Raw genomic sequence first — 115,343 nt, forward strand, 5'->3', positions numbered from 1 at the left:
GTAGATGCCCACGCCGCCCAGGCTCGGCGCCGCGAACACGCCGGTCAGGATCGCCCCGGCGATGCCGCCGACGCCATGCACGCCGAACACGTCGAGCGAGTCATCCGCGCCCAGCAGCCGCTTCAGGCCGGTCACGCCCCACAGGCACAGCAGGCCGGCCACCAGGCCCATCACGATCGAGCCCATCGGGCCGACAAAGCCGGCGGCCGGGGTGATCGCCACCAGGCCGGCCACCGCGCCGGACGCGCCGCCCAGCATCGAGGGCTTGCCCTTGGTGATCCACTCGCCGAAGGTCCACGCCAGCACCGCGGCGCAGGTCGCCAGCAGCGTGTTGACGAAGGCCAGCGCCGCGCCGCCGCTCGCTTCCAGGCCCGAGCCGGCGTTGAAGCCGAACCAGCCGAACCACAGCAGCGAGGCGCCGACCATGGTGAAGGTCAGGCTGTGCGGGCGCAGCGCCTCGCGGCCGAAGCCGATCCGCTTGCCGAACATGTAGGCACCGACCAGGCCCGCCACGGCGGCGTTGATATGCACGACGGTACCGCCGGCGTAGTCGAGCGCGCCCTTCTGGAACAACCAGCCGGCCTTGGCGGTCGCCGCTTCGGCGGCCGCGGCGTCGGTGTAGGCGTCCGGGCCAGGCCAGAACCAGACCATATGCGCCATCGGGATATAGGCGAAGGTGAACCACAGCACGATGAACACCAGCACCGCGGAGAAGCGGGCCCGCTCGGCGAAGGCGCCGATGATCAGGCTGCAGGTGATCGCCGCGAACGCGCACTGGAAGGCGAAGAAGCCCAGCTCCGGAATCACCACGCCCTTGCTGAAGGTGGCCGTCACCGCTTCCGGCGTCAGGCCCTTCATGAACAGCCGGTCGGTGCCGCCGAAGAAGGCGTTGCCCTCGGTGAAGGCGAAGCTGTAGCCGTAGATGGCCCACAGCAGCGCGACCAGCGAGAAGATCACCAGGCACTGCATCAGCACCGACAGCATGTTCTTCGAGCGGACCAGGCCGCCGTAGAACAGCGCCAGGCCCGGCAGCGTCATCAGGATCACGAAGGCCGTGCACATCAGCAGCCAGGCCACGTCGCCCTTGTTGGGGGTCGGCGCGGCGGCGGGCGCCGCGGCTTCCGCGGCCGGGGCCGGGGCCGCTGCGGCGGCAGGCGCAGCGGCCGGGGCGGCAGGCGCCGTGGCGGCGGCCGAAGCCTCGGCGGCGGGCTTGTCCTGGGCCGCGGCCGGGCCCGACAGCGCCATGCCTGCGGTGCCCAAGGCCAGCGCCATCGCGCCGGCCGTCAGGAATCGTTTGAACCAGCTAGTCATCTGAATACCCTCTTGTCGCTTTTGTCGCGCTTGTGGCTTGTATCGCGTGTGTGTTTGCGTCCGGCGTGCCGTTACAGGGCGTCGCCGCCGGTCTCCCCGGTACGGATCCGGATGACCTGCTCGATCGGTGCGACGAAGATCTTGCCGTCGCCGATCTTGCCGGTGCGGGCCGACTTCTCGATCGCCTCGATGGCGCGGTCGACCACGTCGTCGGGCACCGCCACCTCGATCTTGACCTTGGGCAGGAAGTCGACGATGTATTCGGCGCCGCGGTACAGCTCGGTATGGCCCTTCTGCCGGCCGAAGCCCTTGACCTCGGTGACGGTGATGCCGGACACGCCCACGTCCGACAGCGCTTCACGCACTTCGTCGAGCTTGAACGGCTTGATGACGGCGATGATCAGTTTCATCCGTGTTCTCCTGAGAGCGCGGCCCCGTTGCGCGTGGGGCCCGCTCGTGCTGACCGTGATTTAGAAAGTCTTGGTGAGCGTGGCAACCACCGTGGCCTTGCCCATGTAGCGGCCCGAGGTGTTGGTGTAGACGCCGCGCTTGGCATTGGTGTCGATATACGAGACCGCGGCCGAGAAGCCGTTGCCCAGGTCCTTGGTCAGGCCGAGCTTCCAGTCGGTGTACGAGGCGTCCGACACGTTCTGCACCTTCTGGTAGCCGACGTGCGCGTTCAGCGTCAGGCCCCAGAACTCGAGCGGCACGTTGGCCGACAGGTCGACGTACCAGCTGTTCTTGCTGTCGTAGAAGCCGAACAGGTTGGTCGGCGCGTACGAATACTTGAGGAACACCGGGCCGTAGCCGATGCCCGCGTACAGCTCCGTGGTGTACGGGCGGGTGAAGTTGGCCGGATAGTCGCCGGGGTAGTAGTACTGCAGCACGCCGACGTCGTAATTCCACTTGCCGTCGCCGAAGGTGTTCTTGAAGCCGGCGTAGAAGTCCATCTCGATCGGGGCCGACACCTCGTCGTTGCTGTCGTTCAGCCAGCTGATGCTCGAGTTCCAGTTGCCCGCATAGAAGCCGCTCGCATGGCTGTAGTCGAAGCCGCCCTGGATCGCCGGCCGGCGATTGGTCTGCATGATCCCGCGGTAGCGGTATTCGGAGGCCAGCGTCACGTTCGCCGTGAACGTATGCGGCGAGGCCGCTTCGGCGGTCGCGGGCGCGCTCTGCGCCAGCGCGGTGGTGGCGGAACCGCACAGCGTCAGCGCGCCGATGGCGAGGGCCAGCGTCTTCATGGATTTCTTCTCCTTTTCCTTGGGCTCGGGACTTCTCTGTCATGACGGATACTGCAACTGCCATGCCAGGGTCCGCCGTCGCGCGCTCGCGCGTCGGCTGCCTTCGCAGCGCGCGGGCAGCGCGGATGAAAAGCCGGTTTTCATCTGTCTTCGAAACGCCCGCAACACGGGGCCGGGCGGGCCGCGCCGGGTTAAATGCTGTGTCCGGCCGGTGGAAGCCGCTTTTCCCCGCGCGCTTCACGGGCCATAATCCGCCCATGCCACCGGCTGGTGCCGGCCGTCGCCACGAGCGCGCGCTGCACCGATAACGTGCAGATGCGCCCATCCGGCCGCCCCCGCCGCCCCCGATCGATGCACCCCCACGGTGCAGAAGGAGAAACGATGAAACCCACCGATCTCTTCAACGACCTGCAGAGCAAGGTCAGCGAGGTCCTGCGCAATTCGCCCGCCAAGGACATCGAGAAGAACGTCCGCAGCATGATGACCCAGGGCTTTGCCAAGCTCGATCTGGTCACGCGCGAGGAATTCGACGTGCAGTCGCAGGTGCTGGCGCGCACGCGCGCGCGGCTCGAGGAACTGGAAATGCGAGTCGCGGACCTGGAGCGGCGCGCCGGCATGGCGGGCGCAGCCGGGGTGGGACCGGCCACGGTCGGCACCGCCGGCGCCGGCACCACGGCGTCGGCCACCTCGGTACCGGGCTCGACCACGCCCGAGCCGGGCACCGGGCCGACAAACCCCGGGCTGGCTGGCTGAACGCGCCAGACCCCATTTCCTGCGAAGGCCGCCGGGCAACTGGCGGCCTTCTGCGTTTACGGCGGCGTTAATAAATCGGTGACATGCCGGATCGCCCTTCCACCGCCTTCCTCCACGGCCCTCCACCGCCTTCGTCTACCGCATTCGTCTACCGCATTCGTCCACCGCATTCGTCCGTCACCCTGGCCCACCACCCTCGTCCACCCTTCCTCCACCTCTTCCTCTTTCCCCTGGCCACCCCCATGCACCTCGCCGTCCTGCGCAGCCGCGCCCTGACCGGCATCGACGCACCGCCGGTCTCGGTCGAAATCCATCTGGCCAACGGCCTGCCGGCCTTCGCCATCGTCGGGCTGGCCGAAACCGAGGTGCGCGAGAGCCGCGAGCGCGTGCGCGCCGCGATCCTGAACTGCGGCTTCGAATTCCCGAACCGCCGCATCACGGTCAACCTCGCGCCGGCCGATCTGCCCAAGGAATCGGGCCGCTTCGACCTGGCGATCGCGCTGGGCATCCTGGCGGCCAGCGGGCAGATCCCGGCCGCGGCGCTGGACGGCTACGAGTTCGCCGCGGAGCTGTCGCTGTCGGGCGCGCTGCGGCCGGTGCGCGGCGCACTGGCGATGGCGATGGGGCTGGCGCGCGAGCAGGCCGGCGCGGTGGGCGGCACGGTGGGCGGCACGGTGGGCGGCACGGTGCGCGGCACGGTGCGCGGCTCGGCGAGCGGCTTGGCGAATGGCACGGTGCGCGGGTCCGCGAGCGGCCTGGCGAGTGGCACAGCGGGCGGCTTGGCGGGTGGCTCAGCGGGCGGCACAGAGTGCGGCTTGGCGGGCAACACAACCGGCGGACCGGCACGCGCCTTCGTGGTCGCGGCCGGCAACGGCGCCGAGGCCGCGCTGGTCGAGTCGGTCACCGTGCTGGCGGCCGCTTCGCTGCCCGAGGTCTGCGCGCACGTGGCCCGCACCGGCCCGCCGCTGGCGCGGGCCAGGCCCGTGACGGCGGCGCCCGTCGATGGCTCGTCCGCGGGCATGCCGGACATGCGCGACGTGCGCGGCCAGGGGCAGGCGCGCCGCGCGATGGAGGTCGCGGCGGCCGGGCAGCACTCGGCCCTGCTGATCGGCCCGCCCGGCACCGGCAAGTCGATGCTGGCGCAGCGCTTTCCGGGGCTGCTGCCGCCGATGACGCTGCAGGAGGCGCTCGAATCCGCCGCGGTGCTGAGCCTGACCGGCGCCGGCTTCCAGACCGATCGCTGGGGCCGCCGGCCGTTCCGGGCGCCGCACCATACCGCCTCGGCGGCCGCGATGGTCGGCGGTGGGGGGCGATCCGCGCCCGGGCGAGATCTCGCTGGCGCATCACGGCGTGCTGTTCCTCGACGAGTTGCCCGAGTTCGACCGGCGCGTGCTGGAGGTCCTGCGCGAGCCGCTCGAATCCGGCCGCATCACCATCTCGCGTGCGGGCCGGCAGGCCGACTTCCCGGCGCGCTTCCAGTTCGTCTCGGCTTTTGTGACAAGCGTCAATGGTTAAGGAGTTAGGTCGTATGGCTCCCTGCTTCATACGTCCGTGTACGATAGATGGGCGTCGGCGGAGACGGCTCCCTTGAGTCGAAAGTGTCGTTTCGTAGGATTTGTCCCGCGATCTAGGAGCTTTGCAATCGTGGCGTAAGGGGATAGGCGAATTCGCGCTCGATATGGATCTCCAAGTCGTCAGTCCTCCGCCTGTGGCAACATTGAGTCCTAATAAGAAACAGGGACGGGCCGATGCAAATAATTCAGAAGATTGCGGCTTGGGCTGCAGAGCAGCCGGCGTGGGTCGATGACGCAGTGCGGCGGCTTATTGCCGGCAATCTGACTTCTAAGGACCTGCAGGACTTGGCTGCCCTAGCAAAGTCCGCGCACGGGTTGCCCGACCCTGAGGGCCGCGTCGCGGTACGGCTTGACCCGAGGACATTACCTGTGGATGCTCACGCCGGCGCGGACGTCAGCTTGATCGCGCTGCGCTCGCCCGAGTACCTGAATGCGATTGATCCCGGGCAAGCGTTGACGTTTCAGGCGGCGGGACTGACCATCGTGTATGGCCACAACGGCGCAGGGAAGTCAGGCTACGCAAGGATATTAAAAAAGGCCTGTCGCGCACGCAACGTCGAGGACCTCCTTCCTGATGTATATGTTGAGTTGAAGGGTCCGGCGCCCACCAGCGCAATCTTTGACTGGAGCGAGGGACAGGCAGCTCAGTCGCAGAAGTGGACGGTCGGAACTGTTCCGCCGGCCCCGCTTTCGCAGATGTCCGTCTTCGATGCCCACTGTGCACGCGTGTTTGTGGACAACCAGGCAAAGGTCCTGTTCGTGCCCAACGGCATGGAGATTCTTCACGGACTCTCCGATGCTTTCGGCGCCGTCCAGCGTCTGATTGAAGCCGACAGAACCGCAAATACCTTCGATCAGACCCAACTTTCACCGCTCGCAGGTTCGACCGTCGTTGGTCGGCTGCACGCACAACTCGGAAGAAAAAGCGATCCGGAGGCATTTAAGAAACTCGCCGTGTTGTCGGAAGAAGAGGAGGCAGAGCGAAACGTGCTCAGCAAGCTTTTCGGAGACGAAGACCCGATCAAGCTCGCCGCAGTCGTCCGCCGCAAAGCAACGCGCGTTGACACCCTGTGCAATGAGCTCGCAGCCTTGGAGGCCCCTCTTTTGGATGAGGCCATCGGCCAGCTAGCGGCTGCCTTCGTTGCCATGGCTGCGGCAGAGGCTGCATCGAAGCTGGCAGCAGATACGCTTCAGGCTCAGGGCGCAAAAGTCGTCGGGACTGGTACTGTGCTATGGGAGACCTTGCTACGCAGCGCGATGAAGTATGCAACAGAGGTTGCGTACCCGGGACACGAATTTCCGGGACCAGACCGCGACGCGTACTGCGTGCTCTGCCAGCAGCCGCTTGCCGACGAAGCTACGGAAAGGCTGAAGTCCTTCGTTGCGTTTCTGGAGGCCGATGCGCAGAAAAAGCCACAGAGGCCCGCGAGCTCACCAAGAAGCTGTATCGAGCGATTTCATCACTCAACTTCGACACATTTCCATCTGATCGCGCGTTCTTGGACGAACTCCACGAAAGCGAACCGACATTGGCAGCCGCCATCGATGAATACACAACCGCTCTGAAGGCTCGTCAGGCGAGGGTGGTCGCAATGGCGCCGAACCGAAAATTGGATCGTCTGGAACCGCTGCCTGCGTCCCCGGTACCAACCATAAAGGAATTGCACGGCAGGTATGTTAACGAGGCTGGGCAGCTTATGAAGGCGATGACGCCCGAGGAGCGCGAGCAAAAGAGCAAGGTGCTTGCCGATCTGGATGCTAGGACGAAGCTTGCGGGGCTTCTCCCCAAGGTGCTAGAAGCAATAGAGTGGCACAGGCGCGATCATGCATTTGGCGAGGCCATAAAAGGATGTAGTACTCGCTCTATCACTGGCAAGACGACCGAGTTATACGAAGCGCATGTCACGGAGGAACTTCGCTCAGCCTTTACGCAAGAGCTTGCGAATCTCGGCCTCGGCGGGCTAGATGTCATCCTAGAGATGACGGGGCAAAAAAGGTGCCCGCATGCAACAGCTCAGGCTCCGTACCGCACCACAGCACGCACGCGCGAAGGTCTCAGATATCCTCAGTGAGGGCGAGCAGCGAGTCATCGCCATGGCTCTGTTCCTGGCGGAGATCGGCATTGAGCCCGGCAAGTCGGGCCTTATCTTTGACGACCCCGTGTCGTCCCTGGACCATGTGCGTCGCGAGAGAATCGCGAAGCGCCTTGTTCTCGAAGGCAAGAAGCGCCAGATCATTGTGTTTACGCACGACCTAGCCTTTGCCTGGACATTAAAGGACTTCGCCGATAAGCACGGCGTTGCCCACGTGGATCGTCACGTCTTCTCGGCGGGCGCGAAAAAAGGGTTCTGCGGCGACGGCCTGCCCTTCGAAGGAAAGAAGCTTAGCGCGAGAATCAATGAGCTTCGAGACCACGCTCAACGAGCAAGGAAAGCACTGGAAGAGCAGCACAACCATGAACTCTACAACGACATGGTGCGCAACGGCTACCGAAGGATGCGAGACACCTGGGAGCTGCTCATCGAGGAGCATCTGTTCGCAGGCACCGTGAAGCGCTTCAGACGTTCCATTGAGACCTCGAAGCTACGGTGCGTTTCCGTCGGCGATCCGGAAGCCGCTGCTGTATACAACGGCATGACGCGGTGCTCGAACTTCACGCACGAAGGCGGCGCCGAGGCGCCACCGGCACTGCCAGGACCAGAGGAGTTTCTTGCCGACGTGGAACAGCTTGCGGCGGCGCTGACGTTGATCGATGAGAACAAGAACGCCACGGAAAAGCGACGCAAGCAAGCTGGCCTGGCGACGTAAATCTGAATACGAGCGGGGTCGGGGTAGGCTTGCAAGTCGACGTCGACGCATTTGCCAGGTGCGGGGCGCGAGAGCACGTGCAAACGGTAGAAAGTGCCTTACAGTGCCCGCGGCATGGGGACGTGATGTGGACCCGATCAGCGAACGATGAACTGTCCCATCCTCCCGTTATCTTCGTGCTCGAGAATATGGCAGTTGTACATGTACGGGGCCGTTACCGCGGTATGGCAAAACCGAACAAGCAGTTCGACGGAGTTCTCGACCATGTTTATCGCGAACACCCGGCGGTGAACCGTTTCGGCTGAGAACTTCGAAGTGAACACAGTGGATATGGAACGGGTGTGCCATCATCTCTGGGTACACCTGCCAGACTTCTGTGTCGCCGCGCCTGATTTCTGCATCGATTCGCTCCATGTCGAACGGGCGGCCATTGACGCCGAACACTCCCATTCCGTGCCCCCTCTCATCCCACGCATGCCCATGGTGATGGCAATGCGCCGCCGACCAAAGGCGTTCGACACGGACTGGCGCTGGTGCGTCACGAGCTTGTCGGGCTGCTGAGCGCTGCGCGTGCCTGTTCCCCGAAGCTCGAACCTGATGATCGCCTGGCGTTCACCACGCAGGCGATTGCCGCCGCCCATCATTCGCATCATCATCGGCGCATTGCCATCCTGTCCCGTTTCCAGGACGGCGGGCTGGCCATCGCAAAAATCCACGAGTACCTCGGCTCGCTCCAGAGTCAACTGGGGTCCACATGGCATCGCAACACCGATCTTCATTGCTAGCCCAGACCACCTCAGATTGCGAATCCCGACACGGCGTCCGGGACGAGCGGACGTAATGCATTTCTTGCAATATGGCAATTCTGGCTGGCGGCCACACTCTCAGGAAGCCGATGCGCAACGCAGCGGCAAGTCGACATCGCGATACGCAAGAGTGCTTTCCCCACGTTCAGATTACTGGCCCATTACGAATCTGACAGCCCCCTGAAACGTTCTACCTCTGGCACGTCTGTTGCGCCGTCCGAGTCGCTGATTATTCCCATCGGCGAAGTCGTGTGTTCCGCCGGTCTATCGCAACCCCGCCCAACCTTGGGAGCTCAACATGCAGTTGACTGCTACATGCGACCCTGCTCGCGTCTTTCCATCGCCGCTGTCGACAAGGGCCTGTCGGTGGATGCCCCGGACAGTCCGACATCTCATGACGACCGGCCTGATGGCCATGCTTGTCTTGCCAGCTACTTATGCCGCCCAGCCAGGCAGAGGCCACACTGCCGGCTTCGAGGTTCGTCTGATGCGGTTGGTCATTGACCATCATTTTTCAGCGCTCAGGATGACCGAGCTGGCCGCCGGCACAGATCCGCAACGCAGCGGACATCTTTCATCAAACGAAGGGACGTCGCCCACGCCGGGATTTTCGGCTACGCCTGCCAAGGCCGCTCTCGATGAAATCAAATCCATGGCCCGGATGGAGAATCGCGCGCAAAGAGAGCAGATCATGCACCTGCAGATGTTGCTGCGTGATTGGTATGGCGTTGCCCACGAGCCCCGCATCAGAGAGGATGCGCAACAGATGCTTACTGCTCTGGAGCAGGCCCAACCCGGCGCGAGCTTTGATCGCGCTTTCCTTGAAACCTTCAGCCGCCATCACTTTTCGCTGCTGCAGCCGATGAACGCTTGCATCACCGGCGCAGATCGCCTCCATCAGAATCTGATACGCCTCTGCAAGTTGATGTGGCATGAGCAGACATCTGGTATCGACGAAATGCGCGAGCTGCTGGAAACTCGCTTCGGCATCGTCGACTATCAGCCGTTCCGCGGCGAGCGTCCGCTGCAGCAGTAAAGAGTCGACCGGCGCGGAAGCACCGCATTTACTTGGCGAGACGTGGGAACGTCAAGATAAACCGGGTCCTTCCCGCCGACGACTCCACGGAAATTCGACCTCCGTGCGCCGACATGATGGCCTGCGTAATCGACAAGCCAAGCCCAACACTGTCGGAATCGGCCCGGTTGCGGGACTTGTCGGCGCGAAAGAACCGGTCGAAGATCGAGGGCAACAGGTCCGCACTGATTTCCCTTGCCCTCGTTCTCCACGACGATCGTTGCGGCACCGGCCTGTTCCTTCGTCTTGACCAGGATGGCCTTTCCCTCCGGCGTATAGCGCAGCGCGTTGGAAAGCAGGTTACTCAGCGCCCTGCGCAGCATCAGACGATCACCGAAGATCCGCGCCTGACCTTCAAGCCGCAGATGCACCCTCTTGTCCTCCGCCAGCGCATCGTAGAAATCGAACAGCGCACGTACTTCGTCGCTGACGTTGATCTCCTCTTCGCTGGGCAGCGTGATGCCGTGCTCCATCTTTGCCAGATAGAGCATGTCGGAAACCATGCGGCCAAGGCGTTGCAGTTCCTCGGCGTTGGACGCCAGAACCTCCCGGTATTTCTCTGCATCCCGTGGTTGCGATAGCACGACATGCGTCTGCGTCATCAGGTTGGTGATCGGCGTGCGCAGCTCGTGTGCCAGATCCGACGAAAACTCGGATAACCGCCGGAAATCGTCCTGCAACCGCTCCAGCATGGCATTCAAAGTGGCGGCCAAATCCGCCATTTCGACTGGGACTGCCTCCACCGGCATGCGTGCATCCAGCTTGTTCGAGGTCACGCCGCTCGCGCGTGAGGCCATCATCCGTAAGGGCGCCAGGCCACGCCTTGCCGCCCACCACCCGAACAAGCCGCTGGCGAGCGCCGCCAGCGCGGTATAGAACGCCAGCGATTGCCGGAATGCCTGCATGAAATGCGCATGAATGTCCGTGTCCATGCCCACGACGACGCGCAATGGCGCCGCTGCCGGGTCCGACATTTTCGCCAGCGCTCGCATGCCGCGGTACTGTTTCCCGTTCTGCTGCCACACCAGGGTGTCTTCGTTCGGCTTCAGCCGGGCGATGGCGGCCAAGGTCGGCGCGAAGTCGTATCCCTTGGTCGCATAGACGAGCTGGCCTTGCGCGGTTTGGACGTGCGCAACGAACCCGGGGTGGTGCTCCACCATCTCGGCCAAGCGCGCGGGCAGCTGTGCTGTCGGTCGTTCCTGCGTGATCTTCTGAATCAAGCGGATGTTGTCACCGAGGATGACGTAGTCCTCGTTGGCAAAGTGGCGGTCCATGGCCAGCCAGATCAATACACCGAGACCCAGCAGCACCGCCGCTGACGACAGCGAGAACAGCAGCGTCAACCGCATCGTCAGCGAAAGCCGTCGCCTCATTCCGTTCCCTCTGGCGCTTCCAGTACGTATCCCATCCCGCGCACTGTCTGGATCAGTTTTGGTTCGAAGTCGTCGTCGATCTTGGCCCTCAGGCGACGAATGGCCACGTCGATCACATTGCTGTCACTGTCGAAATTCATGTCCCACACCTGCGAGGCGATCAGAGAGCGCGGCAAGACCTCGCCACGCCTGCGCGCGAGCAGTTCGAGCAGTGCAAACTCCTTGCTGGTCAGCGGGATGCGGCGACCGGCACGGGATGCGCGCCTGCGTCCCAAATCCAGGACCAGATCAGCGACCTGGATGCGGTCAATGGCCAGCACAGATCCCCGGCGCAACAGCGTGCGGACCCGAGCGAGCAACTCCGAGAAGGCGAACGGCTTGACAAGATAGTCGTCTGCACCCAGTTCCAGCCCCTTGACGCGGTCTGTCACGCTGTCACGCGCGGTCAGGAACAAGACAGGGACGGCATTCTCCGCGGCACGGATGGACTGCAATATGTGCCAGCCATCCAGGTCCGGCAACATCACGTCGAGAATGATCAGGTCATACGATTCGTTGAGCGCCAGGTGCTGCCCATCGAGCCCGTTGCCGACCAGGTCGACGACGAAGCCGGCTTCGGTCAGTCCCTGGCGAAGGTAGTCGCCTGTCTTGGATTCGTCCTCCACCACCAGCAGTTTCATTTAGAGCGTCCGATTGGATTGGCTAGCGGCCCCCGGAAGGGAGCCTCGGTGCGGCTAGTCTAGCGAGACGACTTGCGGGTGACCTCAACATTACCGGAATGTAATGTGCAGGTAAGTTGACGGTAGCCTCCTGCTCGTTACTCTCTGCATGCCGACTTCTATGCGGCCATTCAAGCAAAAAAGGGACTATTCATGCGACGTGATCGACCGGCCGGTATTGTGCTGCACAACCCAACGCGCCGCCGCTTCGTTCAAGGCCTGGCCGCAGGGGGGTGTCATGGCGGGATTGTCGGGTCTTGGGGGAACCGTTTGGGCCCAGGCGACTGAACGCCCCGCCCAGACGCTGTCCGGCACCGCCCCCGTGCTGCGCGGCACCGAATTCGACCTAGTCATCGGCGAATCGGTGGTCAACTTCACCGGCACGCCGCGCGTGGCGACCACGATCAACGGGATGCTGCCCGGCCCGACGCTGCGGTGGCGTCAGGGCGACACCGTCACCATCCGCGTCACGAATCGGCTGCGCGAGCCAACGTCGATCCATTGGCACGGGATCATCCTGCCGTTCGAAATGGACGGCGTGCCGGGGATCAGCTTTCCCGGCATTGCGCCGGGCGAAACGTTCACCTATCGCTTCAAGGTCGACCAGACCGGCAGCTACTGGTACCACTCGCATTCGGGATTCCAGGAGATGACGGGCGTGTATGGCGGCATCGTGATCGACCCGGCTTCCGGCTACGACGCCGTTCAAGCAGACCGCGACTATACGATCCTGCTGTCCGACTGGACCGATGAAGATCCGATGCGGGTCCTGTCGAAGCTCAAGGTCCAGAGCGACTACTACAACTTCAATCAGCCGACCGTCATCGACTTCTTCCGCGACGTCGCCAACGACGGCATGAAAAGCGCGCTGGCCAAGCGGAAGATGTGGAACGAGATGCGGATGAATCCGACGGATCTGGCCGATCTGTCGGGCGCCACGCTGACGTATCTAACCAATGGTGTCACGCCAGCCGGCAACTGGACGGGCATGTTCCGGCCAGGTGAGAAGGTCAGGCTGCGCTTCATCAATGGCACGGGCAACACGTTCTATGACGTGCGCATCCCTGGGCTGAAGCTGAAGGTGATACAGGCCGACGGGCAGAACCTGGAACCGGTGACCGTCGATGAGTTCCGGTTCGGTCCCGGGGAAACCTATGACGTCGTCGTCGAACCCCGAGATGAGGCCTACACGATTTTCTCCCAATCCATGGACAGGACCGGCTATGCCCGAGGCACGCTGGCTGTTCGTGAAGGTCTGACCGCGCCGGTGCCCGCGCTCGACAAGGCCGAATGGCTGACGATGGCGGACATGATGGGTGCCATGGACCACGGCAGCATGCAAGGCATGAACCATGGTGGCATGAGCATGCAGGGCATGGCGGGCACCGCAATGGCGATGGACCATAGCCAGCACAACATGGCCACCATGGCCGCCGGCAATTCGCTGAAGGTTCCCAGCACCAAGGCGCGGCACGCCAGAACCGAGTACGGGGCCAGCACCGATATGCGCGTGGACATGGCGCGCACCAACCTGGACGATCCCGGCATTGGCCTGCGCAACAACGGTCGTCGTGTGCTGACGCTGGCTGACCAGCACACCATCGGTGGTCCGTTGGACAAGCGGGGCCCTGGACGCGAGGTCGAGCTGCACCTGACCGGCAATATGGAGCGCTATACCTGGTCGTTTGACGGTGTGGAGTTCGGCAAGTCGACACCGGTCTATTTCAAGTATGGCGAGCGCCTGCGCGTGATCCTCCACAACGACACGATGATGACGCATCCGATGCACCTGCACGGCATGTGGAGCGAACTGGAGTCGCCAGATGGATCCTTCCAGGCCCGGCGCCACACGATTCCCGTTCAGCCGGCCCAGCGCATCAGCTTCCTGGTTACCGCGGACGCATTGGGACGATGGGCATGGCATTGCCATCTGATGCTGCATATGGACGCGGGCATGTTCCGTGAAGTGATAGTGGCCTGACCGTCAACCGGATAGAGATTCCATGCATAAGCGAACAACAACGATTCTTGCTGCCGCGGTCCTGACGTCCGCCGGCATCGGCACGACGTGGGCGCAAGCCGCCCATTCCCCCGGAGGCCCACGCGGGCACTTCGGCCGCGGATCCGACCAGGAAGGCCAACGCTGCCGCGCAATCGAAGTCCGTCGGCAAGGCAAATGGTAAGGGTGGCAAGGACCATGGCTCGATGCAGGGTATGGACCACGGCTCGATGCAGGGTATGGATCACGGCTCGATGCAGGGCATGGATCACGGCTCGATGCAGGGCATGGACCACGGCTCGACGCAGGGCATGGACCACGGCTCGATGCAGGGTATGGATCACGGCTCGATGCAGGGCATGGATCACGGCTCGATGCAGGGCATGGATCACGGCGACATGAAAATGCAAGGCGGCAGCGCTCCGCCCGACGCGCGCGATCCGCATGGCTATTCCGGTGGCTATCAACTCGGGGTCGGCAAGTATGCGCTCGGGCCGACCCGAACGCTCCATATGGCGGACGAACATCTGTTTGCTTCCGTGCTGGTGGATCGCCTGGAATGGACCAAGGGCCGAGACAGTAATGCAGCGTCCTACGAGGCGCAGGCCTGGTTCGGCAACTCCTACGACAAGCTGGTGATCAAGGCCGAAGGGGAGGCCGAAGAAGGAAAGGTGCACGAGGCTCGCACCGAACTGCTGTGGGGCCATTCCATTGCGACGTTCTGGGATACCCAGGTCGGTATTCGAAACGATGCTGGCTACGGCAGACCGGCCCGGAACTGGCTCGCGTTCGGTGTGCAAGGCCTGGCGCCCTACTGGTTCGAAGTCGATGCGACCGGCTACGTCGGCACCGAAGGCAGGACCGCGCTTCGACTCTCCGCCGAATACGAGCTTCTGATTACGCAGCGTCTGATCCTGCAGCCGCGAATCGAAGCCAACTTCTACGGCAAGAACGACCCTGAAATCGGTATCGGCAGCGGCCTGGCCAATGGCGCCGTGGGCGTGCGCCTGCGCTATGAGATTAACCGGCAGTTCGCACCGTATATCGGCGTCGAGCGATATCAGACATTCGGCAATACCGCCGACATGATTCGCACGGCAGGCGGTCGTCGTGGCGAGACCCGCTTTGTGGCCGGTGTTCGTATTTGGTTCTGACCACGTTCTCTAACCCCCTTTCAATCTGGGAGTTCATCATGCAGACGCACCGTTTCGCCATCCGAGCCATGCTCGCCGCCACAGCGGCATTGATCAGTTCGGCGGCTTTCGCACATCCCAAGCTGGTCTCTTCGACCCCGGCTGACAAGGCCGAGGTTTCCGCCCCTCAGAAGATCGAACTGAAGTTCTCCGAAAACTTGGTCGCCCAGTTTTCCGGTGCCAACCTGGTAATGACCGGCATGCCTGGCATGGCCAATCATGCCCCGATGAAGATTGCCGCCAAGGTATCAGGCAGCGATGACCCGAAGACGATGGTGATCACGCCGGCCCAACCGCTCGTTCCGGGCAGCTACCGTGTGGATTGGCGCGCAGTTTCGTCGGACACGCATCCGATCAACGGAAATATCGCCTTCACGGTCAAGTGATCCGCCGATGGACTGGGCGACTGTATCGGTGCGCTTTGCACTCTATCTCGACCTGACGGCGCTTTTCGGTTTGCCGCTATTCGGTCTTTATGCGCTTCGCCGTGAGGAGATATCGTCGGGCATCGGCTCACGGTATGTCGCCATTGCGTCCGCGCTGGCTGCGGTCGGCATCGGACTGTCGTTGGCAAATATCGCCGTCATGGCCAAGGCCATGACCGGCGCATCCGAATACGCCGAACTGCAGAGCCACGTTTTCGAGATGATCGTGACGGGTACGGATTTCGGGACGGCTTGGGCTGTCCGTCTGGTTGCGCTGGTCCTTTGCTTGCTGGTCGCTCTTTTCGCACGCCGGTGGCCGGCGCTGCAAATTGGTGTATTGGCTGCCGCAGGCGGCGTTGCGCTATCGACCCTTGCCTGGGGCGGGCATGGCGCGATGGACGATGGCGTCCGCCGCTATATTCACCTGGCCTCCGATATTGGACATCTGGCCGCAGCCGGGGCCTGGGTTGGCGCGCTGATCGCTTTCGTGCTGCTGGCAAGAGCCGCGTCCACACCGGAGACGGTCGCACTGCTGACCCGCACGTCCAATGGCTTCGCTCAGGTTGGCACTATTGTGGTCGCCACTTTGACGGTGACCGGGGTGATCAACTACCTCTTGATCGTCGGCCTGACGCTGCCAGAGCTGTCGCTAACGTCGTATGGCGGCCTGCTTGCCATCAAGCTCGGCCTGTTCGGTACGATGCTGGCCCTTGCGGCAACCAATCGCTACTTTCTGAGTCCGCAACTGGAGCATGCGGTGAAGAGCGGCAATCACGCGGCAGCCGTCCGAACGTTTCGACGCAGCCTGATCTTCGAAACCAGCGCGGCAACGCTGATCCTGGCTCTTGTGGCGTCACTGGGCATTCTGTCACCGGCGGGTATGTAGAGCGCGCTAACGCGGATTGGCGTATTGCTCGGTCGCTTCACGCTGCGCCGCCGACGCCCTTGGCGGCCAAGTGCTCTTGATATACGCGAGGACAGCAATGATGTCCTCGTTGGACAGCAATTGGCCGAATGCCGGCATGTCGCTGACATACCCGGCCGGAGCCGTGATGCCCGGCACCAGACCATTCTTGGTAATGGCAAACAGCACGGCGTCGGGATGATGCCATGTATGGCCTGTGGCATCGTGCGGCGGCGCCGGCATCCGGCCGCTCGGAAGCCGTTCCCGCCAGTTTGGTTGACCCTCGAGATTGGCGCCATGGCAGGACGCGCATTGCTGCGCGTAAAGCTGCTTGCCTCTGGCAATACGCTGCGCATCACTGGTGTCGATGCGTAGCTGCCTAGCCGCCGACGCTCCGTTCCCACCGTCGACGGGCGTCTCAAGAAAGCGCTTCATCTTCAGCGCGACCGCAGTTGCGGCCACGGCTGCGAGCACCAACAGGCCAGCAATCAGCCAACGAGACTTGTTCGAGCTTTCCATTCGTAGCCGGCCAAGCTCGGTGCAGCTTCGCTGTCCGAACCGAGGCGCCATTAATTCCTGGAGAACGGCTTTCCGTTGAAATCCACGGTCACCAAGTTGCCATCCATGGGACCCATGCCGGGAGAATTTGCCGGCATGCCCGGCACGGCGATCCCTTTCACGCCCGGACTGGCAGCCAGTTTCCTCACCGCCGCCGCGGGAACGTGCCCTTCGATAATTTGGCCACTGCCTTGCATGACCGCGGTATGGCAGGAGCCCATCTTCTCGGGAACGCCAAGCTTCGTTTTGATTGCGGCGACATCCGGCGTATTGATGAGCTTGGTCTGGATGCCAGCCTCGTTCAAATGCTCCACCCAACCTTCACAGCATCCGCAATTGGCATCCTTGTAGACGACCAGCGCGGGGGGAGCCGCATACGCAAGCGTACCGACAGTGAGAAGGGCAACACCAAGAAGAAGCTTCATCGAAAATTCCCGCGAGATTGGACTTCAGTTTTCGTGGCTATGTTGGCCCCGACCCGCCTGATCGGTGTATCACCGGGTGCCGTTCAAGCTTGCTTTGACAAGCATCAGAGCTTACCGTTCACTGCGCCGACGCCTCAGACCAGGCAAACAGCTTGTCGTAGTCGCCCGATGTGAAAGAGCCCAACGTCCGAGAGGTCTCGGCCGCTGGACCTGCGCCGGTATTGCGAAGCCCGACACTTCGAAAATGCCAACGTCCTGCGATCAGATGCCGTCGGTGAAAGCGTCGCGCGTTCCCCCCCGTGTGGCTCCCGTCCGTGAAGGTGTCCCGCGTGCCCGTAGTATGGGCGCCATCGGAGAACAGGTCGCGCGTAGCGGTAGTATGACCGCCATCGGTGAAGGGATCGCGCGTGCCCATCGTGTGGCCGCCGGTCGTGAAGATATCGCGCGACGATGTTACGCCGGCATTCACCATTCCCGCTGCGCTGCCCAGCGACGCAATCGTCAATACCAAGAGCGCAGCCTTCTTCAACGTACGCATTTTGTTTCTCCTTTTAAGGGTGATTGGCTCGCTGTGAGCCTGCATGATCAGTGTAGGGAGGGGCTCCCCACCGAGGCATGACTGTGCGATTACAAAGCCGTCATCTCGAATCGCCGTGTCGTGGATGGACGTGCCCAGCACACAATTCCGCCTGTCAGCCACCGGTGAAAATCTGGCTGCGATCGATGTTCACGCGCACGCCTCGAGCGCTCGGCATGCTGGGGAAAAGGTCGCCCAAGTCGACTGTGCTGCCGTGCACGAACTCCCCGAACTGCCAAGCCACGGATTGATCGCCGTCTGCGAATGCCACCGCTTCACCGGAGGCTACGTTGACGCTTTTCATACCCGGCCGAAGCGTGATAGTGCGGGACGCCGTGCCAGCCGGGACAACGCTGCCAAAAAAGGGCTGCGTGAGGACCGAGACGCGTGCCCGACGTCGTGTTTGCCATCGTTGAAGATGCGGGCTCGGCGGCCTGCTGCACGTGCTTGGCCCAATCATCGCCCGCGTTAGTTCTTGCCTTGTCCGCGCCCCATGCGGGCGCCACGGACAGCGCCGCCAGGCTCAATACAACTGCCGCGTTCTTGTTGATTTTCATGATTCTCTCCATTGAGTTACGAGGTATTGGCCTCTCGACTTCAATGGTATGAATCCGCCCCTCACCGAGCCATTACCCGACTATTACATCCAGGTAAGGTGCCGAGGATAAGAGGCAATTTTTCGGTCAAGGAGCATTTCGCAGCGCAACACCTGCCCAACCCTTGCCAACGTCAAACGCTGGTACCATTCGGCCAATATGGGCCCACACGTGCGCACGTCCCTCCGGCGGCTTTGGCTGGCCGCATTCCTGCTGACCGCTTTCCTGACAGTCCAGCTGGCAGCAGCGGCGTACGCTTGCGCGGGCAGCCGGTACGCCGTCAGCACCGACCGGGACATGACGGGCATGACCGAGTCGTGTCCCGACATGGCGCAGAAGGCCGTCGAGCCGGATTCGCACGATGGGCTGTGCCTCGAACACTGCCAGCTGGGATCCAAGTCCCTCGACCATGCCAGCCCGCAGCTTCCGGTGTTTCATGCAAGCCTGGTCCATCCCGTGATGCTGGTGCCGGAGCCGCTGCTCGCGCGCCCGAACGCGACGGCTGCGGGAGCCACGCCACGCGGCCCTCCTCGCCCGCTCTCCATCCTGCACTGCTGTTTCCGAACGTAGCCTCCGCCGCAACGCCACCTATCGCGCCCCGACACGTCGTCTGAGGGCGGTCGTTGCTTTGCGGAGGCTTTATGCATTTGCGTTTCCCCCATTGTGCGGACGCCGGCTGGCGTTCGCCATCACGCTGCTCGGCGCCAGTCATACGCCATGGGCGCAGCCGGCGAGCCGGCTCTCGTTGCAGGAAGCGGTCGCGCTCGCATCATCCCGGTCGAGCGACGCAGAAACATCCTCGTCCGCGGTGCAGTCCGCCATCGAAATGGCGGTTGCAGGCGGCCAACTGCCGGACCCGGTGCTCAAAGTCGGTGTCAACAACGTCCCGGTCGACGGTCGCGACCGGTTTTCGCTCGGCACCGAAGCCATGACGATGCGGTCGATCAGCGTGATGCAGGAGTTCACCCGAACGGCGAAGCGCCAGGCTCGCGCCCAACGTTTCGAGGCTGAAGCCACCTCCGCGGAGGCGCAGCGCACGGTGGCGCTGGCCGCCGTGCAGCGCGGCACGGCCAGCGCCTGGCTCGAGCGGCAGTACGCCGAGCGAATGCTCGATGTATTTGCTGAACAGACGCAGTCCATCCGATTGATGGTGGACGCCGCCGAAGCCGCCTACCGCGCCAACCGCGGCACGCGGGCCGAGATTCTGACCGCTCAGCTCGAACTTCAGCAGGTCCGGAACCGGGAAGACGAGGCGCGCGCGGCTGTGGCTGCGTCCCGGGCGATGTTGCGGCGATGGGTTGGCGATGCCGCGGACCTGCTGCTTGCCGAGCCCCCCGCCCTTGAGTTGCCCACCTGGCTGGGCAATTTGGACGCCGATACCGTGATGCGACTGCCGGACGTGGCCGCCGCCCAGGCGCAGGTCGGCGTCGCCGAAGCCGACAGCCGGATCGCAAGCGAGAACAAGGTGCCGGACGTCAGCGTGGAGTTGATGTACAGCCAACGGGGTCCCGCGTATTCCAATATGGTGTCCGTCAATGTCTCCCTCCCCTTGCCGTGGGACCGGAAGCATCGTCAAGACCGCGAACTGGCGGCGAAGCTGGCGCAAGCCGAGGCGGTGAGGGCACAGGCCGAGTCGATACGCAGAGGCGTGCTCGGCCAGGTCCGCGGCAAGCAGGCGCAATGGCAGCTCAATCAATCCCGCCTGGCGCGCTATGTCGACACGACCCTGCCGCTGGCCAAGGCTCGCATCGATGCAGCACTGACCGCCTATCGTACCGGCGCCGGAACGTTGACCGCGGTGGCGGACGCGAACCGCAAGGCGCTGGACATCTCGTTGGAGCACCTTCAACTGGAGGCCGCCACCGCGCGCCTGTGGACGGAGCTCGCCTTTCTGCTGCCGCTGCCGACCGCCGCGCAGGGGCCGGCGCGTGCAACGCGCGTTCATGGGGGGATGGGAATGAACAGGACCGCGATCGGTCGCGCAGCGGCTGGCCTGCTCGTCGCCGCCAGCGTAGGCACGGCTTATTACCTGGGCCAACAGCATGGGCGCAACATCACGCCGGCCGCCCCACCGTCCATTGGCGCGTCGGCCGGATCCGAACTGAAGGCCGGGGATATCGACCCGAAGACAGGCAAGCGCATCCTCTATTGGCACGATCCGATGGTGCCGGGCCAGCGCTTCGACAAGCCGGGCAAGTCTCCCTTCATGGACATGCCGTTGTCGCCCGTCCATGAGGATGCGGGCGGCGACGCCGCCGTCACCATCAACAGCCGCGTCTTGCAGAACCTTGGCATTCGCACCACGCAGGTCAAGACGGGACGACTCGAACCCACGCTCGAGGTGCCGGGCAATGTCGCGATCAACGAGCGCGACATCGAGGTACTGCAAGCGCGTACCACCGGCTTCGTTGAGCGAACCTATGCCAGGACCACGCTCGACCCGGTCAGCAAGGGTCAGGCGCTGGCGTTGATCTACGCGCCTGAATGGGTGGCCGCACAGGAGGAATACCTCGCTGTCAGCCGCATGAGCGCCGGCCTGCAGCACGATCTGCGGGAGGCCGCCATCGCGCGCATGCGGCAGGTCGGCATGAGCGAGAGCCACATACGGCTGGTGCAGAAGAGCGGCAAGCTGCAGCCGCGACTGGCCATCACAAGCTCGATCGATGGCGTTCTGACCGAAATCGGCGCGCGCGATGGCATGACCCTGTCGCCCGGCATGACCCTGTTTCGGATCGCCAGTCTCGCGACCGTTTGGGTGATCGCCGAAGTACCGGAAAGCCAGGCTGCCCCGTTGCAGCCCGGACAATCGGTCACGGCCGTCGCGGCAGCGCTGCCCGGGCAGACACTGGACGGCAAGGTCGATGCCATCCTGCCCGATGTCAGCACGGCAACGCGTACGGCCAGGGTTCGCATCGAGTTGAACAACAAGGGCCGGCAATTGCTGCCCGGCATGTTCGTGTCCGTTCGCTTTGCGCCAGCCCCGGGCCCGGATCGGCTACTGGTACCGAGCGAGGCGTTGATTCGTACGGGCACGCGCACCGTCGTCATGGTACAGACCGAGCAAGGCGGATTCAGCCCCGTCGAGGTGAGGATTGGCGCGACGGCGGGCGGACAGACCGAGGTCATCGAAGGGCTGAAGGCTGGCCAGAACGTCGTCGTGTCCGGGCAGTTCCTGATCGACTCCGAAGCCAGCCTGCGCGGCACCGCACAGCGCATGGCCGCTGCGCCCGGAGCCTCGGCGCCTGCAGCGCCAGCCGCGCCGCGCCCCGAGCATGAAGGCGTCGGACGCATCGAGGCGGTGACCGCCGAAGGTTTGACGATCTCCCACGGTCCGATTCCGTCGGCGCAGTGGGGCGCCATGACCATGGACTTTGCGGCTCCGCCGGCCGGGCTGCCGCGAGCGCTCAAGCCCGGCGACCGCATCCGCTTCCGCTTCCACCTCAACAGCGACGGGGTGGCAGTCCTGTCTTCGGTCGAACCGGCGGCAACGGCGCCCGGGGGGCAAGCCATGATCGCCCGGCTCATCCTTGCCTCCATCCGGAATCGCTTCCTGGTGTTGCTGGCGACCGTGATGCTGACCGCGTGGGGACTGTGGGCGGTCAAAGGTACGCCGCTCGATGCCTTGCCGGACCTTTCCGATGTGCAAGTGATCATCCGCACGCCGTTCCCCGGCCAGGCGCCGCAGATCGTCGAGAATCAGGTCACCTATCCACTGACCACCACCATGCTGTCGGTGCCGGGCGCAAGGACGGTGCGGGGCTATTCCTTCTTCGGCGATTCCTATGTCTACGTGCTGTTCGAGGATGGCACCGACCTCTACTGGGCGCGCTCGCGGGTGCTCGAATACCTGAACCAGGCGCAATCGCGTCTGCCCGCCGCGGCCAAGCCTGTGCTCGGCCCCGATGCGACCGGCGTGGGCTGGATCTACGAGTATGCGCTGGTCGACAGGACGGGGCAGCACGACCTGAGCCAGCTGCGCGCCTTGCAGGACTGGTTCCTGCGCTTCGAACTCAAGTCGTTGCCCAACGTCGCGGAGGTCGCCTCGCTAGGCGGCATGGTCAAGCAATACCAGGTGGTCCTGATGCCGGATCGGCTGCGCGCTTACGGGCTATCGCAATCGAAGGTGCTGGCGGCGCTCAAGGGGGCCAACCAGGAAACCGGCGGCTCGGTGCTGGAACTGGGCGAGGCCGAATACATGGTGCGCGCGTCGGGCTATCTGGAAGACGCTGGAGGACTTCCGGCAGATTCCGCTGGTCACCAGCGACACCGGCATTCCGGTGCGGTTGGGCGACGTCGCCACCATCCAGCTGGGCCCGGAGATGCGGCGCGGCATCGCCGAACTCGACGGCCAGGGCGAAGTCGCGGGCGGCATCATCGTGCTTCGCTCGGGCAAGAACGCGCTCGAGACCATCGACTCGGTCAAGACCAAACTCGCAACGCTGCAACAGAGTCTGCCCGCCGGCGTCGAAGTCGTGACGACTTATGACCGCTCCAGCCTGATCAAGCGCGCGGTCGACAACCTGACCACGAAACTGATCGAGGAGTTTGTCGTGGTCGCGCTGGTGTGCCTGGCATTCCTGTTCCATCTGCGCTCGGCGCTGGTGGCGATCGTATCGCTGCCGCTTGGCGTGCTGGCCGCCTTCCTGGTGATGCGCTACCAGGGCGTGAACGCCAACATCATGTCGCTCGGCGGCATCGCCATCGCGATCGGCGCCATGGTCGATGCGGCGGTCGTCATGATCGAGAACGCGCACAAGCACCTGGAACGCTGGCATGCGGACAATGGCGGGCGGGAACCGTCAGCTGGTGAGCGCTGGCAGATCATTGGGCAATCGGCCGCCGAGGTGGGGCCGGCGCTGTTCTTCTCGCTGCTGATCATCACGCTGTCGTTCGTTCCGGTATTCGCACTGGAGGCGCAGGAAGGACGCCTGTTCTCGCCATTGGCGTTCACCAAGACCTACTCCATGGCGGCGGCGGCGGGACTGTCGGTGACGCTGGTGCCGGTCCTGATGGGCTACATGATCCGCGGCCGGATTCCATCGGAACAGGCCAACCCGCTCAATCGGTGGCTGATCCGCGCCTACCGGCCAGCCTTGACCAGGGTGTTGACCTACCCCAAGACCACGCTGGCCATCGCCGCGACCCTGCTGGTGGCCACCGCCTGGCCGATCATGCGGATCGGCGGCGAATTCATGCCGCCGCTCGACGAAGGGGACCTGCTGTACATGCCGTCCGCCCTGCCGGGGCTGTCCGCCGGCAAGGCCGCCCAACTGTTGCAGCAGACGGACAGGCTGATCAAGACCGTGCCGGAGGTGGCGACCGTGTTCGGCAAAGCAGGCCGGGCCGATACGGCGACGGACCCCGCGCCGATCGAGATGTTCGAGACAACGATCCAGTTCAAGCCGCGCGACCAATGGCGCCCCGGCATGACCACCGAGAAGCTGGTCGAGGAGCTGGATCGGGTCGTCAAGGTGCCCGGCTTGTCGAATATCTGGGTCCCGCCGATTCGCAACCGGATCGACATGCTGGCCACAGGGATCAAGAGCCCGGTCGGCATCAAGGTCGCCGGCACCGACCTGCAGGAGATCGACCGGCTTGCCATGCGCATCGAGGCGGCGGTCAAGACGGTGCCGGGTGTTACGTCCGCGCTGGCCGAGCGGCTGACCGGCGGCCGCTATATCGACGTCGATATCAACCGCGTGGCCGCTGGCCGTTATGGCCTCAATATCGCCGACGTGCAGAGCATCGTGTCCTCGGCCATCGGCGGCGAGAACGTCGGCGAGGTGGTCGATGGCTTGGCGCGCTTCCCCATCAACGTGCGGTATCCCCGCGACTATCGCGACTCGATCGAGCAATTGCGCCGCCTGCCGATCGTGACAGACAAGGGTCTGCAGATCACGCTGTCCGACGTTGCACGCATTCAACTGGTGCAGGGCCCGCCCATGCTCCGCAGCGAAAATGCGCGCCTGTCGGGCTGGATTTACGTCGATATCCGGGGACGGGACCTGCGCTCCGCCGTGCAGGCCATGCAATCCGCGGTGGCCGAGGCGGTACCGATGCCTGCGGGCTATTCGGTCAGTTGGTCCGGGCAGTTCGAATACCTCGAGCGCGCCAGCGCCAAGCTGAAGGTGGTGGTGCCGTTCACGCTGCTGATCATCTTCGTGCTGCTGTACGTGGTATTCGGGCGCCTCGACGAAGCGATGCTGATCATGGGAACGCTGCCGCTGGCGCTGATCGGGGGGTTCTGGCTGCTCTACCTGCTGGGCTACAACCTGTCCGTGGCAGGGATTGTCGGCTTCATCGCGCTGGCCGGCGTCGCGGCGGAGTTCGGCGTCATCATGCTGCTCTATCTCAAGCATGCGTGGAACGAGCGGTTGGAAGCGGGCCAGTCCGATGTCCACTCCCTGCTCGACGCCATCCAGCAAGGCGCCGTGCTGCGCGTGCGCCCGAAAGCCATGACGGTCGCGGTCATTCTGGCCGGCCTGATTCCCATCATGGGGTCGCATGGCACCGGCTCCGAGGTGATGCAGCGCATTGCCGCGCCGATGGTCGGCGGCATGGTGACCGCCCCATTGCTGTCGATGTTCGTCGTGCCGGCGGTGTACCTGCTGCTGCGCCGACGCCAGGCCGCACACGCTACCCCTTCCGCCACCCCCCTCACTTCAGAAGGAATCGCAATGACATCATCCATCAAGACCCTCGCTGCCGTCCTCGCTCTTGCCGCCGCGCCCATCGCCTTCGCGGCCGGCGCAATGGAGGGCAAGGACATGAAGGCGCCCTCGGCTTCCAGCCAGGCTGCCCGTCCCGTTCCGGCGGAAATCAGGAAGATCGATGCCCAGGCCGGCAAGGTCACGCTCAAGCATGGTCCGATCGAGAACCTCGGCATGCCCGCCATGACGATGGCATTTCCGGTCAAGGACCGCGCGTCCCTGAGCCGCTTCAAGGAGGGCGATGCCGTTTCGGTAACCTTCGGCAAGATCGATGGTTCGCCAGCCGTTCTGGATATGCAGCGCAAGTAGGAAACTGTGGCGCACGCGATCGATCGATTCTCATCGCGTGCGTTCACCACACCCGTCGCGATCAGGCCATGGCGCGACAGGCCTCCGCGCAGCGCTGACACGCCTTCGCGCAGTCCTGGCAATGCTGCGCCGCGTGCTTTGCACATTCCGCTGCGCACGCTTCACAGAAGCGAGCGCAAAGCTGGCAGACGTCCCTGGCGAACTGGCTGCCTCTTGACATTACTGCCGCAGCCAGGCGGCAGACCTGTGCGCAATCCAGGTCAAGCCGTATGCAGTCGGCCATTTGCTGCACATTCGACTCTTGCAGGCACGACGCCGCGCAATGGTCGCACGCGACGGCACAGGCGTTGCAAGCCTCAATACACGCATTGAATCTTTCATGTGGCATGGCAATACTCCTTAAGTCGGGCGACGCCGAATGTCAGGCGCCGACTCCACCGGAGCAAAGGCCAGGCCAGCCGTGAACGCCGCCTCGCGCTATTCGACCGGATGGCAATCGTATGGCGGTGAGGGGCTCGTCATGGCGGACTTCCTGGGGCAGCAACGTGCGCGTTCGCAACTACTGCGCTGGTCGGTTAACCGGCTCGTCATGACGCCGTCATCTGGCACCCGGCCGCCACCGCATGCGCTCGATCCGGGCCTACCTCAAGAGCGGTCCACGGTTACAAGGACAGTGGAAAACATGCAAGCGACGACGCACGGCTGATGCGCGCTAGCGAGCCGGACCCCGTAGTGTTTGAATCGATTACACCTTCGCTTGGCGTAACCTCAGGGCATTGAATACGACCGAAGCAGAGCTCAGGCTCATCGCCAGCGCCGCGATCATCGGCGACAGCAGCAAGCCGGTGGAGCCATACAGAATGCCGGCCGCCAGCGGAACGCCCAATGCGTTGTAGACGAAAGCGAAGCCAAGGTTCTGCTTCATGTTGCGGATGGTCGCTTCCGACAGCAGTCGCGCCCGTGCAATGCCGACCAGGTCGCCCTTGACCAGCGTCACCTGCGCGCTGTTCATCGCGACATCGGTACCGGTCCCCATCGCGATGCCTACGTCGGCCTTTGCCAAGGCCGGCGCATCGTTGATGCCGTCGCCTGCCATCGCCACCACCCGGCCTTGCTCTTGCAGGCGAGAGACCAATGCGAGCTTGTCCGCGGGCTTGACCTCGCCGTGTGCCTCCTCGATACCCAGCCTGGTGGCAACCGCGTTGGCGGTCTTTACGCCATCGCCGGTTGCCATGATGACGCGAACCCCGTCCTCCTTGAGCTGCGCCAGCGCCTGTGGCGTGGTTTCCTTGATGGGATCCGAGACGGCAAGGATGCCCGCCAATGCGCCATCCACGGCGAGATACATCACGCTGGCACCCTGAGCGCGCAACGCATCAGCGTCGCTGGCCAGCGCTTGGGTTGCAATGCCTTCGGCCTCCATCAGCGCGGTGTTGCCCAGCGCCAGCTTCCTGCCAGCCACCATCCCTCGCACGCCGATACCGCTTTCCGAATCGAATGCTTCGGCCTTCTCCAGGGTCAGGCCGCTCTCGCGCGCCGCCTCCACGATCGTCATTGCCAGTGGATGCTCGCTGCCTTGGTCCAGGCTGGCGGCAAGACGTAGCACCTCTTCCTCGACAAAGCCGTCCGATGCGATGGCGCGATCGAACTTCGGCTTCCCCCTGAGTCAGCGTTCCGGTCTTGTCGACGATCAACGTATCGACCTTGCGCAGATTTTCGATGGCCGCCGCGTCGCGGAACAGCACGCCGCTCGAAGCGCCCTTGCCGCTTGCCACCATGATCGACATCGGGGTGGCCAGTCCGAGCGCGCACGGGCATGCAATGATCAGCACGGCAACGGCATTGATTAGGCCATAGACCCAGCTCGGCTCGGGTCCAAACACGCCCCATGCCGCGAAGGTGAGCAGCGCAATCGCGATGACGGCCAGAACGAAAACACCCGACACCTTATCGGCCATCCGCTGCATCGGTGCGCGGGAGCGCTGCGCCTGCGCCACCATCTGAACGATCTGCGCGAGGACGGTTTGAGTTCCGACCTTCTCGGAGCGGATGACCAGACTGCCACTGGTATTCATCGTGGCCCCGATGACCTTGTCGCCGACCCGCTTGGTGACCGGGATTGGCTCCCCGGTGATCATGGACTCGTCCAGCGAGCTCGCGCCTTCCGTTACCACGCCGTCCACCGGCACTTTCTCGCCGGGTCGCACGCGAAGCAGGTCGCCGACATGTACATGCGTCAGCGGCACGTCTTCTTCGGTTCCGTCTTCCCGGATGCGGCGAGCGGTCTTTGGCGCCAGCCCAAGCAACGATTTGATGGCCGCGGATGTCTGTGAGCGCGCTTTGAGCTCCAGCAACTGTCCCATCAAGGTCAGGGAGATAATGACGGCCGCCGCCTCGAAGTAGACGCCAATGCGGCCATGTTCCGCAAAGGTCGACGGGAACACCTGCGGGACCACGGTGGCGATCACGCTGTAGAGGTAGGCGGCGCCCGTACCAAGTCCTATGAGCGTCCACATGTTGGGGCTGCGGTTGATGAACGACTGGACGCAGCGCTCGAAGAACGGCCAGCCTGCCCAGAGCACCACGGGAGTCGCGACGACCAGTTCCATCCAGCTTTGCGTGGATGCCGGAAACCAACCCAGCCGATGCCCGAACATTGCCAGGACAAAGGTCACCACTGTCAACGGCAACGTCCACCAAAACCGCCGGCGAAAATCGATGAGCTCGGGGTTCTCCCGGTCGTCCAGTGCCGGCAGCAGCGGCTCCAGCGCCATGCCGCACTTCGGACAGTTGCCGGGATGATCTTGGCGGATCTCGGGATGCATCGGGCAGGTAAAGATCGTGCCGGGCGGGGCTTGCTCGGTGTGGGCGACCTGCGGCGCGACGTACTTCGCTGGCTCCGCCAAGAACTTGCTCTGGCAGGACTGGCTGCAGAAGTAATAGGCGATGTCCTCGTGCTCTGCGCGAAATGAAGAGGCCGTACTGACTGACATGCCGCAGACGGGGTCCTTGGCGCTCGTTGCGCTGCTGCCAAACGATACGGCGCCGTGCTGATGCGGATGGTGATGTGGTGATGCATGATCGGCATGCGCATGATGCTGGTCTAAGACCGCGCCGCCCCTCTTCGCACGGGTATCCTTATGGGCATCTCCGCTCCGATGCTGGTGATTGCTACTCTCCATACTCCCTCTCCTTCGCAATTCACGCTTCGAGATGAAAACCGCGCCTCGGCGCATAGCTTGCGGCAGGCCCGCGGTAGCCACATAGTGGAATAGGATGCACCTTCCCACTGTGGGAAGGTCAATCCTCCTGATATACGCTCGCAGTGTTGGAGACTCCGGGAAAATGCGAGAGCCCTTGGGCAACACTGAACCTTTGCCACCATGCCTCGAGAACCGTCAGCCACTGACCGACCACAACCGCGCTTGGCAGAGTCCGATACCGAGCGCGCCCGCCTCCAACGCCAGGCTATCGAAGGGCGCCTGTCGGTCTTGCAACTCTCCCTTGCCCAGGCGGTGTATCTGGCCAGCGCCGGCGCCGCAGATGATTCACTTTCGATCTTGCGCGTATTGGGATTAGACGTCAGCACGCTACAACCGCTGGCGTCACGGCCATGGGTTGACATGGCGGCGCGAACGTCCAGCGTGAGCTATCGGGGACGGCTTCCCACCGATGTACTACGCGCCATGCTGCTTACCGGCGAAACGTCGGATCCGTGGTGTGCACACCTTGGTTACTTGCTGGACGAGGCTCCCCCTATCGCTTCTGGTGCTAGCGATCGAGGAAACGGCGCAGCACCACGGCGTCCCCATGAAACCACTCTGGCGCAACCTGAGTCGGCTGGTTGTCAGTTGCCAAAGCCGCCGGCTCGCGGGTTGGCCTGCGCTAATGGACTCGGGCTAGTATCTTGGCCGGCTCTACCGTCGACCGCCCCGCGGGTCCATTCGGCGTACGCTGTCTGCCGAGCCGTAAGGTGATCACGGTCACCCCACGCACAGCGCGGGGCGCAGAGGGGCGGAGTGCATGGTTTCCCCCACCTAGCCGATCCGTTCGGGCTGGATATAGTCCCCGAGTACTAATTGAAATGAAGAAAGGGGCCATGAATCAGGATCCGGTTGTTATCGAACAAGCCGAGATTACGGGCTGGGGAACCATTCCCAAGCGCTGCCTTGCGCGGTGGCCGAGACAAGCGCGCGGGCTTCATCCGAATATTGAGTTTGGGCGGAGAGGGCGGTTCGCGTGCATGACGGCCCGTCTGCTTAAGCTCGCCGCGACTTCTCGGCCGCCGCCATTAGAGAAGCTCCTTGCCGACTCGCGGGCCAAAGTCAACTTCCTCGTGGAGGTTTTCCGCTGTGATGCCGGCGATAAGGACATCTAGTTCAGATTCCGCATCCGGCAGCGGTTCGATCACTATCCGACCGTTTTCCTCGCGCACATCAACAACCGCATCCACGCTCAATTTGGCTGCTTCCATGATCGCGGCCGGGATGCGGACCGACGCGCTATTGCCCCATTTCTTAATCACCATGCGCATTTGGACGCTCTCTTGACATAGCATGTCGACACGACGTTGGACGTCGTCGAAGTTATTGACGCTCTTCTAACAGCAGCTCAGAACCCATGGGTCCTGTAGTCGCGGCGGCTTACGAGCGCGCTAGCGTGCCCCCAGTTTCGCGCATAGAGTGCGCGCTCACGCTCATCTTCGTTGGACCAGTGGCGTGAGCGGATAGCTTCATCCGGATCCTATTCAGGGCGCGTAGCGTCTCGTCCCGCACTCCTTGCCGCTTCAACTCGCTGGCCAACTCTTCGAGCGCCGCCACGATCTCTTCACCCGGTGTTTGAGTTGCACTACTCGCCCGCTCGATTTCATCGAATGCCCAATCCACGTACGTCCATAGGCTGTTGATGCTGGAATGGCCTGTCATGCTGGCCAGTCGACTAAGAATCGTCGTTAGGGCATCGAGCCCGAGAGGAACGTCAGATCGAACACTATCTAGCCTCTTTGCCACCTGCAGTGTTATCCACCGATGGCGAAACATGTGTGCTGTGGCGCGCTCCTTGATACCCGCGCTCCGTCGTAGGCGGCCTATCGTCTGCGTGACTGTGACTGGAGCCAACTGTTCTCCGGATACCGAACAAAACGCCCAGCCGGCATCGTCAGATCCGCGCTTTAGCGTCCGGCGGCGATCAAAGAGCAAAGCGCGCTGGATATCTATGAACCTGTTCACCGCCGCAATTGTGTCCAGCGGTACCACGACTTGGCGTGTCGGATTGCCCCGTCGCTTTGCAGATCGAATATCCAGCCTCCCGCCGTTTTCACGAGCGGCCCTCAGCGCCGCGACAGTAACCCAAACCAGTTCCTGGCGGCGAATGCCACTATCCATCAGCAGCTTCAACATGGCAAGATCTCTGGCACGCACGAACGACGACGTTGGCATCGATGAAGCTTGGGCCATCAAGGTTGCGATGTTGTTGGACGAAATCGGACGCACGACTCTTGCAACGTTCGGTGGCCCAACAGCGGGATGAGATCGACGCTGGACAAGTCGCCCACGGACCCGCGTGGACTTGAATTCAATCGTAATTGCCGCGCCATCGCCATCCTCCCCAATGATCGGACGTTCCAGTACCAACCGCTGTTGGAACCACAGAAGGAAGTCGATTACACGCAGGATGATCCGATTGACTTGCCGAGAACTAGTCTTTGACGAGGGGCGTTCACGCAGCCACCCCGCTAGCTCCAATAGGCGATCATCGGTCAGTTGTTCGAACTCAATATTTAACTTCGCCACAAATCTGACCAGATGAGACAGCTGTGCAGCGTACGTCGCCACTGACGACGGCGCGCTGTTCGCTCGCAGCAGAGCGATCAAGTAGGCGTTGACCGGCCAGCAAGATAAGCCGCTGGGCCAATACACCGCTGCAATCTTGCCCGCGGACAAGAAGCTTGATGGCCCGCTGCCACCATGCTGCCGAAGACGGAATGTCGGATCGGTCAACTCCCACAGTTTTGACATCACTTCACCAGATGCAGCTGTGGCTTAGAGGCGCCGTGCAGTCTCAAGTGATGCTTTAATTCTTGGGCCGCTGTGTCGGATGTGCTCGCGAGACGCTTCAATCGCTCCAGCAAATCGAGGTAACGTCCCGTCATTTCCATGACTGCCCCGGCCCGATCAGATGCCGATTGCTTGCCATGCGGTGCGTGCCCGGTGGTCTTCGCTCGATTGCGCGCCCCTGGTAGCAGAGAAAGAAGTCGATCTTGCCCTCCCTCGAAGCAATGATTGATATGCCCACGTAGAGTTTTTGGGGTCATGCGGTAGATACCTAATTGGGGATCATGCCAAGCCGACAGCCGCTCGAAACTTCGGAAGTGCTCGGCATTCCGATGGTCCCCCCTGGAGGAACGATTCAAGTTGCTCTAGTCGAGCGAGCGCACTGAAACGATTTTTCTCCGCGAGTGATCTGACGCTTTCCGCTGTTTGCCCTGCACGTAGCCGCGGCATCATAGCTCCTCGCGTTTTAGGTGGATGAAAACCGTATATCGAACACCTTCGGAGGTTCTGATTTGACCTGGCCGAGCCGTATATACGCCTTGCGACTGTAGGAGCTCGAGATAGTCGTGTAGTTCGCTCTCATCGAGGACCGCCAAATCGCTTACTCCAAAGTGCCTTCGCAACAAGTTACGAAGCTGCTCGAGGGCGAGCCTGTCATCGTCGCTTCGAACTGCATTGGCGGCCAGCGACGCCTCCACGGAAGAAATTTCAGAGCCGGTGAGGTCTTCTTGGATGTAGGTCCATGTCCGGTACATCTCCTCATGTCCCATCATCCAAGAAAGCGCTGGAAGAGAGTTCTCCAGTCCGCCAAAGTGGAAAAAACTCATGGCGAAAAGTCGCCTCAGCTGATGAGGACGGATATGCCATCGTTTTCCGTTGTGGTCTCGAAGATCCAACCAACCGGATAAGAGAGCGAGCTTGCTATATATCGAAGCTGGCACCAGCGTGTCGATTAGCCGCTCCGTTCGCACCACCGAAAAAAACAGCCGACGTGCCAATAGTGTGTCGTCGATCGATGCTACTGCCAGGAGAGCACGTCGGATGCGAACGAGGGAATTCACAGCCGCGCCTACTAACGGAGGAGCTGGCTTTGACACGTGGCGTCGCATCCCTTGTCGGCCTGTTTTGCGAAGTGCAACCTCTACGTGCCATCTGCCGGCGCGCTGCCACACGTCATCATCCTCCAGCTCAAGCACCTCGCTCTTTCTTGAGCAGGTGAAAAGAGCTATCACAGCGAAGCAAACGGCAGTGTGAATATCGAGCAGGTCGCACACAGTAAGGGCGTCACCGTTTGCGTACTGGTCATGCCACCCAAACCGTCCGGTACGCCAAACACCGTCCACGTTCAAATCTTTCAAGCCCGTTGGCAGTGGTATGGATGCGAACGCCGCTTCCATCCGAGCAACGGCGGAGTTCGAGGACGGTGGCACGGACGACATGTGGTCTAAAAGATGTTCGACAAAGCACGTCAGCGCTTCCCCATGACACATCAACCAATCGACGCATCCACTTACCAGCTGCTTTGCCACACTCGGTGGGATGGTTTTCGTTCGTGTCCGACTGCTTACTTTCAAGAACGTCAGGTGTTCCCGTACGGCAGCGACGTCGCACAGCTCCCAATCTTGCAAATGCGTGGAGCGGGCCGCTATTCCACATCGGAGGACCCACGCCACTACGCCGTCGGTATTCCAATACTCTTGATCCACGGCGCGCCACTTGGGGCTCGACCCCTTCGCTTCATCACGGAGTTGGTATCTTTCAAGATACGTCCGAAAGGCGATCAATCGAGCGTATCGCCGTGGCGAGGTGGAAACGGCTTCCGCTACCTTGGCGGCAATCAAACGCCCGTGGCGATCATAAAAGCCGATGCGGGCCAGGGCGTCCTTTGCTGCCCTGAGGGAATCTTGCGCTTGCGAGGGTCGACCGCACGCTAAACGATCATCCTTCATTAGATTGACCATGAAAGCCTCCCAGCGAGCGTTCATCCCAGCGGTAGCCGAGACGCCTCCTTCCTTGAACTGAACGACATACTCCCTGCAAACATCCCAGCTCATTGCCCGTACTCCAGACCGGATTGCCGCCTCATAGTGCTGTACCGCCAAGAATTCAAGCGTGCTGATTAAGCGGTGATGAAAGGCCGCAAGCCGACTCGGCGGAAGCGACTCTGGTCCAGTGAAGGCAGAAAGCAGTAGCGCTTTGCCGTCCTCCAACAGTATTCGATGTGTTGCGTCAGACAGTCTTCCCGTCGGCAGTCTAAGATCCCAACGCAACTCCGTCAGATTCCTCCATACACCATTTACCTTGCGAGCTCGCGCGCTGCTTGCTACTTTCCACACTGGATCCGCAAGAGCGCTGTGCAACCAGTGAGGCCGCCGTTCGCTATTTGCGGCAATCGCTGCAGCGGCGAAAAAGTCTTCGAGATCCTGGGGGGAGGGATGTCATTGGAGCCTTGGAAAGCGAATTTGTTCGCTTAGTTCTGAGGCCAATACCTCTGCGCTCTGTATCAACGATCTGACCTCCTGAAAGACCGTTGGCAATGGCGCCTTCAGAGAGTCCATGAACTCACACCAGAATCTTGGTGTCATATTGGTTAGCACGTCAGGTTGCTCTAGCGTCGCCTCCGGAATGCCGCGCAAATGCTCGCGATATAGCACCAGGACGGCAAGCGCGCGCACATCTTTGCAAAGAACAAGAGGCGGAATGCTTGCGTCGGCTTCCGACGGGCTCGATACAAACGCGGCCATTGCATCGTTCTGTCGATATGCATCAGGAATGCCAGAATTGAGGAACAGATGCAATTCTTCCAGAGTGCGAAAGTCGGTCATCTTCAGTAAAGAATCACTGTCGGATACTGCTGAAGTAATGAGGATATTTTGGTGGCGACGGATCTGTCTTTCGTGAATTGCTAGACGAAGTGCCTCTGGAATGTAGTGTGCGATCGTGGTTCTGATGTTTCGATGGCCGAATGCACGAGCAGCCGCGACCAAGTCACCTCCGGACTGAAGATATTCCAGGACACCAACGCTCACCCTTAGAGCCTTCAGAGTGGCACACTCCCGCCATCGCTCGAGTTCGGGATGCCGCTCTACGAAGGGAGTTCTGCGAGATTGGTTGCTTGACTTCCCCCAGTCTCTTTCGCCTCGCTGTCCTCTGAACGCAGTGGAGAGCGTCTTTTTCCGAAATATCAATTACATCGTAAGTAAGGGTATTGACGCCGAGCCACAGACGATTGGCAGCGCGCGCTTTACCATTTTTTCGAAGCTCCTTACGAAGGACTTCGGTACATTGGATAACACACTTGATAACGCGTCTCGACAGGGGGAGTAAGAAGCACAGCACGCTCTGTACCTGCGCGTGGTTTTTGCAAAACGAGTCTTGTTGCAGATCCATCGTCCTCAGTGGCATCAAGTAACAAACTCATCCTGCCCTGGTCGTCAAATACGGTAGCTCGAGCGAGCGAGGTTACGTTGATGTTCGGATGCTCGAGAAGGAGCAAGACAAAACACACGGCGGCAATGCCGCTGCTCATCAGGCCTAAATGCGGTAGCAGCGTGTTCTTGCCAGACAGCTGAACGAACCGCCAATGCGGCGGAGTCCCAGGCACTGTGCGCGCGGACTGCTTCCCATCCCGGAGGACATACTGGGCGTACGGCCGCGGAATTCCGCCCATTTCGTGATGAACGACCAGTAGGAGGTGTTCTAGCGAATTTGGATGCCCTCCCTCTGGCCGGAACAGATGCTTCCCGCAGATAGGATCCACATATTTTTGCGGTCCCGTCCTTGTCTCCAAGAGCGTTTTCAGCCGGCCATAATCGCCGCCTCGGATCAACGCATGCCCATCGTTTCTGGCCCTCTCGAACGCCGAGAACTCGCGGAGAGCGCACTGCTTGAAAACTTGGATCGCCTGCCTGAGACGATGCTCATAGTCCTTAAGATACTGATCGTCCGCGGCACTGATGGAGATGGGCTCCAAGAGTTCTTCGTTGTAAGAATCTTTCTTGAAGTTTAAGGTCCGGGGAATCCGGCCGTGATGCTGATCCGGATATTGCGCGGCCGCCTCTCTGCTGGATCGGACAAACCGCTGTGGCAAGGGGCGTAGTGCGCTCGCGTGCAGATTGAATTTTGGTAGGAAGCCAACGGCTCTGGCATCTTTCAAGAATTGCAGAAAGCAGCCCCACTTGAAGCTTACGGTCGCCACCATGTTCCCGGCACCTATGCCTTGACGATAGAGAGCTTCCCGTAGCCGTGCCAGCTCCAGTACCAGGTCGTCTGGGCACCGGCCTGGCCCTGGCGCTTGCGCGCCGTGACGGCTCACTTCTTCTCGCCACAACTCGAGTACGGCGCGCACGGCGTACGTCTGTGTCGCAGTCGAATAGCGGGCTGAAAACCGCCGAAGAGCGCGCCACGCGATTACTCGAGATTCTGCAGTCAGCCATGCCGCGAAGCCGGTGAAATCAACGACGGTCCTGCCAGACTCCTTGGCCGCATTGGCAATCGTTAGGTATCCCTCCTCGAGGTCAACGACATCCGCTGGGGCGTCGTCCCTATGACCTGTATCCCTTCTACCTGCCCTGCTATCCACTTTGCCCACACGTCTGCCCCTTTCCCTTGGTATGGGCCCATTATTGGAACCTAGACCTAACTACCTCAACCAATTTTTGTCACAAAAGAAATCGATGAATCCCTGCCCCTGCGGCTATCAGGGCCATCCGGCCCGCGCCTGCCGCTGCACGCCCGACCAGGTGCTGCGCTATCAATCGCGCCTGTCCGGGCCGCTGCTGGACCGCATCGACCTGCAGATCGAGGTGCCGGCGCAAAGCCAGCAGGAGACGCTGGATGGCCCACCCGGCGAGGACAGCGCGGCGATCCGCGCGCGCGTGCTGGCGGCGCGGGCGCGGCAGCTCGAACGGCAGGGCAAACCCAATGGAGAACTGGCGGGACAGGAGATCGACCGGCATTGCCCGCTCGACGAGCAGGCGCAGGGCCTGCTGCGCGCGGCGATGGCGCGCCTGGGCTGGTCGGCACGCTCGTACTTTCGCGTGCTGAAGGTCGCGCGGACCATCGCGGATCTGGGCGGCGAGGACACCATCGGCGCGGCGCATGCGGCCGAGGCGGTGCAGTATCGGCGGGTGTTGCGGCCGGTTTAGCGATGCGCTGCGTTCATCGGCTGATCGGCTGATCGGCTGATCAGCTTATCGCTCCGGGTCCCTTCTCCCGGTGGCGGGAGGGGTTGGGGAGGGGGAACGGCGCTCGCCATACCGGCAGTGCCGGTCATTCAATCGCCCCTGCCCTCTCCCCCCGCCCCTCTCCCACCAGTGGAAGAGGGGAGCAAACCGGCGCGGTAGCAGAGCGTGGCCCTGAATCAAGCCTGACGCCGTGCCTCGGGCGGCTCGCCCGGCGGTTCCGGCTCCTCCTCGATCGGCGGATGATCGGGCGGCACGCCGGGCGGCGGCGGGTCTTCTATCGGCGGAACAGTATGGTGGGCGCGGCGCGGCATCGGTGGCTCCAGGAGCGAGGTAACCACCATTGAAGCAAACCGGCCGGGGGATCGCCAGCCAGCGTGGTCCTGTCCGGTCCGGTCCGATCGCGCTCAGCCCGGCTGCCGCCGCACGAAGAACAGCGCGGCGCCGACCGCCATCAGCACGCTGCCGAACACGCGGTTCTGCCAGCGCATCGCGCGCGCGTCGCGAAACAGCCCCTGCATGCGCGAGGCCAGCAGCGCGTAGCCGTGCATCACGATCAGGTCGACCGCGCACATCGTCACGGCCAGGATCGCCAGCTGCGGCGCCAGCGGCCGCCCGGCGTCGATGAACTGCGGCAGCACCGCGACCATGAAGACGATGCCCTTGGGATTGGTGACATTGGTCAGCAGGCCGGTGGCGAAACGCCGGCGCGGACTCATCGCGGCCACGCGGATGCCGCCCTGGGACTTGCCCTCGCCATTTGCATCGCCCGGCTCCTGCTCGACCCGCGCCCGCCACTGCTGCACGCCCAGATAGATCAGGTACAGCGCGCCGACCGTCTTGACCGCCGCGAACGCATGCTCGGACGCGATCAGCAGCGCGCCGAGCCCGCCGCCGGCGACCAGCAGCACGATCAGCAGCCCGGTCTGCAGGCCGAGAATCGTGGTGGTGGTCTTGCGCAGCCCATAGGACAGCCCGTGGCTCATCGACAGCACGGCGCCCGAGCCCGGCGAGACCGCGATCGCCCAGCAGGCCGCGAAATAGGCAAGCCAGATTTCCCAACGCATGATTTGCTCCTTCCTGTTTTTGCCCAGGCCCGAACCTTTTCAACCCCCGGAACCTTGCCGGCCCCTGGGACCTTTCCATTCCCCGGACTTCTCCAATCCGCGGACTTTTCCAATCCGCGGACCTTTCCAATCCCCGCACCTTTCCAATCCGCGGACCTTTCCAATCCCCGGACCTTTCCAATCCGCGGACCTTTCCAATCCCCGGACCTTTTCAGATCCCCGGACGTTTCCGCGGACGTATCCAAACCCCCGGACCTTTTCAGCCCCCCCCGGATCGCTCCAAACCCCGGCGGCGTTCAACCCGCCGCCCGCCGCCAAAGCCGTGGCACGAGCGCATACCAGAGATAGCCGACGAGCTGCAGCCCCAGCAGTCCGCCAAGCGCCGCGCGGAACGCGTCGGCCTGCGGCAGCCCGGCGTCGCGGAAGAGATCGATCGCGACCCCTAGCCCCCACTGGATCAGGAAGCTGCCGCCGAACACCAGCAGGTTGTAGGTGGTATTGGCGCGCCCGGCGACCGCCGCCGGAAACGACAGGCTCAGCGTGCTGAGGATCAGCGACAGCGTGCTCGCGCACATCGCCAGCAGCGGCCACAGCAGCCACGCCGCCGGCGCGGTCCAGGCGACGATCGCCGCCTGCAGCACCAGCGTCAGCCCGGCGCCGACCATCACCAGCCGCGCGGACTCGACCGGATCGCGCGCGCGCCGCGGCGCCAGCCAGCCCAGCAGCAGATAGCCGGCCAGCAGCGCGATATTGAACAGGAACAGGATCTGCGCGGTGCGGTCCGGCCCGAAGCCCAGCACGTCGACCAGCCAGGGGCCGACCCACAGTGTCTGCACCGCCATGAAGCCGGCCTGGTTCAGCAGGCCGAAGGGCAGCACGCGAACGAAGGCCGGATGGCGCAGCAACGCCCGATAGCCGCCGGCCATCGTGGCCGCCGGGACCTGCGCAGCGGCGGTCGCGCGATCCACGCCGTTCGTCGGGCTTCCCCCGCTGTTCGTCGCGCCGTCCGTCATGCCGTCCGTCGCGCTTCCTGCCCCGCTGCCAGTTGCACTGACGGTCGCGTTACCAGTCGCGCTAGCAGTAGCGATATCGGCCGCGATATCGACAGGATCGGCGAGCGGACTCGCCCGCTCCGCCCCGCGCGCCAGCCGCGCACTGCGCCGCTCGACCCGCGCCAGTCCCCGATACAGCGCCAGCGCCGACACCAGCAGCAGGCCCGCCATCACCAGGAACACGCCGCGCCAGCCCAGCCACGGCAGCACCGCCTGCACCGGCAGCGTCGTCATCAGCGCGCCGCCGCTGCCGGCGACCAGCATCCAGACCGACAGCTGGCTCTGGCGCGCGGTCGGAAACCAGCGGCGATAGGCGGTGTAGGACGCCATCAGGCAGGCCGACACGCCGGCGCCGATCAGCGCCCGCCCCAGCCACAAGGTCGCCGCCGAGCCGGCCAGCGCAAACACCAGCGCGCCCACCGCGGCAATCAGCAGCAGCGCGGTTTCGACGCGCCGCACGCCGCGCCGGTCCAGCCACTGGCCGACAGGCAGTTGCATCGCCGCGAAGGCGAGGAAATAGGCCGACGACAGCAGGCCCAGGTCGGCGTTCGACAGCCGCATGTCGGCGATCAGCTCGGGCGCGATCACCGCGTTGATGGTGCGCAGCGCGTACGACAGCACATAGGCCGCGGCGAAGCAGGCGAACACCAGCGCGCCCTCGCTACGCCGCAGCAGCGAGGACGGCCGCATGGACAGTCCGATGCGGTTGCTGCGCGAGCCGGTACGGGGACGCATCAGAACGGGTGGAAGCCGGCCAGGAACTGCTCGACCTGCTCGGCCTGGCGCTGGTCGCGCGCGGCATCGCCGGCCTCGAGCACGACGGCCTGGTAGACCTTGGTCCCCCCTGGCGACCAGCCGCGCGGTCAGCCGGCGCGGCGCCTTGTCCTGCGGCGAGACGCCGGCCACACGGATCTCGATGCCCTGCAGCGCGACCGGCGGCTGGGCCGACGACATCACCGTGACCGCGCGCGTCTGCACCGGCTCGGTCGGCGCGTTGCCCAGATTGGCCAGCAGGCCGGACTGCATCGCCGACAGCGCCTCGGCGCGCAGCGCGGCATCGTCGCTGGGCAGGCTGACCACGCCGACCGCGAACAGCGTCTCGTCGACGCGGGCCGCCTCCATCGTCATCGGCAGCTTGCGGCCCGCGATCGCGACATCGCGCGCGGCGCTGGTCGGCTTGCCGGGATAGAGCGCGGCATAGCCGCCCTCGTTGGACTGGATGGTCCGCCAGTCGTAGCGCGGCGAGCAGGCGAGCAGCGCGGCCACCGCCAGGCCGGCGCAATACCGGGCCGGCCGGCGGAGGAACGAAAGGCGAGACATCGGGAAGCCTGAACGACGGGTGGAAAAAGACGGCCGATAAAGGGGAACGAAGCGCCGCACCGGCAAGGGGTGCGGCCAAGCCGCTATTATCGGGGATCAGGCACTGACGCAGTGTCTTTCTGATCTCGATATTTCATTATGGTTTTGGACTTCGCAGGTCGCCGCATGGGTTCGGCATGGCTCCGGGGCGCCGCCCGGGCGCTGCCTGCCGCCCAGTCGGCTGCCCAGTCGGCCGCGCGATCTGCCGCGCTATCGGCCGCGCGATCTGCCGCGCTATCGGCCGCGCTGCTCGTCGCCCCGTTGGTCACCCTGCCCGTCGCCGGCCTGTCGCTCGCCCTTGCCGCGCCATCGGTCCAGGCGGCCAGCCCCGTGCACCTTCCGGCGGTCGCCGACCTGGCGGCGGAAACCCGCGCGGCCAGCCTGCGCGGCGAACCGCTGGTGGTGCTGGTGACGCTGCCGAACTGCGGCTATTGCGAAGCGGTACGGCGCAACTACCTGGGCCCGCAGGCCGCCGCCGGGCAGCTCGCTGCGCGCGAGCTCGACATGAGCGCCGCCACGCCGATCCGCGATGCCGACGGCCGTGCCACCACCGCACGCGCCTGGGCGCGCGAGCATGGCATCCGCTTCGCGCCGACGGTGCTGTTTCTCGACGGCAAGGGGCGCCCGGCCGCGCCGCCGCTGCGCGGCATGCAGCCGGACTTCTACGGCGCCTATCTGGAACAGTCGCTCGACACCGCCCGCGCCGCGATGGCGGCCGCGGCCCGCGGGCGCTGACCCGCCGGGGGGCCACCACGCGGCCCCGCCACGCCACGCCACGCCCGAGCCCGAGCCCGTCCTCGGGCTCGGCTCGGCTGGGCTCGGCTGGGCTCGGCTGGGCTCGGCTGGGCTCGGCTGGGCTCGGCTCGGCTGGGGCTGGGGCTGGGGCTGGAGCTGGGGCTGGGGCTGGGGCTGGGGCTGGGGCTGGGGCTGGGGCTGGGCTGGGCTCGGGCTCGGGCTCGGGCTCGGGCTGGGGTTCGGGTTCGGGCGCGCGCTCAGGCTCGAGTTCGGGCTAGAGCTCGGGTTGGGCGCCATCGGCCACCTCGGCGCTAGAATGGCGTTTTCCCCTCCTTCGGTCGGCCCATCATGACTTCGTCCGCCTCCCAACCGGAACGTCCCGCCTCCCCCCCGCAAGCGCTGGCCGCTGATCGTGGGCCTGCTGGTGCTGGTCCTGCTCGGCTGGTTCGGCTACCGGGCGCTGACTCCGGCCCAGCATGCGCCACAGGCGACCTTCGTGCTGCTGTCCGGCGAGCGCGTCAGCACCGCGCAGCTGCAGGGCAAGGTCTATATGGTCAATTTCTGGGCCACCAGCTGCACCACCTGCGTCAAGGAGATGCCGGACATGGTGCGCACCTACCAGCAGTTCAAGGACAAGGGCCTGGAGTTCGTCGCGGTCGCGATGAGCTACGACCCGCCGATGTACGTGACCAATTTCACCGAGACGCGCAAGCTGCCGTTCAAGGTCGCGCTCGATTCGGACGGGTCGGCGGCCAGGGCCTTCGGCGATGTACAGCTGACGCCGACCACCTTCGTGGTCGACAAGGACGGCCGCATCCTGAAGCGCTACGTCGGCGAGCCGGAATGGGACAGCCTGCACCGGCTGCTGGACGAGGCGCTGGCCAAGGCGGTTTGATGCGCTGACGGGGGCGGGGCTGCGCTCTCGCCCAGCCCCCTCTCCCGCAAGCGGGAGAGGGGCGCAAACCCGCAGCGTCCCAACGGCGATTGGGTTCGCCCTCTCCCGCGGGCGGAAGAGGGTCGGGGGAGAGGGCATTCCCGGCGCAAGCTCCACCAAAAGCGCCCGTCAAGTCGCTTCAACCATCCCCCCGCTTGCCCAACACATCTGTATGGATATACAGTCTGCGGCGAACATTTCCGGTTTTCGCCCTCGCCCGCCCCTGTGTCCGCCGATCTCGCCCTCGCTCCCGCCGCAGCACTGTCCGATCCGATCGCTCCGAGCGTTCCGGCCGACCCGGCCGCTCCGGTCGACTATCTCGCCGCACTGAACCCGGAGCAGCGTGAAGCGGTCGAGCACGCCACCGACCGGCCGCTGCTGATCATCGCCGGCGCGGGCTCGGGCAAGACCAATACGCTGGCGCACCGCGTCGCGCATCTGCTGCTGGGCGGCGCCGATCCGCGCCGCATTCTGCTGCTGACGTTCTCGCGGCGCGCCGCGGTCGAGATGGGCCGGCGCGTCGAGCGCATCGTCGACCAGGCCTTCGCCGCCCGCAACGGCACCACCTCGTCGGCCAATCCCGGCCGCGCCGCGCTGCAATGGGCCGGCACCTTCCACGCGATCGGCGCGCGCCTGCTGCGCGAATACGCGGAGACGCTGGGCCTGTCGCCCTCCTTCACCATCAGCGACCGCGGCGATTCGGCCGACCTGATGAACGTGGTGCGGCACGACCTCGGCCTGTCGGCGCAGAACGCGCGCTTCCCGCGCAAGGAAACGTGCCTGGCGATCTATTCGCGCGTGGTCAACACCCAGTTGCCGCTCGAAGAAGTGCTGCAGCGCCAGTTCCCGCGCTACGCGATGTGGGTGGACGCGCTGCGGGCGCTGTTCGCCGGCTATGTCGAGGCCAAGCAGAAGCAGCAGGTGCTCGACTACGACGACCTGCTGCTGTACTGGGCGCAGGCGCTGGCCGAGCCGGCGCTGGCCCGCGACATGGGCGAGCGCTTCGACCACGTGCTGGTCGACGAATACCAGGACACCAATGCGCTGCAGGCCGCGGTGCTGCTCTCGCTCAAGCCCGACGGCCGCGGCCTGACCGTGGTCGGCGACGACGCCCAGTCGATCTACGCGTTCCGCGGCGCCACCGTGCGCAACATCCTCGACTTCCCGCACCGCTTCTCGCCGCCGGCGGGACAGGTCACGTTGTCGCGCAACTATCGCTCGACGCAGCCGATCCTGGCCGCGGCCAACGCGGTAATCGGGCTGGCGGCAGAGCGCTTCACCAAGGACCTGTGGTCCGACCGCGCCAGCGCCGAGAAGCCGGGCGTGGTGGTGGTGGGCGACGAGACCGAGCAGGCGCGCTTCGTGGTCGAGCGCATCCTTGCCCGGCGCGAAGAAGGGCTGGCGCTGATGGCGCAGGCGGTGCTGTTCCGCGCCGCCGACCACAGCGCGCAACTCGAACTGGAACTGGTCCGCCGCAACATCCCCTTCGTCAAGTTCGGCGGACTCAAATTCCTCGAGTCGACCCACGTCAAGGACATGCTCGCGGCGCTGCGCTGGCTGGAGAATCCGCGCGACCGCATGGCGGGCTTCCGCACGCTGCAGCTGATGCCGGGCGTCGGGCCCAAGACCGCCGCGCGCGTGCTCGACGGGCTCGAGCTCGCCAGCGATCCGCTGTTCGCGCTCGAATCGTTCGAAGCGCCGCCGGCCGCGGCCGAGGCATGGGCGGAACTGGTCGCGCTGGCGCGCGAGGCGATGGCGCCCGCGGCGGCATGGCCGGTCGACTTCGAGCGCGTGCTGCGCTGGTACGAGCCGCATCTGGAACGCCTGCACGACGATGCCGCCGCGCGCGCCGCCGACCTGCAGCAGCTGGCGCGCATCGCCGCGACTTACGGCTCGCGCGAGCGCTTCCTGACCGAGCTGACGCTGGACCCGCCCGACGCTTCCAGCGACGAATCGGGCGTGCCGCTGCGCGACGAGGACTACCTGATCCTGTCGACCATCCATTCGGCCAAAGGCCAGGAGTGGAAGGCGGTCTACGTGCTGAACGCGGTCGACGGCTGCCTGCCGTCCGACCTGGCCACCGGCACCACCGAGGAGATCGAGGAGGAGCGCCGACTGCTCTATGTCGCGATGACCCGCGCACGCGACCATCTCGACATCGTCGTGCCGCAGCGCTTCTACGTGCATCAGCAGCCCGGCATGGGCGACCGCCACGTGTATGCGTCGCGCACGCGCTTCCTGCCCAATCGCGTGATGCCGCATTTCCACAGCCGCGCGTGGCCGCCGCCTCCGCCGGTCGACGCGGCGCCGCAGCGCGCGTCGCTGCCGGCGGTCGACCTGGCCGCGCGGATGCGCAATATGTGGCGGTGAGCCGGGCGTAGTGGTCGTAGGGCCGTAGCAGCCGTAGTTGCCCAGCGGCCCGTAGGTACCGTAGTTGCCGTAGCGGACGTAGCCGCCATGGCGTCCGCAGCAACCATAGGGGCCGTAGGCCGTAGCCGCCGTGCCCGTTATGCCGCGCTCGCGACGACGGCCTCAAACCAGCGCCTCCTGTGCGCCATAGCTAACACCCGCCGCGGCGCCGCGCCGCGGACGCCGCCATGCGGTCGAAACGGCCCCCGGCTCGCCGTATAATTCCGAGCTTCCCACCGTTCCGACCGGCGCCAAGCCGCGCGCGCGGCCCAGCCGAGCGCGCCGCGCCCTCCCACGCATGAGCAGCTACTACCAGCACCACGTCTTCTTCTGCCTGAATCAGCGCGAGCCGGGCGAAAACTGCTGCGCCAACCACAACGCCAAGGCGATGCAGGAATACGCCAAGAAGCGTTGCAAGGAGCTGGGCATCGCCGGCGGCGAGGGCCGGGTGCGGATCAACAAGGCTGGCTGCCTGAACCGCTGTGAACTCGGTCCGGTACTGGTGGTCTACCCGGAGGCCGTTTGGTACACATTCGTCGACGAGCAGGACATCGATGAAATCATCGACAGCCATCTGATCCACGGCAAGCCGGTCGAACGCCTGATGGTGGATCGCTGAGCGCCGCGCCCGCAGGCGCCTCCGCATCCATCCGCGCCCACGCCCACTTTCGTTTCGACCCCGGATTTCCGCCCTTCCTGCCATGAACGCGCATACCCAGGTACTCACCGTTGCCGGTCCCGCCGGCGCGATCGACGTCTCGGTCGACCTGCCGCAGGCCGCCCCGGTGCGCGGCCTCGCGCTGGTCGGCCATCCGCATCCGCTGTTCGGCGGCACCAAGGACAACAAGGTCGCGCAGACGCTGGCGCGCGCCTTCGTGCAGCTGGGCTACGCCACCGTGCGGCCGAATTTCCGGGGCGTCGGCGGTACCGCTGGCGAGCACGACAACGGCCAGGGCGAGCAGGACGACCTGCTGGCGGTGATCGACTGGATGCGCCAGCAGCGCGACTGGTCCGCCGACGCGGCGACGCTGCCACTGGCGCTGGCCGGCTTCTCGTTCGGCAGCTTCGTCGTCAGCCATGTGGCGCGGCGCCTGGCCGAGGCCGGCACGCCCGCCGAGCGGCTGGCGATGGTCGGCACCGCGGCCTCGCGCTGGCAGGTCGCGCCGGTGCCGGCCGATACCATCGTGATCCACGGCGAGCAGGACGAGACCGTGCCGCTCGCCAGCGTGCTCGACTGGGCGCGGCCGCAGGAACTGCCGGTCACGGTGATTCCCGGCGCCGACCATTTCTTCCATCGCAAGCTGCATCTGATCAAGCAGCTCGTCGTCAATGCGTGGCAGCGCTGAGCCCGGGCATTGAGCGGGCGGCCATGGCAATCCGTGGCCGCCGTTCCTTGCCCTGCCGCCACGCCCGCGTGGCGGCGCGACGCTGCCCTTTCTCTCTTGTCGGAACCTGAAAACATGTTCAATCAAGCTTCGCCGCTGTTCTCCCACCGCATCGCCCACACCCTGCTGGCCAGCGCCGCCGTGCTCGCGCTTGCCAGTGCACCGCTGACGGTGCGCGCGCAGGCCGTGCCGATGCCGCAGGTGGCGGCCAAGGCGTGGATGCTCTACGACGTCACCAGCGGCCAGGCGCTCGGCTCGCAGAATGCCGACGCCCGCATCGAGCCGGCTTCGCTGACCAAGATCATGACCGCCTACCTGGCCTTCCAGGCGCTGAAGGAAAAACGCCTGACGCTGGACCAGGCCGTGGTGCCGACCAATCTGGTGCTGAAGGTCAAGAGCGACGAGTCGCGCATGTTCATCGAGCCGAACAAGCCGGTCACGGTGCAGGACCTGCTGATGGGCCTGATCGTGCAGTCGGGCAACGATGCCGCGCTGGCGCTGGCCGAGGCGGTCGGCGGCTCGGAGGAAGGCTTCGTCGCGATGATGAATCGCGAGGCCCAGCGCATGGGCATGAAGAGCACCCATTTCACGAATACCGACGGCATTCCCGACCCGAACCACTACACCACCGCGGCGGACCTGGCGATCCTGACCACGCGCCTGATCCAGGACTTCCCCCGAGTACTACGGCATGTACTCGCAAAAGGAGTTCACCTATAACAAGATCAAGCAGCCCAACCGCAACCGCCTGCTGTACATCGATTCGACCGTGGACGGCGTCAAGACCGGCCACACCCGGTCGGCGGGCTACTGCCTGATTTCCTCGGCCAAGCGCCCACTGGCCAACGTGCCGAACGGCTCGCGCCGCCTGATCTCGATCGTGATCGGCACCACCAGCGAACAGGTCCGCACGCAGGAAAGCCTGAAGGTGCTGAACTACGGCTTCCAGTTCTTCGACACGCTGCGCCTCTACGACAAGGGCCAGGTGCTGGCCACGCCGGACATCTACAAGGGCAGCAACGACACCATCAAGATCGGCGTCCGCGACGAGACCTACGTGACCGTGCCCAAGGGCACCGCGGGCCGTCTGAAGCCGGTGCTGGAGCGCCAGGAGCTGCTGGTGGCGCCGATCACGGCCGGCCAGCAGGTCGGCACCGTCAAGCTGATGGACGGCACCACCAAGGTGGCCGAGTTCCCGGTGGTCGCGCTGGAGGAGGTGCAGGAAGCCGGCTTCTTCGGCCGCATCTGGGACACCATCCGGCTGTGGTTCAAGCGCAAGTAACACGCAACAAGGAGGCCGCCGCCATGAGCGCCGACAACACCGACAACGGGCGCGACCAGCCTTCGCTGATCGAATACCCGAGCGATTTCCCCATCAAGGTGATGGGCGCGATGCAGGACGGCTTCGCCGAGGCCATCGTCACGCTGGTGCAGGAATTCGACCCGGGCTTTCATGCCGGCAAGATGGAGATGCGCCCCTCGCGCAACGGCAACTACCTGGGCCTGACCGTGACGGTCTGGGTCACCAGCCGTGAGCAGCTGGACGACCTGTATCGCGCGCTGACCGCGCATCCGATGGTCAAGGTGGTGCTGTAACGCGACGATGACGCCGGCTTCGGCCGGCGGTGCCTGTCCCTTTCCACCGCGCCGCTCTTACCGTGCCGCTTTACCGTTCCCTCCAGGCCCTGTCCCGCAGGCCGGAGAGGAAAGCGAACCGCGCGGTGAACCAGAAGGCCGCCGCTGCGCGGCCTCCCTTCCCTGAATCATGAATACCCTGACCCTGAAGCCCGGCAAGGAAAAGTCCCTGCTGCGCCGCCATCCCTGGATCTATGCGACCGGCATCGACCGCGTCGAGGGCCGTGCCGAGCCCGGCGCCACCATCACGGTGCGCGCCGCCGACGGCCGCTTCCTCGCCAAGGCGGCCTACAGCCCGCACTCGCAGATCCGCGCGCGCGTCTGGACCTTCGACGAGAACGAGCCGGTCGACCATGCGCTGATCAAGCGCCGGGTCGCCACCGCGGTGGCGCATCGCCGCCAATGGGTCAGCGACAGCGACGCGGTGCGGCTCGTGTTCGGCGAGGCCGACCGGCTGCCCGGGCTGGTGGTCGATTACTACGGCGCCGGCCGCGGCGCCGAGCACGCGCAGCTGGTCTGCCAGTTCAACGCCGCCGGCGTCGAGCAGTGGAAGGACGCGATCGTGCAGGCGCTGATCCGGGAGACCGGCTGCCCCAACGTCTACGAGCGCTCCGACGCCGCGGTGCGCGAGCGCGAGGGGCTGGCGCTGGTGACGGGCGTGCTGGCCGGCGCCGAGCCCGACCCCGAGCTGTCGGTCACCGAACACGGCGTGCGCTACTACGTCGACGTGCGCAACGGCCACAAGACCGGCTTCTATGTCGACCAGCGCGACAACCGCAAGCTGGTCGGCGACCTCGCCGAAGGGCGCGAGGTGCTGAACTGCTTCTGCTACACCGGCGGCTTCTCGCTGGCGGCGCTGCGCGGCGGTGCGGCCTCGGTGGTGTCGATCGATTCGTCGGGCGAGGCGCTGAAGATCGCCGAGGGCAATGTCGCGCTGAACGGCTTCGATGCGGACCGCGCCAGCTGGCTCGACGCGGACGTGTTCAAGTCGCTGCGCCAGTTCCGCGCCGAGGGCCGGCAGTTCGACCTGATCGTGCTGGACCCGCCGAAGTTCGCGCCGTCGGCCCAGCATATCGACCGCGCCGCGCGCGCCTACAAGGAAATCAATCTGGTCGGCATGCAGCTGCTGCGCCCCGGCGGGCTGCTGTTCACCTACTCGTGCTCGGGCGCGATCGGCATGGAGCTGTTCCACAAGATCGTGGCCGGCGCCGCCACCGACGCGCGCGTCGATGCGCGCATCCTGCGGCGCCTGTCGGCCGGCACCGACCATCCGATGCTGGCGGCCTTCCCCGAGGGCGAATATCTGAAGGGGCTGCTGCTGCAGCGCGTGTAAGCACGGATGGACGCAATGGGCACGCATGGGCACGCATGCGCCGCGCAGGCGCTGCGCAGGAACGCATGGGACCGCGTCCAAGCGCATAGGAGCGCGCCGCGTTGGGCGTGCCGCCGGCCGCTTCATCGAGACGTCACCGCCTCGTCCCCGGATCGTCATATTGCCCCTCTACCATGCCGTTGACGGCTTCGGCATTGGCAGGTGCCCGCCGTCGATGTATCAGTCTTCGTGGTAATTGCCCCGCCCCGGACGCGGGGCTTTTTTTGCCTCGCGTTTTCCGCAAGGGCGGCGATGGGAGGGCCGGGCCGGATTCGGCTAGATTGGTGGGGCTGGATCGGGATGGGACTTCGGCTAGATCCGCGCTTCTAACGCCGCGATAACGCCCGCGCAAAGGAAGTCCCTATAATCGAACGATCGTTCAGAACATCGATGCCACGCCGCGCCATCGCATCCGTGGTCAAGGAGACACCATGCCCGCCGCCAAACATATCCCTGCCGCCCTGCAGAACCTGACGCTGCCCGTGATCGCGTCGCCGATGTTCATCGTCAGCTATCCGGAACTGGTGCTGGCGCAGTGCAAGGCCGGTATCGTCGGCTCGTTCCCGGCGCTGAACGCGCGCCCGGCCGAGCTGCTCGACGAATGGCTGACGCAGATGCAACAGGAGCTGGCGGCCTTTCGCGCCGCCGATCCCGATGCCACGATCGGCCCGATCGCGGTCAACCAGATCGTGCACGCGTCGAACGCGCGGCTGGAGCAGGACGTGCGCGTCTGCGTCGAGCACAAGGTGCCGATCTTCATCACCTCGCTGCGCGCGCCGGTCAAGGAGATGATCGACGCGGTGCACAGCTATGGCGGCATCGTGCTGCACGATGTGATCAACCTGCGCCATGCCGAAAAGGCGATCGAGGCCGGCGTCGACGGCCTGATCCTGGTCGCCGCGGGCGCCGGCGGCCATGCCGGCACGCTGTCGCCGTTCGCGCTGGTCGGCGAGGTGCGCCGCGTCTTCGACGGTCCGATCGCGCTGTCGGGCTCGATCGCGACCGGCGACGCGGTACTGGCGGCGCAGGCGATGGGCGCGGACTTCGCCTATGTCGGCACGCGCTTCATCGCTTCGCAGGAAGCGCACGCCAGCGAAGCCTACAAGCGCTCGATCACCGATGCGGCGGCCGCCGACATCGTCTACACGAACCTGTTCACCGGCGTGCACGGCAACTACATCCGCGAGAGCATCCTCAATTCGGGCCTCGATCCGGAGAACCTGCCGCAGGCCGACAAGAGCAAGATGGACTTCTCCAGCGGCAGCTCCAAGGCCAAGGCGTGGAAGGACATCTGGGGCGCGGGCCAGGGCGTCGGGCAGATCGACGCGATCCAGTCGGCCGGCGAGATTGTCGCGCGCATGAAGGCCGAGTACGATGCGGCCAAGGCGCGCCTGTGCGCCGTCAACTGACCGCGGCAGCCGCTGCAGTAGCCGCAGTAGCCGCCGCGCTCCCCCGCTGCAGACCGCTGGAGATTCCCCGCTGGATAAACCCCCTGTCGTCATTGCCGAGGTCCGGCGCAGCCGCCGCGAACGCCTGGTGCGCGCGGCCTGGGCCACGCTCGGCATCGTCTGCATGATGCTGGCGGTGCTCGGCGTCTTCCTGCCCGTGCTGCCGGCCACCCCCTTCGTGCTGCTGGCGGCGGCCTGCTTCGCGCGCGGCTCCGAACGCTTCCATGACTGGCTGATGCGCCATCCCCGGCTCGGGCCGATCGTGCACGACTGGCAGCGCCACCGCAGCATCCCGCTGCGCGCCAAGATCCTCGCGATCGCGATGATGTGGATCTCGCTGCCGACCACCGCCTGGCTGCTGCGCGAGCGGCCCGCGCTGTCGATCGCGCTGCTGGTGCTGGGCGCGGTGGCGACGGCCTATCTGCTGTACCTGCCGACACGGCCGCGCGGCGGCTATGGGCCGGCCTCGGCCGCGTCGCCGAACGAGCCCGAGCCGCCGCGGCGGCGCTGAACGCGCTCGGTCATGAACGCCCTCGGTCGTGAACGCGCTCCGTCGTGAACGCGCTCGGTCATGAACCCCCTCAGTCGTAGCTGCGCGCGTCCTCGATGACCTTGCCGTCCTGCGGCAACGAACCGGCCGGCACGAACCGGACCTCGCCCTTGAGCCGCATCACGTCGCGCATCGACACGACAATCGCATCGGCCAGCCCCGCATCCTGCCGCGTGGCGTCGCAATGCAGCGTCATCACGTCGGCGCCCGGCGCGCCCGTCACGATCAGGCGCGCCGCGCGCAGCTCGGGATGGCGGCGCATCACCTCGCCGATCTGGCCCGGATGGACGAACATCCCCTTGACCTTGGTGGTCTGGTCGGCGCGGCCCAGCCAGCCGCGCAGCCGGATATTGGTGCGCCCGCAGGGGCTCGGCGTCGACGACGAGCCCGGCACGACCGCGGACAGGTCGCCGGTGCCGAAGCGGATCAGCGGATAGTCCTCGTTGCCCAGCACCGTGACCACCACCTCGCCGACCTCGCCCTCCGGCATCGGCCGCGTGCCGCCCGGTTCGACGATCTCGACCAGCACGCCCTCGTCGACCACCCAGCCGTCGGCGCCCTCGCTCTCATAGGCGATCAGCCCGACATCGGCGGTGCCGTACATCTGGTGCACCTTGATGCCGCGCTCGACGAACCAGGCGCGCAGCGAAGGCGGCAGCGCCTCGCCCGAGACCAGCGCCTTGGCGAGGCTGCACGGCTGGCCCAGCTCGGCGCCGCGCTCGAGCAGGATCTTCAGGAAGGACGGCGTGCCGGCGTAGGCGGCCGGCCGCAGCATCGACAGCGCCTGCACCTGCGATTCGGTCTGGCCGACGCCGGCCGGAAACACGCAGCAGCCCAGCCGGTGCGCGCCGGTTTCCATCATCATGCCGGCCGGCGTGAAGTGATAGGAGAAGGTGTTGTAGACCAGCTCGCCGCGGCGAAAGCCCGCCGCGTACATCGCGCGCGCGGTGCGCCACCAGTCCGGCCCGTGGCCGTCGGGCTCGTGCAGCGGCCCGGGCGATTGGAAGATATGGCGCAGCGCGCCCAGCGGCGTCGCGTTCAGCCCGCCGAGCGGGGCACTGGCCTGCTGCAGCGTGCTCAGCTGCGCCTTGCGCGTGACCGGCAGCGCGGCCAGCGCCTCGCGCGAGGTCAGCGCCTGCGGATCGACATCGCGCAGCGCCTCGGCGAAGTAAGGCGCATGCGTCCTGGCATGGGCGACCTGGCGCGACAGCGCGGCCAGCAGGGCCTGTTCGCGCGCGGCGGGGTCGCGCGTCTCGAGAGCGTCGAAGTATTCGGACATGGTGACGGATGTCGGTAAGGATGGATGCCGGGCGATACCGGATACGGCGGCGGCCGGGTAGGGCAAGTTGTCGGCGCCGATCGCCGCGCGGGCCGGCCGGTCCGCGCGCTGGTCCGTGCGCCGCTCAGGCCAGCCAGCGTTTGCGCCGGCGGTAGCTCTTGACGTCGCGGAACGACTTGCGGCCGCCGCCGTCGGCATCGTTGGCGGCCACGCCGAGGTAGAACTCCTTGACGTCCTCGTTGGTGCGCAGCGACTCGGCGGCGCCATCCATCACCACGCGGCCGTTCTCCAGGATGTAGCCGTAGTCGGCATAGCGCAGCGCGACCATCGTGTTCTGCTCGGCCAGCAGGAAGCTGACGCGCTCGCGCTGGTTCAGGTCGCGCACGATCTCGAAGATCTCCTCGACGATCTGCGGCGCCAGGCCCATCGACGGTTCGTCGAGCAGCACCATGTTGGGCTTGGCCATCATGGCCCGGCCGATCGCACACATCTGCTGCTCGCCGCCGGAGGTATAGCCGGCCTGCGACTTGCGCCGGGTCTTCAGGCGCGGGAAGTAGGTGTAGATCTTGTCGAGCTCGTCGCGCGTCTCGCCGCGCGAGAGCCCGCGCGTATAGGCGCCGGTCAGCAGGTTTTCCTCGATGGTCAGGTGGGCGAAGCAGTGGCGGCCCTCCATCACCTGGATCACGCCGCGCTTGACCAGATCGTTCGGCGTCAGCTGGTCGACGCGCGCACCACGGTATTCGATCGAGCCCTTGGTCACGTCGCCGCGCTCGGCGCGCAGCAGGTTCGAGATCGCCTTCAGCGTGGTGGTCTTGCCCGCTCCGTTGGCCCCCAGCAGCGCCACGATGCTGCCCTCGGGCACGTCGAGAGACACGCCTTGAGCACCAGGATCACGTGGTCGTAGATCACTTCGATGTTGTTGATGGACAGCAGGGTCATGGTGGACCTCGATAGGGATAGCGGGGCGCGGTGGTGTTCTCCCTCTCCGGTCCGGGGGGAAAGCGGGGGAGAGGTCGGGGGAGAGGGAGAACGCCTTACGCAAGCTTCAAGATGCGCATCACGACTTGGCGCAAGCCGGCGTGATGCCCTTCTCCTTCGCGTACTGCGCCGCGTTGGCCTTGAACAGCGGGTGGATCAGGCTCTTGTTGCCCTCGATCCAGTCCGACACCACGGTCCACTTGGCGCCGTCCCATTGCTGGATCTTGACCTTGCCCGAACCCTCGTGGTTTTCGCAGCTGGTCTTGATCTCCGGCAGCAGGCCGGTGGCGCCGAGCTGCTGCAGCCGCGCGTTGGTCAGGTTCAGGTTCTCGAAGGCCCAGCGCATCTGCTCGCCGCTCATCGGCTTGCCCTTGCCGAACTTGTTCTGCGCCACGCGGATCGCCTCGACCGTGACCACCGCCGCCGACACGCCGCGGTTGTACAGCACCGAGCCGATCTTGTTGCGGTCCTGCATATTGCCCTTGCCGCCGCCGTAGACCACCTTCTCGATGTCGGCGATCAGCGGCACGCCCTTGCCGGCCACGTTCCAGGTCGCGCTCATGTAGCCCTTGGCGGCGTCGCCCGCCGGCACGGTGTCCTCCTCGGAGCCGGCCCACCACGAGCCGATCATCTTGTCGCGCGGATAGCCGACCTTCTGCGCGGCCTTCAGCGCGGTCTGGTTCATCACGCCCCAGCCCCAGAAGATCACGTAGTCGGGCCGCTCCTGGCGGATGCGCAGCCATTGCGCGCCCTGCTCGTTGCCGGGATGCGCGACCGGGATCTCGATCAGGTCGAACTTGTTCAGTTTGGCCTCGGCCTGCAGCGCGACGATGGGCTCCTTGCCGTAGGCCGAGTCGTGGTACAGGTAGACGATCTTCTTGCCGGCCAGCGAACCGCCGCTCTTGCCCGCCAGGTACTTGACGATCGCCGACACCTGCATCTGGTAGGTGGTCACCAGCGGGAAGGCGTAGGGGGAACACCGAGCCGTCCACCGCGTCGGTGCGGCCATAGCCCATCATCACCAGCGGCACCTTGTCGGCCGCCGTCTTGTCGACCAGCGCGTACGAGATGCCGGTCGACATCGAATGGTAGGCGGTGCCCCTGGTGGTCGGGTTCTTGCCCTTCAGGCGCTCGTAGCACTCGACGCCCTTGGCGTTGTTGTACTCGGTCTCGCACTCTTCCCAGCTGAGCTTGACGCCGTTGACCCCGCCCTCCTTCAGGTTGACGTAGTTCAGATAGTCGATAAAGCCGCCGTACCAGGACTGCCCGTTGGCGCCATACGGCCCGACCCGGTAGCTGGGCAGCGCGATGAACTGCTCGCCGCTCTGGGCCTGCGCCGGCAGCGCCGGCACCAGCAGCGCGGCGGCCGCGCCGACTGCCAGCGCGACGCGCTGGGCATTGCGAATCAGGTTGCTCATCACTGTCTCCTTCACCTTGGCAGGTGCATTGTTATGGCGTTGTTGTCCAACGACCCGTTTGCATGACATCGGCGCGTGCCCCGTCGACACGGCGTCAATGCGGGAACGGCCACAGCCGCAGCTTCTCCTTGCCGATCTGCCAAAGCCGAGCCAGGCCGTGCGGCTCGACGATCAGGAAGAAGATGATCAGGCCGCCGAACACCATCATCTGGATGTGCGACACCGTCGCGTTGGTGAACGGCAGGTGCAGCAGCGCGGCCAGCGGCGGCAGCATGTTGTCGAGCAGGATCGGCAGCAGCAGGATGAACGCGGCACCGAGGAAGGAGCCGAGGATGCTGCCGACCCCGCCGATGATGATCATGAACAGCACGCGGAACGACAGGTCCAACGAGAAGCCGTCCGGCTCGACCGAGCCCAGGTAGCAGAACGCATACAGCGCGCCGGCCACGCCGCAGTAGAACGAGCTGACGGCAAACGCCAGCAGCTTGGTGCGCATCAGCGGAATGCCGATCACCTCGGCGGCCACGTCCATGTCGCGCACCGACATCCACGCGCGTCCGGTCGACGAGCGCACCAGGTTCTTGGCGACCAGCGCCAGCACTGTGACGATCGCCAGCACGAACAGGTACTTGCGCATCGGCGTGTCGATCGGCAGGCCGAACAGGTTCAGCTGCTGCGCGGTGATCACGCCCGACGAGCTGTTGTTCGAGAACCAGGGGAACTTGGTCAGCGCCCACACCACGAAGAACTGCGCCGCCAGCGTCGCCACCGCGAGGTAGAAGCCCTTGATCCGCAGCGAGGGCAGGCCGAAGGCGACGCCGACCACCGCGGCCGACAGCCCGGCCAGCACGAAGGTCAGCAGCACCGGCAGCCCCTCGATGCGCAGCTGGAAGTTGTAGGCCGCGTAGGCGCCCACCGCCATGAAGGCCGCGGTGCCCAGCGACAGCTGGCCCGCGTAGCCGGTCAGGATATTGAGCCCGAGCGCGGCGAGCGAGAAGATCAGGAACGGGATCAGGATCGCCGAGAACCAGTACTCGCTGCCGATCAGCGGCACGCCGACGAAGGCGAGCGCGAGCAGCACGGCGAAGCCGATGCGGTCCTGCCGGATCGGAAAGATCTGGCTGTCGGCGACATAGTCGGTCTTGAACTGGCCGGCTTCACGATAGAACATGGGCGACTCCTTGGCGTCGTGCCACCTGACGGACCGTCACACGCGGTCGATATGTTTTTCGCCGAACAGCCCCTCTGGCCGCACCAGCAGGAACAGCAGCGCGAACACATAGGGGGAACCAGCCTTCGATGCCGCCGAAGTTGCCGCCGAACATCGACTGGAACACCGGCGGGATATAGATCTCGGCCAGCTTCTCCGAGGCGCCGATGATCAGTCCGCCGACGATCGCGCCCGGCACCGAGGTGAAGCCGCCGAGGATCAGCACCGGCAGCGCCTTCAGCGCGGTCAGCGTCAGCGCGAACTGCACGCCGTTGCGCGAGCCCCACAGCATGCCCGCCACCAGCGCGACGAAGCCGGCCACGCCCCAGACGATCGCCCAGATATGCTGCAGCGGAATGCCCAGCGACAGCGCGGCCTGGTGGTCGTCGGCGACCGCGCGCAGCGCGCGGCCGACCTTCGTGTATTGGAAGAACAGCGCCAGCGTGGCGACCAGCACGCCGGCGATCGCCGCCGCGGCCAGGTCGAACTTCGAGATCACGATATTGAAGCGGGTCAGGATCGCCTCGATCGGCTCGTCGACGATGCCCAGCTGGATCGGCCGCACCTCGTTGCCGAACAGCAGCGGCCCCAGCCCTTCGAGGAAGAACGACAGGCCGATGGTCGCCATGAACAGCGTGATCGGCGGCTGGTTGACCAGCTTGCGCAGCACGAAGCGTTCGGTGCCGATGCCCACCAGCGTCATCACGAAGAAGGCGCCGATCACCGCCGCCCACATCGGCATGCCCTTGTCCATCAGGCCCACCACGGCGAGCGCGGCGAAATAGACCATCGCGCCCTGCGCGAAGTTGAACACGCCGGAGGCCTTGTAGATCAGCACGAAGCCGAGCGCCACCAGCGAGTACATCAGCCCGGACAGCAGTCCGCCGAGCAGGATTTCGAAGAAGAAGGTCATCGGCGTGGCCTCGGTGAAGGACGGGAGTCAGCGTTGCGCAAGCGAGCGGGTGGGCGAGCGGGCGGGCCGTTCAGTGCGACGCGCCCAGGTAGGCGCGGATCACCTCGGGGTTGGACTTGACCTGCTCGGGCGTGCCGTCGCCGATCTTCTTGCCGTAGTCGAGCACCACCACGCGGTCGGAGATGTCCATCACCACGCCCATGTCGTGCTCGATCAGCACGATGGTGGTGCCGAACTGCTGGTTGACGTCCAGGATGAAGCGGCACATGTCCTGCTTCTCCTCGACGTTCATGCCTGCCATCGGCTCGTCGAGCAGCAGCAGCGAGGGCTCGGCCGCCAGCGCGCGCGCCAGCTCGACGCGCTTCTGCAGGCCGTAGGGCAGGCGCCCCACCGGGGTCTTGCGGATCGACTGGATCTCCAGGAAGTCGATCACCTCCTCGACCTTGCGCCGGTGCGCGATCTCCTCGTTGCGGGCCGGTCCCCACCACAGCGCATTGGCCAGCAGGCCGGAGCGGAAGCGCGTGTTGCGTCCGGTCATGATGTTGTCGAGCACGGTCATGCCCTTGAACAGCGCGATGTTCTGGAAGGTGCGGGCGATGCCCTGGCGCGCGGCGGCGGTCGGATTCATCTTGCGCCGTTCCTCGCCGCGGAACACGATGCGTCCCTGCTGCGGGTGATAGACGCCGTTGATCACGTTCAGCATCGAACTCTTGCCGGCGCCGTTCGGGCCGATGATCGCGCGGATCTCGTGCTCGCGCACATCGAACGAGATATCGGTCAGCGCCTTGACGCCGCCGAATGCCAGCGAGATATGCTGCAGGTCGAGAATCACCTCGCCATGCCGCGTCGATGCCGCGCGCTGGCCCGGCACCGACTCCGCCGCCATCGCCACGCCGCCCTCGGCCAGCGGCTCGCCGGCGGCGCTTGTTCCCGCACCCGGCCCCGCGCCCGCCCACTCGGGCGAGCCGTCGGCCCGCCGCTCCACGCCTTGCCACGCCATCTGCGTCATCCTCCTGCCCCTGCTATGCCGCTTGCTCGGCCGGCGCGGCCGCGCCGGCCTGCGTCGCCTGCGCGGCTTGCGCCGATCCGGCCGGCGGGAAGCGCTTGGCATCCACCAGCTTCAGCGTCGCGCTGACGCTGCCTTCGCGCCCGTCCTCGAACTTGACGCGCGTCTCGATGAACTGCTCCGGGCGTCCGGCGTACAGCGCGTCGATCAGCACCCCGTACTTCTCCGCGATGAAGCCGCGGCGCACCTTGCGGGTGCGGGTCAGCTCGTCGTCGTCGGGATCGAGCTCCTTGTGCAGGATCAGGAAACGCGCGATCTGCGAGCCCGACAGCGCCGGATCCTTCGCCAGATCGGCATTGACCTGCTCCACGCATTCGGCGATCAGGTCGATCACCTGCGGCTGCGCGGCCAGGTCGATATAGCCCGCGTACGGCAGATGGCGCCGCTCGGCCCAGTTGCCGACCGCCTCGAAGTCGATGTTGACGAAGGCGCAGACGCGGTCGCGGCCGGTACCGAATGCCACCGCCTCCTTGATGTACGGGAAGAACTTGAGCTTGTTCTCGATGTACTTGGGCGCGAACATCGAGCCGTCCGCCAGCTTGCCGACGTCCTTGGCGCGATCGATGATCTTCAGATGACCGTCGGCGTCGATCACGCCGGCGTCGCCGGTCATGAAATAGCCCTCGTCGTTGATCGCCTCTCGTGTCGCGTCGTCGCGCTTGTAATACGCCTTCAGCAGGCCGACGCCGCGCACCAGCACCTCGCCGTTTTCGGCGATGCGGATCTCCATGCCGGGCGCGGCCGGGCCGACCGAGTCGAACTTGACCTGGCCGTCGGGCTGCAGGCAGACATAGGCGCAGGTCTCGGTCTGGCCGTAGAACTGCTTCAGGTTGATGCCGATCGAGCGGTAGAAGCGGAACAGGTCCGGACCGATCGCCTCGCCCGCGGTATAGGCCACGCGGATGCGGCTCATGCCGAGCACGTTGCGCAGCGGGCCGTAGACCAGCGATTCGCCCAGCGCGTAGCGCATCCGCTCGAGCAGCGGCACCGGGCGGCGATCGAGGATGTCGGCGCCGCAGCGGCGCGCCACCTCCATGGCCCAGCCGAACAGCTTGCGCTTGAGCCAGCCGGCGTCCTCCATGCGGATCATTACCTGGGTCAGCAGGCTTTCGTAGATGCGCGGCGGCGCGAAGTAGTAGGTCGGGCCGATCTCGCGCAGATCGGTCATCACGGTCTCGCGCGACTCCGGGCAGTTGACGGTGAAGCCCGCGGCCAGCGCCTGCGCGTACGAGAACAGGTTGTCGCCGACCCAGGCCATCGGCAGGTACGACAGCACGTCGTCGTCGGGGCCGAGCCGGTCGAATTCGCAGCCGTGCATCGCCGCGCCGATCAGCCCGCGGTGCGAATGGCAGACGCCCTTGGGCTTGCCGGTGGTGCCCGAGGTGTACAGGATGATCGCGGTATCGTCGGGATCGCCGGCCGCCACGGCTTCGTCGAAGAAGCCCGGATGCGCGCGGTCGTATTCGCGGCCGATCTCCTGCAGGCGCTCGTACGACATCAGCGACGGATGGCCGTAATCGCGCAGCCCGCGCGGGTCCTCGTAGATCAGATGGCGCACCGCACCACCCTGGGCGGCCACCTCTTCCTCGACCTCGAGCAGCTTGTCGACCTGCTCCTGATCCTCGACCACCGCGAACGCGATATCCGCGTCGCGCAGCACGTAGACCATCTCGCTGGCGATCGCGTCCTGGTACAGCGGCACCGGCACGCCGCCGAGCGCCTGCGCGGCGGTCATGGCCCAGTACAGCCGCGGACGGTTGTCGCCCACCACCGCCAGGTTCATGCCGCGGCCGAAGCCCAGCGCGGCCAGTCCGCAGGCCAACGCACGTACCTCTTGCGCCGCCTGCAACCAGCTGCTCGTCTGCCAGATACCGAGGTCCTTCTCGCGATAGGCCGGATGATCCGGCCGCTGCTGCGCATGCGCCAGCAGCAGTCGCGGGAAGGTCGTTGCCGACCTGTCCTGCATCGCTGTCTCCTGTCCCTCCGACGGGTGGGTTCCCGCCGGTGCCAAGCGCCGGTGCCGATCGTTATACTTGCCCCTGCTCGTCCGAAGGCCAGCAGGCCGCGGCGCGCCAGGGATATCGTGGCCGCGCCTTGGGCGCGGGTCGGTCCGTGGTGAACGTAAGATAGCCGATGCCCCTCCCCCCGGTTGTCACGTCGGTGACAATTCCGGGTTAATCCCTAGCGGAGTCCTTGCCGGACTCCCGACCGGAGCCAAGCAGGCATGCTCAACGACTTTCTCGACCGGTGCATCTGGGCCGCCGACCTCAGCGACGAACAGCGCCAGCGGGTGCGGCAGGCCATGTTCGTGCGCGAATACAACCCCGGCGACTACGTCTGCCACAAGGGCGAGATGGCCGAGCACTGGCTGGGCGTGCTGGAGGGGATCGTCAAGATCACCACGGTGTCGCCATCGGGCAAGTCGGTGACCTTCACCGGCGTGCCGACGGGCGGATGGTTCGGCGAAGGGGCCGCGCTGAAGCAGGAGATCCGCAAGTACGACGTGATGGCGCTGCGCCATTCGCGCATCGCCTTCCTGCCGCGCGAGACCTTCCAATGGCTGCTCGACACCAGCCTACCCTTCACGCGCTTTCTGCTGACCCAGCTGAACGAGCGGCTCGGCCAGTTCATTGCCGCGGTCGAATACGAGCGGCTGCTCGATATCGACTCGCGCGTGGCGCGCGCGGTGTCGTCGCTGTTCAACGAGCACCTCTATCCGGGCATCGGCACCAAGCTGGAAATTTCGCAGGAGGAGATCGGACTGCTGGCCGGCATTTCGCGCCAGCGGGCGAACCAGGCCCTGAAGGTGCTGGAACAGCAGGGCCTGGTGCGGGTCGACTATGGCGAGATCGAGGTGCTCGATCTCGAGGGACTGCGCCAGTACGGCGAATGAGGCATCGGACTCAGACCGCCACCGATCAGGTCGGCACCTTTTCGGTCGGCACCTTTTCGGTCGGCACCGTCTCGGCTGGCGCCTTCTTCTCGGCGGAGGAAGACGGCTCCGACTGCTGGTTCGGTACCTTGCCGTCGACTATCGGACGCCACTGCCGCTGATCGCCCGGCTGGATCGGCTCGGCCAGACGAAACTCGGGCACGGACGCGAATTTGCCCTCCGTGTAGACAGTGACGGGTTTACCGCAGTCGGCCTCCGTCACGTTGGCGATCCCCGGGAATACAGTCTTCAGATCCTGCCGGAGCGCGTACGCCGCGGCCTGGCGCGGCGAGACCGGATCCCGGGCCACCGGACGGGAACGCGCCGCGTCCTCTTCCGCGGTAATGACGCGGTCGGCCGAGACGTCATGTCGGCCCACCACGGCCGCGCGTGCCGACGCCCCGTCGTTAGCCCAGCGCTGGAGGTAACCGAAGGTCGTATTGCCGATCCGCAGATTGGCGGTCAGCATGAGCAACAGCCCCGCCGCCGCCGTAGCTTCGGGCTCGCCCTGGAAGCGAAAATCGCGCTGGAGCGCCAGGATGCATTCCGAGACAAGCGGGACGATCTCGTCCTGGTAGATCCGTCCCAGCGCGCTGTCGAACACCGTCTGATGCAGTGCCCTGGCATCGCTTTCGACATCCCTCGGCACCTCGGCCAGCTTGATGGTCTTCCAGGCCCACTGCGCCGTGCCGCGCTGCCCCTGCGGCACGAAGCGCAAGGCGTCGCCGTCCTCCCGCGACGCGACCGCGAGCACCTCCTCGCCGGGCTCGTCGCCGGACAGGCGCTCCAGCAGCCCCGGCTTGCGTGTGAAGTGCACCAGCCGCACGCGGTCCGGCAAGACGGCGCCCGCCACGCGATCGGTGTGCAGCTCCTGCGCCGCGGGGGCGCTCACACCGCGCTGCTGCACGACCTGGCGCACGAACGCCGCGAGGCGCTGTCCGGCGAGATAAGGCTTGACCTTCTGCTGGATCTTTTCGATCAGCCTCTCGCGTGCATCCAGCACCGTGGACAGCACGGGATCGCCCTTGTCGCGGCACACCCCATTGCGGATGGTCTCAAAGCGCTGGGCGGCGGCCGCACGGCAGGGCGCCATGGCTTCTTCGACCGCACGGGCGAGGGCCCGTTCCGTCGCGCGAGCCGGCCTCATGACGCCCTTGTTCGCCGTACAGAGCAGCAGCGGTCCGACCTCGTGGTCATCGTTGTCCCAGACGCGCGTGCTGGCGGAGTGTTTCAGCAATCGGGGGGCTTCGTCTTCGATCGTCGCGACCATGAAACGACCCATCAATTCGGCCATGTTGCGATAATCGCAGCCCTCTCTCTGGCCCTTGGCAATACGCAGCAAGCGCTCCATGTCGCGCTGGACCCGCTCCTTCCCATGCCTTTGGACACTCGGGGCGTGAAGGCGAAACTCGATGGCATCGCCCGCGCTTTTGAAGGACAGCACCAGGATGTCGCCCTCGATTCTGGTCTTGCTTCGGTCGATATGCGCCAGGGCCACCGGACCGCCCTCGGGACAGCGTATCCACGCATCGATTTCCCCAGGGTTGAGCGGCACCAGTGCTCCCAGCGAGCGTTCCGATATCGCGGGGGTTCGTCGGCCCTGCGTTGCCGCGACGGTCGGAAGGACCAGCGTCGGCATCGGCGTCAGGTGCCTCGATGCGGGGCCACAGCTCCTCGACAATGAGACTGGATTGCCCGCGCATGCCCCTGACCAGCGCCGTCGTCATGGTGGTCTCGCTGCGCAGCGCCCGCTCCATGGTGCGCGTGCTGCTGCGAAAGAACAGAAAGTCCATCAGCTCCATCATGCGCATCCGCGCCCACGACTCGTCGTTCTCGAACTCGCGCCGGATGCACAGTCGCCGTGTCTTGCCGTTCGTGGCCAGCGTCAGCGTGAAGACGTTGTCGCCGATTTGAAACTTGCCGCTCGGTTCCGATCCGTCCACGCGCGGACGGGCCCCATCACCCTCGAGGACGCGCTTCACGAAGTCGCCGGGATTGTTCCGGACCTCGTTGTAGTACTGCTCGTAGTTCGTCTTCTTCACCAATCCGATAAATGTCGCCATGACTTCCGATCCTCATAGAGTGAATGAGGCGGTCATCGTACGGATCACGCGCAGGCCACTTTTCGGAAAGCGAACGTTCCTTTTCGATGCCGTCCGCCCCGCGAAGAGGGCCGTCGTGCGGCCATCGCGTTCGGCATACGCCGTTCGTCACGCGTCCAACGCCCGGGCCGTCACGTGGGCCGTCACGTGGGCCGTCGCGGCGTGCCGGCGGACGCCTGCGATCGGATCGCCTGCCGGCAAGCCGAGGCGATAGGCGCGGAACGCTTCCCGGCATACCACGCGAAAGGTCAGTTCGTAATGGCGCGGCAAGCCCGCCGCGATCTCGTCGAAGAGTTGCGCGGGAAGCTCGCCCTTGCGCACGAGCGCGTCGGCGTTCTGCAGCATGTCCTGCAGCAGCGTATTGAGCCGATCCAGCTGCCCCGCACGCAACCGGCGGACCTGCTGCTGCCATGGCGCCCACTCCGCCATGAACGTATCGAGGCGCCGGAAATCGTGCGCCGACTCCAGCGCCAGCACTTCGTCGCGAATCGCGTGCAGGTCGTCTTCGGACAGTTGCGCCGCCTCCCACTGCCGCTCGGATATGGGACGCGTCTCGCCCGGCAGCGCGAGTTCCTCCGCCAGCAGCATCCGGCAGGCCGTCAGCCGGTCGAACGCCTGCGGCAGCGCGGGCGAGCGCCGCAACACCACCTGTCGCAGCAGATCCAGCCGGAGCAGGCCGCGCCCGAGGCCCGCGACGGTATCGACGGCGCCGCCCTGATGCCGGGCCAGCATGGCCTGCACGATGGCGATCTCCGCATCGTCCAGCGCCTGCAGCAGCGCGTCGCCGCAATCGTCCAGCGAGGCGCGTATGGCGCCGGTGCATGCCTGATGCAGGCCGGCATCCTGCGCCAGCCACGATTCCAGCCGCTCCAGCCGGTAGGCCATGATGGCGTCCCCGCGTCGCGTCAGGCCCTGGGCCGAAGCCAGGCGTTGGCCGACCTCGGCAATCAGCTCGCGCGACGCGGCCTGCCGTTGCGAGGCCGATACCGCTTGGCCAACGGTGTCTGTATCGAAGACGATCTGCGGAGCGTCGTACAGCAGCGCCGCGATCCCCCCATGCTGAACGCGGCCCGGGGCAGGCATTCTGCCGCGCAGATGAAGGCTGGGCACATTGGCATTGCGCTCATGGTGAATGGGTGCCGATGTCCCGCGCTGCATCACCATGTCGATCGAGACGAGCGACCATTCGTCGAACGGATTGCCGTGCGCAAACGTCTCGAAGCGATGGCCGCCGAAGCCGAAATCCGCCGGCAGCGACGCGATGCCGTTGTGCTCGATCCACAGCAGCGCAAGATGCGGCAGGCCGGCGACAAAATCCGGCCACGACGCCAGACGATTGTGGCTCACCGACAGTACGCGCAACTGCGTCAGCCCACCGAGCCAGCGGGGGAAGCTCGCACAGCAGATTGCGCTCGAGCCCAAGCACCCGCAGCTGCGTCAATCGCGAAATCATCGGCGGCACGGCGTCGAAGCGATTGCCGCCGAGGCGCAGCGTCCGCAGTTGCGCCAACATGCCGATCGCGGGCGGCAGGCTGGACAGCCGGAGGTCGCGCAGATCCAGCTCCGTGCCGTGCCGCTGATGACAGGCCAGTATCCGCTCGGCCGCCAGCGCGCGCCCCTCGGTCGGTCCGGTGGTCCGCCATTTGGCCAACTCCTGGTGCAGGCACTGCCGCAGCGCTTCCGGATTGCCGCTCAGCGCCCGGGTCATCCGCTCGGCATGGGAGGACAGGCATCCCTCTGCAAGACGGTGCTGGAACAGTTCTCGAATCGACGCGCCGTGGCCGATCCTCGCCACCACCGGCCCCGACTCGCCATAGGTCAGCCGATAGCGTTTCCCTTTCACGGCGAACTGCCCGGCCGCGGCATAGATCTGCTCCGCGCCGTCCCGGGTGCCCATCGCCCGCACGAAGGCGTCGACGGATGAATAGGCGGGTTGCTGCTGCTGAATCGTCATGGGACCTCCCGAAGGAACACATCGAACGACGTTGGCGACGGCAGCGGGAAAGCGGCGGCGTTACGGCGGGACGCCAGGCGGCCGAAGCCGCATGCGCCGCCGCGTCATGCGCTTCGTCGCGGCCAGACTGCATTCAGGTTAGACAAGGCGCTCGACGGTCATGGATATGCCGTTTCGATTTCCGTCATGCAGGAGTTCGGCGGGAGGACCGCCATCGGCGCCTTCGTCGATCGATGCCGGACCGAGCGTGCCAAGCGACTGGGGACGGCCGTTCGTATCGAGCACCATCACATTGAGCGCCTCGATGCCGTCCTCAAGCCACGATGGGTCCGGCTCGATGGACTCGCCGCCCAGCGCTGCCAGATACATCCAATAGGCGACCTGCTCGGGCGTCTCGGAACGGGCCAGCCGCGCACCATGGCGCGATGCGGTATCGGGCTCGCCTGCTGCGCCGGCCGAGACGGGGCGCTGCAGCGCCGGCATGTCGGCGACGATGTCCGCCTGGCTCGCCGCGCGGATATCGGCACGGGCGGGCCGATCGGCAGTCGGGCCGGCCATCGGCGGCGCGACAGCATCCGTCGGCCCGTCCTGCGGAACATCGGGGGCTTGGGCCGCGGGTTGCGAGTCTGGTTGCGCACCGGGTTGCGCACCGGGTTGCGCACCGGGTTGCGCACCGGGTTGCGCGCCGGGTTGCGCGTTGGGTTGCGTGTCGGCTCGCGCGTCCGGTTGCGCGTCCGGTTGCGCGGCGGGCTGCGCGTCGGGTCGTGCGGCAGGCTGTGCGGCGGGCTGTGCGGCGGGCTGTGCGGCCGGTTGCACGGCCCCTGGCTCCCGGTTTGCCGCCTGACCTGCAACGCGATGCCCGGGATGATGGCCGCCCGCCGAGAAATGTTCGACCTCGGCCCGGGTCCACGCGTTGAACTCGCCCAGGGTCGCCTTGCCGATCCGCATCGTATCGAGGCGCTGGCGCAGGGCAGCCTCGTCGGCGCCCAGACGCTCGTGCTCCGCATCGACTTCCGCGATCAGCGGCTGCAACGCGTCAGCCAAAGCGACGGTTGGACTCGTGGATGCCGGTCTCTCCTTGTCTTCCAGGGCATCCAGCAACACCACGACGGCGCCCCCGTCGACGCGGCCCACAGCGAGGCACAAGGCCTGCCTGGCCTGCAGGAGCGTCTCCCCGGCTCGGCGGCTTGCGTGCTGCGCCGCTTCGGCGGCTGCCACCGCCTGGTCCCGGGCGCGGGTCATCGCCAGCGTGGGCAACGCCGGCGGTGCGATGGCGGCCAGACTGGCTTCTGCGGCACGCGCATGGGCGGTCGCGCGGCCCAATACGTCTGCTGCGTCCCGTGCTTCGAGGAACGCCATGCGCTCCGCCACCGCCGCGGCGACGAATTCCGCGTGCCGGTCTTTACCGAGCATCGCGGCGACCGGTTGCAGCATGGGGTCACGCGCGAGCTGGCCGGCCAGCGTCTCACGGCGTTCGCGGCGCATCGCACGGACCGCGTCATCGACGGCCTGCCGCACGGCCGGCACCACCGCGGTGTGCATGTGGTTGTCGTAGACGGTCGCATGAAGTTGCTCATACAGCTGTGACAGACCCAGATAGGTCTTCGTCGCGGCGACATCCGCCAGGTTCGACTTGGCGATCCGGACATTGGCGCCGATACAGAAGCGCAAGGCCTCCGGGTTGGCCCGCAACATCACGGCATGGCGCTTGACCAGGTCGCCCGAGGCGGCTTGCCGAAGGTATCGCGTCTCGCCGGCATGAAGGACCTGCCTGGCGTTGGAGTCGGCGGCATGCACCCGTGCGCGCGGGTGGGTCAGATTCAGCCACAGCTTCTTCATCAACGAGACCTTCTGCTGGAAATACATCGTGACCATGCCGGGGGGACAGCCTTCCGGGCTCCCTACCGAAGCCGCGTATTTCGGTACTTGCCCCGGCACGGGCATGGCGCCGAGGTTGCCCCAGCGCTTGCCGCGGGCTTTCAACGACGCGCATTCCTCCGGGGTGGCCCCGGCCTGCCGTTCCACCCGCCGGCGGAACGCCTTCGGCGAATGGCCGGCGAGCTGCGTGCGGGCGGCCGCATGGGCCTGCTCGATCGCGATGTCCGCATACTTCTCGACGATCTGTCGCGCATTGGCGGGCCAACTGGCATCGTCATGCAGGATGCCGTCGACCCTCAGGGCGGCGCATGCGGACAGCTCGGGCAACACGCGCCGTACCGCCAGATCGATGGCCGCCGCGGACTGGTTGGCAATCGCCGTATCGGAGCGATAGATCGGGGCGTACAGATAGCCGCGTTGATCGACGTGTTGATCGCCGCGTTGATGACTTCGTTGATCGACGCACTTCAGATGAAACGCGGTCGGCGTCTCGCGAAGCAGGCGCGCCCTGGCGATGCGGGCGAGTTCGGCCGGCGCCTCCTCCTCGACGCTGGCGCGAACGAACTGCGCCATCAGCTGGCGCAGGTCGGCATAGCGGCCGAAACGCTCGGCATGGTGGCCGGCCCCGGTCGCGAGCGCGTGCAGCCGCGCGAGGGCCCGCGCACCTTGTTCGCCGCGCTGCGCGGTGAAGACCAGCTGAATCGTGTCGTCGTGGTGCCGGAAGCTCAGCACCAGCCTGTCGCCATCCAGCCTGGTGCGATGCGGGTCCAACTGGCGCAGCGCAATCGGGCTGTAGGGCGCGCGCTTGGCGCTCCAGGCGAGTATCTCCGGGGCCGGACTGGCGATGCCGAGACTCTCCAGCATCGCGGCGACCGATCCGTCCGGGCAGAGCCGGTGAAACACCGCACCGCTCTCATGCTTCAGATCCCTGGCGATCTGATCCGCGATGCCGCCGATATGGCGAAACGCCTGCTGCAGCTTGCGTTGGCCGCTGCCGCCCCACAGGTCCACGGCGCGGCATCTTGCCTTCTGCAGCCAGCACGCGCCTCGGTCATGCTGCCGGCGGACCGCAAGTTGGGTCAGCTGGCCCTCGGTGACGTACTCGAGCTTGAACGTGCCGCCGCCCTTGATGCGGAAGACACCCTGATGTCCGCCGAGCAGTTCGGCCAGCAACTTGTTGCGGTCGCCGTCCAGCTGCTCGCGCAACTGGACGGCCGTGAACTCCATGACCATGATCGTGCGACTCCAAAATTCAATCGCTCGATCATATGAACCAAAAGCAAATCCAGCTTTCCTAAAACACTCGCCGCTTATGTATTCCGTTACGCGTTCCGTTACGCATTCCGTTACGCATTCCGTTACGGGTTCGGCCGCACGGCGCGGTGTCCTTCATGCCGGAAGCCGACCGCTATTTCGCCGCACTGTAGACGTAGACGCCCCTGCCCGTCTTGCGGCCGAGGTAGCCGGCGGCCACCATCTCGCGCATCAGCATGGCGGGCCGATACTTCGGATCGGCGAACTCGGCGTACAGCACCTCCATCACGGCCAGCATGGTGTCGAGTCCGATCATGTCCGCCAGCGCCAGCGGGCCGATCGGGTGATTGCAGCCCAGCTTCATGCCTTCGTCGATTTCCTCCGGCGAGGCCAGGCCCTCGCCGAGCACGCAGAACGCCTCGTTGATCATCGGGCAGAGGATGCGGTTGACGACGAAGCCCGGGCTGTTCTTCACCGTGATCGGATACTTGCCGAGCTGCTTCGACAGCTGCTCGACCGCCGCGTGCGTGGCGTCGCTGGTCTGCAGGCCGCGGATCAGCTCGACCAGCGCCATCATCGGCACCGGGTTGAAGAAGTGCATGCCGATGAAGCGCTCGGGACGGTTGATCGCCGCGGCCAGCTTGGTGATCGAGATCGACGAGGTATTGGAAGCGACGATGGTGTCGTCGCCGACCAGCGCATCGATCTGCTTCAGGATCTTGAGCTTGAGTTCGTAGTTCTCGGTGGCGGCCTCGATCACGATCTGCGCGGCCTTCAGGTCCTCGTAGGCGGTCGAGCCGCGCACGCGCGCAAGCGCCGCGTTCTTGTCGGCCTCGGTGATCTTGTCCTTCTTGATCAGGCGGTCCAGGCTGCCGGCGATCGTGGCGATGCCCTTGTCGACCGCGCCCTGGCTGATATCGACCATCACGACATCGAGCCCGACCACCGCGCACGCCTGCGCGATGCCGTTGCCCATGGTGCCTGCGCCGATGATGCCGACGGTGTGGATTGTCATGCTGTCTCCCTGCTTGCGGATGGAATGGAAATGGAATGGGTATGGATGCGGATCGCGTGAATGCGGATCGCGTGAATGCGGACGGGCGTCAGCCCAGCGCCGCGACGATGCGCGCCGCGTGCTGCTGCAGCACCGCCGGGTCCTGCGGCTCGCTGGCGTGGCCGCGCAGCGGGCGGTCGGCGTAGCGCGGCACGATATGGAAGTGCACGTGCGGTACGGTCTGGCCCGCGGCGGCGCCGTTGAACTGGCCAATCGACAGGCCGTCCGGGCCGAACGCGTCGCGCACCGCGCGGGCGATGCGCTGGGTGGTGCGGATCGCGGCCTGCGCGGCGGCTTCGGACAGGTCGAACAGCTCGGCGGCGGCCTCCTTGGGCAGCACCAGCACGTGGCCGTCCGACTGCGGCATGATGTCCATGAAGGCCAGCGTGTCGGCGTCTTCGTAGACCTTGTGGCAAGGCAGCTCGCCTCGCAGGATTCGGGCAAAGATATTGTTCGGGTCGTACACCGTGAGCTCCGGTTCGGGAATGCGCGACTGCGCCGGCATCGCGCTGCGGGCCGCTGGATCCGCAGCGATGGATCGACAGCCAGGCGGCAATGCAGCGCCCTTGCGAGTTTAACGCACGGTCGTGCCAATTTTTCGGCTCGCACGGGACGGGCGCGGAAAACGGGCGCGCCGGGCACGATGGCCCGGCGCTTCCGGATCGGCCCGGATCCGTTCGGCTGACGCTACATGTTCCGCCGATACTGGCCGCCGACCTCGAACAGCGCATGCGTGATCTGCCCCAGCGAGCAAACCCGCACCGCGTCCATCAGCACCGCGAACACGTTCTCGTCGTCGATCACGGCCTGGCGCAGCCGCGCCAGCATCGCCGGCGCCGCGTCGGCATGGCGGGCGTGGAACGCCTTGCAGCCGCCGCAGCTGGCTCTGCTTCTCGTCCTCGCTGGAGCGCGCCAGCTCGAGCGTGGCCGGGGTCGGATCGCCGTCGGGATTGCGGAAGGTATTGACGCCGATGATCGGCAGCGAGCCATCGTGCTTGCGCTGCTCGTAGAGCATCGACTCTTCCTGGATCTTCGCGCGCTGGTAGCCGGTCTCCATCGCGCCGAGCACGCCGCCGCGCTCGGCGATCCGCTCGAACTCCTGCAGCACCGCCTCCTCCACCAGGTCGGTCAGTTCCTCGATCAGGAAGCTGCCCTGGTTCGGGTTCTCGCACTTGGCGACGCCCCATTCGCGATTGATGATCAGCTGGATCGCCAGCGCGCGCCGCACCGACTCCGCGGTCGGCGTGGTGATGGCCTCGTCGTAGGCGTTGGTGTGCAGCGAATTGCAGTTGTCGTAGATCGCGATCAGCGCCTGCAGCGTGGTGCGGATGTCGTTGAAGTCGATCTCCTGCGCGTGCAGCGAGCGGCCGGAGGTCTGGATGTGGTACTTCAGCTTCTGGCTGCGCTCGTTCGCCCCGTACTTGTCGCGCAGCGTGACGGCCCAGATGCGGCGCGCGACGCGGCCCAGCACGCTGTACTCGGGGGTCCATGCCGTTCGAGAAGAAGAACGACAGATTGGGCGCGAAGTCGTCGATATGCATGCCGCGCGCCAGATAGGCCTCGACATAGGTGAAGCCGTTGGCCAGCGTGAAGGCCAGCTGCGAGATCGGATTCGCGCCGGCCTCGGCGATGTGATAGCCGGAGATCGACACCGAGTAGAAGTTGCGCACCTGATGATCGACGAAGTACTGCTGGATGTCGCCCATCACCTTCAGCGAGAACTCGGTCGAGAAGATGCAGGTGTTCTGCCCCTGGTCCTCCTTCAGGATGTCCGCCTGCACGGTGCCGCGCACGTTCTGCAGCACCATCGCGCGGATCTTCGCGGCCTCGCCGGCATCGGGCTCGCGGCCCTGCTCGCGGCGGAAGCGGTCGAGCTGCTGGTCGATCGCGGTGTTCATGAACATCGCCAGGATCGCCGGCGCCGGGCCGTTGATCGTCATCGACACCGAGGTCTGCGGATCGATCAGGTCGAAGCCGTCGTACAGCACCTTCATGTCGTCGAGCGTCGCGATCGAGACGCCCGAATTGCCGACCTTGCCGTAGATGTCGGGTCGCAGGTCCGGGTCCTCGCCGTACAGCGTGACCGAGTCGAAGGCCGTCGACAGCCGCTTGGCCGGCATGCCCTCGGAGACCAGCTTGAAGCGGCGGTTGGTGCGGAAGGCATCGCCCTCGCCGGCGAACATCCGGGTCGGGTCCTCGTTCTCGCGCTTGAAGGGGAACACGCCCGCGGTGTAGGGGAAATAGCCCGGCAGGTTCTCGCGCATCAGCCAGCGCAGCAGCTCGCCCTCGTCGGTAAAGCGCGGCAGCACGACCTTGCGCAGCCGCGTGCCCGACAGCGTGGTGGTGACGAGCCCGGTGCGCAGGTCCTTGCCGCGGATCGTCACCACGTGCTCGTCGCCGCTGTAGGCCTCGCGCAGCGCGGGCCAGCCGGCCAGCAGCGCGCGCTCGGTCTCGCCCAGCGCGCCGTCGCGCGCGGCTTCGAGCGTCTCCAATGCCTGCAAGGCCTGCGGGGCCTGCTGCGCATCGGCGCCTGCAGCAGCTGAGGCCTCCGTCAGCATCCGCCGTGCCTCGCGCAACTGCTGCCGCTCGCGCGCGATGGCGCTCTGCGCGGCCACGCGCTTGTGATAGGCGCGCACGGTGTCGGCCAGCTCGGCCAGATAGCGGCTGCGCGCCGGCGGCACGATCGCGTTGCGGCCGGTGCTCTGCCGTCCCGCCAGCCGCGGCAGCGTGCCGTCGCGCAGTACCAGGCCGCGCTGGGCCAGCGCCTCGCGCAGGCCCAGGTACAGCATCGTCACGCCGTCGTCGTTGAAGCGCGAGGCCTGGGTACCGTAGACCGGCATGTCCTCGGCACGCGCGTGCCATTGCTCGCGGTTGCGCTGCATCTGCTTGGCGACGTCGCGCCACGCGTCCTGCGCGCCCTTGCGGTCGAACTTGTTGATCGCGACGAAGTCGGCGAAGTCCAGCATGTCGATCTTCTCGAGCTAGCTGGCGGCGCCGAACTCGGGCGTCATCACGTACAGCGACAGGTCGACATGGGGCACGATCGCCGCGTCGCCCTGGCCGATGCCCGAGGTCTCGACGACGATCAGGTCGAAGCCGGCGACCTTGCAGGCCGCCAGCGCGTCCGGCAGGGCGCGCGACACCTCGCTGGCGGCATCGCGCGTGGCCAGCGAGCGCATGTAGATCCGCGGATGGTGGATCGCGTTCATGCGGATCCGGTCCCCCAGCAGCGCGCCGCCGGTACGCCGGCGCGACGGGTCGATCGAGATCACGGCGATGCGCAGGCTGTCCTGCTGGTCGAGCCGGAAGCGGCGGATCAGCTCGTCGGTCAGCGACGATTTGCCGGCGCCGCCGGTGCCGGTCACGCCGAGCACCGGGGTCGCGATGCCGGCGGCATCCGCATGCAGCGCGGCGGCCAGGGCCGGATCGGCCTTGCCGTTCTCCAGCACGGTGATCCATTGCGCCAGCGCGCGGCGATCGCCCGCCCGCAGCGTGTCCAGCGTCGCGGGCGCGTGGCGCGAGAGGTCGAAGTCGCAGCGCCGCACCATGTCGGCGATCATGCCGGCCAGGCCCAGGCGCTGGCCGTCCTCGGGGCTGTAGATGCGCGCGACGCCGTAGTCCTGCAGCTCGCGGATCTCCGCCGGCACGATCACGCCACCGCCGCCTCCGAACACCTGGATATGGGCGCCGCCGCGCTCGCGCAGCAGGTCGACCATGTACTTGAAGTATTCGACGTGGCCGCCCTGGTAGCTCGAGACGGCGATGCCCTGCACGTCCTCCTGCAGCGCGGCCGCGACGACCTCCTCGACGGAGCGGTTGTGGCCGAGGTGGATCACCTCGCAGCCCTGCGCCTGCAGGATGCGGCGCATGATGTTGATCGAAGCATCGTGGCCGTCGAACAAGGATGCGGCCGTCACGAAACGGACCTTGTGGGTCGGCGCGCCGGCGGGCGCGGGTGCCGGCGCCACGGTGGCGGCTTCGGCTTCGGCGCCTGCCTTGCGCAGGTCGGACAGATCGGTCATGGTCTCCACCCGGTGAGGCCGGGAGCGGCGGACAGACTGCGCCGCCGAAGCCCCGGCCATCGCGTTGTGCGGCCATTGCTGGCCATATTGTCTGGGGTTGCCCGCGCCGGCGGTGCCGCCGGTGGGCCAGTCGATTGTAGGCCCATCCCGCCGGGCATGACCAGCGGGCAGCAAACGGCACGTGACGCCCCCTGCCTTCGGCTACAATCGAGAACATCCGCCGGGACTCGGACCTCCGGTCGGCACAACAAAGGACACGCACAGCCGGCCGTGTCGACCTACTGAAGGGGATTCCTATGCGGCATTGCGTGCCGTGGCTGCCGCGCCTTGCGCTGCTCGCAGGTCTGATCGGCCTGCCCGCCAGCGCCATCGCGTGGGACTACACGCCCGCGGCCATCTCGGGTCTGACCAGCCTGTACGGCTACCTGACCAACCAGAACGCCACGCTCGAGCGCGCCGCGGCCAAATACCCGTCGCTGCGCAACGACATCCAGCAGGTGCGCAACGCGTTCGACCGCCAGTATCCCGATGCGCTGGCGACGGTGACCCGGCTGTTCCAGGACATTCCGCTGCCCGCCACCGACCGTGCCCGGCTGGCCACCAAGGTGCTGGAGATGGACCGCGAGGCGATGCAGTCGGCGCTGGCCTCCGAGCCCGCGATGCAGGCCTATCTGCAGCGCGTGCGCGAAAGCGCCCAGGGCGACATGGAGAAGGCCTCGCTGCAGCTGCTGCTGGCCGCGGTCTACGAGGACAAACCCGCCGCCGAACTGGCCTCGCCGATGGCCAGGACCTACACCACCAGGGGGCGTCCGGCAGGCCGGCACGATCGACCTGATGCTGCGCATGCCGCTGTCCTGGGAGCGCGATTCGGCCCGGGAGAAGCTGCTGCCGGACAACGCCATCTTTGCCTTCACCAGCCAGGGCGGCAACGGCCTGTCGACCATCGATCTGCTGGCGCGCCCGCTGCCGAAGGACGGGGCGAAGGAAGGCGGGAAGGAAGGTGGAAAGGAAGGCGGGAAGGAAGGCTCGGGCGCTGTGGCCGCCGCGCGCGCGACCGAGGAACTGAAGGCGCTGACCGGCGCCACCGCCAAGGTGATCGCCCAGGGCACCGTACGGCTGGCGAACCACCGCGCCAACTGGGCCAGCTTTTCCATCGCCAGCGACGGCGGCCGCCTGCAGTACGGCCGCGTCTGGTGGGTGCCGCTGCCGGAGGCCGGCCAGACCGCGGTGCTGCTGTGCCGCACGCCGTCGTTGGCGCCGCAGGCCGCCGACAACGAGCGGCAGCGGCTGGAGCCGTTGTGGCAGGCGGTCGCCGCCACGCTGTCGACCGCGACGCCGGCGCGCTGAGCGCCGCCGGGCCGCGCTCCATCTTTCCGGCCCAACCGCTCCAAACGTTCAAACGTTCCAAACGCTGCGAGGGCTTCGAGCGCTGCGAGGGCTTCGAGCGCTTCAAGGGCTTCGAACGCTTCGAACGCTTCAATCGCTTCGACCCATTCCCGCTAGCGCGACAGATGCCGCGCCGGCCACCAGCCGGCGGACGGCTCAGGCAGCCGGATCGGCTCGGGCCGCGGCCGCGGGCGCAGCAGGGCCAGCAGCCCCCGCCACGACAGCGGCGCCGACTGCTGGGCCACCGTGAAGCGCGCCCCCGGCGCGTCGGCCGAGATCCAGACCCAGGCGCCCTCGGGCAGGTCGAACGATTGGCCCGGCGCCAGCCAGATATCGCCGCGCTGCCCTTCCACCGTCAACCAGATGTTGCCGTCGCGCGCGACGATGCGCTGTCCCGGCCGCGCGCGCCAGCTGACCGGCGTGCCGGCCTGGTCCAGTTCGTAATCCCTGAGTTCCTGCATGGTGCTGCTCCTGTCGATGGGCATCGAGCGGAGCCGGCTCGTCCGACCCGCCGCCTGCCGGTCCCGCAACGGCGGGACCGGGTGTTGTCCAGGCGGGCATGGTGGGCGCCGATGGTCCTGAAGCCTTTCGGTATTTCGCGGCGGTTATTGCCCGCTGCGCCGGACCTCTTGCCAATGTGGGCGACCGCACGGACGGCCGCGCCACGGCGTGCTTCGATGCACGATTTCATTATGGACGGCCGGCGCGGCCATCACAGGGACAGTTCCGAACAGTTTCCCAGGTACTGTTCCGGCGTTTTTTCTGACAGTTGGGGCGCTGGGCGGCGGAGGCCCTACCGACGAGGCGGTGACGAGGCTGGACCCGCGACGCCTTGTCGAGGCCCTGACGAGGCCGGACCGACGACGCCCTGACGAGCCCCTGACGACGCCCGGCCGACGAGGCCCTGGCGCGCCCTAGCGATGCAGCACGGCGTTGCGCCGCGCATAGCCGAAATAGATCAGCAGCCCCAGCGCCAGCCACAGCAGGAAGGCGACCCAAGTGAACGGCTGCAGATGCGCCATCAGGAACAGGCAGAAGCCGACCGACAACAGCGGCACCACCGGCACGCCCGGGCAGCGGAAGGTGCGCGGCAGGTCCGGCCGCGTCCTGCGCAGCACCAGCACCGCGATCGAGATCAGCGCGAACGCCGACAGCGTGCCGATATTGATCAGCTCCGCCAGCACGTTCAGCGGCACCAGGCCGGCGATCGAGGAGAACACGATGCCGACCGCCCACGTCGCCTGGAACGGCGTCGCGTGCACCGGATGCACCCGCGACAGCCTGGCAGGCAGCAGCCCGTCGCGCGACATCGCGAACAGGATGCGGGTCTGGCCGTAGGTCATCACCAGGATCACCGTCGTCATGCCGAGGATCGCCCCGAGGTCGACGAAGCCGGCCACCCAGTTCTCGCCGGCGTACTGCAGCGCCAGCGAGACCGGATGGTCGATGCCCTCGAACTTGGGGAACGGCACGATGCCGGTCATGATCGCCGCCACCGCGACATACAGCAGCGTGCAGACGGCCAGTGACCCGATGATGCCGATCGGCAGGTCGCGGCGGGGATTGCGCACCTCCTCGGCCGCCGAGGTCACCGCATCGAAGCCGATAAAGGCGAAGAATACCAGCGCCGCCGCATTGACGATGCCGGAGAAGCCGAACGGCGCATAGGGCTGCCAGTTGACCGGCTTGACGTGCCAGACGCCGACCGCGATGAACAGCAGCACCACCGCGACCTTGATCGCCACCATGATGTTGTTGACCCGCGCCGACTCCCGCACGCCATACGACACCACCCAGGTGATCGCCAGCATGATCAGCACCGCCGGCAGGTTCAGCACCGTCTGCACGCCGGGCACCGCGCCGGGCGCGGCGGTCAGCGCCGCCGGCAGCTGCACGCCGAAGCCCGACAGCAGCGACTGGAAGTAGCCCGACCAGCCGACCGACACCGCCGAGGTCGCCAGCCCGTATTCAAGCAGCAGGTCCCAGCCGATCATCCAGGCGACGATCTCGCCCAGCGTGGCGTAGCTGTAGGTGTAGATCGAGCCGGACACCGGGATCGCGGTCGCGAATTCGGCGTAGCACAGCGCGGCGAAACCGCAGGCGAGCGCCGCGATCACGAAGGACAGCGTCAGCGCCGGGCCGGCGGTCAGCGCGCCGGTACCGGTCAGCACGAAGATGCCGGTGCCGATGATGGCGCCGATGCCCATCATCACCAGGTCGACCGGGCCGAGCACCTTTTTCAAGCCATCGTCGCGGCTCGCGGCCAGCATCGTTTCGATGTCCTTGGTGCGGAACAAGCTCATGAAGGGATCTCCTGCATTGGCGGCATCCGCCCGGGGTCGGCCGGGCGGTGCCGCCAGGATCGAGTTTGGCCGGCCCGTGGATGACCGGTCGCCAATGCCCGCGGGCGCCACCGTCTGGGTGAACGCGCAGGGCCGCCCGCGCGTCGGCAAGGTGGGCCGGCCGGGGCAAAAAAAGCGCCTAGTTTATCGAACCGCTCTGGCCAAACCGTCACTTATGGAGGCGGGCTTCGGGGTTCGGAGCAGAAGAAGGGGGCAGGAGGTGGGGTGGGTGTTTTCGCTCCCCTCTCCCGCAGCGGGGAGAGGAGAGGGATCGGCGCGGGGCGTCCGCGCCGGCGTGGCCTTACTGCACGTCCTTCAGCACCTGCCGCACCGTGTCGAACAGCTCGGCGATCTGCGCCTCGGTGACGATCAGCGGCGGCGAGAAGGCCAGGATGTCGCCGGTGTACCGCACCAGCACCCCGCGCTCCAGGCACTTGAGGAAGACCTCGTAGCCGCGCGCGCCCGGCTGTCCCGGCCGCGGCTCGAGCTCGATGCCGGCCACCAGGCCCAGGTTGCGGATGTCCTTGACGTGCGGGGCGCCACGCACGCCGTGCGCGGCCTCCTCGAACAGCGGCGCCAGCTTCGCCGCGCGTCCGAACAGGTCCTCGCTGCGATACAGGTCCAGCGTGGCGATCGCCGCGGCAGCCGCCAGCGGGTGGCCCGAATAGGTGTAGCCGTGCGGCAGCTCGATCGCGCCGGCGGCCGCGGCGTCGATCACCGTGTCGTGGACCTCGCGCCGGACCGCCACCGCGCCCATCGGCACGGCCGCGTTGTTGATCGCCTTGGCCATCGTGATCAGGTCCGGCGTGACGTTGAAGCGCTCGGCCGCGGTGGCCGCGCCAAGCCGGCCGAAGGCGGTGATCACCTCGTCGAAGATCAGCAGGATGCCATGCTTGCTGGTGATCTCGCGCAGCCGCTCCAGGTAGCCGACCGGTGGCACCAGCACGCCGGCCGAGCCCGCCAGCGGCTCCACGATGACGGCGGCGACGTTGGACGGATCGTGCAGCGCGATGATCCGCTCGAGATCGTCGGCCAGATGCGCGCCCCAGGTCGGCTGGCCCTTGGAGAAGGCCGCCTCGGCGATATTGAGCGTGGCCGGCAGGTGGTCGGTGCCCGGCATCAGATTGGCCGAGAACGCCTTGCGGTTCGGGCCGATGCCGCCGACCGCCATGCCGCCGAAGCCCACGCCGTGATAGCCGCGCTCGCGGCCGATGAAGCGGGTGCGCTGCCCCTCGCCACGGGCGCGGTGGTAGGCCAGCGCGATCTTCAGCGCGGTATCGACCGATTCGGAACCCGAGTTGGTAAAGAAGATGCGGTCCAGGCCCGACGGCATGATTGCCGCCACCTTGCTGGCCGCCTCGAACGACAGCGGATGCCCCATCTGGAACGGCGGCGCATAGTCCAGCGTCTGCACCTGGTGCGCGATCGCGTCGGCGATCTCCTTGCGGCAGTGCCCGGCCGCCACGCACCACAGGCCGGCGCAGCCGTCGAGGATCTTGCGGCCGTCGTGGGTCGTGTAATACATGCCGCTGGCCGAAGCCAGCAGCCGCGGCGCCGCCTTGTACTGGCGGTTCGCGGTGAACGGCATCCACAGCGCATCGAGATCGGGAATCACGGTCTTGGCGGCGTCCATTACTTCCTCCTTGGGTTCGTCCTGGCCTGGTCGGGCTTGGTCGGGGATCTGGTCCGGGCTTGGTCCGGAGCCTGGTCCGGTCGGTTCGGGGTGTCGCGCCACCGGGCAGCAGCGGCCGATGGCGCGGGATAGCGATCCGGCCACTGTAGCGAGCCCGGCGCCACCTAAAAATATACGGTTGCGAAATGCTCGCCTTACCGTACTGTTTTTCTGGCCATAACCGTACAGGTCGATCGCAGCCCCGGCGACGCGCCATCATCGCGATGCGCCGGCATCGGCCGGCAACATGCGGCATCGCGGCCTGCCCCGGGCAGCCCGGCCTCGTCCTTGGCCGTGCTTGAACTGTACAGGCATCCCCCGCACAATGCGGTCGCATGATCCAGCTCGAATTGACCCGCAGCCGCCGTGGCGGCGACACGCTGACCGAACAGATCGTCGCCGGCATCGCGGCGCTGGTCGACCGGCGCGCGCTGCGCCCCGGCATCTCCGTGCCGTCGGTGCGGCGCTTCGCCGCCCAGCATGGCATCAGCACCTTCACGGTGGCCGAGGCCTACGGCCGGCTGACGGCGCTCGGTTACCTTGCGGCGCGCGCGGGCTCAGGCTATACGGTCGCCCATCGCCAGCCCAGCACCGAGCAGGCGCCGAGCCCGCGCTGGGAAACCCCTGCCCTGAACGCCGCGTGGCTGCTGTCGGACGTGTTCGCCGACCACTCGGTGCCGATCAAGGCCGGCGCCGGCTGGCTGCCCGGCGACTGGCTCAACGAGGAGGGGCTGCACCATGCCATCCGCGCCGCGGCCCGCGTGCCGGCCGGGCAGGTGTCGGGCTACGGCCATCCCTACGGCTTCGCCGCGCTGCGCGAGCACATCGCCACGCGGCTGGCGCAGTACGGCATGCCGATGCAGGCGCAGCAGGTGGTGCTGACGCAGGGCGCGACCCAGGCGCTGGACCTGGTGGTGCGCACGCTGCTGCGCGCCGGCGATACGGTGCTGGTCGAGGACCCGTGCTACTGCAATCTGCTGCAGATCCTGCGGCTGGCGGGGCTGAAGGTGGTGGGCGTGCCGCGTGGCGCGGCGGGGCTGGATACGGATGCGCTCGACGCGGCCATCCGCCGGCATGGGCCGCGCGCGCTGTTCGTCAATACGGTGCTGCAGAACCCGACCGGCGGCACGCTGACCAGCATGAACGCGCATCGCGTGCTGCAGCTGGCCGAGCAGCACCGGCTGCTGGTGGTCGAGGACGATATCTACCGGGAGCTGGCGCCAGCCGGCGCGCCGATGCTCGCGGCGATGGACGGGCTGTCGCACGTGGTCTACGTCAACGGCTTTTCGAAGACCATCACGCCGTCGCTGCGGGTCGGTTATCTGGCGGCCAGCCCGGAACTGGCCAAGGCCTTTGCCCGCACCAAGATGGCGGTGGGGCTCACTTCCTCGGAGGTCACCGAGCGGCTGGTCTATGCGGTGCTGACCGGCGGCCACTACGCGCGCCACGTCGACGCGCTGGCCGCGCGGCTGCGCGCGCAGCAGGACCGCGTCACCGAGAAGATGGAGGCGCACGGCCTCGAAGTGCTGCTGCGCCCGGAAGGCGGCATGTTCGCCTGGGCGCGGGTACGCGGGGCGCCCGACGGCGCGGCGGCGGCCGCGCACGGGCTGTCCGGCGGGCAACTGGCGACACGCGCGCTGTCGCACGGCGTGTGGCTGGCGCCCGGCAGCTATTTCGCGCCGGACGAGACCGATTCGCCGTGGATCCGCTTCAATATCGCGACCAGCGATGCGCCGGCGCTGTGGGATTTCTTCGACGGCGTGCGCGGCGGCTAGCCACGCACTCGCCGGCGCCCGGTGAGCCCCCCCGGGTTGGCTCCGAAGCGGGCCCGGGGGAGTGACCCCGGGGGTTAATGGCCCCGGAGGTAGTCGCCCGAAGTAGCGCCCCCCCCCCGGGACACGGCGAGCGGGACCCGGGGGCCCGGGGGTGGGCGCTGAAGCGGGCTCAGCGCCGCCCTCAGAAGCGGTAACGCACGTAACCGGTATAGAAGTTGGTACCCGGGTTCGGCCGCTTGATGCTGGCGTTCGAGATGTGCTGGAAGCGGAAACCCGCCTCGGCACGCTTCTGCGGGCCGAAGGCCACGCCCACGCCGACCATGTCCGAGAACTGGAAGGCCGTGCTGTAGTCGTGCGAGTCCGAGGTCGAGGTGGCGCTCATCAGGCGCAGGCCCACCGACAGCTCGGCGAACGGCACCACGCTCCAGCCGTGCTTCTCGACGCGCAGGATCGGCGAGAAGCCGATTTCGGTCACGTCGCGGCGGTTGTTGCCGCTGCGCGCGTTCCAGCGCGCCAGCTCGACTTCCCACTGCAGCTTGGCCAGCCAGCCCTGCGGATTGCCGTAGGCGAAGCCCGAATCCCAGTTCAGGCCGACCTCGTACTTGTTCAGGCCGTGGCCAGGATCGCGGCCGTAGGCCACATGGACGGCGGGGTCAGCCTGGGCGGGTGCGGCGGCGATCAGCGCTGCGGCGGCGCAGCAAAGAGCGGCCGCGCGGCGCAGCGAACGCGCCGTCCGTTGTTCTTGTTGTGTCATGGTCGAGGGGAGAGGAGTTGAAAGTTGCCGGCGAAGGCACTGGCACAGTCCGTGCCAGGCAGGAAACGCCACTCGCATCGGGCCGCGCGAACGGGCCGGAGGCTAGGCCCAGAGCCGTTCGATCAGCCAACCGGCGGTGGCGCACAAGCCGAGCCACGCCGCCATGCAACCGGCAATGAATCGATAAGTCATCGTACTTTTAGCAAGCAAAGAGCGAAATTACGCAAAATCGTGATCGCGATGATACATGCATTCATGAATGTATGTTAAGCGGCGATAAATCCATTTCGCGTCTGGGGGGTAAAACGATCGGCCACCTGGAAAACTTGAGGCCGAATACTGCGGGGCTGACTCCGAGGCCCGACCGTCGGTCCCGATTGCGAGACCCGATTGCGAGATCCGATTGCGGGTCCCGATTGCGGGTCCCGATTGCGAGCCCCGATGGCGAGCCCCGATGGCGAGCCCCGATGGCGAGCCCCGATTGCGAGTCCCGATCGCGGGTCCCAACTGCGATTCCCGCCGGCGAATCGCGACTGCGGGTCCCAACCGTGAGTCGGCGCACCGCCAGCAGGGATTTGCGCCTGCCCGCACGCGCATGCTGCTACCCTTGCGCCCATCGAAAAGAGGCCAAGCCATGCATACCCACGATCTCTCCCCCCTGGACCCACTCGCATGTCTTCGACCGCGGCAACGCCGCCGGCGAACGCGGTACGCGCCTGGTGCTGCTGCTGACGGCCGCGGCGATGGTGGCGGAGATCGCCGCCGGCTGGTGGTTCGGCTCGATGGCGCTGCTGGCCGACGGCTGGCACATGAGTTCGCACGCGCTGGCGATCGGCCTGTCGGTGTTCGCGTATGCGGCCGCCCGCCGCTTCGCCAACGACCGCCGCTTCGCCTTCGGCACCTGGAAGATCGAGGTGCTCGCCGGCTTCGCCAGCGCGGTCTTCCTGATGGGCGTGGCCGCGCTGATGGGCTTCGCCTCGATCGAGCGGCTGTTCGCGCCGGCGGCGATCCGCTATCCGGAAGCGATGGCGGTCACCTGCCTGGGCCTGCTGGTCAATCTGGCGAGCGCCTGGCTGCTGGGCGGCGCGCACCACCATCATCACCACGGGCACGACCACGATCATCACCATCGCCACGACGATCACCACGGCCATCACGGTCATCACGGCCACCACCACGACGGGCACGCCCATGACCATGGCCACGCGCACGGCCACGACCTGAACCTGCGCTCCGCCTATCTGCATGTGCTGGCCGACGCCGCCACCTCGGTGCTGGCACTGCTCGCGCTGGCGGGCGGCTGGTGGCTCGGCTGGAACTGGCTCGATCCGGTGATGGGCATCGTCGGCGCCGTGCTGGTCGGCCACTGGGCGCTCGGGTTGATCCGGCAGACCTCGGCGGTGCTGCTCGATCGCGAGATGGACCACCCGGTGGTCGACGAGGTGCGCGAGGTGCTGGCCGGTTTCGACCAGGGCCGCGACGGCACCCGCGTGACCGACCTGCATGTCTGGCGGGTCGGCAAGGACAAGTTCGCCTGCATCGTCGCGCTGGTCACGCACGACCCGACGCTGACGCCGGCGCGCGTGCGTACCGCGCTCGGCGTGCACGAGGAACTGGCGCATGTGACGGTGGAAATCGCGCGCTGCGACGAGGCACGATGAGAAGGGGCCGGCTGACCAGCCGACCGGCTCGGCGGCTTGCGGGCTCGCGCCGATCGCGTCGGCACGGTGCGGAAATCTGGAGGCGGGGGGAACGGAATCGAACCGTCGTACACGGCTTTGCAGGCCGTGGCATGCCACTCTGCCACCCCGCCGCTGTTCTGAAGCGGTGCGCTCCGAAGAGCGCGGGCCGAAGTGTAGCCCGATTCGCCCGATCGTGCAGGAGGCCGCCGCATCGCGGCCGAGCCCGGCCCGAGCCCGCGCCGAGCCCGCGCCGAGCCCGCGCCGAGCCCGCGCCGAGCCGAGCCGAGCCGAGCCGAGCCGAGCCGAGCCGAGCCGAGCCGAGCCGAGCCGAACAGAGCCTGAGCCTGAGCCTGAGCCTGAGCCTGAGCCTGAGCCTGAGCCTGAGCCTGAGCCGAGCCTGAGCCGAGCCCGAGCCCGAGCCAACGAGCGGCCGAGCCGGCCCCCACCGATCTCTGCTATCGTCTCGGCCAACGTTGAAAGGCCCTCCCCCCAGCATGCGACTGCTGCACACCTCGGACTGGCATCTCGGCCAGACCCTGCATCACTACGACCGTACCCACGAACATCAGCACTTCCTCGACTGGCTGCTCGATACGCTGGACGCCGAGGCTACCGACCTGCTGCTGGTCGCCGGCGACATCTTCGACACCGCCAACCCCTCGGCCGCGGCGCAGCGCCAGCTGTATCGCTTCCTGACCGAGGCAAGGCGCCGGCGCCCCCATCTGGCGATCGTGATGATCGCCGGCAACCACGACTCGCCGGCGCGGCTGGAGGCCCCGGCGCCCTTCCTCGACTGGTTCGGCGCGGCCTGCGTCGGCCAGGTCCATCGCCTGCCCGACGGCACGATCGACATGGAGCGGCTGGTGGTGCCGGTGCGCGATGCGGACGGCCGGATCGCGGCGTGGTGCCTGGCCATCCCGTTCCTGCGCCCCAGCGACGTGCCGCGGGTCGAGGCCGCGCGGGACAAGGCGGATACCGGCATCCATACCGGCATCGATACCGAGACCGGCACCGGCACCGACCCCTACCAGGCCGGCGTCGCCGCGCTCTATCGCAGCGCGCTCGAACTGGCGCTGGCCCGCCGGCAACCCGGCCAGCCCATCGTCGCGCTCGGCCACTGCCATATGCGCGACGGCGAGGTCTCGGAGGACTCGGAGCGCCGCATCGTGATCGGCGGCGCCGAGGCGCTGCCGGCCGGCATCTTCGACCCGGCCATCGCCTATGTCGCGCTCGGGCATCTGCATCGGCCGCAGAAGGTCGGCCGCCACGAGCACATCCGCTACAGCGGCAGCCCGCTGCCGATGTCGTTCTCCGAGATCCACTATCCGCACCAGGTCGTCAGCGCCCGGCTCGAGGGCGAGACGCTGGCCGAGTGGCGCGCGATCCCGGTGCCCAGACCCGTCGACCTGATGCGCGTGCCCCTGACGCCCCGGCCGATCGACCAGGCGCTGGACGCGCTGCGCGCGCTCGACCTGCCGCCGTTGCCCGACGCGCTGCAGCCCTATCTGCAGGTCCGCGTCGCGCTGGACGGCCCCGAGCCCACGCTGCGCGCCAAGGTGGAAGCCGCGCTCGACGGCAAGCCGGTGCGCCTCGCGCGCATCGAGGTCAGCGCCGCCGCCGCGGCCGGCGAGGCGCCCGCGCCGATGCTGTCGCTCGACGACCTGAACCGGCTCGATCCGGCCGCGGTGTTCGCCTCGCTGTATCGCGAGCGGCATGGCGCCGAGGCGCCCGCCACGCTGGCGGCGGCGCTGGCCGAGCTGCTGCACGGCCCGGACGAGGTGGCAGCGTCATGAAGATCCTCGCCATCCGCGGCCGCAACCTGGCCTCGCTGTCGGGCGAGTTCGCCGTCGACTTCACCGCCGAGCCGCTGGCCTCGGCCGGCCTGTTTGCGATCTGCGGCCCCACCGGCGCGGGCAAGAGCACGCTGCTCGATGCGCTGTGCCTCGCGCTGTACGACGAGACCCCGCGCGTCGCCCGCGTCGGTGGCCGCGCCACGGTGCTGCCCGACGTCGCGGGCGAGACCATCGGCGCCCACGACACGCGCACGCTGCTGCGCCGCGGCGCCGCCGAGGGCCACGCCGAGGTCGACTTCGTCGGCGGCGACGGGCAGGCCTACCGCGCCCGCTGGAGCGTGCGCCGCGCGCGCAGCAAGGCCGGTGGCAAGCTACAGCAGACGCAGATGTCGCTGGCGCGGCTGCCCGGCGAGGAGCCGGTCGGCGGCGGGCTGAAGACCGAGGTGCAGGCCGCGATCGTCGAGCGCGTCGGGCTGACCTTCGAGCAGTTCACGCGCGCGGTGCTGCTGGCGCAGAACGAGTTCTTCGCCTTCCTGAAGGCCGGCGACGACGAACGCGCGGCGCTGCTGCAGGCGCTGACCGGCACCGGCCGCTTCGAGGCGATCTCGCGGCGCGCCTTCGAACGCAACAAGGCCGAGCAGGAAGCGCTGCGCCAGCTGCGCGAGCAGGCCGCGCAGCACCAGCCGCTGGACGCGGAGACGCGCGCGCAGTGCGAGCTGCAACGGCGCCAGCAGCAGGACGCGGTGACGGCGCTGGACGAACGGCTGCGGCAGCACGAGGCGCAGTTGCGCTGGCACGCCGACGCGGCCGAACTGGCCAGGCTCGAACAGCAGGCGCTCGGCCAGCATCGGGCCGCCGTCTCCGCGCTCGAAGCCGCCGCGCCACGGCGCGCCCGGCTGGCAGACGCGCACGCGGCCCAGGCCGCGCGGCCGCTGGTGGCCGAGGTCGACCGGCTCGCCGCGCAACGCGAGGCGCAGCGCCAGGAGCGCTCGCGCGCCGCCGAGGCGCAGGCGGCTGCCGCGCGCGCGGCGCAGGACGCGCAGGCCGAACGGCAGCGTACTGCCGCCGCCTTGGACGCGGCGCGCCACGCCGAGGCCGAGATGGCGCCGCGCCTGGCGCAGGCGCGCGAACTCGACGCCGTGATCAAGACGCTGACGCCGGACCGCGAGCGCGCCGCCCTTGCACATCGGCAAGCCGAGCAGGCACTGGACGAAGCGCGCCGCGAACAGGCACGACTGCGGACGGAGCGCGACTCCGCGGGCGCGGCGCTGGCCGCCGCCGAAGACTGGCTCGCGCGGCATGCCGGCCGCGAGGCGCTCGGCGCGCAATGGCCGCGCTGGCAGGCGCTGTTCGCGCAGGCCGACGATTGGCACGGCCGGCACGTCGCCGCCACGCAAGAGGCCGCGCAATTGGCGGAGCGGCTGGGCAAGGCCCGGCGCGACCAGTCCGAGGCACAGGCGCGGCTCGCTGCCGCCGCCGAGTCGCTGCAAGACGCCCAGCGGCAGTATGCGACGGCGCAGCAGGCGCTGGCCGGGCATGATCGCGATGCCATCGCGGCCCGGGCGGCCGAATTGCAGCGGCATCGCGACGCGCTGCAGCAGGCCGCGGCGCGCTGGCGCGAACTGCGTGCGGCCGAAGCGCGGATGGCCGAGCTGATCCAGCAGCGCGACACGCTGCGGGCGCAACGGCAGCAGTGCCAGCAAGGCATCGATGCGGCCCGCGCCGCGCGGCCCGCCGCGCAGCAGGCCGCCACGCAGGCGGAACGCTCCTGGCAACGCGCGCTCGCGGCCTGCCAGCAGAGCGTCGAGCAATTGCGCGAGACGCTGGAGCCGGGCGAGCCCTGCCCGGTCTGCGGCGCCAGCGAACACCCGTACGCGCATGACGACTCGCCGCTGCGCGCGGCGCTGCAGGCCACGCTGGGCGCGCTGGAGGACGAGTACCGCCGCTGCCAGCAGGCGCTGGCCCGGATCGACGCCGACGAACGCAGCGCCGCCGCGCTGGCGCACAGCCACGACGAAGCGCTGGCGCAGCTCGACACGCGCCTGGCCGCCGCGCGGCAGCAGCGCGACCGCGCCGAACGGGAGTGGCAGGCCGACGCGCTGGCCGCCCAGGCGGCGCGGGCCATGGAAGCCGCGGAAGCCGTGGAAGCCGTGGAAGCCGTGGAAGCCGTGGAAGCCGTGGAAGCCGTGGAAGCCGTGGAAGCCGTGCGGGCCGCGCAGGCCGCGCAGGCCGTGACTGTCGATGCCGACCAGCGCGCCGACTGGTTCGCGCGGCAATTGGCCGACGCCGACGCGCAGCTGCGCAGCGCGGCCGAGCTCGACACCCATCTGCGCACGCTGGACAAACAGCTGCAGGCCGCGCGCGTGCGGCTGGACGCCGCCCAGGCCGAGCAGACGGCGGCGGACGGCGCGCTGCAACGCGCGCAGGCCCTGGTCGCCGAACTCGCGCTGCGTCATGGCGCGGCGAACGAGTCGGCCGCGGCCACGGCGGCGCAGCGCGACCAGGTCCTGCGCGAACTCGACGAGGGTGCGCTAGGGCGCGCCGCTGGCCCCGACTGGCGCGAGCAGTGGCACGACGATCCGGCGGCTTTCCGCGCGCGCTGCGAGGCCGATGCCGGCAACTGGACACGGCACCGCGACGGACGCGACGCGCAGCGCCAGCGCATCGTGCAGCTCGATGGCGCACTGGCCGCCGCCACGCAGGCGCACGAGCATGCCGTCGAAGCGCATCGCCGAGCCGCCGAAACATTGGCGTTCGCCGATGCGCGCCTGTCCGAGCAGCGCACGCGCCGCGATGCGCTGTTTGCCGGCACGCCCGATGCGGGCCAGACGGTCGAGGCGATCGCGGCCCGTCTGGCGCAAGCCAGCGCCGGGGCCACGGCGCGCGTCGACGCGGCACAGCGGGGGAGCCAGGCTGCCAGCGAACAGCTGGCGCGGCAGACCGCGCGTACCGAACAGGCGCAGGCCCAAGACCGGGCGCTGGAGCAGCAGGCGCGCGAAGCCGCGGCGCGGCTCGATGCGTGGTTGCAGGCCTGGCGAGAAGGACATGACGGAAACGTCGGAGGCGAGCGAGACGACGGACACGCCGGACGCGAGGGAGACGACGGACACGCCGGATACGACGGACGCGACGGAAACAACGGCCACCACGGCGGCGACCGACACATGGGCCCGGCCGCGACCGCGCCGCTCGACGAAGCCGGCCTGCGCGCGCTGCTGGCGCTCGATGCCGACTGGCTGGCGCGCGAGGAAGCCTCGCTGCACGGGCTGCAACGCGAAGTCGATGCCGCGCACGCCGTGGTGCGGACGCGCCGCGCCGAACGCGAACGCCATCTGGCACGCCGGCTCGGCGAAGACGACGCGACCACCGTCGAAGCCGCGCTGACGGCGGTCCGCGCCGAACTCGAGCGCGCCAAGCAGGCGCTGGCCGAGGCCGATTTCACGCTGCGCCGCGACGACGAGCGGCGCGCGCAGGCCAGCGATCTGATCGCGCGCATCGAGCGGCAGCAGGCCACCGCGCACACCTGGCAGGTGCTCAACGAACTGATCGGTTCGGCCGACGGCAAGAAATTCCGCAACCATGCCCAGCAGATGACGCTGGACATCCTGCTCGGCTACGCCAACCGGCACCTGGCCACGCTGTCGCGCCGCTACCGGCTCGAACGCGTGCGCCAGAGCCTGGCGCTGCTGGTGATCGACCAGGACATGGCCGACGAGGCCCGCTCGGTGCATTCGCTGTCCGGCGGCGAATCGTTCCTGGTGTCGCTCGCGCTCGCGCTCGGACTCGCGTCGCTGTCCTCGCATCGCGTGCGGGTCGAATCGCTGTTCATCGACGAGGGCTTCGGCAGCCTCGACGCGGACACGCTGCGCGTCGCGATGGACGCGCTCGACAGCCTGCAGGCCCAGGGCCGCAAGGTCGGCGTGATCTCGCATGTGCACGAGATGACCGAGCGCATCGGCACACGCATCGAGGTGCGCAGGCTGTCGGGCGGACAGAGCCGGGTCATGGTGGGTTCGTAGCGGTGTAGCGGGGCCCCTGCCCTTTACCCTCTCGCCCGGCCTCTCTCCCGCGCTCGGGCAAGGCCGGGGGAGAGGGCCAGCGCCCGCCCTTGCGCAGACGCTCCACGAGACACTGTGTTCGCGATCCCGAACAATCGCGCGCCATCCCGCGCCATGCCTGGGCCGGGGATCGCCGCCCGCTGACGGCCGCACCGCCGTGCCGTGCAGGATCACGCCCTAGGGGTTACCCTTATATCGCCCTGCCGCCCGCCCGCCAGCCCCCTGGCCGCGGGCGGCCTCTGTTGCAGCGGCGGTGCCCCGCCGCGCGCTTCGCCCGACGCCGGCGCACGCGTGTCCACGCCTGAGCGCCGGCGTCCTACTCAGCGATCTCCCATGACAGAACTGACCAGCACCACCATTCCGGCCGGCAAGGCGGACCATGACCGGAACAACGGCCGGGACCATGACAGCCGCCGCCGCGTGTTCGCGATCGTCGCGGCGTCGTCCGGCAATCTCGTCGAATGGTTCGACTTCTATATCTACGCGTTCTGCGCGATCTATTTCGCGCACTCGTTCTTCCCACAGTCCGATCCTACCGTGCAGCTGCTCAATACCGCGGGTGTCTTCGCCGCCGGCTTTCTGATGCGGCCGATCGGCGGCTGGGTGTTCGGCCGCATCGCCGACCGCCACGGGCGCAAGAGCTCGCTGCTGATCTCGGTGGTGATGATGTGCACCGGCTCGCTGATGATCGCCTGCCTGCCGACCTACGACAGCATCGGCATGTGGGCGCCCGCGCTTCTGCTGCTGGCGCGCCTGCTGCAAGGCCTGTCGGTCGGCGGGGAATACGGCACCACCGCCACCTACATGAGCGAGGTCGCGCTCAAGGGCCGGCGCGGCTTCTTCTCGTCGTTCCAGTACGTGACGCTGATCGGCGGCCAGCTGCTGGCCGTGCTGGTGGTGGTCGTGCTGCAGCAGCTGTACACCGAGCAGGAGCTCAGGACCTGGGCCTGGCGCATTCCGTTCGTGATCGGCGCGATCACCGCGGTGGTGGCGCTGCTGCTGCGCCGGACGCTGCATGAAACGTCCAGCGCCGACACGCGCAACACCAAGGACGCCGGCAGCGTGGTCGCGCTGCTGCGCGACCACAAGGCGGCCTTCTTCACCGTGCTGGGCTACACCGCCGGCGGCTCGCTGATCTTCTACACGTTCACCACCTACATGCAGAAGTACCTGGTGAACACCGCCGGCATGCCGATCAAGACCGCCAGCTACGTGATGACGGGCGCGCTGTTCGTCTACATGTGCATGCAGCCCGTGTTCGGCGCGCTGTCGGACCGCATCGGCCGGCGTACCAACATGATGCTGTTCGGCGCGCTCGGCGCGCTGATCACGGTGCCGGTGCTGACCGCGCTGCATACCATCACCAATCCGGCGGTCGCCTTCGTGCTGATCACGCTGTCGATGGCGGTGGTCAGCCTCTATACGTCGATCAGCGGCATCGTCAAGGCCGAGATGTTCCCGCCCGAAGTGCGCGCGCTCGGGGTGGGCCTGGCCTATGCGATCGCCAACGCGATCTTCGGCGGCTCGGCCGAATACGTCGCGCTGGGCCTGAAGTCGGTCGGCCACGAGTCCGCCTTCTACTGGTACGTGACCGCGATGATGGTGGTGGCCTTCCTGGTCAGCCTGCGGCTGCCGCGCCAGGCCAAGTACCTGCATCACGAACACTGAGCGGGCCGTCGCCCCGGCGGCACGGCGGCGACCCCGCGGCCTGCCGGGCCGCTGGGGTGCCCGCGCGGGAACGGCGTCGCGCTGGCTGCGCGCCGCCGCTTCAGAAGCGATATTGCAGCCCGGCGTAGATGGCCCGCCCGCTGCCCGGGTAGAACACCGCGGTGTTCGCGCTGCGCGCGTCGGCCACCGTGCTGAAGTCGCTGACATAGCGCTTGTCGCCCAGATTGCGGGCATCGACGAACAGCGTCACGCCGCCGCCGAAGCGGTAGGACGCCTGCAGGCCGAACAGCGCGTAGCCCGGCGCGCGCATCGTATTGGCATAGTCGACCCAGGCGCCGCTGGGCACCCAGTCGAGCGTGCCGGCAATGCGCCAGCGCTCGCCCACGCCGTAGGTCAGCGTGGTACGCAGGACATGCTCCGGCACGCCGGCGATGCGGTTGTTGCCGTAGCGCCGGTCGTTGTCGAAGCGGAAATCGCTGTAATTCCATAGCTGCGCCACGTTGAGGCGATCGCCCGGGGTCAGCACGCCGCGCAGCAGGTCGGCATCGACGCTCAGCTCCACGCCCTGCAGCGTGGTGCGGCCCGCGTTGAACGTCGAGGCCGGGATGTCGGGGCCGGTGGCGAACTGCAGCATCTGGTCGCGCACCAGCGAACGGTAGGCGGCGACATCCCAGCCGAAGCGCTCGCGCCGCCCCCGCGTGCCGATCTCGAGCGTCCAGCCGCGCTGCACCGCCAGCGGCACGAAGCGCTGGGCGCTGCCGATGGTCTGCAGCAGATCCGAAAAGTCCGGCACGTCGGCGCTGCGCGTGATATCGACGAAGGCCTGCACCTCGGGGGGCCGGTTCCCACAGCACGCCGATCTTGGGGTTGATGCCGCTGAAGGTATCGCGGTCCGACTTGGCCACCGGATTGGCCGCCAGGCCACCGTGGTCGGTATAGCGACGCTCGGCGCGATAGGCCTTGGCCCCTGCCATCAGCGCCACCGTGGGCAGCAGATAGAGCCGGTTTTCCAGATACGCCTCGTAGTTGGCCGCCTCCTGGCGTGCGTTCAGCGTCTGCGCGCCCCGGCTTCCGCCCTGGTTCAGGTAGTGGCGGGAATCGCCGGTGCCGCCGAAGAAACGGCCGCCGACGGTCAGCTCGTTGCGCATGCCGCCGACGCTGCCGCGCCCGGTATAGCGCGGCGCGAAGCCATAGGTCCAGCTGTCCTGGTCGATCACCTGGAAGATCGGGTGATGCAGGTCCTTGTGGATCACCCAGCTGCGCAGGTCCAGCTGCTGCCCTTCCCCCAGCCGGATGGTCGTCACGTTGGCCAGGCGCTCGGTGCGCGTGTCGCGGGCCTGATCGAGCGCCAGCGCGCCGGCCGAGGCGCGGCGAGGCTGGTTCAGGGCGTCGGCCAGCGACAGCGTGCCCGGCAGGTCCTGGTCGACCACATAGACGCCGAGATAGAAGCGCGTCTCGACATCCGGGCTGAGGCGATAGCCGAAGTTGGCATTGAACTGCTGGTACTGGCCGCGCTGGTGCTCGCGATAGCCGTCGGCGCGATTGACGCTCAGGTTGGCGAGGAAATCCAAGGCGCCGAACTGGCGCGACACCTGCGCGCTGGCGCGGGCGGTGCCGAAGCTGCCGCCCTCGAGCCGCAGCTGGTTCGGCGCCGGCGCGGTCAGCGCGGAGGGCGTGGTGAAATTGATCGCGCCGCCCAGCGTGGTGCTGCCATAGGCCAGGCCGTTGCCGCCCTTGTACACCTCGGTGGCCTGCAGCGCGAGCGGATCGATCTGATAGAAGTCGCCGCTGCCGTCGGCGAAGTTGGTCGGCACGCCGTCCTGCAGCACGTCGATGCCGCGGACGTGATAGCCGCGCGCGATGCCGGAGCCGCGAATCGACAGCCGCAGCTCCTGGCCATAGCGCTCCTGTACGTAGACGCCCGGCGTGTCCTTCAGGACATCGCGCACATTGCTGGCATAGCTGTCCGCATGGGACTGCGCATCGACGAAGCCGACCGAGCCGACGGTGCCGAACAGCGTGGCGCGCTGCCGGACCACGGCCGGCACCGTCGGCGAGCCCGGAACGGCCGCCGTGACGGTCGCGGTGGGCAGCGTGACGGTGCCGTCGGGCGCCCCCTCAGTGGCGCGGCCGGTGGCGCCGCCGGTGGCGCTGTCGGCGGCACCGTCAGTGGCCCGGTCGGCCGTCTGCGCCAGCAGCGGGAATGTCCACGCCAGCGACGCTGCCGTCAGCGCCGCGGAAACAGCATGGGATGCGCGGTAGCGCGAGGTCGGTCCAGGGCAAGGCGGAGCGGCGCGGGGCATGAGGTTCTGACGGAATGGCGAGTCGCGGACGCGAAACCGGTGCGCGACGATATACCGCCACGCGCCGGTGCACTATGTGACACAGTGCCGCATCATGGGTGACATCGGCCATCGCTCCACTCCCTGGCTGCAAGTTCCGCCGGCCCTGCAAGGTCCCGCAGCCCCGCAAACCGCAAACTGCAAGCCGCCGTCACGCCGCCATCTGCCGGCACGCCTGCGCGCAATCGCGGCAGGCCTGTGCGCATTGCTGGCAATGCTGGGCCTGATGGCGCGCGCACTCCTCGGCGCAGCGCTCGCAGATCTGCGCGCACAGCGCACATAGCTGGCGCGAATGTTCGCTGCCGCGCGACATATAGGCCACCGAAAGTTCGCAAATGCCGGCGCAGTCCAGGTCCAGCCGGATGCACTCGGTCATCTTCTGCACATCGTGTTCCTGCAGGCAGGACGCCGCACAGTGACGGCAGGCCTGCGCGCAGCGCGTGCAGGCATCGATACAGGCTTGATATTGCTCGTGAGGCATGACATCCCTCCTCGGTCGGTCGACGCCGGATCGGCGTCAGCCGACATGCAGCAAGGCGCGGACCACGGCGGCGGGGCGTTGTCGACCCCGCCGGTCGCGATCCGTGCCTTGTCCCGGCCCGGAACGGTCTTACATGCCTTGCAACTTCTGCCTCCCTTCCAGCGGACGCTGCCCGCTACCGGCACGAAAAATTCGCCGCATCGTCGGTGCTGCCGCTGCCCTGATAGACCGCCTTGCGCGGCTACGGGCACAGGGGCCGGGTGCGCGTCACCGCGCCGCCGCTGACCGCGGAAGCGACGATGCGCTCCGGCGCCGTCCCGCGCGTGACCCAGGCATCGAGCGCCTCCAGGATGTCATGCTGCGCATCGACGACCGGCGCCGGCGTATCGCCGTTGCCGAACTGCGTGGTACCCGGCCCGCCCGAGCAGTGCCCCATGCCGGGCACCATGAAGAGCCGGAAGAACGCGTCGGTGGCGGCTTGGGAGCCCTGCGCCGCCTTGACGCGATCGTAGTAGGCGATGGTATCGACCGCGTTGACCACCGGGTCCTGCCAGCCGTTGTAGACCAGCAGCTTGCCGCCGCCGGCCTTGAAGGCCGATAGATCGGCGTTGGTCTGATCGACCATCGTGCCGACCTTGGCGTCGGCATAGGCCAGGTCGCGATCGAAATCGAAGGTCCACCAGTTCCATTGCGGATTGTCGAAGACCCAGTAGCGCCAGAAATCGGCGCGCGTGGGCTCGGTCGTGCCCCAGTAGGTGTTCCAGCCTACCGGTGCGCCCGCCACCGTGAACAGCGCCTCGCTGGTCTTTGGCCAGCCGGGATAGACCTGCTCCCCGGTGCGCGGATTGCGCGGCCCTGCGTACATGGCCTTCAGCGCCGACACCTGTTCGGCGGTCAGGCAATTGTCCGCGTCGGCGCCGCTGCATTGCAGCGTTGCCGGATCGAAGCCGCATTGCCGCGGATCGTCGACCACGCCGTCGGTGACGCCATCGTCGGCATCGCAGGCCGCCACCGCGGCGCGCGTCACCATCGTCAGCTTGGCCGCCGGGATGATTGGCGACAGATTGTCGTTGGGACGGTGGTTGGCGAGGAATTGCCACAGGAAACCGGCATTGAGCCGCACCCGGTTGTTGCCCGGCGCGCCGGCGATGATGCCGTCGAAATCGTCCGGATAGCGCTGCGCCTCGGCATAGCCCTGGTGGCCGCCGGTCGAGCAGCCGTAGAAGTACGCGCGCTCGATGTCGCGCGCGTGCATGTCGGCGACCAGCCGTTTGCTCGGCACCGTGATCGCGTGGATCGAGCGCGTGCCCCAGTCGACGATCTTCTCGGGATGGTTGACGCCGAACAGCATGTCGTTCGGATTGGCCGACTGGTGGCCGGTATCGCCGCCGACGGTGGCGTAGCCGCGCGCGAGCCCCATCGCCATCGCACGGTAGCCCAGTGCCGGGCTGTAGCCGCCATTGCCGGTCACCAGCAGCTTGCCGTTCCATTGCGCGGCGGCCGGAATCCACACTTCGAAGCGGATCTCCGAATCGCTGCTGGGCCGCGCCACCGCCTGCACGCGGCAGAAGGCGGGCACGGTCAGCGTGGTGCCGGCATTGGGCGAGAAGCTGCCCGCGGCAATCTCGGTGGCGGCCTGCACGGCGGCGCCCTCGAGCACCGCTGCCGCCATCTGCGCGCACGATCTGGGCTGCGGATTGCCAGACTGCGGCGGTGGAGGCGGCGGATCGTCGCCCCCGCCGCAGGCGGCCAGCGCCACGGCCGCCGCGGCTGCCGCGGCCAGCGCGGCCGCATGGACACGCCAGGGTCCTGGCTTGGTCATGATGTCTCTCCTTCCGTTGCTCCGGTACCGCATCACGGCAGCACCGGATTGGCCTGGGCGCGCGCGATCGCGCGCTGCGCGTCGGCGGGCAGCAGGAAGCGCTGCGACACCAGCGCGTCGGCGGCCGTGCGCAGCTTCGCCAGATAGCCGGCCTGGTCGCCATACAACGCCTCCAGAGAGGGCCGCTGGTCGCCGGCCGCGGTGCGCGCGGCCTCGGTCTTGTGGAAGGGGATGTAGCTGCCGCCCAGATTGACGAGGTCGACGATGCCGGGCGTGGCCACGTAGTTGAACTCGAGGCTGGTGCCGACCGGCACCTGCACGTCGAGCGCGCGGATGCCCGCCTTCGCCAGGCCGGTGGAGGGATCGAGCTGCGGCACCAGGATCGCGTAGTCCCGGCCCAGATAGGCAGGCGGCAGCACGGTGGCGATGCCCGACTCGTCCTGCGGCCGGTACTGCGGGCCGTAGTCGAGCAGCGGGAAGCCGTTGTAGCGGCCGAGGTACTGGAAGTCGGGGATCGGCACCGTTCCGCTCGGGCCGGCGAAACTGACGCCCTTGATCACCGGCACCTGCAACTGGTCGGGCCGCACCAGCGTGCCTTCCGCGATGCGGGGCACCTGGCTGTCCGGCGGCGCGATGTCGCGCGCGACCCAGTCCTCCAGCGCGATGAACAGCGCGCGGAAGGTATCGGCGAAGTCGATCATCGAGCCGGCCGGATAGACCGTCTGCGCGGGGTTGTAGTTGATCTGCGCGGAGCGGCCGCCGTGCTGCGTGCTGGCGTAGTAGTAGATGCGCGCGTTATCGGGCTGCTTCAGGTCGGTGAAGCCGTAGGCGTCGGTCAGCACCGGCGAGCCCTGCAGCTGCCAGAACTCGGTGCCCGACAGGCCGAGGAAGAAGCGCGGGCAGGTCCGCGTCTCGCTGCAGCGCTTCATCACGCCGCCGGTGCGGCCCGCGACCGCGTCCTCGTAGTCGGCCGCCAGCCCGCGCGGCGCGGTCTGCCCGAAGGCGCGATGGTCGGTGCGCAGGCCACCGCCGCCGCCCGGCACCGCGAAGCGCGTGTTGATATTGGTCTGGCGCGCGGCCACATGCGCAAAGATGCCGTCGAACACCTTGCCGCCGTCCAGCGCCGCGTTGAAGCCCAGATGCAGGAAGGTCTTCATCGCATTGCCCGACTGCGAGGTGCCCTGCCCGATCGCGTAGCGGATCGCGCCGGCGATCGGATTGGGCGTGCCGGCCGCGTCGGCGCTGCGATGGCGGAAGAAGGTCACGGTGTCGCGCAGCGCCGCCAGGCCCACGCCCATCACCTTCGGATCCTTGGCCACGTAGGTGATCTCGTACAGATGGCCGGGCTGGAAGCCGTCCTTCAGGCAGACCTTGCTGCCGTCGGGCTTGCCGGGAAACGGCGCGCCGCTGGGCCCGCAGTCGGCGAACTTCCATTCCGACGGGGCGATCGGCACGCGCGGATCGGTCTCGTTGACGCGGCGCGTCAGCGTGTAGCCCGGTTGCGTGTTGTCGAGGCTGGCCGGCGCGTAGGGAATCATCGAGCCGTTGAACACGCCGCCGGGCAGGCTCATGGTCGAGGTCGCGGCGCCTGGCACCAGCTCCGCCGCGTACGGGCCGGTGATGCTGCTGCCGTCCTTGTTGCGCGCCACCGGCACGCTCAGCGTCAGCCGCGCCGGCGAGCTCTTGGGCACGTCGCCCTGCCACGCCGCGTACAGGAACACATAGCCGCGCTCGAAATAGACGGCATCGCCCGGCACCGCGGCCGGGTTCGGCATCGTCAGGATATTGCCGCGATTGGGGGGCGTCATAGCGCAGCACGCCGCCGGCCTTGCCGATGTCCTTCGGCTTGAGCATCACGAACTCGGTGGTGTACTCGACCATGCCGCGCGCATTGACCGGCGCGAGCTCGAGGTCCTGGATCACCGCGTTGCGCGGGTCCTTCGGATCGACCTCGCCGTGCAGCGAGCCGGTCAGCTTCTCGTAGGCGCCGACGCTGCCGAAGCTGCCGGGAAAGTCCTCGCGCGCGGAAATCGTCAGCGTGATCGCCGGGGTCGCCGCCTGCCCGCCGCCTCCGGGCGGGCCGCCGGTCGACGGACCATCATCGTCGTCGCCGCCGCACCCGGCCAGCAGCGTTGCCGCGGCGACCGCGGTCACCGCAGCCAATCGCCATCCCATCGCCCGCGCCGTGCCGACGCGGCGAGCGTGCCTGATCTCCATGTCTTCTCCTGCCCTGGTGGTTCTTCTTCGGGTCGCTTGTCTTCACGCCCACTGACGGAGCGTTGGCGCCAAGTCTAGAAAGCGAATTGATTCAGGAGAAATGGATAATCTCGATGGATTCAGCGGGGTTTTGGCTTAATCGGCTCCAGCAGCGCGGCGATCCGCTCCGGCGCGACGCCGGCCTCGCGCAACACCTCCTCGGTATGCTCGCCCAGCGATGGCGCGGGCCGCCGGATCGCGGTCGGCGTGCGGGCAAAGCGCGTGGTCGGGCGGACCTGCCGGATCGGCCCGACCGCAGGATGCACCGATTCCTCGAACAGCCCCACCGCCGACAGATGCGGATGGCCCGGCAGGTCCTCCAGCCGATAGATCGGCGTGGCCGGAATATCGAGCCGCTCGCACAGCGCCATCCATTGCGCGGTGGACCGCAGCGGCGCCAGTTCGGCCAGATGGCCGTACAGCGCCTTGATGTTCGCATTGCGCTCGCGCCGGCTGGCGATCTGATAGCGCTCGGCCAGATCGTCGCGTCCCAGGTCGTGGAAGAACGCCTTCCAGTGCCGTTCGGTATAGGGCAGCATGCTGATCCAGCCATCGGCGGTGCGCACCGGCTTGCGGCCGCCTTCGAGCAGCCGCGCATAGCCGGCCTTGGCGGTCGAAGACGGGAACATCATGCCGCCCATATGCTCGGTCAGCACGAAGGCCGCCATCGTTTCCAGCATCGGCACCTCGACGTACTGGCCCTCGCCGTGGCGCTCGCGCCGGAACAGCGCGGCCAGCACCGCATTGGCCACCGCGAGCCCGGTCGTCTTGTCGGCGATCAGGCTGGGCAGGTAGTCGGGCTCCGCACCGGCCGCGCTCGCCGCGCCGACGAAGCCGCAGGCCGCCTGGATGATGTCGTCGAACGCCGGCTTGTCGCGGTCCGGGCCGTCCTGGCCGAAACCGGGCGCGGCGCAATAGACGATATCGGGCCGCAGGCGCGCGACCGCGTCGTAGCCGAAGCCCAGCCGTTCGATCGCGCCGATCCGCATGTTGTGCACCAGCACGTCGCAGGTCGGAATCAACTCGCGCAGCGCGGCCGCGCCCTGCTCGTCCTTCAGGTCCAGCATCACCGAGCGCTTGTTGCGGTTCAGCGCGAGGAAGATCGAACTCATGCCCGCGTGCTCGACCACGCCGTTGGCGCGCATCAGGTCGCCCTCGGGCGCCTCGATCTTGATCACGTCGGCGCCCATGTCGGCCAGCACCTGCGTGCCCATCGGCCCCAGCACCACCGACGACAGGTCCAGTACCCGCACGCCGTCCAGCGGCCCCGCCACGGCGGTCTTGCCGCCGCTCTGCTTGTGTTCGTTCACTGACGCACTCCTGTGATGCCGCATCAGCGGCGCTGGAAATTGGGTAGGCGGCGCTCGGCCATCGCGGCCACGCCTTCGCGGAAATCCTCGGTCGGGAATTGCGTCAGCTGGACCTGCAGCTCGTGCCGGTTGATCTCGGCGACGCGGTCGGCAAGTCCGGCGCGTAGCGTGGCGCGCGTGCTTTCGACGGCCAGCGGCGCGGACAGCGCGATTTCGCAGGCGAGCGCGTGGGCGCGAGCCCGCACGTCGGCCTGTTCGACCAGCTCGTCGGCCAGCCCCATCTCGACCGCGGTCGCGCCGTCGATGCGGCGGCCGGTGTAGAACAGCAGCGCCGCACGCTGCTCGCCGATCAGCCGCGGCAACGTCAGGCTCAGGCCGAAGCCCGGATGGAAGCCCAGTCGGTTGAAATTGACGCTGAAGCGCGCCTCGCGGCAGGTCACGCGAAAGTCCGCGACCAGGGCCAGCCCCACGCCGGCACCGATCGCCGCGCCGTGCACGGCCGCCACGATCGGCTTGCGCGTGCGGAACAGCCGCATTGCCTGCCGGTAGAACGGGCTGGGATCGCGCCGGATCGACGGATCGCTGGCGCCGAAGTCGGCGCCGGCGCAGAACGACTTGCCCTCGGCCGCGAGCACGATGGCGCGGCAATCGTCGTCGCGATCGAGCTGTTCGAGGGCATCGGCGAGCGCCGCCATGCAATCGGCGTCGACATGGTTATGGGGCGGGCGCTGCAGCACCACGTGCGCGACGTGGTCCTGCGGCATCCGGCGCAGCGAGACAGGGGATGAGGTATCCATGGCGGTAGAAGGTCGGTGGTGGTAGCGGTGACAGGAGCAGCGGCGCGAACAAGCGGCGTAAATGGGCGGCGTGGGAAATTGCCGATGGATCGCCGGGAGCCGCGCCCGGATAATGGAGCCCGTGTGTCCGGCACCTCGCCGGACGGATTCATCGGCCAATCGAAAGCGGGCGCCGGCATCTGGCCGGCAACACCCGCTCACCAGGAGCGCAACGCGAATCGACGATGCATAGCGGAGACCATCGAGACGGCGAGCCGGCGCCCGCCAACGACCGGCGGCGGCTGCCGCTGGCCGAGCTGCGGCACAAGGACCTGAACCTGCTGGTCGTGCTGGCCGCGCTGCTGGAAAGCCGCAGCGTCAGCGAGGCGGCGCGGCGGCTCGACAGCAGCCAGCCGTCGACCAGCCGCATGCTGGAGCGGCTGCGCGAGGAGTTCGGCGATCCGCTGCTGATCAAGAGCGCGGCCAGGATGCTGCCGACGCGCCGCGCGCAGGAATTGCAGCAGGCGCTCGACGCCGCGCTGCGCACCATCGAGAGCATCTACACCCAGAGCGAGCGCTACGATCCCGCGCAGGAGACTGGCTCCTACGCGATCGGCATCAACGACTCGCTGCAGGCGCTGATCGCCCCGGCCTTCCTGGCCCGGCTGCGCGAGGTCGCGCCGCGCGCGCGGGTGCGCATGCATCCGGTGCCGATGCCCAGCGGACTGAGCGCGATGACCAGCGGCGCGATCGACGTAATGGTCGCCTTCTATCCGGTCGAATCCGAGGCGCTGCGCTCCGAGCTGCTGTTCTCGGCGCCGTTCGGCTGCCTGTGCGACGCCGGCAATGCCCATCTCGGCAGCACGCCGGGCGCGGCCGAACTGGCGCCGCTGCCCTGCCTGGACATCTCGCAGTTCGGCGTGGTCACGCGCATGGTCGACCGCTACTTCGCCAAGCACGGCGAGCAGCGCCATATCGCCTGCACGATGACCAGCTATCTGGCCGTCGCCGACGCGATCACCGGCACCGACATGTATGCGATGGTGCCGCGCTATCTGGCGCCGGTACTGTGCCGGCATCCGGGCGTGCGCTTCATTCCGATCGACGACCCGGCGCTGGCCATTCCGGTCCATCTGTGCTGGCACAACAATGTCCATACCCATCCCTTCGTCTCCCTGCTGCGCGCGCTGCTGACCGAGGTCGCGCGCGGCCTGCCGGTGTAGCTTCACGCCATCATTCCGGCTGGATGCCGGCCGCCTGCGCCACGCGCCGGAAGCGCGCGATTTCGGCCTGGTGGAAGGAGCGCATGGTCTGCGGGGGGATAGGGCATCGGGTCGCTGCCCTTGGTCGCCAGGAAGGCGGTCGACTCGGGCGTCTTCAGGATCGACTGCATCGCGGTCGCGAGCTTGCCGGCAATGTCGTCCGGCGTCTGCGCCCGCACGTAGAACGACACCCAGCTGTACTGCACGTAATCGGGATAGCCGAGCTCGCGCACCGACGGCACCTCGGGCAGTTCGTGATGGCGCTTCTCGCCGGACACCGCCAGCGCGCGCACCTTGCCCTGCCGGATCAGCGTCAGCGCGCCGCTGGTGTCGACCACCGCCAGATCGAGCTGCCTGCCGATGATGTCGGTCATGATCTGCGCCTGGCCCTTGTAGGGAATATTGACCAGCTTGATGCCGGCCAGATTGCCGAACCAGGCGGCCGCGAGCCGGTAGCCCGCCGAATAGGTACCCACGCTCAGCGGCTTGGCCTTGCCCGCGGCGACCACATCGGCCAGCGTCTTCCAGGGCGAATCGATCGGCACCAGAAAGACATTCATGTTCCGGCTCAGGCCCGCGATCGGACGCAGATCGGCCAGCGGATCGTAGGGCAGGTTCTTCAGCACGATCGGATTGACCGACAGCGGCGAATTGCTCGCCAGCAGGATCGTGTAGCCGTCGGCCGGCGCGTTCTTCAATGCCTGGATGCCGATCACGCCGTTGGCGCCGGGGCGGTTCTCGACCACCACCGGCTGGCCCAGCGCGCGGCCGAGCGCTTCGCCGTAGTAGCGGGCCGACGAATCGGAGCCGCTGCCCGCGGTGAACGGCACGATGATCCGCAGCGGCCGCGAAGGGAACTCGCTGGCCGATTCGGCGGCGGCAATGCCGCTCGCGACGGCGCTGGTGAAGGCGGCGCTGGCCAGCAGCAGCGCCCGAAACAAACCCGGTACTCGCATCGATGTCTCCTGTCGTGGGAGGGCTCGTTTGCCCTTGTCATCCCTGTGTTCCTGCGCGATACGCCGCGCACGTGGTGGTCACGTACGTGGTGGTCACGTACGTGGTGGTCACGTACGTGGTGGTCGCGCACGCGGTGGTCACATGCACGGTGGTCACGTGCACGGTGGTCGCGTGCACGGTGGTCGCGTGCACGGTGGTCGCGTGCACGGTGGTCGCGTGCACGGTGGTCGCGTGCGTGCTCGCCGCGCGCCTCAGGCGGCCTGCGGCGCGGTGACCCGGGGCCACAGCGCGGCGCCGCCCTCGCGGATCGCGCGCGTGCCGATCTCGCGCGCCCAGTGCGCCTCGCTGCCGTACTCGGCGCGCCAGCTCCATAGCCGACGGGTCGACCAGTGCAGCGAGTGCTCGTGCGTGAAACCGATCGCGCCATGGACCTGGTGCGCGATCGCGGCGGCGCGGCCGGCGGCATTGCCGCAGATCACCTTCGCCACCATCGCCTGGCTGTCCCAGCCGGGCGCGCGCATCGCCGCGCAGGCGCTGGCCACCGCCATGCGGGCCGCCACCACCTCGTTGGCCAGCATCGCCAGCTGCTGCTGGATAGCCTGGAACTTGGCGATCGGGCGGCCGAACTGGATGCGCTCGGTGGCGTATTGCACGGTCTGGTTCAGCACGCGCTCGAGCACGCCGGCGATCTGGATCGAACGCATCAGCGCGCCGAGCGGCGACGGTGGCGAGGGCTGCGAGGGCTGCGACGTTGCCGCGCCGGCGCCCAGCATCGCCTCGTCGGCCGGGCTCTCGACCACCACCGCGGCGGCGGCCGGCGCGTCGTCGAAACGCAGCCGGTCGCGCGGTTCGCCGGCCAGATTGGCGCCGGTCTCGATGCGGCAGCCGGCGGTCGGCACCAGCAGCCATACCGCGCGCCCGAACGGCTGCCGGTCCACCGCACGCACCACCACATGGCGCACGTGCCGGCCCCAGGGCACGTCCACCGTGCCATCGAGACGCCAGCCGTCGGCGCTCGAGCGCGCCACCGCCCGCTCCGACGCGGCGCCGGCGTGCGCGGCCAGTGCCATCGGTCCGTCCGGCATCGCGATGCCCAGGCGCGCCAGCACCCATCCGCACGCGGCGGTATCGACGAAGGGAATCGGCGCCAGCGTGCGGCTGGCCGCCAGCAGCGCCGGCAGGCTCTGCTGCCAGTCGGCCGCGGCGCCGCCGTCGTCCTCGCCGGCGAACAGCCGCGTCAGGCCGCTGTCCTCGACGGTGCGCCACAGGTCCGCCTGCCATTCGCCGCGCTCGGCCGCTTCCAGCTGCGCGGTGGTCACTTCGTTGCCGAACAGCCGTTGTGCGCTGTCGGCCAGCATCTGCTCGAGTTCGAGCTCCTGTTCGCGTTCGTTCATCGGACCCCCAGGCCTCTCGCAATGATTCCCCGCAGGATTTCGCGCGTGCCGCCCCGCAGGGAGAACGAGGGCACGGTCTGGGTCAGATGGCAATGGGTGGCGACGAAGGGCGAGCCGTCCGGACGCAGCTCGTGGCCGAACAGCTGGTGCGCGACCTCGGGAATGCGCTGCTCGAACAGCGCGCCCAGATCCTTGACGTTGGCCGCCGCCAGCTGCGGGTTCTCGCCGCGATGGAGCATCGCCGCGATGCCGCGCGACATCTGCCGCAGATTGCTCAGCTCGGCCACCAGGTAGCCGAGCTCGACCGCGTGCCGCGCGTCGTCGGCATCGGCGTGATCCACCATCTCGGCCAGCAGCGCATAGCTGCTCAGATAGCGCTCCGGGCCGCTGCGCTCGAAGGTCAGCTCGGCGGTGACCTGCGCCCAGCCCTGCCCCGGCTCGCCGATCACCATGCGATCGGGCACGAAGACGTTGTCGAACACCACTTCGTTGAAATGCTCCTCGCCGGCCAGATTGCGGATCGGCCGCACCTGCAGCCCTTCGGAGCGCATGTCGATCAGCAGCTGCGACAGGCCCTTGTGCTTGTCGTCGGCGCTGCGGTCGGTGCGCACCAGCGCGATCATGTAGTGCGAGCGATGCGCGTTAGAGGTCCACAGCTTGGTGCCGTTGACGACCCAGCCGCCGTCGACGCGATCGCCGCGCGTGCGGATCGATGCCAGGTCCGAGCCCGAATCGGGTTCGCTCATGCCGATGCAGAAGCGCACCTCGCCGCGCGTAATGCGGGGCACGATCTCGTGCGCCACTTCCGGGTCCGCGTAGCGCATCAGCAGCGGGCCGCTCTGCCGCTCGGCGACCCAGTGGCCGCCCACCGGCGCGCCCGCCGCCAGCAATTCCTCCAGCACGACATAGCGCTCCAGCATCGAGCGCTCCTGTCCGCCGAAGGCCTTCGGCCACGTCATGCCGATCCACCCCTTGGCGCCCAGCGCGAGGCTGAACGCGGGGTCATAGCCGGACCAGCTCTGCGCGCGCTTCTGCGGCGGCCGGTCGCCGACGGTCTCGGCGAGAAAGGCGCGCACCTGCGCCCGCAATGGCGCCAGGTCCCCATCGGGCTGCGCCGGTCGAATCACGATCTGGCTGGCCGTGTCCACTTCCCCCTCCTGTCGATTGGTGTGCTGCGTTCGTCGATGCAGCGATGGGAGGCAGCTTAGCGACGCGGACACGGGCCGCCCATCGCGGCGGCGGCATAACAAAAATCCGGTGGGCCCTTGTGCACGCCTGCGCGTTCGCAAGCGGAGAAGCGTTCCATACGTCCCGCGCATAAGCGATATGTCCGCGGGACAGTTGCCCTCGCTGCCGCTGGGCGCTTAGGCTGTGGCCTGGTTCGACAGGGCGGGGTCACACCGTCCGCAAGGAGACAGAGCGATGCGTGACGAATCGATGAATGGATGGACCGTTGCGCGGCTGGTGTCGCTGGCTGCCGGCGCGATCGCCGTGATGGCGATGCTGTCGCCCTCGCCGGCGCGGGCCGTCGATGCAGCGGCCGATGCCGCCGGCTATCCCGCCAAGCCCGTCAAGATCGTGGTGTCCTTCCCGCCGGGCACCGGCTCGGACAGCACCGCGCGCTTCCTCGCGCAAAAGCTCGAGGCGCGCTTCGGCCAGCCCTTCGTGGTCGAGAACCGGCCGGGCGCCAACAGCTTCATCGCGGCGCAGGCGGTGGCACGTGCGGAGCCCGACGGCTACACGCTGTTCGTCGCCAGCAACTCGCCGATGGCGACCAACGCGGTGCAGTTCAAATCGCTGCCCTACGATCCGGTCAAGGACTTCGCGCCGGTGGCGCGGCTCTATTACGGCGCGATGGTGCTGTCGGTGCCGGCCAGTTCGCCGTACCACACCGTGCAGGACCTGATCCGCGACGGCAAGGCGCGGCCGGGGAAGCTGAGCTACGGCTCGGGCTCGGCCTCGTACCAGATCGCCACCGAGCTGTTCCTGAAGCAGGCCGGCGTCAAGGCGGTGGCGATTCCGTACAAGGGCGCGGCGCCCGCGGTGGCGGACCTCGCCGGCGGCCAGGTCGACTTCGCGCTGTCGGACTACACCGCCGCGGCGGCGCTGGCGCAGACCGGCAAGACGCGCATCCTGGCGGTCACCGGCGACAAGCGGCTGGACGTGCAGCCCAATGTGCCGACGCTGCAGGAACTGGGCTTCAAGGACTACTACATGATCAACTGGGTCTCGGTGTTCGCGCCGGCCCATACGCCCAAGCCGATCGTCGACAAGCTCAGCCGCGCCGCGGTCGAGATCTTCAACAGCAAGGAGGCTGCCGAGTTCATCGGCCGCACCAACGGCCAGATCTTCGCCGGTGGCGCCGAGGTGCTGCGCAAGTTCCAGCTCGACGAGATCAAGCGCTGGTCGGCGGCCGCCACGCTGGCGGGGATTCCGAAGCAGTGAGCCGATGCATCGAGCTGAGGCATTGAGCCGGTGCATTGGACCGGCGCATTGAGCAAGGGCGTCGGCAGAGCGGTGAGCCGGAGCAGTGGGGCTGCTGCAACGGCCGAGGCACAGGCCGAAGCGGTGAGACGCATCACGGCGCCACCGCGTCCTCCGCCTCGTAGGCCCGATGCAGCAGCGTGACGAAATCCGGCGCAGCGGCGATCGGCACCTCGCCGATGCGCCGTACCGGCACGCCGGGCGTCCATGAGTTCATCACGACCGCGCCGCCGAGCGAAGGCAGGTCGGCGAGCCTGACCTCGCGCGTGCGCTGCGCGATGCCGAGGCGGTCCAGCTGACGCCGAAGGATGCCCATGGTGGTGCCGGTCAGCATCTGCGCTTCCGGCCACACCACCGCCTCGCCATCCCAGAACGCGAGGTTCCAGATGGTGCCCTCGCTGAGCCGCCCCTGGCGGTCGACGAAGGCCGCATCGTCAAAGCCCTGTTCGACGGCCTGCCGCAGGTAGTACGTCTTGGCGATTTCGCCGACGTGCTTGATGCCGGGAAGAACCCGCTCATGCTCGACCATATCCAGCACGAGCGGCCCTGTCGGCCCCGACGAAGGCGGCCCGGTCCGGATCAGCAATCGGGGCGCGCCAATGCCGCGCGCCGTGAATTCCCCTTCCGGCGAATACACCGTCGCCGTCAACGACAGATCGGCGGGGCTCGCCTGCAGCGCCGCCCGCAAGCGGTCCCGCACCGCTTCGTCGGACAGCGCCGCGCCGAACAGCGCCATCGATGCCGCTCGCAGGCGGGACAGATGCAGGTCCAGGCCGCGGATCCGGCCGCTTCGCACCTGCATGGCGGTGAAGTGGGCATAACCGGCGAAGGCAAGCGGCGCCAGGTCCGCCGCCGAGGCGGGCCGTCCATCGAGGTGGGCAATGTGTGACTTCGATTCGGCTGACATGCCGCGCTCCTGTATGTGATCGTCAAGTAGCGCAAACTATCGCCCATCGATGGGGCCTGCCGGAAACGAAAAGTTCTGTACGAATCATCAAGCCGAACTTGAAGATTCAGATGAGCCCGATACTGCCTGTCAAGCGGGCAGCGGCAATCCGTGCTGCCGAACCAAGCCGCCGGGCGACGGTCTGACAGGCGTTAGCCGTTGAACACGCAATCAAGGAGAGCTGCGATGCAATGTCCCGTCTGTACCGAGACCACGCTGGTGATGGCCGAACGCCAGGGCGTCGAGATCGACTACTGCCCGAAATGCCGCGGCGTGTGGCTCGATCGCGGCGAACTCGACAAGATCCTGGAGCGTGCCGCGGCCGAACAGGCGCCGGTCGCGCAGGCGCCCCAGGCCGCCGCGCCGCAACGGCCGGTCGATCCGCGCGGCTACGACCGCGGTTATGACCAGCGCGGCTACCGCGACGACGACCGCTACCGCGAGCAGAAGCACTATCGCAAGAAGAGCATCTGGCACGAGATCTTCGATTGACCGGCTTCGAGTGACCGGCTTCGAGTAACCGGCTTCGATCGACCGCTTCGATCGCCCGCTTCGAGTGACCGCGTAGATCGACCGGCTTCGATCGACGGCTTCGATCGACGATCCTCGACGCAGATGTGACCGCACGGCGCCCCTCGGGGCGCCGTATTCGTCAAGACACGCGTCGGAATGCCCGTCAGAACGCCAGCGTGCGCGCCGCCACGTTGGCGGCGAGATCGGGATCGTGCGTGACCAGCATCAACGCGCAGTCCGATTCCTGCGCCGCCTCGACGATCAGGTCGATGGTATTGCGCTGCGTGACCGGATCGAGCCGCGAGGTCGGCTCGTCGGCGAACAGGAAGGCGGGCCGCAGCAGCAGCGCGCGCAGCAAGGCGAAGCGCTGCAGTTCGCCGCCGGAGACCGCGCCCGGCAACCGTTCCAGCAGATCGGGGGAAAGTCCGAGCCGTTCCATCCAGGGCCGCAGCGGCGCGCGTTCGAGCCGGTGCAGCGCGATCAGGTCGTGCAGCGCGCGGCCCAGCGGAATCCGCGGCGCGAAGGCGGCGGCGGGGTCCTGGTAGAGCTTCTGGTAGCGGACCCGCGCGATGCCGTCGGCCCGGCGCACGGTGCCGCGATCCGGCCGCGCAAGGCCGAGCAGCACATTGCCCAGCGTCGATTTGCCGCTGCCGCTCGGTCCGGTGACCGCCACGCGTTCGCCGGCGTGCAGCGTCAGGTCGAGCGCGTCGAACAGCAGATGGTCGCCGAAACGCTTGCTCAGGCCGCTGGCGCGCAGCACTTCCCCTCCCGTGGCAGGCATCGCCCGGCGCGGCCATGCCGCGGGCTCGGCGGCGATCAGCGCGCGCGTGTAGTCGTGCGACGGCGCGCCCAGCACCGCGTGGGTCTGGCCGCGCTCGACCACGCGGCCATCGAGCATCACCATCGTGTCGCCGCCAAGCGCCCGCGCCACGCCGATATCGTGCGTGATGGTCAGCACCGCGCAGCCTTGCTCCAGCGCCGAGCGCAGGCGCGCCACCAGGTCGTCGCGCCAGATCCGGTCCAGCCCCTTGGTCGGTTCGTCGACGATCAGGATCGGCGCATCGCCGGCGCGCGTGATCGCGAACGCCGCGCGCTGCGCCATGCCGCCGGACAAGGCGGTCGGCCAGGCACGCGCGGCGTGCCCCAGCCCGACCGCGCGCAGCGCCTGCGCGGCGTGGTGCGCGGCGCGCTGCCGCGATTCGCCGGCGACCCAGCGATAGGTCTCCGCCAGCTGCGCATCGACGCGCATCAGCGGGTCCAGCGCGAACCAGGGCTCCTGCGGCAGCAGCGCCAGCTCGCGGCCCCATAGCGGCCGGCGCGCGCGCATGTCGTTGGCCTCGCAATCCCAGCCGCGCCCGGCAAGGCGGCCGCTCGCGCGCAGGCCCGGCGGCAGCGAACCCATCACCGCATGGGCCAGCAGGCTCTTGCCCGAACCGGTCTCGCCCAGCAGCGTCAGCGCGCGGCCGGCCTGCAACTCGAACGACACCGGTTGCAGCAGCACGCCGTCGGCGCTGGCGACCGACAGGTCCCGTACGCCGAGCAGGCGGCCAACGCGCTCGCCATGCAGGTCCTCGATGACGAGGTCGTTGCGCGCGTTCATGGCGACACCCCCCGCACGCGGGCGCTCGTTCAGCAGCGCCAGCGCGAGGATGGCCAGCGCCAGCACCGCGATCGGGCTGGCGATGGCCCAGGGCGCCTCCGCCGCATACGGCAGCAGCTCGGTCATCATCAGGCCGAGCTCGGCCAGCGGCGGCTGCACGCCCATGCCGACGAAGCCCATCGCGGCCAGCGCCAGCACCGCAGCGCCGAGGCCGAAGCTGCTCAGCGTGCCGAGCACCGGCGCCAGCTCCGGCAGCAGGTGCCGGCGCGCGATATGGAGCGGGCCGAAGCCGAGCAGGCGCGCGGCCTCGACATGGTGGCTCTGCAGCACGATCTGCGCGCTCGCCCGCGCGACGCGGAAATACTCGACCCACAGCACCAGCGACAGCCCCAGATACAGCGGCCACATCGCGCCCGGCGCCAGCGCCGCCAGCAGCAGCACCAGCAGCAAACCCGGCAGCGCCAGCACCGCGTCGGCCAGCGCGCCGGCCACGCGATCGGCCCAGCCGCCGCGCCACGCGGCAAACAGGCCCAGCAGCGTGCCGGGCAGCGCGGCCGACAGCACGCACAGCACCGCCAGGCCCAGCGACAGCCGCGTGGCATGCGCGGTGCGGGCCAGCACGCTGCGGCCCAGATGGTCGGTGCCCAGCGGCTCGGCCATCGTCGGCGCCTGCAGCACGGCGTACAGGTCCTGCTCGAAGGGCTGGCGCGGCGCGGCCCACGGGCCGGCGATGGCGAACAGCACCAGCAGCGCGATCAGCAGCAAGGCGATGCGCCGGCGCGGCGTGGCAACCGCCAATGCGCCCTTCCAGGTCGGGCTTGCCATCTCGCTCATCGCACGACCCTCGCGCGCAGCCGCGGGTCGATCGCCATGCAGGCCAGATCGACCGCCGCGTTCAAGGCGACGAACAGCAGGCCCATCGTCAGCGCGGTGCCCTGGATCATCGGCACATCGCGGCCGAAGATCGCGTGCACCAGCGCATGGCCGATGCCGGGCCAGGCGAACAACGTCTCGACCACCACCACGCCCTCGAGCAGATAGACCAGCTGCACGCCCAGATAGGCGACCACCGGCACCGCGGCATTGCGCACGCCGTGCCGGGCCATCGCGACGCGGTCCGACAGGCCCTTGGTGCGCGCGAACAACCAGTACGGCGCGGCCACCACGCCGGCCATCGCATCGCGCGCGACGCGCATCGCGGTGGCGGCCAGGCCCAGTCCCAGCGTCAGCGCCGGCGCGACCCAGCTGCCGTGTTCGCCGTGGCCACCGGCGGGCAGCCAGTCGAGCTCGACCGCGAAGGCCAGCACCAGCAGGATGCCCAGCACGAACGGCGGCAGCGCGCGCAGCAGCACCGAGAGCGCCAGCGTGATGCGATCGGTGTGCCCCCCGGCGTGCCTGCCGGCGGCAAAGCCCAGCGGCAGCGCGATCAGCGTCGAGACGGCCAGCGCGGCGAGCGCCAGCCACAACGTGTGGCCGAGTTGATGCGCGATCTCGGCGGCGACCGGCGCCCCGGTCACGGTCGAGGTGCCCAGGTCCAGATGCAGCAGCCGCGACCACCACGCCAGCAGGCCGTCGAGCCAGGGGCCGTCGAGCGCGAGTTCGGCGCGCACCGCATCGGCGGCCTGCGCGGTCACCATGTCGTAGCCATAGCGGCCGGCGGCGATGCGGAACGCCATGTCGCCCGGCAGCAGCCGCATCATCAGGAAGCTGAGGCCGCCGACCAGCGCGGCGACGAAGGCAGCCTGCAGGCCGCGCTGGAGCAGCATGCGGGCGACCAGCCGCGCCGCGGGGGTGGGTCCGCCGCTGCGGCGCCGCGGGGTGGGTCCCCCGCTGACGCTCGGCATCGCGCGATGCCGATGCCGATGAGCCCGCGGTTGCCGCGGCGAGTTGGGTGGACTGGGTATTCGGTGGCGTCATCGGGTCCATTGCAATTCGGTGAGCCGGTAGCTGCGTTCGAACGGGTCGATCGACACGCCGGCCAGATGCGGGCTGGCCGCGAGCGTCTGCTGGTACCAGAGCACCGGCACCAGCGGCAGGCCGTCATGCAGCGCGCCGGCGATCTGCTCGCGCAGCGCCTGCAAGTGCGCGGCGTCGGCGGTCGACGACATCGCGGCCAGGGCGCGCGTCAGCGCCGGCGACGACCAGCCCATCGCGCCCCAATCGCCGCCGCGCTTGTCACCGCCCTCGCCGCCGCTCTTGCCGCCGCCCTTATCGCCGCCCTTATCGCCTTCCTCGCCGGCCTTCCCCCTCCGCCGCGCCGAAGTCCTGCGCGATCGCGCCGAACGCATCGGGCACCGCGCCATAGTTGCGCGCGATCAGGCCCATCTCGAGCGTGCCGTCGCGATGGCCCAGCGGAATCTCGCTGGAGTTGCCCACCGCCACGCGGACCTGCACGCCGATCAGGCGCAACTGCTCCTGGATCGCCGCGGCGATCACCGGCAGTTCGGGACGATCGGGGAAGGTTTGCAGCGTCAGCGCGAAACGCTTGCCGTCGCGCGCGAGCACGCCGTCGGTGCCGGGCCGCCAGCCGAGCTCGGCGAGCAGCGCACGGGCGCGTACGGGATCGTGCGCGAGCGCGGGCAGATCGGCGCGATGCCAGCCGGCCAGCGCGGGCGGGAACAGCTGCGTCGCGGCCAGCGACGGCTCGCGCAGCACCGCCTGCGCGATGCCGCGCCGATCCAGCGCCAGCGACAGTGCCTGCCGTGCGCGCGGGTCGGCGAGCAGCGGATGGCCGGCGTTGAGCTTCAGGGCGGTGGTGCGCGGAATCGGCTGCTGGTGCACGCGTACCGCGGCGCCGCGCCGCAGCCGCGCCACGCTGCCGGGGTCGAGCCCGTAGGCGAGCTCGGCCTGGCCGGCCTCGGCCATCAGCGCCCGCATCTCGGCGCGGCCGACCGCCAGATAGCTGGCGCGGCGTACCGCGGGAGGCGGTCCCTGCCAGCCATCGAAGGCCGCCACCGAGAAGCGCTGCGGCGGCTCCAGCGTGACGATGCGGTACGGCCCCGAGCCGACGATCGCGCGCACCGCGCCATCGGCGCCAAAGGACGCGGGCGCGAGGATCTGCGTGCTGCTGTGCGACAGCAGGGCCGGCAGGGCGGGGGAAGGGCCGGCGCAAGCGGATCCGCACCACCGCGCCCGACCGGGCATCGATCGCGGCATTGATGGCGGCATCGGTCACGGCATCGATCGCGGCGATCGGCGCCTGGCCCAGTACGCCGGCCGGATGCAGGGCGCGCCGCAGCGCGTTGACGACATCCCGGGCGCGCACCGGCGAGCCGTCATGAAAGCGCGCGCCCTCGCGCAACGCGAAGCGCCATACGAGCCCGTCGCCGGACACCTGCCAGCGCGATGCCAGCCCGGCGACGGGCCGCGCCTGCGCGTCATAGTCGACCAGCGTCTCCGCGACCTGCATGCGCGCGAACAGGTAGCCGCCACGCAGCGGGTCCAGGCTCGACAGCTCCCACGGGCCGATCACGCGCACGATGCGGTCGGCAGCGGTCTTCTTGTCCGTGCCTGTGCCTGTGCCTGTGCCCGTGCCCGTCCCTGTGCCCGTGCCTGTGCCTTGCGCCAACGCGGGCGACAGCAGCGCGGCCGCGCCGGCGCCCAGCAGCCGGCGGCGGCGTGGCGAACGCGGCAAACCGGGCGGCATCGATTCGATCGGGAGCTTCGGAGGCATCGCGGCAGACCGTCGCATCGCATCAATAGCTCAGCCGCAGCCCGAGCCGCACCGTGCGCCCTGCCCCGGGCGCGATCCATAGCGCGCTGTAGGAGCTGGCGTAGTAGTCGCGATCGAACAGGTTGTGCACGTTCAGCGTCAGCCGGGCCTGCTTGCTGAGCTGCCAGTAGGCCAGCAGATCGACCAGCGTGTACGACGGCAGCTTGAAGCTGTCCGCGCTGTCGCCGGAGCGCTTGCCGATGTAGCGCACGCCGGCGCCGACACCATAGCGTTGGCCCCACGGCGCCGCGTCCTCGTAGACGGCCAGCGCGCTGGCGCTGGTGCGCGGGATATTGCGCAGCGGCGTGCCGGCCGGCAGCCGGGTATCGGCGGTGATCTCGGCATCGGTCAGCGCGACGCTGCCCGACACGCGCCAATGCTGGCCGACGCGGCCGGCCACATCGAGCTCGAGGCCGCGGCTGCGCGCCTCGCCGGCGGTGGTCGAGAACGAGGGATCGGCCGGATCGGCGGTCAGCACATTGCGCTTGTGGATCGTGAACGCGCTCAGCGTCGCGCCGAGACGGCGATCGTCTGTTTCGAACTTCAGGCCAGCCTCGACAGCGCGGCCGCGCTCGGGCGTAAAGGGCTCGCCCGCGGCGCTGCTGCCGGGATTGGGACGGAACGAGCGGCTGGCGTTGGCGAACAGCGTCACGTTGTTGCTGGCCAGGTAGGCCAGGCCCCCGCGCGGCGACACCGCGGTCTGGTCCTGCTCGACGCGCGTGCCGCGCAGGCGGTTGTCCAGCGTCTGGCGATACGAGTCGACGCGCAGCCCCCCAAGCACGCGCCAGCGCTCGCCGATGGCGATCTGGTCCTGCGCGTACAGGCCGATATTGGTCTGCCGCTCGTGCGTATCGGTGTTCGGCAGCAGCGGCGGCGGTGTCGACCCGTAGACCGGCTCGTAGATGTCGATCGGGTACGGCGTCGCGGCGGTCGGGTTGCCCCGCAACTGCACCTGGGTGCTGCTGAAGCGATAGGCGTCGAAGCCCACCAGCAGCGTGTGCGACAGCGGTCCGGTGTCGATGCGGCCGGTCAGGTCCGCCTGCAGCGCGGTGTCGTCGGACTGGTAGTCGCGGTATCGGCGCTGCCGCCGCAGCGTGCGGTCGTCGGCGGCCAGCGCGAACGGCTCGGTCGAATAGCCTTCGAGCGAACCGCCGCGATAGGCCAGCGACAGCCGGCCCTTCCAGCCCGGCGAGAACTGGTGCTCGACGCCGAGCTGATGCGACTGGCTGTCGAGGCGGATGTCGCCATCGCTCGGTTCGCCGAGGAAGGTCTTGCGGCCCACCGCGTCGAGCCGGCCGTCGACCGCGACGATGCCGCGGTCCAGCGGCGTGGAAAAGCGCTGCCATTCGCCGGCGTACTGGATCACCGTATCGGCGCCGAGGGTCCACGTCAGCGAGGGCGCCAGCAGGTAGCGCTGGCTGTCGACGAAGGCGCGCTGGCTGCCCTGATGGTCGCCCACCGCGATCAGCCTTCCCGCGACGTTCTCGCCCAGCGGTCCGGTGATATCGGCCGCGGCACGGTAGCGGTCGCGGTTGCCGGCCTCCAGCTCGTAGTTCTGCGCCGGCTTGAACTGCGGCTGCTTGGTGACCAGGTTCAGCGTGCCGCCCGGCTCGCCGCTGCCATACAGCGACGAGGTCGGCCCCTTCAGGACTTCGACGCGCTCGATGGTGGCGGCGTCGCGCGGCGCGGTGAAGCCGCGATTGGCGACGAAGCCGTTGACCAGATAGCCGGTGCCGGTGTTCTCGTTGCCGGCGAAGCCGCGCACCGCGAAGTTGTCCCACAGTCCGCCGAAGCTGTCCTGGCGCGCGATGCCGCTGACGTAGTCGAAGGTCTGCTCGAGCCGCGTCGCGCCGATATCGTCGATCATCGCGCGCGGCAGCACGCGCACCGCCTGCGGTACCTCGCGCAGCGGCGTGTCGGTGCGGGTCGCGCCGCTGGCCTCGTCGGGGTTGTACGATGCGCCGGAGGTGACCACCGCGACCTCGGGCAGCACGGCTTCCTCGCGCTCGGCGGCATTGGCGGTCTCGGCGGACTCGGCGAGCGCCGGGACGGCGAACAGACCGGCGGCGAACACGGCGGCGACAAGAGGCGGCAGCGAGTGCGCCGCGCGCAATGGTCGCGCACTCAGAGGCGCCGGCGGGGCTGCAGACAGGGCTGCGGGCAGGCGCGCAAGCAGACGCGCGTGCAGCCGCGCGGGCGATGAAGTCGGCGTGGACATGATGGACGAAGGGTGAACAACGACGCGCGACCGCCATGCCGCGCCGCGTGCGCGAGCAGGCAAGGGAAGCCGCAAGCATGGCAATAAGCGGCGACAATACGGTCTGCGGTGACGCTGCCGAGCGACGGCGCGCCTTATTGAGAACGAATTTTCATTATCATTCTAGCTATGGAACGCATGACCCGTCAACGCGAGGCCGTGCTGGGCGCGCTGCGCGAGGCCGCCCGGCCGCTGAGCCCTGCCGAGATTCTGGCCGCCGCGCAGCGCACGGTGCCCACGCTCGGCCTCGCGACGGTCTACCGCAATATCCGCGCCATGCTGCAGGAAGGCGGCCTGGTGGCGGTGCCGCTGCCGGGCCAGGCCGACCGCTACGAGGTCGCGGCCGCGCCGGACGCGGTCGTGCACAAGCACTACTTCCAGTGCCTGACCTGCGACCGCGTATTTCCGCTGGAAGGGTGCCCCGGGCACCTGGAAGAGATCACGCCGCCCGGCTTCGTGGTCGAGCAGCACGAGCTGACGCTGCGCGGCCGCTGCATCGAATGCGCGACGAAAAAGACGGGCAAGCGCCGGACGAACTGAGCGGCAGGAAAGGCGTTGTCCCCGTGAAGGCGGGGACCCGGTGGCTTGCAGAGTCGGAGTCGCTGAATGCCCGCAGGCGCGGGAACGACGTGGTGGTGTGTTGACGCCTGCTGCGGCTGCTGCGGCCGCTGCGGCCGCCGCGCCCGCTACGGCTGCGAGATCGCGAACTCGTGCGCGGTGGTGTCGAGCCGCGAGACGCGGCGCTCGACGCGCCGGTCGTGATAGGACGAGGCGATCCGCGTGATCTGCAGCAGCGGGCCGCCCACCGGCACCTCCAGCAGCCGATGGTCGTCCTCGTCGGCCAGCACCGCGCGCAGGCGCTCCTCGGTGCGGATCACGTTGATGCCGAAGGCGTCCTGATAGAAGTTGTACAGCGTGTTGGGCCGCTCGCGCAGCATGGTCTCGGTCAGCCCTTCGAACAGCGCCTCGGGCACGGTGATCGCATCGGTCATCACCGGCCTGCCGTCCAGCGACAGCACGTTGGTGAAATGGAAGACCCGCTCGCCCGGCGCGATGCCCAGCGCCAGCGCCTCCTCCTTGCTGGCCTTGCCGCGCCGGAATTTGGCCAGCCGCACGCTGGGAAAGGCGCGATGCCCGTCCTCGCGCACCACGCGGAAGAAGCGGAAGAAATGATCCTCCTGCCGATGGGTCGCGACGAAGGTGCCGCGCCCCTGATGGCGGATCATGATGTTCTCCGCCACCAGTTCGTCGATCGCCTTGCGCAGCGTGCCGATCGACACGCCGAAACGCTCCACCAGCCGGCGTTCGGCCGGAATCGCCTCGCCGGGCTTCCACTCGCCCGCGGCGAGCGCGGCCAGGATGGCCCGCTTGACGTCCTTGTACAGCACGCCGCCGATTGCCGCGCCTGCTTCGAATTCTGCGCCCACCTTCAACGATCTCCCTGGACGGATGGATTGGCACGATGCCGGTTCCGCACCGCCGCCGGTTGCCCGGCGGCGCTGG

The 115,343-nt window shown here is 67.4% G+C and carries 76 protein-coding genes, 1 tRNA gene and 19 pseudogenes (1 of these 96 running past the window's edge); 39 read left to right on the forward strand and 57 right to left on the reverse strand.

The window, feature by feature from the left end; translation table 11 throughout:
• From amt to OJJOAM_RS07320, 3 genes are all read right to left on the reverse strand, one after another.
• On the reverse strand, positions 1-1,311 hold the 5' portion of the coding sequence (gene amt, locus OJJOAM_RS07310; protein WP_422649355.1) for an ammonium transporter. It extends 216 nt beyond the left edge of the window; the window shows 1,311 of its 1,527 coding nt (coding positions 1-1,311); its start codon is at positions 1,309-1,311; its stop codon lies beyond the left edge, outside the window.
• A 71-nt stretch (positions 1,312-1,382) separates the two neighbouring features.
• A complete protein-coding gene (locus tag OJJOAM_RS07315; RefSeq protein ID WP_006159494.1) occupies positions 1,383-1,721 on the reverse strand; it encodes a P-II family nitrogen regulator in 339 nt (112 codons plus the stop codon).
• A 60-nt stretch (positions 1,722-1,781) separates the two neighbouring features.
• Entirely contained in the window at positions 1,782-2,552 is a 771-nt protein-coding gene (locus OJJOAM_RS07320; protein WP_422649356.1) for a TorF family putative porin, read from the reverse strand.
• A 381-nt stretch (positions 2,553-2,933) separates the two neighbouring features.
• Between OJJOAM_RS07320 and OJJOAM_RS07325 the strand changes: the two are divergent.
• From OJJOAM_RS07325 to OJJOAM_RS07345, 5 genes and pseudogenes are all read left to right on the forward strand, one after another.
• A pseudogene (locus OJJOAM_RS07325) lies at positions 2,934-3,182 on the forward strand (accessory factor UbiK family protein); the annotation flags it as partial.
• 365 nt (positions 3,183-3,547) lie between these two features.
• On the forward strand, positions 3,548-4,828 hold the full coding sequence (locus tag OJJOAM_RS07330) for a YifB family Mg chelatase-like AAA ATPase (RefSeq protein WP_422649357.1): 1,281 nt from the start codon (positions 3,548-3,550) through the stop codon (positions 4,826-4,828).
• A gap of 225 nt (positions 4,829-5,053) precedes the next feature.
• Positions 5,054-6,445, forward strand: a complete 1,392-nt coding sequence (locus OJJOAM_RS07335; RefSeq protein WP_422649358.1) for a hypothetical protein — start codon at positions 5,054-5,056, stop codon at positions 6,443-6,445.
• Positions 6,379-6,951, forward strand: a complete 573-nt coding sequence (locus OJJOAM_RS07340; RefSeq protein WP_422649359.1) for a hypothetical protein — start codon at positions 6,379-6,381, stop codon at positions 6,949-6,951. Before OJJOAM_RS07335 ends, OJJOAM_RS07340 begins: the two co-directional genes overlap by 67 nt.
• A gap of 22 nt (positions 6,952-6,973) precedes the next feature.
• Complete coding sequence (locus OJJOAM_RS07345) at positions 6,974-7,687, forward strand: hypothetical protein (RefSeq protein WP_422649360.1); 714 nt, start codon at positions 6,974-6,976, stop codon at positions 7,685-7,687.
• 137 nt (positions 7,688-7,824) lie between these two features.
• Here OJJOAM_RS07345 and OJJOAM_RS07350 read toward each other — a convergent pair whose 3' ends face one another.
• Entirely contained in the window at positions 7,825-7,953 is a 129-nt protein-coding gene (locus OJJOAM_RS07350; RefSeq protein WP_422649361.1) for a multicopper oxidase domain-containing protein, read from the reverse strand.
• Between the two features lie 79 nt (positions 7,954-8,032).
• A pseudogene (locus OJJOAM_RS07355) lies at positions 8,033-8,137 on the reverse strand (hypothetical protein); the annotation flags it as partial.
• An 83-nt stretch (positions 8,138-8,220) separates the two neighbouring features.
• Here OJJOAM_RS07355 and OJJOAM_RS07360 point away from each other — a divergent pair.
• Both OJJOAM_RS07360 and OJJOAM_RS07365 read left to right on the forward strand, forming a co-directional pair.
• Positions 8,221-8,472, forward strand: coding sequence for a hypothetical protein (locus OJJOAM_RS07360; RefSeq protein WP_422649362.1), 252 nt, complete (start codon positions 8,221-8,223; stop codon positions 8,470-8,472).
• A 415-nt stretch (positions 8,473-8,887) separates the two neighbouring features.
• Positions 8,888-9,529 carry a DUF305 domain-containing protein gene (locus OJJOAM_RS07365; RefSeq protein ID WP_422649363.1) on the forward strand — a complete coding sequence of 214 codons (642 nt, stop codon included), beginning with the start codon at positions 8,888-8,890 and terminating at the stop codon, positions 9,527-9,529.
• Between the two features lie 28 nt (positions 9,530-9,557).
• Here the strand turns inward: OJJOAM_RS07365 and OJJOAM_RS07370 are convergent.
• Positions 9,558-10,941: pseudogene (locus tag OJJOAM_RS07370) on the reverse strand (heavy metal sensor histidine kinase).
• Positions 10,938-11,621, reverse strand: coding sequence for a heavy metal response regulator transcription factor (locus OJJOAM_RS07375; protein WP_265633191.1), 684 nt, complete (start codon positions 11,619-11,621; stop codon positions 10,938-10,940). Before OJJOAM_RS07375 ends, OJJOAM_RS07370 begins: the two are co-directional and overlap by 4 nt.
• 192 nt (positions 11,622-11,813) lie before the next feature.
• Here OJJOAM_RS07375 and OJJOAM_RS07380 point away from each other — a divergent pair.
• The 4 genes and pseudogenes from OJJOAM_RS07380 (at position 11,814) to copD (ending at position 16,163) form a co-directional block, all read left to right on the forward strand.
• A pseudogene (locus OJJOAM_RS07380) lies at positions 11,814-13,641 on the forward strand (copper resistance system multicopper oxidase).
• Positions 13,642-13,865: 224 nt separating this feature from the next.
• On the forward strand, positions 13,866-14,813 hold the full coding sequence (locus OJJOAM_RS07385; RefSeq protein WP_422649364.1) for a copper resistance protein B: 948 nt from the start codon (positions 13,866-13,868) through the stop codon (positions 14,811-14,813).
• 38 nt (positions 14,814-14,851) lie between these two features.
• Positions 14,852-15,238: a copper homeostasis periplasmic binding protein CopC gene (copC, locus tag OJJOAM_RS07390; protein WP_222245862.1), complete on the forward strand. Its 387-nt coding sequence runs from the start codon at positions 14,852-14,854 to the stop codon at positions 15,236-15,238.
• 7 nt (positions 15,239-15,245) lie between these two features.
• Positions 15,246-16,163, forward strand: a complete 918-nt coding sequence (copD, locus tag OJJOAM_RS07395) for a copper homeostasis membrane protein CopD (protein WP_422649365.1) — start codon at positions 15,246-15,248, stop codon at positions 16,161-16,163.
• Between the two features lie 6 nt (positions 16,164-16,169).
• Here the strand turns inward: copD and OJJOAM_RS07400 are convergent, their stop codons facing one another.
• The 5 genes from OJJOAM_RS07400 to OJJOAM_RS07420 form a co-directional block, all read right to left on the reverse strand.
• Positions 16,170-16,700: a c-type cytochrome gene (locus OJJOAM_RS07400; RefSeq protein ID WP_422649366.1), complete on the reverse strand. Its 531-nt coding sequence runs from the start codon at positions 16,698-16,700 to the stop codon at positions 16,170-16,172.
• Positions 16,701-16,750: 50 nt separating this feature from the next.
• Positions 16,751-17,164: a DUF411 domain-containing protein gene (locus tag OJJOAM_RS07405; RefSeq protein ID WP_422649367.1), complete on the reverse strand. Its 414-nt coding sequence runs from the start codon at positions 17,162-17,164 to the stop codon at positions 16,751-16,753.
• A gap of 118 nt (positions 17,165-17,282) precedes the next feature.
• Positions 17,283-17,702: a hypothetical protein gene (locus tag OJJOAM_RS07410; protein ID WP_422649368.1), complete on the reverse strand. Its 420-nt coding sequence runs from the start codon at positions 17,700-17,702 to the stop codon at positions 17,283-17,285.
• Positions 17,703-17,856: 154 nt separating this feature from the next.
• Positions 17,857-18,045, reverse strand: a complete 189-nt coding sequence (locus OJJOAM_RS07415; RefSeq protein ID WP_422649369.1) for a CzcE family metal-binding protein — start codon at positions 18,043-18,045, stop codon at positions 17,857-17,859.
• Positions 18,017-18,298 (reverse strand): hypothetical protein, encoded by a 282-nt coding sequence (locus OJJOAM_RS07420; RefSeq protein ID WP_422649370.1) that lies wholly within the window; start codon positions 18,296-18,298, stop codon positions 18,017-18,019. The genes OJJOAM_RS07415 and OJJOAM_RS07420 overlap by 29 nt, the downstream gene beginning before the upstream one ends.
• Positions 18,299-18,508: 210 nt before the next feature.
• Here OJJOAM_RS07420 and OJJOAM_RS07425 point away from each other — a divergent pair, with 210 nt between their 5' ends.
• The 4 genes and pseudogenes from OJJOAM_RS07425 to OJJOAM_RS07440 all read left to right on the forward strand — a co-directional run bounded on the left by OJJOAM_RS07425 (position 18,509) and on the right by OJJOAM_RS07440 (position 25,356).
• Entirely contained in the window at positions 18,509-18,907 is a 399-nt protein-coding gene (locus OJJOAM_RS07425) for a copper resistance protein (RefSeq protein WP_422649371.1), read from the forward strand.
• 91 nt (positions 18,908-18,998) lie between these two features.
• Positions 18,999-20,255, forward strand: a pseudogene (locus OJJOAM_RS07430) (TolC family protein); the annotation flags it as partial.
• 39 nt (positions 20,256-20,294) lie between these two features.
• Positions 20,295-21,842: pseudogene (locus tag OJJOAM_RS07435) on the forward strand (efflux RND transporter periplasmic adaptor subunit); the annotation flags it as partial.
• A 3-nt stretch (positions 21,843-21,845) separates the two neighbouring features.
• Positions 21,846-25,356 (forward strand): annotated as a pseudogene (locus tag OJJOAM_RS07440) (CusA/CzcA family heavy metal efflux RND transporter).
• Between the two features lie 61 nt (positions 25,357-25,417).
• On the opposite strand, the gene OJJOAM_RS07445 reads toward OJJOAM_RS07440, so the two are convergent.
• Entirely contained in the window at positions 25,418-25,744 is a 327-nt protein-coding gene (locus OJJOAM_RS07445) for a four-helix bundle copper-binding protein (RefSeq protein WP_422649372.1), read from the reverse strand.
• A 72-nt stretch (positions 25,745-25,816) separates the two neighbouring features.
• On the opposite strand from OJJOAM_RS07445, the gene OJJOAM_RS07450 reads away from it, so the two are divergent.
• The gene (locus OJJOAM_RS07450; RefSeq protein WP_422649373.1) at positions 25,817-26,062 is read left to right on the forward strand and encodes a hypothetical protein; all 246 of its coding nucleotides are present in this window, start codon (positions 25,817-25,819) and stop codon (positions 26,060-26,062) included.
• A 39-nt stretch (positions 26,063-26,101) separates the two neighbouring features.
• Here the strand turns inward: OJJOAM_RS07450 and OJJOAM_RS07455 are convergent.
• From OJJOAM_RS07455 to OJJOAM_RS07480, 6 genes and pseudogenes are all read right to left on the reverse strand, one after another.
• Positions 26,102-28,349: pseudogene (locus OJJOAM_RS07455) on the reverse strand (heavy metal translocating P-type ATPase).
• Between the two features lie 1,298 nt (positions 28,350-29,647).
• Positions 29,648-29,890: an AbrB/MazE/SpoVT family DNA-binding domain-containing protein gene (locus OJJOAM_RS07460; RefSeq protein WP_422649374.1), complete on the reverse strand. Its 243-nt coding sequence runs from the start codon at positions 29,888-29,890 to the stop codon at positions 29,648-29,650.
• A 109-nt stretch (positions 29,891-29,999) separates the two neighbouring features.
• Positions 30,000-31,229, reverse strand: a complete 1,230-nt coding sequence (locus OJJOAM_RS07465; protein ID WP_422649375.1) for a tyrosine-type recombinase/integrase — start codon at positions 31,227-31,229, stop codon at positions 30,000-30,002.
• 629 nt (positions 31,230-31,858) lie between these two features.
• Entirely contained in the window at positions 31,859-33,463 is a 1,605-nt protein-coding gene (locus OJJOAM_RS07470) for a hypothetical protein (protein ID WP_422649376.1), read from the reverse strand.
• A gap of 384 nt (positions 33,464-33,847) precedes the next feature.
• Complete coding sequence (locus tag OJJOAM_RS07475; protein WP_422649377.1) at positions 33,848-34,438, reverse strand: hypothetical protein; 591 nt, start codon at positions 34,436-34,438, stop codon at positions 33,848-33,850.
• 236 nt (positions 34,439-34,674) lie between these two features.
• The gene (locus tag OJJOAM_RS07480; protein ID WP_422649378.1) at positions 34,675-35,610 is read right to left on the reverse strand and encodes a hypothetical protein; all 936 of its coding nucleotides are present in this window, start codon (positions 35,608-35,610) and stop codon (positions 34,675-34,677) included.
• A gap of 472 nt (positions 35,611-36,082) precedes the next feature.
• Between OJJOAM_RS07480 and OJJOAM_RS07485 the strand changes: the two are divergent.
• Positions 36,083-36,556 (forward strand): annotated as a pseudogene (locus OJJOAM_RS07485) (ATP-binding protein); the annotation flags it as partial.
• Positions 36,557-36,999: 443 nt separating this feature from the next.
• On the opposite strand, the gene OJJOAM_RS07490 reads toward OJJOAM_RS07485, so the two are convergent.
• The 3 genes and pseudogenes from OJJOAM_RS07490 to OJJOAM_RS07500 form a co-directional block, all read right to left on the reverse strand.
• Positions 37,000-37,659 carry a LysE family transporter gene (locus OJJOAM_RS07490; protein WP_422649379.1) on the reverse strand — a complete coding sequence of 220 codons (660 nt, stop codon included), beginning with the start codon at positions 37,657-37,659 and terminating at the stop codon, positions 37,000-37,002.
• 296 nt (positions 37,660-37,955) lie between these two features.
• Positions 37,956-39,446 (reverse strand): MFS transporter, encoded by a 1,491-nt coding sequence (locus tag OJJOAM_RS07495; RefSeq protein ID WP_422649380.1) that lies wholly within the window; start codon positions 39,444-39,446, stop codon positions 37,956-37,958.
• Positions 39,446-40,031 (reverse strand): annotated as a pseudogene (locus OJJOAM_RS07500) (hypothetical protein). Before OJJOAM_RS07500 ends, OJJOAM_RS07495 begins: the two are co-directional and overlap by 1 nt.
• A 300-nt stretch (positions 40,032-40,331) precedes the next feature.
• Between OJJOAM_RS07500 and OJJOAM_RS07505 the strand changes: the two are divergent.
• The 10 genes and pseudogenes from OJJOAM_RS07505 to OJJOAM_RS07550 all read left to right on the forward strand — a co-directional run bounded on the left by OJJOAM_RS07505 (position 40,332) and on the right by OJJOAM_RS07550 (position 50,499).
• On the forward strand, positions 40,332-40,805 hold the full coding sequence (locus tag OJJOAM_RS07505) for a thioredoxin fold domain-containing protein (protein ID WP_422649381.1): 474 nt from the start codon (positions 40,332-40,334) through the stop codon (positions 40,803-40,805).
• Between the two features lie 421 nt (positions 40,806-41,226).
• Positions 41,227-41,700 carry a TlpA disulfide reductase family protein gene (locus OJJOAM_RS07510; protein ID WP_422649528.1) on the forward strand — a complete coding sequence of 158 codons (474 nt, stop codon included), beginning with the start codon at positions 41,227-41,229 and terminating at the stop codon, positions 41,698-41,700.
• 264 nt (positions 41,701-41,964) lie between these two features.
• Positions 41,965-44,109: an ATP-dependent helicase gene (locus OJJOAM_RS07515; RefSeq protein WP_422649382.1), complete on the forward strand. Its 2,145-nt coding sequence runs from the start codon at positions 41,965-41,967 to the stop codon at positions 44,107-44,109.
• 337 nt (positions 44,110-44,446) lie between these two features.
• On the forward strand, positions 44,447-44,767 hold the full coding sequence (locus OJJOAM_RS07520; protein WP_006578238.1) for a (2Fe-2S) ferredoxin domain-containing protein: 321 nt from the start codon (positions 44,447-44,449) through the stop codon (positions 44,765-44,767).
• An 82-nt stretch (positions 44,768-44,849) separates the two neighbouring features.
• Positions 44,850-45,494 (forward strand): alpha/beta hydrolase, encoded by a 645-nt coding sequence (locus tag OJJOAM_RS07525; protein WP_149317163.1) that lies wholly within the window; start codon positions 44,850-44,852, stop codon positions 45,492-45,494.
• A 114-nt stretch (positions 45,495-45,608) separates the two neighbouring features.
• Positions 45,609-46,815 (forward strand): annotated as a pseudogene (locus tag OJJOAM_RS07530) (D-alanyl-D-alanine carboxypeptidase family protein).
• A 23-nt stretch (positions 46,816-46,838) separates the two neighbouring features.
• Positions 46,839-47,129 (forward strand): DUF493 family protein, encoded by a 291-nt coding sequence (locus tag OJJOAM_RS07535; protein WP_053820987.1) that lies wholly within the window; start codon positions 46,839-46,841, stop codon positions 47,127-47,129.
• Positions 47,130-47,298: 169 nt separating this feature from the next.
• The gene (locus OJJOAM_RS07540) at positions 47,299-48,501 is read left to right on the forward strand and encodes a class I SAM-dependent rRNA methyltransferase (RefSeq protein WP_422649383.1); all 1,203 of its coding nucleotides are present in this window, start codon (positions 47,299-47,301) and stop codon (positions 48,499-48,501) included.
• A gap of 470 nt (positions 48,502-48,971) precedes the next feature.
• Entirely contained in the window at positions 48,972-49,949 is a 978-nt protein-coding gene (locus tag OJJOAM_RS07545) for an NAD(P)H-dependent flavin oxidoreductase (protein ID WP_422649384.1), read from the forward strand.
• Between the two features lie 127 nt (positions 49,950-50,076).
• Entirely contained in the window at positions 50,077-50,499 is a 423-nt protein-coding gene (locus OJJOAM_RS07550) for a YbaN family protein (RefSeq protein WP_422649385.1), read from the forward strand.
• 70 nt (positions 50,500-50,569) lie between these two features.
• On the opposite strand, the gene OJJOAM_RS07555 is transcribed toward OJJOAM_RS07550, so the two are convergent.
• The 7 genes and pseudogenes from OJJOAM_RS07555 to OJJOAM_RS07585 form a co-directional block, all read right to left on the reverse strand.
• Positions 50,570-51,817 (reverse strand): phenylacetate--CoA ligase family protein, encoded by a 1,248-nt coding sequence (locus OJJOAM_RS07555; RefSeq protein ID WP_422649386.1) that lies wholly within the window; start codon positions 51,815-51,817, stop codon positions 50,570-50,572.
• A gap of 124 nt (positions 51,818-51,941) precedes the next feature.
• Positions 51,942-52,756, reverse strand: a pseudogene (locus OJJOAM_RS07560) (ABC transporter ATP-binding protein).
• A 118-nt stretch (positions 52,757-52,874) separates the two neighbouring features.
• Positions 52,875-54,213, reverse strand: a pseudogene (locus OJJOAM_RS07565) (ABC transporter substrate-binding protein).
• Positions 54,214-54,307: 94 nt separating this feature from the next.
• Positions 54,308-55,384, reverse strand: coding sequence for a branched-chain amino acid ABC transporter permease (locus OJJOAM_RS07570; RefSeq protein ID WP_422649387.1), 1,077 nt, complete (start codon positions 55,382-55,384; stop codon positions 54,308-54,310).
• Positions 55,385-55,420: 36 nt separating this feature from the next.
• A pseudogene (locus tag OJJOAM_RS07575) lies at positions 55,421-56,336 on the reverse strand (branched-chain amino acid ABC transporter permease).
• 70 nt (positions 56,337-56,406) lie between these two features.
• Positions 56,407-57,345, reverse strand: a complete 939-nt coding sequence (locus OJJOAM_RS07580) for an ABC transporter ATP-binding protein (RefSeq protein ID WP_422649388.1) — start codon at positions 57,343-57,345, stop codon at positions 56,407-56,409.
• A 13-nt stretch (positions 57,346-57,358) separates the two neighbouring features.
• Entirely contained in the window at positions 57,359-59,368 is a 2,010-nt protein-coding gene (locus OJJOAM_RS07585; RefSeq protein ID WP_422649389.1) for an AMP-dependent synthetase/ligase, read from the reverse strand.
• Positions 59,369-59,626: 258 nt separating this feature from the next.
• On the opposite strand from OJJOAM_RS07585, the gene OJJOAM_RS07590 reads away from it, so the two are divergent.
• Complete coding sequence (locus OJJOAM_RS07590) at positions 59,627-60,295, forward strand: Crp/Fnr family transcriptional regulator (protein WP_006578248.1); 669 nt, start codon at positions 59,627-59,629, stop codon at positions 60,293-60,295.
• 25 nt (positions 60,296-60,320) lie between these two features.
• Here OJJOAM_RS07590 and OJJOAM_RS07595 read toward each other — a convergent pair whose 3' ends face one another.
• Positions 60,321-61,973, reverse strand: coding sequence for a hypothetical protein (locus tag OJJOAM_RS07595; protein WP_422649390.1), 1,653 nt, complete (start codon positions 61,971-61,973; stop codon positions 60,321-60,323).
• Between the two features lie 62 nt (positions 61,974-62,035).
• On the opposite strand from OJJOAM_RS07595, the gene OJJOAM_RS07600 reads away from it, so the two are divergent.
• A complete protein-coding gene (locus OJJOAM_RS07600) occupies positions 62,036-62,248 on the forward strand; it encodes a hypothetical protein (protein ID WP_422649391.1) in 213 nt (70 codons plus the stop codon).
• A gap of 296 nt (positions 62,249-62,544) precedes the next feature.
• Here the strand turns inward: OJJOAM_RS07600 and OJJOAM_RS07605 are convergent, their stop codons facing one another.
• From OJJOAM_RS07605 to icmF, 5 genes and pseudogenes are all read right to left on the reverse strand, one after another.
• Entirely contained in the window at positions 62,545-63,783 is a 1,239-nt protein-coding gene (locus OJJOAM_RS07605; RefSeq protein WP_422649392.1) for an NEL-type E3 ubiquitin ligase domain-containing protein, read from the reverse strand.
• 745 nt (positions 63,784-64,528) lie between these two features.
• Complete coding sequence (locus OJJOAM_RS07610) at positions 64,529-67,501, reverse strand: hypothetical protein (protein ID WP_422649393.1); 2,973 nt, start codon at positions 67,499-67,501, stop codon at positions 64,529-64,531.
• Between the two features lie 175 nt (positions 67,502-67,676).
• Positions 67,677-68,537, reverse strand: coding sequence for a 3-hydroxybutyryl-CoA dehydrogenase (locus OJJOAM_RS07615; RefSeq protein ID WP_422649394.1), 861 nt, complete (start codon positions 68,535-68,537; stop codon positions 67,677-67,679).
• Positions 68,538-68,625: 88 nt separating this feature from the next.
• Complete coding sequence (locus tag OJJOAM_RS07620; protein ID WP_422649395.1) at positions 68,626-69,081, reverse strand: HIT family protein; 456 nt, start codon at positions 69,079-69,081, stop codon at positions 68,626-68,628.
• Between the two features lie 182 nt (positions 69,082-69,263).
• A pseudogene (icmF, locus tag OJJOAM_RS07625) lies at positions 69,264-72,598 on the reverse strand (fused isobutyryl-CoA mutase/GTPase IcmF).
• 834 nt (positions 72,599-73,432) lie between these two features.
• On the opposite strand from icmF, the gene OJJOAM_RS07630 reads away from it, so the two are divergent.
• Positions 73,433-73,945 (forward strand): hypothetical protein, encoded by a 513-nt coding sequence (locus OJJOAM_RS07630; RefSeq protein WP_422649396.1) that lies wholly within the window; start codon positions 73,433-73,435, stop codon positions 73,943-73,945.
• 152 nt (positions 73,946-74,097) lie between these two features.
• Here the strand turns inward: OJJOAM_RS07630 and OJJOAM_RS07635 are convergent, their stop codons facing one another.
• The 3 genes from OJJOAM_RS07635 to OJJOAM_RS07645 all read right to left on the reverse strand — a co-directional run bounded on the left by OJJOAM_RS07635 (position 74,098) and on the right by OJJOAM_RS07645 (position 77,959).
• Positions 74,098-74,445, reverse strand: a complete 348-nt coding sequence (locus OJJOAM_RS07635; protein WP_422649397.1) for a DUF2917 domain-containing protein — start codon at positions 74,443-74,445, stop codon at positions 74,098-74,100.
• Positions 74,446-74,898: 453 nt separating this feature from the next.
• Entirely contained in the window at positions 74,899-76,287 is a 1,389-nt protein-coding gene (locus OJJOAM_RS07640) for an amino acid permease (RefSeq protein WP_422649398.1), read from the reverse strand.
• Positions 76,288-76,627: 340 nt separating this feature from the next.
• The gene (locus OJJOAM_RS07645; RefSeq protein ID WP_422649399.1) at positions 76,628-77,959 is read right to left on the reverse strand and encodes an aspartate aminotransferase family protein; all 1,332 of its coding nucleotides are present in this window, start codon (positions 77,957-77,959) and stop codon (positions 76,628-76,630) included.
• 374 nt (positions 77,960-78,333) lie between these two features.
• Here OJJOAM_RS07645 and OJJOAM_RS07650 point away from each other — a divergent pair, with 374 nt between their 5' ends.
• Entirely contained in the window at positions 78,334-79,773 is a 1,440-nt protein-coding gene (locus OJJOAM_RS07650; protein WP_422649400.1) for a PLP-dependent aminotransferase family protein, read from the forward strand.
• Between the two features lie 181 nt (positions 79,774-79,954).
• Here the strand turns inward: OJJOAM_RS07650 and OJJOAM_RS07655 are convergent, their stop codons facing one another.
• The gene (locus OJJOAM_RS07655) at positions 79,955-80,527 is read right to left on the reverse strand and encodes an acyloxyacyl hydrolase (RefSeq protein ID WP_422649401.1); all 573 of its coding nucleotides are present in this window, start codon (positions 80,525-80,527) and stop codon (positions 79,955-79,957) included.
• Between the two features lie 634 nt (positions 80,528-81,161).
• On the opposite strand from OJJOAM_RS07655, the pseudogene dmeF reads away from it, so the two are divergent.
• Positions 81,162-82,188 (forward strand): annotated as a pseudogene (gene dmeF, locus OJJOAM_RS07660) (CDF family Co(II)/Ni(II) efflux transporter DmeF).
• A gap of 77 nt (positions 82,189-82,265) precedes the next feature.
• Here dmeF and OJJOAM_RS07665 read toward each other — a convergent pair.
• Positions 82,266-82,340 (reverse strand) — tRNA-Cys (locus OJJOAM_RS07665).
• Positions 82,341-82,703: 363 nt separating this feature from the next.
• On the opposite strand from OJJOAM_RS07665, the gene OJJOAM_RS07670 reads away from it, so the two are divergent.
• The 3 genes from OJJOAM_RS07670 (at position 82,704) to OJJOAM_RS07680 (ending at position 89,728) form a co-directional block, all read left to right on the forward strand.
• Positions 82,704-84,002: an exonuclease SbcCD subunit D C-terminal domain-containing protein gene (locus OJJOAM_RS07670; protein ID WP_422649402.1), complete on the forward strand. Its 1,299-nt coding sequence runs from the start codon at positions 82,704-82,706 to the stop codon at positions 84,000-84,002.
• Positions 83,999-88,021, forward strand: coding sequence for an AAA family ATPase (locus OJJOAM_RS07675; RefSeq protein ID WP_422649403.1), 4,023 nt, complete (start codon positions 83,999-84,001; stop codon positions 88,019-88,021). The genes OJJOAM_RS07670 and OJJOAM_RS07675 overlap by 4 nt, the downstream gene beginning before the upstream one ends.
• A gap of 372 nt (positions 88,022-88,393) precedes the next feature.
• Positions 88,394-89,728: an MFS family transporter gene (locus tag OJJOAM_RS07680; RefSeq protein WP_422649404.1), complete on the forward strand. Its 1,335-nt coding sequence runs from the start codon at positions 88,394-88,396 to the stop codon at positions 89,726-89,728.
• 100 nt (positions 89,729-89,828) lie between these two features.
• On the opposite strand, the pseudogene OJJOAM_RS07685 reads toward OJJOAM_RS07680, so the two are convergent.
• From OJJOAM_RS07685 to OJJOAM_RS07710, 6 genes and pseudogenes are all read right to left on the reverse strand, one after another.
• A pseudogene (locus OJJOAM_RS07685) lies at positions 89,829-92,031 on the reverse strand (TonB-dependent receptor family protein).
• Positions 92,032-92,221: 190 nt separating this feature from the next.
• Positions 92,222-92,551 (reverse strand): four-helix bundle copper-binding protein, encoded by a 330-nt coding sequence (locus OJJOAM_RS07690; RefSeq protein ID WP_422649405.1) that lies wholly within the window; start codon positions 92,549-92,551, stop codon positions 92,222-92,224.
• A gap of 241 nt (positions 92,552-92,792) precedes the next feature.
• Positions 92,793-94,373, reverse strand: coding sequence for a tannase/feruloyl esterase family alpha/beta hydrolase (locus OJJOAM_RS07695; RefSeq protein WP_422649406.1), 1,581 nt, complete (start codon positions 94,371-94,373; stop codon positions 92,793-92,795).
• Positions 94,374-94,405: 32 nt separating this feature from the next.
• Positions 94,406-96,548, reverse strand: a pseudogene (locus tag OJJOAM_RS07700) (alpha/beta hydrolase domain-containing protein).
• Positions 96,549-96,709: 161 nt separating this feature from the next.
• Positions 96,710-97,939: a CaiB/BaiF CoA transferase family protein gene (locus tag OJJOAM_RS07705; RefSeq protein ID WP_422649407.1), complete on the reverse strand. Its 1,230-nt coding sequence runs from the start codon at positions 97,937-97,939 to the stop codon at positions 96,710-96,712.
• Positions 97,940-97,962: 23 nt separating this feature from the next.
• Positions 97,963-98,736, reverse strand: coding sequence for an enoyl-CoA hydratase/isomerase family protein (locus OJJOAM_RS07710; protein ID WP_422649408.1), 774 nt, complete (start codon positions 98,734-98,736; stop codon positions 97,963-97,965).
• 224 nt (positions 98,737-98,960) lie between these two features.
• On the opposite strand from OJJOAM_RS07710, the gene OJJOAM_RS07715 reads away from it, so the two are divergent.
• On the forward strand, positions 98,961-99,938 hold the full coding sequence (locus OJJOAM_RS07715; protein ID WP_422649409.1) for a LysR family transcriptional regulator: 978 nt from the start codon (positions 98,961-98,963) through the stop codon (positions 99,936-99,938).
• A gap of 2 nt (positions 99,939-99,940) precedes the next feature.
• Here the strand turns inward: OJJOAM_RS07715 and OJJOAM_RS07720 are convergent, their stop codons facing one another.
• From OJJOAM_RS07720 to OJJOAM_RS07735, 4 genes are read right to left on the reverse strand one after another with little or no spacing between them, the layout of a single operon-like run.
• Positions 99,941-100,933, reverse strand: a complete 993-nt coding sequence (locus tag OJJOAM_RS07720; protein WP_422649410.1) for a Bug family tripartite tricarboxylate transporter substrate binding protein — start codon at positions 100,931-100,933, stop codon at positions 99,941-99,943.
• 37 nt (positions 100,934-100,970) lie between these two features.
• Positions 100,971-101,219 carry a hypothetical protein gene (locus OJJOAM_RS07725; RefSeq protein WP_422649411.1) on the reverse strand — a complete coding sequence of 83 codons (249 nt, stop codon included), beginning with the start codon at positions 101,217-101,219 and terminating at the stop codon, positions 100,971-100,973.
• Positions 101,186-102,328 carry an acyl-CoA dehydrogenase family protein gene (locus OJJOAM_RS07730; protein ID WP_422649412.1) on the reverse strand — a complete coding sequence of 381 codons (1,143 nt, stop codon included), beginning with the start codon at positions 102,326-102,328 and terminating at the stop codon, positions 101,186-101,188. Before OJJOAM_RS07730 ends, OJJOAM_RS07725 begins: the two co-directional genes overlap by 34 nt.
• Complete coding sequence (locus tag OJJOAM_RS07735; protein ID WP_149317194.1) at positions 102,325-103,476, reverse strand: acyl-CoA dehydrogenase family protein; 1,152 nt, start codon at positions 103,474-103,476, stop codon at positions 102,325-102,327. The genes OJJOAM_RS07730 and OJJOAM_RS07735 overlap by 4 nt, the downstream gene beginning before the upstream one ends.
• A gap of 346 nt (positions 103,477-103,822) precedes the next feature.
• Here OJJOAM_RS07735 and OJJOAM_RS07740 point away from each other — a divergent pair, with 346 nt between their 5' ends.
• A complete protein-coding gene (locus OJJOAM_RS07740; RefSeq protein WP_422649529.1) occupies positions 103,823-104,773 on the forward strand; it encodes a Bug family tripartite tricarboxylate transporter substrate binding protein in 951 nt (316 codons plus the stop codon).
• Positions 104,774-104,906: 133 nt separating this feature from the next.
• Here the strand turns inward: OJJOAM_RS07740 and OJJOAM_RS07745 are convergent, their stop codons facing one another.
• The gene (locus OJJOAM_RS07745; RefSeq protein WP_422649413.1) at positions 104,907-105,719 is read right to left on the reverse strand and encodes an aminotransferase class IV family protein; all 813 of its coding nucleotides are present in this window, start codon (positions 105,717-105,719) and stop codon (positions 104,907-104,909) included.
• A 225-nt stretch (positions 105,720-105,944) separates the two neighbouring features.
• Here OJJOAM_RS07745 and OJJOAM_RS07750 point away from each other — a divergent pair, with 225 nt between their 5' ends.
• On the forward strand, positions 105,945-106,250 hold the full coding sequence (locus OJJOAM_RS07750) for a zf-TFIIB domain-containing protein (RefSeq protein WP_149317196.1): 306 nt from the start codon (positions 105,945-105,947) through the stop codon (positions 106,248-106,250).
• 184 nt (positions 106,251-106,434) lie between these two features.
• Here OJJOAM_RS07750 and OJJOAM_RS07755 read toward each other — a convergent pair whose 3' ends face one another.
• The 5 genes and pseudogenes from OJJOAM_RS07755 to OJJOAM_RS07775 form a co-directional block, all read right to left on the reverse strand.
• Positions 106,435-108,705 (reverse strand): ATP-binding cassette domain-containing protein, encoded by a 2,271-nt coding sequence (locus OJJOAM_RS07755; RefSeq protein WP_422649414.1) that lies wholly within the window; start codon positions 108,703-108,705, stop codon positions 106,435-106,437.
• Positions 108,702-109,637, reverse strand: a complete 936-nt coding sequence (locus OJJOAM_RS07760) for an ABC transporter permease (protein ID WP_422649415.1) — start codon at positions 109,635-109,637, stop codon at positions 108,702-108,704. Before OJJOAM_RS07760 ends, OJJOAM_RS07755 begins: the two co-directional genes overlap by 4 nt.
• Positions 109,638-109,784: 147 nt before the next feature.
• Positions 109,785-109,979: a hypothetical protein gene (locus OJJOAM_RS07765; protein ID WP_422649416.1), complete on the reverse strand. Its 195-nt coding sequence runs from the start codon at positions 109,977-109,979 to the stop codon at positions 109,785-109,787.
• Positions 109,980-110,091: 112 nt separating this feature from the next.
• Positions 110,092-111,562, reverse strand: a pseudogene (locus OJJOAM_RS07770) (ABC transporter substrate-binding protein).
• A gap of 4 nt (positions 111,563-111,566) precedes the next feature.
• Positions 111,567-113,801 carry a TonB-dependent siderophore receptor gene (locus OJJOAM_RS07775; protein ID WP_422649417.1) on the reverse strand — a complete coding sequence of 745 codons (2,235 nt, stop codon included), beginning with the start codon at positions 113,799-113,801 and terminating at the stop codon, positions 111,567-111,569.
• 168 nt (positions 113,802-113,969) lie between these two features.
• On the opposite strand from OJJOAM_RS07775, the gene OJJOAM_RS07780 reads away from it, so the two are divergent.
• Positions 113,970-114,380 carry a Fur family transcriptional regulator gene (locus OJJOAM_RS07780; protein ID WP_149317200.1) on the forward strand — a complete coding sequence of 137 codons (411 nt, stop codon included), beginning with the start codon at positions 113,970-113,972 and terminating at the stop codon, positions 114,378-114,380.
• Between the two features lie 146 nt (positions 114,381-114,526).
• Here the strand turns inward: OJJOAM_RS07780 and OJJOAM_RS07785 are convergent, their stop codons facing one another.
• Entirely contained in the window at positions 114,527-115,267 is a 741-nt protein-coding gene (locus OJJOAM_RS07785; protein ID WP_149317201.1) for a GntR family transcriptional regulator, read from the reverse strand.
• Between the last annotated feature and the right edge of the window lie 76 nt (positions 115,268-115,343).

This window comes from Cupriavidus sp. H18C1 (assembly GCF_049311595.1).
Lineage (GTDB): Bacteria > Pseudomonadota > Gammaproteobacteria > Burkholderiales > Burkholderiaceae > Cupriavidus > Cupriavidus cauae.

Excerpts from the sequence above, each read along its gene's own strand:
- OJJOAM_RS07695 (WP_422649406.1), bottom strand. The coding sequence starts at position 94,373 with ATGACCAAGCCAGGACCCTGGCGTGTCCATGCGGCCGCGCTGGCCGCG.
- OJJOAM_RS07715 (WP_422649409.1), top strand. The coding sequence starts at position 98,961 with ATGCATAGCGGAGACCATCGAGACGGCGAGCCGGCGCCCGCCAACGAC.
- OJJOAM_RS07780 (WP_149317200.1), top strand. The coding sequence starts at position 113,970 with ATGGAACGCATGACCCGTCAACGCGAGGCCGTGCTGGGCGCGCTGCGC.
- copD (WP_422649365.1), top strand. The coding sequence starts at position 15,246 with ATGGACTGGGCGACTGTATCGGTGCGCTTTGCACTCTATCTCGACCTG.
- OJJOAM_RS07750 (WP_149317196.1), top strand. The coding sequence starts at position 105,945 with ATGCAATGTCCCGTCTGTACCGAGACCACGCTGGTGATGGCCGAACGC.
- OJJOAM_RS07400 (WP_422649366.1), bottom strand. The coding sequence starts at position 16,700 with ATGGAAAGCTCGAACAAGTCTCGTTGGCTGATTGCTGGCCTGTTGGTG.
- OJJOAM_RS07330 (WP_422649357.1), top strand. The coding sequence starts at position 3,548 with ATGCACCTCGCCGTCCTGCGCAGCCGCGCCCTGACCGGCATCGACGCA.
- OJJOAM_RS07650 (WP_422649400.1), top strand. The coding sequence starts at position 78,334 with ATGATCCAGCTCGAATTGACCCGCAGCCGCCGTGGCGGCGACACGCTG.
- OJJOAM_RS07760 (WP_422649415.1), bottom strand. The coding sequence starts at position 109,637 with ATGCTGCTCCAGCGCGGCCTGCAGGCTGCCTTCGTCGCCGCGCTGGTC.
- OJJOAM_RS07595 (WP_422649390.1), bottom strand. The coding sequence starts at position 61,973 with ATGCCGACGCTGGTCCTTCCGACCGTCGCGGCAACGCAGGGCCGACGA.
- OJJOAM_RS07675 (WP_422649403.1), top strand. The coding sequence starts at position 83,999 with ATGAAGATCCTCGCCATCCGCGGCCGCAACCTGGCCTCGCTGTCGGGC.
- OJJOAM_RS07350 (WP_422649361.1), bottom strand. The coding sequence starts at position 7,953 with ATGGTCGAGAACTCCGTCGAACTGCTTGTTCGGTTTTGCCATACCGCG.
- OJJOAM_RS07520 (WP_006578238.1), top strand. The coding sequence starts at position 44,447 with ATGAGCAGCTACTACCAGCACCACGTCTTCTTCTGCCTGAATCAGCGC.
- OJJOAM_RS07445 (WP_422649372.1), bottom strand. The coding sequence starts at position 25,744 with ATGCCACATGAAAGATTCAATGCGTGTATTGAGGCTTGCAACGCCTGT.
- OJJOAM_RS07745 (WP_422649413.1), bottom strand. The coding sequence starts at position 105,719 with ATGTCAGCCGAATCGAAGTCACACATTGCCCACCTCGATGGACGGCCC.
- OJJOAM_RS07590 (WP_006578248.1), top strand. The coding sequence starts at position 59,627 with ATGCTCAACGACTTTCTCGACCGGTGCATCTGGGCCGCCGACCTCAGC.
- copC (WP_222245862.1), top strand. The coding sequence starts at position 14,852 with ATGCAGACGCACCGTTTCGCCATCCGAGCCATGCTCGCCGCCACAGCG.
- OJJOAM_RS07640 (WP_422649398.1), bottom strand. The coding sequence starts at position 76,287 with ATGAGCTTGTTCCGCACCAAGGACATCGAAACGATGCTGGCCGCGAGC.
- OJJOAM_RS07630 (WP_422649396.1), top strand. The coding sequence starts at position 73,433 with ATGCTGCGCATGCCGCTGTCCTGGGAGCGCGATTCGGCCCGGGAGAAG.
- OJJOAM_RS07720 (WP_422649410.1), bottom strand. The coding sequence starts at position 100,933 with ATGCGAGTACCGGGTTTGTTTCGGGCGCTGCTGCTGGCCAGCGCCGCC.
- OJJOAM_RS07535 (WP_053820987.1), top strand. The coding sequence starts at position 46,839 with ATGAGCGCCGACAACACCGACAACGGGCGCGACCAGCCTTCGCTGATC.
- OJJOAM_RS07405 (WP_422649367.1), bottom strand. The coding sequence starts at position 17,164 with ATGAAGCTTCTTCTTGGTGTTGCCCTTCTCACTGTCGGTACGCTTGCG.
- OJJOAM_RS07570 (WP_422649387.1), bottom strand. The coding sequence starts at position 55,384 with ATGTTCTATCGTGAAGCCGGCCAGTTCAAGACCGACTATGTCGCCGAC.
- OJJOAM_RS07495 (WP_422649380.1), bottom strand. The coding sequence starts at position 39,446 with ATGCGTCCCCGTACCGGCTCGCGCAGCAACCGCATCGGACTGTCCATG.
- OJJOAM_RS07580 (WP_422649388.1), bottom strand. The coding sequence starts at position 57,345 with ATGACGCAGATGGCGTGGCAAGGCGTGGAGCGGCGGGCCGACGGCTCG.
- OJJOAM_RS07410 (WP_422649368.1), bottom strand. The coding sequence starts at position 17,702 with ATGCGTACGTTGAAGAAGGCTGCGCTCTTGGTATTGACGATTGCGTCG.
- OJJOAM_RS07710 (WP_422649408.1), bottom strand. The coding sequence starts at position 98,736 with ATGGATACCTCATCCCCTGTCTCGCTGCGCCGGATGCCGCAGGACCAC.
- OJJOAM_RS07645 (WP_422649399.1), bottom strand. The coding sequence starts at position 77,959 with ATGGACGCCGCCAAGACCGTGATTCCCGATCTCGATGCGCTGTGGATG.
- OJJOAM_RS07585 (WP_422649389.1), bottom strand. The coding sequence starts at position 59,368 with ATGCAGGACAGGTCGGCAACGACCTTCCCGCGACTGCTGCTGGCGCAT.
- OJJOAM_RS07365 (WP_422649363.1), top strand. The coding sequence starts at position 8,888 with ATGACGACCGGCCTGATGGCCATGCTTGTCTTGCCAGCTACTTATGCC.
- OJJOAM_RS07545 (WP_422649384.1), top strand. The coding sequence starts at position 48,972 with ATGCCCGCCGCCAAACATATCCCTGCCGCCCTGCAGAACCTGACGCTG.
- OJJOAM_RS07740 (WP_422649529.1), top strand. The coding sequence starts at position 103,823 with ATGGCGATGCTGTCGCCCTCGCCGGCGCGGGCCGTCGATGCAGCGGCC.
- OJJOAM_RS07555 (WP_422649386.1), bottom strand. The coding sequence starts at position 51,817 with ATGTCCGAATACTTCGACGCTCTCGAGACGCGCGACCCCGCCGCGCGC.
- OJJOAM_RS07320 (WP_422649356.1), bottom strand. The coding sequence starts at position 2,552 with ATGAAGACGCTGGCCCTCGCCATCGGCGCGCTGACGCTGTGCGGTTCC.
- OJJOAM_RS07635 (WP_422649397.1), bottom strand. The coding sequence starts at position 74,445 with ATGCAGGAACTCAGGGATTACGAACTGGACCAGGCCGGCACGCCGGTC.
- OJJOAM_RS07680 (WP_422649404.1), top strand. The coding sequence starts at position 88,394 with ATGACAGAACTGACCAGCACCACCATTCCGGCCGGCAAGGCGGACCAT.
- OJJOAM_RS07730 (WP_422649412.1), bottom strand. The coding sequence starts at position 102,328 with ATGAACGAACGCGAACAGGAGCTCGAACTCGAGCAGATGCTGGCCGAC.
- OJJOAM_RS07775 (WP_422649417.1), bottom strand. The coding sequence starts at position 113,801 with ATGTCCACGCCGACTTCATCGCCCGCGCGGCTGCACGCGCGTCTGCTT.
- OJJOAM_RS07670 (WP_422649402.1), top strand. The coding sequence starts at position 82,704 with ATGCGACTGCTGCACACCTCGGACTGGCATCTCGGCCAGACCCTGCAT.
- OJJOAM_RS07600 (WP_422649391.1), top strand. The coding sequence starts at position 62,036 with ATGCCCCTGACCAGCGCCGTCGTCATGGTGGTCTCGCTGCGCAGCGCC.
- OJJOAM_RS07490 (WP_422649379.1), bottom strand. The coding sequence starts at position 37,659 with ATGCGTTGGGAAATCTGGCTTGCCTATTTCGCGGCCTGCTGGGCGATC.
- OJJOAM_RS07655 (WP_422649401.1), bottom strand. The coding sequence starts at position 80,527 with ATGACACAACAAGAACAACGGACGGCGCGTTCGCTGCGCCGCGCGGCC.
- OJJOAM_RS07385 (WP_422649364.1), top strand. The coding sequence starts at position 13,866 with ATGCAGGGTATGGACCACGGCTCGATGCAGGGTATGGATCACGGCTCG.
- OJJOAM_RS07765 (WP_422649416.1), bottom strand. The coding sequence starts at position 109,979 with ATGTCGTCGACCGCCGACGCCGCGCACTTGCAGGCGCTGCGCGAGCAG.
- OJJOAM_RS07480 (WP_422649378.1), bottom strand. The coding sequence starts at position 35,610 with ATGGTGGCGACCGTAAGCTTCAAGTGGGGCTGCTTTCTGCAATTCTTG.
- OJJOAM_RS07335 (WP_422649358.1), top strand. The coding sequence starts at position 5,054 with ATGCAAATAATTCAGAAGATTGCGGCTTGGGCTGCAGAGCAGCCGGCG.
- OJJOAM_RS07610 (WP_422649393.1), bottom strand. The coding sequence starts at position 67,501 with ATGGTCATGGAGTTCACGGCCGTCCAGTTGCGCGAGCAGCTGGACGGC.
- OJJOAM_RS07620 (WP_422649395.1), bottom strand. The coding sequence starts at position 69,081 with ATGCCGGCGCAGTCGCGCATTCCCGAACCGGAGCTCACGGTGTACGAC.
- OJJOAM_RS07345 (WP_422649360.1), top strand. The coding sequence starts at position 6,974 with ATGGCTCTGTTCCTGGCGGAGATCGGCATTGAGCCCGGCAAGTCGGGC.
- OJJOAM_RS07755 (WP_422649414.1), bottom strand. The coding sequence starts at position 108,705 with ATGAGCGAGATGGCAAGCCCGACCTGGAAGGGCGCATTGGCGGTTGCC.
- OJJOAM_RS07615 (WP_422649394.1), bottom strand. The coding sequence starts at position 68,537 with ATGACAATCCACACCGTCGGCATCATCGGCGCAGGCACCATGGGCAAC.
- OJJOAM_RS07460 (WP_422649374.1), bottom strand. The coding sequence starts at position 29,890 with ATGCGCATGGTGATTAAGAAATGGGGCAATAGCGCGTCGGTCCGCATC.
- OJJOAM_RS07375 (WP_265633191.1), bottom strand. The coding sequence starts at position 11,621 with ATGAAACTGCTGGTGGTGGAGGACGAATCCAAGACAGGCGACTACCTT.
- OJJOAM_RS07420 (WP_422649370.1), bottom strand. The coding sequence starts at position 18,298 with ATGAAAATCAACAAGAACGCGGCAGTTGTATTGAGCCTGGCGGCGCTG.
- OJJOAM_RS07540 (WP_422649383.1), top strand. The coding sequence starts at position 47,299 with ATGAATACCCTGACCCTGAAGCCCGGCAAGGAAAAGTCCCTGCTGCGC.
- OJJOAM_RS07315 (WP_006159494.1), bottom strand. The coding sequence starts at position 1,721 with ATGAAACTGATCATCGCCGTCATCAAGCCGTTCAAGCTCGACGAAGTG.
- OJJOAM_RS07690 (WP_422649405.1), bottom strand. The coding sequence starts at position 92,551 with ATGCCTCACGAGCAATATCAAGCCTGTATCGATGCCTGCACGCGCTGC.
- OJJOAM_RS07525 (WP_149317163.1), top strand. The coding sequence starts at position 44,850 with ATGAACGCGCATACCCAGGTACTCACCGTTGCCGGTCCCGCCGGCGCG.
- OJJOAM_RS07415 (WP_422649369.1), bottom strand. The coding sequence starts at position 18,045 with ATGAAAAGCGTCAACGTAGCCTCCGGTGAAGCGGTGGCATTCGCAGAC.
- OJJOAM_RS07470 (WP_422649376.1), bottom strand. The coding sequence starts at position 33,463 with ATGAGCTGGGATGTTTGCAGGGAGTATGTCGTTCAGTTCAAGGAAGGA.